The following is a 108607-nucleotide window of genomic DNA, read 5'->3' as shown; positions in this document are numbered from 1 at the left end:
CGGAACGGGTCGTCGACCTGGTTCCGGGCGGAGGCGGCGACGATCAGGACCACCGTGGTGAGCACGGCGGCCGCGAGCACGACGGTGACGGTGAAGGACGTGACCCGGCGACGTGACGGCAGCACGGTGAACGAGCGGCGCAGCACCAGCAGCACCACCGCGGTCGCCAGCGGCACGACGATCGACGCGGCGATGGAGACGTCGACGACGAACTGGTCCTCGATCCCGTGCAGGGCGGCGACCCGGCCCGGGACGAGCAGGTACGTGACGGCGGCGGCGACGGCCGTGACGGTGTCCACGACGACCACGAGCCAGACCGCGAAGCGACTCCCGCGGAAGAGCCCGAGGCCGCCGACGACCAGGACGAGCAGCGGCGCGACCGCGAGCACCACCGTCCACGGATCGGTCGCCCGGAACGCCAGCAGGCCGCGGAGGCACTCCCCCGCCGCGGCGTCCGCCCGGCAACCCCGCACGGGCGTCACCGGTCCGGCGCCGACGACGGCGGCGATCGGGGCGAGCAGTCCGACCCGGGCCCGCGACACGAGGGCGATCAGCGGCCCGACCGCGGACACGAGCACGACGGTGCCGAGGAGCACGCGCGTCTCCCGGTGCGAGCTGCGGGTCCACCCGGTCCGCTTCGGCGTGCGACGGAGCAGTTCGCCGAGGATCCAGCCCGCGCCCGCGGCGAGCGCCGCGTACAGGTCGGAGGCGTGACCGGCGTACAGGAGCAGCGCCGCGACGACGGCGACGGCGTTCACCCGGATCCGACGCCGCCAGAGCGTGCCGGCGAAGGCGCTCGCGGTGACGATGGTGCCGACGATCGCGGTCCATGGGTCGAAGCTCGTGGCGCGTCCGAGCAGCAGTGCTGCCACGTCGCGACCGTCGCTGTCGACGAAGGCGGTCAGGGCCCCGATTCCGGTCCCCACGAGTGTCGTCACGACGAACGCGAGGGCGGTGCGCGCGGACCCCATCAGCCGTTCGGAGGCACCGACGAGCACGACGACGCCGGCGAGCGTGAGCAGGAGCGCGAGCACCCCGGTGGACGCCGTGAACACCCGCAGGGGTCCGAACGCGGCCACGGACGCGTGGTGGTGGACCCGCAGGGCGATCGCGACGACGGAGGCCGCGAGGACCAGCACGAGCACCACGGCGGTGACCGGGTACCGGCCGAGCAGTCGTCGTGCGCGGCCGGGCCAGGAGCGCAGGTCGGCCCTCACAGCGCAGCGCTCGACGGCAGGCCCAGGTGGGCGATGACGGGCGGGAGTCCGTGCGCGAGGACGTACCGGACCGTGTTCCAGTCGTGCGCGGAGCCCGGCGAGACGATGAGCTGCGTCGCGATGCCCTCCCGCTCCGACACCGCCTGGAGCATCGCGGTGCTGCGACGGTAGGGCGCGTCGTCCTGACCGACCCCGAACACGGTGAGGTGGTCGACGTACCGACCGTGCGCCTCCATGAGCGCGGCGGGGGCGGCTGCGGCGTACTTGGCCGCCGAGCCGTCGAACGCGACCTGGATGCTGTGCTGCACGCTCCCGGTGAGGGGGGCGGCCTCGCTCGAGATCGCGAGGGTCGTGCCGAACACGTCGGGGAACTCCGACGAGAACTGCATGGCGCAGGTGGCTCCCTCCGAGAACCCGACGATGCCCCACCCGGACGGCGCGGAGGTCACCGGGAGGTGCTTCCGGATCCAGTCCACGGTGTCGGTCATCACGTAGGTCTCACTCCGACCGAGGCGCCGGGAATCGACGCACATCGGGTTGCGGTTCGGCGCGCCGAGCTGGTCCGGCGCGACCACGATCGGGGCGAGCCCGTCGTGGGCAGCAGCGTAGTGGTCGAGGTACGTCGCCATGTCGCCGGTCTGGAACAGGTCGGACGGCTCCCCCGGCTGGCCGGAGAGGGCGACGAGCACCGGGAGGAGCGGCGGGTGTGCCGTCCTGGCCGCCGGCGGGAGCCACACGACGGCCTTGCGGGCACGGAAGTGCGACACCGTCGCCGGGATCCGGACGCTGATGGTCTCGCCCTTCGCGGGCATGCCGGCGGGCGCGTGCCAGCCGTCGGGGGTGACCACGGGTTCCGTGGACGACCCGTGTGCGACGACCGGCAGGTCCTTCGTCGGGTAGGGGTTCGTGACGAGCGCCTGCTGGACGTCCTTGTAGAAGCCGAAGTCGACGTTGACGCCGAGCCCGGCGGCGAGCACGACGGAGGCCGCGGCTGCGAGCGCGACCACGCGGCGCCCCCAGCCGCCCTGCACCGCGACGACCACGAACAGCGCGACGGCACCGACGGCGAATGCGACCCACATGCGCGTGATCGGGGTGAAGGCCACCCCGAAGGCGTCCTGCACGTCACCGAACCACCACACGAGGCCGAGGCCGACGAGCCCGCCGACCACGATCGCGCCGAGCCGGAAGAGGAACCGTGTCAGCGACCACGGTCGGACGACCAGCGCCCAGACCACGAGGAGACCGGCGACGACGTCGACCGGGACGAGGACATCGCTGTCCGTGATCTTCAGGCGCAGGAGTTCGTGGAGCACATCTGCATGGTGGTCCCTCCCGGCTGCCGTGCAGCCGTCATCGCGCTTCCACTGCTCACAGGGTGGGCATCACGCACTCCCAGGAAGCAGTCGGGAAGCGCCCAGGGCACGCGGTCGCCGGACCACCCGTGCGGTGGTCCGGCGGCCGCCGTGCGTCAGTGCCGACGACGGAGCGTCAGGACACCGGCACCCGCGAGGAGCAGCAGGAGCGCTGCGGTCGCGGGGACGGCGGGCGAGTCTGCGCCCGTGTAGGCGAGACCGGTCGCGGTGCTCCCCGAGGCGGCGGCCGCCTCGGTCGCCGCTGCGGACACGACCGCGTCCGCGGCGGTGGCCGGACGGGAGGCACGGTCCACGTCGCCGACGGCCGTCGCGTTCGCCGGGACGGTCACCACGACGGGCTCGGTGCCGGCGCCGTCACCGGCACCGGTTCCGGTGGGGTCGTCGCCGGTCGGCGTGGTCCCGGGGTCCGTCCCGGTGCCCGGGTCGGTCCCGGTGCCGGGGTCGGTCCCGGTGCCCGGGTCGGTCCCGGTACCCGGGTCGGTCCCCGTGGTCGGGCCGCTGCCCGTCTCGCTGGTGCCGTCACCGAGGACGCCGATGCCGTTCCCGCCGATCGTGATCGGGAGGCCGATCACCGGGACGACCTGGGTGCCCGACAGGAGTCCGCCGTCTCCCGAGGTCGTGCCGCCGGAGGTCGCACCACCGGACGTCGCACCACCCGTCGCCGCACCACCCGTCGCCGAGGTCGACGTGCCGTCACCGAGCAGGCCGATGCCGTTGCCACCGACCGTCACCGGGACCGACACCACGGGCGACACCTGGGTTCCCGAGGCCGTGCCGTCCGCGCCCGAGGTCGTGCCGCCGGAGGTCGCACCACCGGACGTCGCACCACCCGTCGCCGCACCACCCGTCGCCGAGCTCGAGGTCCCGTCACCGAGCAGCCCGATGCCGTTGCCACCGACCGTCACCGGGATCGACACCACGGGCGACACCTGCGTCCCGGAGAGGATCCCGTCCGAACCGCTGGTCGTGCCGGTGGTGGCACCCGCCGCCGACGAACCACCCGTTGCGGGCGAGGTCGACGTGCCGTCTCCGAGCAGGCCGATGCCGTTGCCACCGACCGTCACCGGGACCGACACCACGGGCGACACCTGCGTGCCCGAGGCCGTGCCGTCCACACCTGAGGTCGTGCCGCCCGAGGTCGCACCACCAGACGTCGCACCACCCGCCGCGGACGAGCTCGAGGTCCCGTCACCGAGCAGCCCGATGCCGTTGCCGGACACCGTCACCGGGACCGACACCACGGGTGCGACCTGCGTGCCCGAGGCCACGCCGTCCTGACCCGACGTCGAGGCCGACACGTCGTCCGACGACGGGGTCGAGGGCGCCGGGGAGGCCGGAGCCGGAGCAGCCGTGGTCGGTGCCGTGCTCGTGGCGTCCCCCACGACCGCGACGGCGTTGCCCGTCGCCGACACCGGAGCGGTCACGGAGCCGCCCACCTGGGTGCCCGAGCCGACGCCGTCCGTGCCGGAGGTCGACGGTGCGGACGCGGCCGGCGACGACGCGGGTGCCGCGGAGGTCGGAGCCGGAGCACTCGCCGCGGCGTCCCCGCCGACGGCGACGGCGTTGCCGGACACGTGCACGGGCGCGGTGACCTCGGGCACGACCTGGGTGCCGGAGGCGACACCGTCCGAACCGGACGTGGTCGGGGCCGGAGCTGCAGGGGTCGCTGCCGGAGCGTCGGTCGTGCCGTTCGACGCAGCAGCACCGGTCACGCCGGACACGGCGTCACCGAGCACGCCGAGCGCGTTGCCGGTCACGGAGACCGGAGCGTCGACGGCGGGGGCCACCTGGGTCCCCGAGACGGCGCCGTCCGCTCCCGAGGTGGTCGCGGCGTTCGCCGCCGCGGCACCACCGAGCGTCAGGCCGCCGACGAAGAGGGCGAACCAGAGCCCCCTCGAGACGTACTTGTTCATGGTCGTTCACTTCCTGATCGAGATCGTCGACCGACCGCGGACGCGGTCGGGCCTGAGCGTGCCTGCCGGTGGACAGGCGCTGGCGATCTCAGTCAGGGGCGACGTCGCGCTCGCCGACCGGGGACGCCGGGAGTGCGTCGTCGACGAGCGTGCCGCGAGACCCCGCGGCGAGGGTGAACTGCGTGCTGGCCGCGTCGGTCGTCGCGGTCGCGGCCGGACCGGCCGAGCCGGCGAGGCTGTTGCCGGCGAGTCCCGCTGCTCCGACCGGGTCCGCGGGCGACCGGCCGTCGCCCGGGAAGGGACCGTGCCCGGCGGGCACCAGGAGTGCGGGGCCGCCGAGCACCGCCGACGCGGCGGTCGTCGACCGGGCAGGAGCCGGGTCCGACGCATCCGGGGTCGCGGCGACCCGAACCGCCGCGACCGCGGACGCGGTCTCGTCCGCGTCGGCGGGAGCCTGCGCGGAGGTCTGGACGTCCCGTTCTGCGATCCCGCTGTCCGTGCCGCGGGACGGGGCGACGGGGTGGCCCTGGCCGTCCGTCGGGGCCGGGACGCTCCCGGGGACGGGTGCCGTGCCTCCCGGCAGGACCGGCGCGGAGCCGTCGACCACGCCGGGGACCGATCCGACCACCGGGGCGACGCCGCCGAGGCTGTCGTCGACCACCGTGCAGACGGGTCCGAGAACCGAGCCGAGCAGATCGTCGCCGACGACGGGGCCGACCACCGGGACGCTGCCGACGATGTGGTCGAGCGAGCCGGCCAGCGTGGAGACGGGGCGGGAAGCGGCGAGGTCCTCGACGGAGGCCGTGACGGGCCGCAGGGCCGAGGCGACCACGCCGCGCACGCTCCGCAGGTCGCCGCGGAGGGAGGGCTGCTGGGTCGGGGTGGCGCCGACAGGAACCGTGGTGGTCGCAGGCGTCGCCTCGTGGGGCGTGGCTGCCGCGACCGGAGTCGGTGTGACCGTCGCGCCACCGGACGCCGCGGGTGCAGGTGCAGGCGTAACAGCTGCCGGAGCGGGTGCTGCCGGGGCGGGTGCGGGCACAGCGTGGGGCGGTGCCGCCGTGGTGGGCGCAGGAGCCGGCGCGGCGGGAGCAGCCGGGGCCGGACGCGCGGGCTCGACGGCCTGTCGAGCGGGTTCGACGGCCTGTCGAGCGGGTTCGACGGCACGGCGCTCGGGGGCGACGGCCTCGTGGACCACGTCGCCCACACCGTCGACCGTCTCGCCGAGTCCGTGCACGACGCCGCCGACGAGGCCTCCGGAGGTCGGTGCTGCACCGGTGGACGCCGACGCGGGCCGAGCGCCCAGGACGAGGGTGAGCAGCACGAGCGCAGCGCCGATCCCGAGCCCCAGCAGGGCGTACCGGAGGAGCGCGTGCCAGGGTGCACGCAACGCCTGGTCCATGCGCTCACCTCCTGATCTCGGCTGCGCACGTAGAATGGTTGGTCGGTACGGTACGCCCGTCCGCCCCGATCCGCACCAGCTTTCTCGACAGGAACGCAGGTTTTGTGACAGCAGCGCAGAGTGAGCCGCAGATGCTCCCGATCCACCGGGCTCCGACCCGCAATCTCGACCCGGTCACGCTGCACGAGATCCTCCGGCTCCGGCAGGACGTCTTCGTCGTGGAGCAGGGAGCGGCGTACGCGGACATCGACGGTCGTGACCTCGAGCCGGGCACCGTGCAGTTCTGGGCCGGCCACGGCTCCGTCGACGCCGTGGTCCGGCTGCTCCGCGAACCGGACGGCAGCGAACGGATCGGCCGGGTCGCGACCGCCGCTCGCGCACGCGGGCAGGGACTCGCCGGGCGCCTCATCGAGGCCGCCCTCGCCGAGACGCAGGCGCCGCGCGTCGTGCTCGGCGCGCAGGCCCACCTGGCGGAGTGGTACGGCCGGTTCGGGTTCGAACGGGACGGCGACGACTACCTCGAGGACCGCATCCCGCACGTGCCGATGGTGCTGAACCGCTGATCTGGTGGCGCTGAGCCGCTGACGCTGAGCCGACGCCGTCGCCGCCGCCGAGCGAGTTGCTAGGCCCGCCAGCGCCGCAGCTCGTCGAAGGACCGTGCCTGGTGCGCCCGGTCGGCCACCAGCCGCTCGAACACGATGTTCGTCTGCGTGGTCGCGACCGAGGGGTCGCCGCTCAACTCGTCGGCGACGAAGTCCCGGAGCTGCTCGGTGGAGGTGCAGGCGATGTGCACGAGGAAGTCCTTGTCGCCGGCCAGGAAGGACACGTCCTGCACGACGGGCACCCGGAGCAACCGCTTCGCGAACTCGCGGAGCTCGTGGCGCGCGGCAGCGTGTACGCGGACGGACACCATCGCCTCGATCGAGAACCCGAGCCGCGCGACGTCGACGTCCGCTCGGTAGCCGCGGATGACCCCGGCGTCCTCGAGCGCACGGACGCGGGTGAGGCAGGTCGACGGGGCGATCCCGACCGTCGCCGCGAGGCGGTTGTTCGGCATCCGGGCGTCCTGCGCGAGGGTCCACAGGATCCGTTCGTCGACCTCGTCGAACCGCGGGGTGGGGTCGGGACGGCGCGCTGCACGGTCGGACATGCCCCGACCGTACCGTGCGGCGCGACGGGCGGAGCCGACCGTCGAGCGACGGCGCGTACGGTGGCGGACACCGCTCGCGGCGCCCCGCCCGCGTCCGCCGTCCGACAGGAGCCCCGTGAACGCCACCGACCACGACGACGACCGGGTCTCCGGCGGGAGGTCCGTGCGCGACGGCCTCGCGGCGGGGCTCCTGCAGAAGGCCGTCGAGCCGCTGCTCCGCGCCGTTCGCGAGGAGGTCGCCGCCGCGAAGCGCGAGATCGGGGACCGTGCGCGTGGCGCGCGGACGGGTCTGGTGCTCACCGGTGCGGCGGTGGCGTTCGCCCTGGCCACCCTGCTGCTGCTCGCCGGGTTGATCGTCGCGCTCCTCGCTCTCGCGCTGCCGGTCTGGGCGGCGACGGGGATCACCTTCGTGGTGTTCGCGCTCGTCACGGGTGTGCTCGCGGCGGTCGGCATCCGGGGGATCCGACGAGGTGTCCCGCCGGTGCCGAAGGACACGCTGCGCGCGGCGAAGGACCGCGTGGCGCGCTCCTCGGAGGAGCCTGGACAGGGCTGATCGTCCGCGCGGGCGGGCGCACGGTCGGTCACTACATCGCGAGCGTCATCCCGACGACCGCGACCGTCATCGCGAACACCTCACCGCTCCGGACGCTCCGCCGGTCCTCCCGCGCCCACTCGTGGCGGAGCAGCCACCCGCTGAACGCGCAGTACCCGATCACCCCGGCGCCGAGCACCGCGGTCAGGGCGATGCCGTGCCCGGCGTGCTCGTCGACGACCCCGCTCGCGTGTCCCATCAGGAGCATCCCGGCCATCACCACGGAGGACAGTGCCCGGTGCACGTCCATCGGCTCGGCGCGACGTCCGTCCGGTCGCCGTCGGCGCATCACCGGCATCGGTGCGAGGAGCAGCAGCACCGTCGCGGCGAGCAGCGTCCAGACCGAACCGGCGTGCAGCACCGGGAGCAGCATCGCGACGAGCATCACGGCTGCAGGCACGACGACGGCGACGCGCGGCCGGTAGCGGTCGCCGACGATGCAGCACACCGAGGCGAACTGCGGCACGACCAGCATCGCGTCGGCGACGGTCTCGTGGACGGCGGTCACGGGCGGTGGCGCTGGGTCAGCCCTCGGAGCGGGCGGCCTTGGCGGCGCGCTCCTGCTTGACGCGGGCGTTCTCGGCGTGCACCGCGGCCTGGGTCGCGCGCTCGCGCACCAGCCACTCGGGCTTCTCCTGCAGGAGCGCCTTGATCTCGGCGGTCGTCAGCGGCTCGTCGATGCCCGCGCGGCTGAGCCCCGAGATCGACACGCCGAGCTTCTGCGCCACGACCGGTCGGGGGTGCGGTCCGTCACGACGGAGGTCTTCGAGCCAGGTCGGCGGCTCCGTCCGGAGTTCGTCGAACGCGGTCCTGCTGATCGGCGCACCACGGAAGGACTCCGGGGCGGCCGACAGCAGGATGCCGAGCTTCTTCGCGGCCGTCTCGGGCTTCATGGTCTGTTCCTGCGCCATGCACACCAGGGTACGGCCCCTATGCTCGGTTGCATGACCGAGGCCCTCACCATCGCCTTCGTGCCCGGGGTGTCCCCGGCGAAGTGGGCCCGTGTCTGGCGCGAGCGGTTCCCCGAGATCGAACTCCGGCTGCGCCCGATCGGTGCGGACGAGGTGGACGACGCCCTCGCCGGCGAGGCCGACATGGTCTTCGCGCGGGAACCCGTCTCAGATCTGCACAACGCGATCCCGCTCTGGACCGAGACCGCGGTGGTCGCGATGCCGAAGGACTCGCCGCTGGCCGACGCGACCGAGGTCGACCTCGCCACGACGGACGTCCACGTCGTCGACGCCGGCCCGGTGCCCGCGGACCTCGCGGGAACGCTCGACCTGGTCGAGGCGAACGTCGGCGTCGCGGTCCTGCCGCAGTCACTGTTCCGCGCGGCCAGCCGCAAGGAACTCGTCGCCCGGGCGCTCGTGGGCTCGCCGGGCACGCGGATCCTCCTCGCCTGGCGGTCCGAGGACGCCTCCGAGACCACCGAGGAGTTCATCGGCGTGGTGCGCGGGCGGACCGCCAACAGCTCCCGGGGCGGCCAGGACCAGACGGGAGGCCCGGATCGCGCCGACGACGACGGCTCGCGCTCGTCGCGCGGCGGCTCCGACGGCAGTTCCGGCCGCGGCTCCGGCGGCGGTTCCGGCGGCGGCAAGGCGACCGCGGCGAACAGCCGCACCACCGCCAAGCGCGGTGCAACGAAGGGCACCAGCGGGAAGTCCGGCGGGGGCAAGGCCGGACGCGGCAAGGTACAGCGCGGGATGAAGGGCAAGCCGAAGCGCGGCTCGAAGGGCAACCGGTAGCGGTCGTCCCTACTTCAGCGGATGACCGCTGCCGCCGCCCGCGCGACCCGCTCCCCGCGTGCCGCCTCGGCCGCAGCACGCGCCTCGGTGACGAGTCGGGCGTCGGCCCGCACCGCCGAGCCGGCGTCGAACGGCGGCTGCGGGTCGTACTCGATCTGCAGTTGGATGCGCTCGGCGGCGGGCTGACCGGCGAGCTCGCCCGCCAACCACAGCGCCATGTCGATGCCGGCGCTGACCCCGGCCGCGGTCACGACGGCACCGTCGACGACGATCCGCTGCTCGACGGGGTCGGCACCGAACGCGGCGAGCATCGGCTTCGACGCCCAGTGGGTCGTCGCGCGCTTGCCGGCGAGGAGCCCTGCCGCACCGAGCACGAACGCGCCGGTGCACACCGACGTCACCCATGTGGCGTGCTCGGCCGCGCCGCGGACGAACCCGACGACGTCGGGGTCGAGCATCGCGTCGAACGCTCCGTCGCCACCCGGGACGACGAGCACGTCGGCAGCCTGTGCCGTCGCGAACGTCGCGGTCGGGACGAGTGCCAGACCACAGTCGCTCGCCACCGGGTCGAGGTCCGCCGCGACGTACTCCACGGACGCGCCGGGCACCCGCGCCAGCACCTGCGCCGGTCCGGTGAGGTCGAGCTGCGTGAGGTCGGGGAAGAGCAGGAACGCGATCCGGACCTGCGACGGGTCGTGCTCCGGGAGTGACTCCCCCGGCAGCTCGGGCGCCGGGACGGCGGTGTCGAGCGGCACCGCGACGTGCTCGGCGCCGATCGGGTGCACCGGGACCGCCGGGACGTGGTTCGGTGCGGTCCCCGGTTCCGTGGTCATGGCACGAACCTAGCCCCGACGACGAGTCGCGGGCCGCTCAGCTCCAGACACCCGACGTCCCGCGACGGTGACTGCCGACGAGGTGCGTGTCGACGATGCCCAGTGCCTCCATCAGCGCGTACATCGTGGTCGGGCCGACGAACGCGAACCCACGCTTCCGGAGCGCCTTCGACAGCGCCACCGACTCGTCGGACTTGGTGGGGACGTCGGCGAACGTCAGCGGCTCGGGCGTCCGCTCCGGCCGGAACGACCAGACGAGGTCCGCCAGTCCCCCGTCGTCCCGCAGGGCGATCGTCGCGTTCGCGTTGGTGATGGTCGCGAGGATCTTCGCTCGGTTCCGGACGATCCCCGCGTCGGCCATGAGCCGCGCGACGTCGTCCTCACCGAACGCCGCGACCGTGTCCGGGTCGAAGTCGGCGAAGGCCGCGCGGAACGCCGGGCGCTTCGCGAGGATCGTCCGCCACGACAGCCCGGATTGGAACGCCTCGAGTGAGAGCCGCTCGAACACGCCCCGCTCGTCGCGCACGGGCATGCCCCACTCGGTGTCGTAGTAGTCGCGCAGCAGCTCATCGGTCGATGCCCACACCGGGCGGGCGAGGCCGTCCTCGCCCACGACGAGGGACGGCCGGGTCTCGGGCGGTTCGGTGCTCACACCCCCATCCTGCCGAGCGCCGCCGACACCGCGATGCCCGCACGCCGCTACTCGACGGGCGGGCCGTCCTGCATCGCGGCCGGGTCCATCCACACGAGCTCCCACCGGTGCCCGTCGGGGTCGGTGAAGCTGCGCTGGTACATGAAGCCGAGGTCCATCTCTGGCTGGTCCTCGTGACCGCCCGCCATCACCGCGGCGTCCACCACACGGTGCACGTCGTCCTTCGAGTCGGCGCTGAGGGAGTTGATCACCTCGATCGTGTCCGGGCCCGCGATCGTCTTGTCGGTGAACTCGGCGAACTTCGCGTGCGTGAGGAGCATGACGTACACGGTGTCGCTCACCACGACGCACGCGGCGGTCTCGTCCGTGAAGTCGGGGTTGATCGTGTACCCGAGGGCTTCGTAGAAGGACGTCGCGCGGTCGAGGTCGACGACCGGCAGGTTGATGAACACCATCGTGGGCATGGGGGCTCCTTCGCTCGAGGTGCAACCTCTCGCACATGTCGCCCCAGCACAAGCACATCAACTCGAGGCGACACTGGTACACAATATGCTGGCAGGATGCGGACTGCGTACGTCGACGAATCCGAGCCGGGCGGAGGCCTCGACCACACCGTGTACGTGCTCGCAGCCGTCGTGATCACCTCGGAAGAGAGCGAATCGGCCCGGGCGGCCATCCGCGACGCCACGCCACGACGCATGCGGAAGCTCCACTGGTACGAGGCCCTCCGCGCGCAGCGCATCTCGTGGCTCGACCTCCTCCGGCGAGCGGTCGAGGTCGTCGTCGTCCGGTACGACGGTGCGGCCGCCAGGGTCGAGCGCCGTCGGCGCCATTGCCTCGAACGACTCGTGTGGGAACTCGAACGGCACGCGGTCGACCGCCTCGTGCTCGAATCGCGCGGGAGGGCCGGCGATGACGGCGATCGTTCCATGCTCGACGCGCTGCGGCGGCGCGGTGTCGGGAGAAGGATCCGGCATGAGCACATCCGAGGGGAGGACGAGCCGCTGACAGCCCTCGCCGATCTGGCGTGCGGCGCACACATGGCGGGCTACGACCGAGCGGTCGACGCCACGGTCATCCTGGTGAACTGAGACCGGTCCGGACAGCGCAAAACCCCGGGCCCGCGCTGGCTGCAGGCGTATCCGGGGCTCACTTCCGACCGAGCAGCACGCGGTCGACATATCAATACTAGGCCGCGATCACTGAACGTGTCAACGTGAGCAATCGGTTCCGCGAGCGGCGAGGCGGAGGCGAGCCGCGCCTCCAGGCCGACGCAGACCATCAACGACCGACGGCCGCCCGCAGGAGCGGGCGGCCGTCGGACGGGACGAGGTGAGGTCAGGCGAGGTCGCGACCCTCGCCCGCGGCCTTCTGGTGCTCCTCCGCCTCAGCCTGGCCGACGATGTCGGCTGCCGGCACGGGGTTGAGGCGGTCCCAGAGGAAGAACAGCAGCCCGCCGACGAGCAGCGAGAGCCCGACCCACAGGTTGATGTGGATGCCGCCGGTCTTCTCCGGGTCGGTGTTCCAGTTGACGATGCCGACGATCGTCGTGATCACGCCGTAGAGCACGAACAAGCCACCGAGGATGCGGCGCAGGTCGAGTCGGCGGGTGGAACGGACGAGGGCCTGCTGCTCCTCGGTCATCGTGGTGGTGTCGTCACGCATGAGCGATCTCCTTCGCGCGGATCAGAGGAACGGGAGGTAGAGGACGACGCAGAGGACCAGCGCCACGGTTCCGAGCAGCGCCGGCGAGCGGTACCACGCGGTGTCGGTCGCGACGGCCCCGGCGGTCATGTCGATCTTGCCGACGCCGTAGACCAGTCCCCCGAGCTCGGAGACGTCCTTCGGCTTGGTGACGAGCGACACGACGACCGCGACGACGAGGACGGTGACGAACGAGATGATCGCGCCGTACAGCGTCTCGGCGGTGCCGGTGGCGAAGAGCTTCGGGTTCACGAGGTACGCGATCCAGGTGATCGTCGGCGTCACGATGCCGAGGATGTACCCCCACAGCGCACCCTGCGTGGTCATCCGCTTCCACAGGAGCCCGAGGATGAAGACGCCGAACAGCGGTGCGTTGAAGAACGAGAACAGCGTCTGCATGTAGGTCATGATGTTGCCGGCCTGCGCAGCGAGGAACGCGGTGCCGATCCCGACGAGGACACCGGCGACGGTGACCCAGCGTCCGGTCTGCAGGTAGTGCAGGTCGGGCATGTTCGGCTTGATGTAGCGCTGCCAGATGTCGTACGTGAACACCGTGTTGAACGACGACACGTTCGCCGCCATACCAGCCATGAACGAAGCCAGGAGGCCCGTGACCGCGATGCCGAGCACGCCGGTCGGCAGGTACATCTGGATGAGCTTCGGGATGGCGTCGTTGTAGGTCAGCGCGCCCGAGGCGAACTGGTTCCCGACGACGGCCGCGGCGATGAGGCCGGGGATGACGACGATGAACGGGATGAAGAGCTTCGGGATCGCGGCGATGAGCGGGGTGCGGCGCGCCGCCGACATGTTCTTCGCGGAGAAGGCGCGCTGGACCTCGGTGAAGTTCGTCGTCCAGTACCCGAACGACAGCACGAAGCCGAGGCCGAGCACGATCGCGAGCCAGTTCGCACCGATCGGGTTGGTGACGTCGCCGATGCCGGTGCCCGCCCATGCCTGGAGGTGCTGCACGCCCTGCGTCTTCTTGATCGCCTCCGTCAGGCCGCCCCAGCCGCCGACCCGGTGGAGGCCGACGATCGTCAGCGGCACGAGACCGGCGATGATCACGAAGAACTGCATGACCTCGTTGTAGATCGCGCTGGAGAGGCCGCCGAGCGTGATGTACGCGAGGACGAACGCGGCCGAGACGATGATCGCGAGCCACTCCGGCCAGCCGAGCATCGCCTCGATGACGATCGCCATGGCGTAGAGGTTGATACCGGCGATGAGCACGTTCGACACGGCGAACGCGATCGAGTTCACCAGGTGCGGGGCCTTGCCGAAGCGGCGGAGCATGAACTCCGGGACGCTCCGGACCTTCGAGCCGTAGTAGAACGGCATCATCACGAGGCCGAGGAACACCATCGCCGGCACCGCACCGATGAGGTAGTAGTGCAGGGTCGCCATGCCGATCTGGGCACCGTTCGCGGCCATGCCGAGGATCTCGGTCGCGCCGAGGTTCGCCGAGACGAACGCCAGGCCCGTGATCCACGCCGGCATCGACCGGCCGGACAGGAAGAAGTCCATGCTCGTCCGGACCTGCCGGCGGGCGGTGAACCCGATGCCGATGACCACCGCGAAGTACACGATGATCATCAGGTAGTCGACCCAGCCCAGATCGAGCCGGATCCCGTTGTTCGCTGCAGCGAGAACCATTCACACTCCACGTCGACGTGTTCGATGGGCCCGCGTCTGCGCTGGCCCATCGGGGGACACTACCCGGACTGGTACCGCTCTGTAACCTTTGCGCGAACGGCTGCGGTGGCCTATTGTGACCGTTCACATAGCCGCTGCATGTGACGGCTCCGTCGATGCCCGAGCACCGCTCGCCGCTAGGCTTCCGGCATGACCGAGTCCTCGCGCATCCTGGTGTTGAACGGCCCGAACCTCGACATCCTCGGGCGACGCGACCCGGCGCAGTACGGCACGGTGACGCTCACCGAGATCGAGGCCATCGTCCACACCGAGGCGGCCGTGCACGGACTCGAGGCCGACTTCCGCCAGACGAACCGCGAGGGTGAGCTGGTCGAGTGGCTGCACGAGGCGCTCGACGACTTCGCGGGCGTGGTCGTCAACCCCGCTGCGTACGCACACACCTCGGTGGCGCTGCACGATGCGGTCGAGGCGCTCGCGGTCCCCGTCGTCGAGGTGCACCTGTCGAACACGTGGAAGCGTGAGCCGTTCCGGCACGTCGACCACGTCGCGACGGCGGCGACGGCGGTCATCGCGGGTGCGGGGGCGGACGGGTACCGGTTGGCGGTGGCCCACCTCGCAGCGTTGGTGACGGACGCCGAGGACTGACGGCGTGCACCTCGTCTGCTGACGGGCGGCGGGCTGCCGACGGGCGGACCAGCGCGCTGGTCGGCCAGCTTCTGGACGGGAGGCGCGGTGCACTGCCGCCACGGATCCCTGTCCACCGCGTGGTCGCGCCGCGAGGAGCCCCCCCCCCCCCCGATCCCGGCGTGTGGTGGGGTCACCCTGGCGGGCACGACGCTCAGGCGGTGGTGATGATCACCGCGGAGACGCGGAGCGCCCGTGCCGTCGACAGCACGGGCGCTCCGCGGATTCGTGGGTGATGCTACCGGCGGTTCCGGCGATGCCGGATGGTCGTACCGACGTAGCATCCGCCAGTTCCGGCCGCGACGGCAACCGCGAACGACCCGGCGATCTGATGAGGTGTCCCGTTGGTCGCCGCCGCGACGGCAGCTCCAGCGATCAGGAGGCCGACGGCGACGACGATGGCGAACGCCGGGCTGCGGAGGATGCTGGTCATGCTCTGCTCCTCAGGCGCAGCGGGGCTTCTTGTTCGACACGGGGTAGACGCGCAACGACTTGGTGCCGCACTGCACGCCGCCACTGGTCGAGACGGCCACAGTAGCGATGGTGATGGCGACCGTTGCAACGGCGCACACGGCTGGGCCGAGAACACATATCCCAGCAGTCATCCCGGCAGCGGCCCCGCTGATGATCAAGTTCTGATCGAAGGAATTGAACCCGACGTAGACGCCACCGTAGCTGTCCGAGCCAGCCGCAAGACGCTGTGTCGGGCTGGCCTTGCTGAGTTGCAGGGTGAACCCGTTGCCAGCGTCGATGCTGACCGTGCTCGTGCCGTCCGGCTGCACTTCCTCGCCGGTGACCGCGCCTGCCTCCCGTGCGTCGGTGATTGCTTGATCGACGAGTTCAGGCGTGATGTACGGGCGACTTCCGGAGACATCCACCATGACCGGAGCGGTCTGCAACGACTCGGCGGCTTCGGCGCCCGGAGCCGTGATCAAGCTCCCTGCCGCGAGTGTGCTGCTGAGTGCGATCGCGGCTGATGCCGTACGGAACTTTGACATTGCTGTACCCCTTGCAGAAGCTGCCAGAGCGGCGTTGCTCCGGACGAGCAACACACAAGACGTGGCAATTTGGTACGTCAAATCTTGCACATCACGCGGGAATGCACGCTTAGATCGTCGAGGCGACGTTGGAAGGAACGACCCCCTCCGAGCGGAACGCCTCGGCGCCGGCGGGGGGGTCAGAACTCGGCGGGGCGTCGGACCTCGGCGGCGTCGGCGGTGACGAAGCCGCCGCGGATGATCGGGAGCGCCCGCCGCACGGCCTGGTCGATGCGGAGCTCGAGATCGACGCTCGCGATGTCGTACCCGCCCTCGCGCTTGGCGAAGTCGCGCTCGTTGCCGAACACGCCGAGGGGCAGCGTCGTCGACTGGAAGAACCCGAACAACGGACGCATCTGGTGCTCGACGAGGAGCGCGTGCCGGTCACTGCCGCCCGTCGCCGTGAGCAGCACGGGGGTGTCGACGAGGTCGTACTGGCCGACCCAGTCGAAGAACAGCTTGAACGCCCCGGAGTAGGCGGCGCGGAAGGCCGGGCTGCCGACGACGAGCACGTCCGCCGACTCGACGGCCTCGAGCGCGCGAGCGGTCGCGGGGGCCATCGCCTCGCGGGAGGTGGCGGCACCGAGGTCGGCGAGCAGCGGACCGATCTCGACCGTCTCGGTCCTGGCGTCCCCGAGCTCCTGCCCCATCCGCTCGACGGTCGCCGCGACGAGGGTCGAGGTCCGCGAGGGGTCGGAGGGGCTGCCGCTGACGCCGACGACTCGTACTTCGCTCATGTCCTGATGCTCACACGGGCGGGGCACCGGTGGTCCGCGTGTGACGGCGTGTGTCGGGCGGGCTGCCAGAGCGGGGCGGGTACCGTTCGGCCGATGCAGACCTTCCTGCCGTTCGCCGACTTCCAGGCCTCCGCCGAGGTGCTCGACGACCGCCGGCTCGGCAAGCAGCGCGTCGAGACGCTCCAGGTGATGCGCGCCCTGACCCTGCCCGGGTACGGCTGGCAGGCGCACCCGGTGACGGCGATGTGGCGCGGGTTCCGGCCGGCGCTCATGGCGTACCAGGACGCGACGTGCGCGGTGTGGGTCGAGCGCGGCCACCCGGACACCTGTCGGGACAAGACCCTGGCGGACCTCGCGCTCGTGCAGGAGGACCTCGAAGCGTACGCACGCGGCGAGTACCCGCTGCCGGCGTGGAACGACGACGAGGCGCTGCACCGCTCGCACCGGTCAAAGCTCGTGCAGAAGGCGCCGGAGTTCTACCGTCCGCTCTTCCCGGACGTGCCGGACGACCTCGAGTACGTCTGGCCCGGCACCGCCGCGCAGCGCTGAACGACTCCGGACCGCTGGACGACACCGCGCAGCGCTGACCTGCGCTGAGGACTGGATGGTTCGGACCCGACCCAGATCCCGTCGCGACGCCCGTGAAGAGACAGCGCGGTGGCGAGCGATCTGCCGGTTCGTGCCGCAGGCGCCCGCCGCCTACGTCCCGGTGAGGGACTTGAGGAGGTCGTAGCCGACCGCGGTCAGGAGGAGGAGACCGCCGAGGCCGACGACCGGAGACAGCACGCCGCTCAGCCGGGTGTGACTGCGGATGCCGATGGCGCCACAGGTGATGACGGCTGCGAACCCTCCGAAGCGGGTGAGCCCCATGCTGCTGTACCAGCCCGCGTCACCACGGCAACCCGCGTTGCGGACGCTGCAGGTGGCGTACGAGGTCAGACTCTCGTCGAGGATGAACCCGACGCACCCGATGGCGGACAGCAGCCCGATGGTGATCACGACCCAGACGAGGGCAAGGTTCCAGCTGGCGGCGCGCCTGCTGAGGGGCGCGCATCGGATGCGGTCCATCAACGGTCATCCTTCCGTCTGGTTCGTGTGTCGATGCAACCAGATCGACCAGCAGGCGTGAACCGACACCTCAGCTGCTGGCGGTGCCGTGCTGGCGCGTCGTCAGTACTCGAGCGCGGGCCACTACTGCAATCGTGAGAACCGCGGACGCGGAGGGATCGGCTCGTCATCATCCATGACGCGGAGCTCGGTGATCACGGTGACCTGACCCGCGTCGTAGAAGCGGTGTGCGATCCCGTCACCCTCGTCGATGACGAGGGTCGTTCGTTGCGCCGGGTCGAGCTCGTGCTCGAACGTGAACAGCAGCCAGTGTTCCTTGATCCGCTGGACGAGGATCGGCGAGTAGCTCGCCGGCGACCCCCACACGTTGAGGAGCTCCGGCGTGAGGAGTCGGACAGGAGTGGCCGCTGTGCCGCTCCGCGCGAAACTCACCTCGGACGGGCCGTCGACAGAATGGTGGACACCCTCCGCGAAGCGGTCCCGATGCGGGTCCCCCTGCCGGTCGAACGTCCAACTCCGGTCGTGCTCGTCCACGACCACTTGGAACTGCCACGGGCGTTCGCGGCCATCCCGTCGAGCACTCACGCCTCGCGCGAGCCGGCGTCCTGGGAGTCTGAGGGCAGCGACCTGGCTTCGGAGCGTGGGGACGTCAGCTTCGGTGAGGACAGTGTCGAAACGCACAACATCAGTGTGGCCGCTCCGCTCCGCTCCGCTCAGCGCGGACCGGATCGGGTCTGCTCGCACGGACTGTGCGACACCGGCCCGCCGTGGGCGTCAGGGGGAGGTGGCGTCGTCAGGGGGTCGACGCCTCGCCCACGGCGGGTCGCGGTGTGCGGCGGGGCACGACGGCAGGGGGTTGTCGTGCCCCGCGCCGGACGCAGATCAGGGGCAGCGTCCGGCCGGGGTGCACCGCCGTCCCCCAGGGGACGGGTCCGGCGGTGCGGGTCGGGTGGGTGGTGCTCAGAGAGGGTGTTCGGTGTCCTCTCGGTACCGATCGGCCTCGCTCGGGGCGGGCAGGGTCCGTCGGGCGTCGCGGGGAGTGGCCTGCGGGCGGAGCCTCGGGAGCAGTGCGCTCCCGAGGGTCGCCAGCGTGCCGACGACGGCGATGACGCCGAGGGGTACGGCGCCGAGGTCGTGCTGGGCGGCCACGACGAGCGCGAGCACGGTGGCCGGGGCGGGGAGCAGCTGGACCGCCCGGAAGCGGTCCTCCCGAAGGGCCCTGGTGGTGATCGCGTTTGCCATGACCACACTCTGACGCAGATCGTCGGTCCGCAAAAGGGGGGACACGACCCCACTCATGGAGTAGAACGTCTAGTACACCCCGACCCGTGACTCACGCGAGCGCGCGGACCGCCTCGACCGCTTCCGCGACGGCACGCACGACGACCGGGACGTCAGCCTCGGCGAGGGTCTCGTCGAAGGTCAGCCGCACGGCCGACCGCGCGGTGTCCTCGTCGAGGCCGATCGCCGTGAGGACGTGCGACGCCTCCGTGCTGCCGGCCGCACAGGCGCTCCCCGACGAGGACACCACGTCCCGCCGCTCGAGTTCGAGCAGGACGGTCTCGCCGAGCACGCCGGGGAAGCAGAACGACGCGTGCCCCGGGAGCCGCGCCGACCGCGACCCCGTGACGATCGCCCCCGGGACCGCCGCGGTGACGCCGTCGAGCACGGCATCGCGGACGACGGACGCCCGCTCCTCCGCGGACGCCCGCTGCCCCGCGTGCAGGGCCAGCGCCGTCGCCACCGCGACCGCGCCGGCGACGTCCTCCGTGCCCGATCGTCGACCGCGCTCCTGCCCGCCGCCGTGCAGCAGCGGCTCGAGCGGGACGCCACTGCGCACCACCAGCACCCCCGTGCCCTTGGGTGCGCCGAGCTTGTGACCCGACAGTGACAGTGCGTCCACGCCAAGCACGTCGAGCCCGATCGGCAGCCACGGCGCCGACTGCACGGCGTCCGTGTGGAACCGTGCGCCCGAGCGGTGCGCGACCGCGGCGAGCGCCGGGACGTCCTGCACCGTGCCGATCTCGTTCGAGGCGTGCGCGATCGACACCAGGGTCGTGTCCGGCCGCATCGCCGCGGCGAGCGCGTCGGGCTGCACACGGCCGTCCGCGTCCACCGGGAGCACGGTCAGGTCGAAGCCGTGGAAGCGTTCGAGGTACCGGCAGCTCTCGAGCACCGCCTCGTGTTCCGTGGGTGCCGTGACGACGTGCCGACCCCGGGGCGCGGCGAGCGCGATCCCCTTGATCGCCGTGTTCGCCCCCTCGGTGCCGCCCGTGGTGAAGACCACCTCGGCCGGACGGCAGCCGAGCACCCGTGCGACCGCGGACCGGGCCTCGGCGAGACCACGCGCGGCCGCGTTACCGATCCCGTGCGTCGACGAGGGGTTGCCGAAGGTGCCGGTCAGGTACGGCCACATGGCCTCGAGCACCTCGCGGCGCACGGGCGTCGTGGCCGCACGGTCGAGGTAGAACACGTCAGGCCGTCACCGCGACGTCGAGGCCGAGGTCCAGCGCGCGTGCCGAGTGGGTGAGCGCTCCGACCGAGATGACGTCGACGCCGGTCGCGGCGATCGCGGCGACGGTGTCGAGCGACACGCCGCCGGAGGCCTCGACCAGCGCCCGCCCGGCCACGACCGCGATGCCCGCGACGAGCTCGTCGGGCGAGAAGTTGTCGAGCATGATCGTGTCGACGCCGGCGGCGACCACCGGTTCGATCTGGTCGATCCGGTCCACCTCGACCTCGAGGTGCACGGTGTGCCCGAGCCGTTCGCGGGCGGAACGGATCGCGTCGCCGATGCCCACACCGCTCGCGAGCAGCACGGCCAGGTGGTTGTCCTTCGCCATCACGGCGTCGGAGAGCGAGGTGCGGTGGTTCCGCCCGCCGCCGCACCGGACCGCGTACCGCTCGAGTGTACGGAGTCCCGGCGTGGTCTTCCGGGTGTCGGCGATCCGTGCGCGTGTCCCGGCGGTGGCCTCGACGTACCGGGCGGTCAGGGTGGCGATGCCGCTCAGTCGCTGGACGAGGTTGAGTGCCACCCGCTCGGCCCGGAGCACGGACCGCGCCGGACCGCTCACGGTGACGAGGGTGTCCCCCGCCGCGAACCGCTCACCGTCGGCAGCGTGCACCTCGGCGGTGATCGCGGGGTCGACGGCGTGCATGACGGCGACGAACACTCCGCCGCCGCTGAGCACCCCGGGTTCGCGGGCGGCGAGGGTCGCGGTGGCGACGGCGTCCGCGGGGAGCAGGGTCTCGCTCGTGACGTCGCCCCAGGGGGCGTCCTCCTCGAGCGCGGTCGCGATCACCCGGTCGAGTGCGTGCTGCGGGATCGTGCCGGGGTCGACGGTCGTCATGCGGGTACCTCCTGGGGGACGGTGGCGTGCTGGGCGACCCAGCCGGTCGAGACGGCGGCCCGCGGGTCGGTGTCGGGGTGGTCGGTCCGGGCGTGGGCGCCGCGCGACTCGGTCCGGGCCTCGGCGGCGAGGGCGGTCAGGCGGGCGAGGGCGAGCAGGGCACGGTCCTCGTGCTCGCGCACGCCGGTCGGGTCCGGGACGCCGAGTCGGTCGAGGTCCCGTCGGGCGCTCGCGAGCCCGGCCGCGTCGCGCAGCAGCCCGACGCGGTCCGTCATGACGGACTGGACCACGCTGCGGACGTCGACGACGTCGGTGCGGTGCTCCGTGCCTCCAGTCCGGTCCGGTCGGTAGGCACGACCTGCGTCCGCCACGTCGGTCACCGGTAGGTCGGCGTCGCCACGCAGGCGGAGCCTGCCGGGGCGCGGACCGTCGAGCGCGTCCGCTGCGCGGACGGCGAAGACGAGGCCCTCGAGGAGCGAGTTCGACGCGAGCCGGTTGGCACCGTGGACGCCGGTGCAGGCGACCTCCCCGACGGCGAGGAGTCCGGGCAGGCTGGTGCGCCCCTCGGCGTCGGTGGCGACCCCGCCCATCGAGTAGTGGGCGGCGGGCGCGACCGGGACCCCCTCGCGGGTCCAGTCGAACCCGGCGGCTCGGGTCGCCCGGGTGAGACCGGGGAACCGTCGGACCAGGTGGTCGGGGCCGAGGCCGGTGGCGTCGAGCAGCACCGGTTCGCCGCCCTGGTCGCGCACCGCGGCGGCGATGCCCCGAGCGACGACGTCCCGCGGGGCGAGCTCGGCGTCCGGGTGCACGGCCGTCATGAACCGACGGCCGCGCGCGTCGCGGAGCACGGCACCCTCGCCGCGGACGGCCTCGGACACGAGCCCGCCGCCGGGGACCGCGAGTCGGGTCGGGTGGAACTGGACGAACTCGAGGTCGGCGAGCACGGCACCGGCGCGCCACGCGGCGGCCTGCCCGTCCCCCGTCGCGACGAGCGGGTTGGTGGTCTCGCGGTAGAGGTGGCCGGCGCCGCCGGACGCGAGCACGACGGCGTCGGCGTCGATGCGACGCGGCTCGCCGAGCAGGTCGAGCACGTCGACGCCGACGACCGCGCCGTGGCGCACCACGAGGTCGACCAGGCAGGTGCGTTCGAGGATGGTGACGTGCCGACGGTGCAGGGCGTCGACGAGGGTCCGCTCGATCGCCGCTCCCGTCTGGTCGCCGTCGGCGTGCACGACGCGCCAGCGACCGTGCGCGGCCTCGCGACCGCGGGCGAGGTCGTCGCCGTGGCGGTCGAGGCTGCCGGGGTCCGTGGTCCGGTCGAACGCCACGCCGAGGGCGAGCAGGTCGCGGACGCGGGCCGGTCCGTCGGTGCAGAGCACCTCGACCGCTCTCGCGTCCGCGCTGCCGGCCGCGGCGACGTGGGTGTCCGCCTGGTGGAGCGCGGCGGAGTCGTCCGCCCCGAGCGCCACCGCGACCCCACCCTGGGCGTACGCGGTCGCGCCGTCCGTCAGCGCGCCCTTGGTCACGAGGGTGACGTCGTGACGGCTGCTCGCGCGGATCGCGGTGGTGAGCCCGGCGATGCCCGAGCCGACGATGACGACGTGCACGGTCAGTCCCGCGGTCGGGCGGCGAGCATGCGCTCGAGCGCGACCTTGGCGTCAGCTTGCACGTCCGCCGGCACGACGATCTCGTTGAGCACCTCGCCACGGACGAGCGCCTCGAGCACCCACGCCAGGTAGCCCGGGTGGATGCGGTACATGGTGGAGCAGGGGCACACGACGGGGTCGAGGCAGAAGATCGTGTGCTGCGGGTACTCGGCGGCGAGCCGGTTCACCATGTTGATCTCGGTGCCGATCGCGAACGTGGTCGGCTCGGTGGCCGCGGCCACCGTCTTGCGGATCAGGTCGGTGCTGCCGGCGGCGTCCGCCGCGTCGACGACGGCCATCGGGCACTCCGGGTGGACGATGACCTGCACACCGGGGTGGTCGCGACGGGCCTGCTCGATCTGGTCGACGGTGAAGCGGCGGTGGACGGAGCAGAAGCCGTGCCACAGCACGACCCGGGCGTCCTGCAGGGTGCGGACGTCGTTGCCGCCGAGGGCCTTGCGCGGGTTCCACATCGGCATGAGGTCGGTGCTGATCCCCATCGCCTTCGCGGTGTTCCGTCCGAGGTGCTGGTCGGGGAAGAACAGCACGCGCTGTCCCCGCTCGAACGCCCACTCGAGCACGGTCGCGGCGTTCGAGCTGGTGCAGACGATGCCGCCGTTGCGGCCACAGAACGCCTTGAGGTCGGCGGCGGAGTTCATGTAGGTGACGGGGATGACCGGCACGCGGCCGTCCGCGTCCGGTTCGGTGCCGTAGACCTCGGTGAGCTCTGCCCAGGCTTGCTCGACGCTGTCGATGTCGGCCATGTCCGCCATCGAGCATCCGGCGGCGAGGTTCGGCAGGATGACCCGCTGGTCGTCCCGGGCGAGGATGTCGGCGGTCTCGGCCATGAAGTGCACGCCGCAGAACACGATCGCCTCGGCGTCGGGCTTGGTCAGCGCGGCGTTCGCGAGCTGGAAGGAGTCACCGAGGAAGTCCGCGTGCCGGACGACCTCGTCGCGCTGGTAGAAGTGGCCGAGGACCACGACCCGGTCGCCCAGGGTCGCCTTCGCCCGCTCGATGCGCTCGTGGAGCTCCTCGTCGCTCGCGGTCTTGTACTCCTCGGGGATGCCGCCCTGGCGTGGTGCTCCGGTCGGGATGACGTCGGACATCGACGAGCCGGGGCCGTAGCCGGGCCGGCTGTCGAAGTCCCACGTGGGCATCGCGAGGTCCGGCGTGCACGTGCTGCCGTCGGCCCTGCCGTTGGAGATGAGCTCGATGGTGGTCGCGATGGACACGGTGGTTCCTATCGGTTCGGGGTGAGCGGGCCGTTGTCGGCGTACGCGAGGTCGGGGTTCGAGCGGTAGAGCCGCGCCGGACGGTGCCGGCCGCCGCTCGTGGTCTCGTCGGTGGGCAGGACCGCGTCGGTGCGCTCGACCTGCCGGCGGAAGTTCGCGGGGTCGAGTGCCCGCCCGAGCACGGCCTCGTAGACGCCGCGGAGCTCGGCGAGGGTGAAGCGGTCGCCGAGGAACGCCTGGGCGATCCGCGAGTAGGACATCTTGTTCCGGAGCCGCCAGAGGGCGTACTCGACGATGCGGTCGTGGTCGAAGGCGAGCGGTGGGTGCTCGTCGGCGAGGAACCAGCGGACGTTCCAGTCGTCGGGCACGACGTTCGCCTCGTCGGGGTGGACGAGTGCCCAGTACACGATCGACACGACCCGGCTCGGGGACCGGTCGACGTCGCCGAACGCGTAGAGCTGCTCGAGGTAGCGCGGCTGCACGTTGGTGGTCTCGCGGAGGCGGGCAGCGGCGGAGTCCTCGAGCCCCTCGTCGGCTCCGACCCAGCCTCCGGGCAGGGCCCACGACCCCTCGTACGGCTCCGCGACGCGACGCACGAGCGGCATCCAGAGCGCCGGGGCACCGGTGTCCGGGTGCGGGCGCAACGCGACGATCACGGTGGAGACCGCGACGCGGATGGGATCAGGAGTTTGTGTCATGGTGACTCGAAGTGTTCGGGTTGGGATGACTCTATCACCGGGTTTCACGAGTCGGTAACACCGCCGAAAACTCGTTCGCCGGGCGCGCCTCTACGGTGATGGACATGACGACGGTGACGAGGATGCACGCGGTGGTGTCGGGGACCGTGCAGGGGGTGGGCTTCCGTTACTGGACGGCACGCAAGGCCGACGGCCTCGAGCTGACCGGGTACGCGCGCAACCTGTTCGACGGGACGGTCGAGGTCGAGGCGGAGGGGCCGAGCGCAGCGGTCGACCGACTCATGGAACTGCTGCACGCCGGGCCGCCGTCAGCCACGGTGACGGACGTGACGCTGCGTCCGGTCGTGCCGCACGGGGACGTCGAGGGGTTCTCGATCCTCCATTGAACGCGGCGCACGGAGGCGATCACCAGGATCTCGTCCTCGGGGCCTGCCGGATGTCGGACGGGGACGGAATAATCGAATCCGTTCAGGCGGTTGCCCTGTCTGCGCTCCGGCGCCCTCGTCCCGTACGTCGCGATCCACCAGGAGCCCCGCATGACCCAGGCCGTCGACACCCCGCCCCGCACCGGGAGCGTGACGCAGCCCTCGCCCGGCGAGACCCGGCTCGTGATCGGGCTCCTGCTCGTCTCGGCCTTCGTGGTCATCCTCAACGAGACGATCATGGGTGTGGCGCTGCCCCGCCTGATGGACGACCTCGGCATCAGCGCGGCGACCGGTCAATGGCTCACGACCGGCTTCCTGCTCACCATGGCCGTCGTCATCCCGGTCACCGGGTTCCTGCTGCAGCGGTTCGACACCCGCCCGGTGTTCGTGTGGGCGATGAGCCTGTTCTCCGCCGGCACCCTCGTCGCGCTCCTCGCGCCGGGCTTCGCCGTGCTGCTCGTCGGACGCATCGTGCAGGCCAGCGGCACCGCGATCATGATGCCGCTCCTCATGACGACGGTGCTCACGCTCATCGAGCCGGCGCACCGCGGACGGGTCATGGGCAACATCTCGATCGTCATCTCGGTGGCACCGGCGATCGGACCGACGATCTCCGGCCTGATCCTCAACGCGTTCTCGTGGCGCTGGCTGTTCGGCTTCGTGCTGCCGATCGCCGTCGCGGCGCTCGTACTGGGTGCGGTCAAGGTCCGCAACGTGTCGACCCCGCGCTCGGCGCCGATCGACGTGCTCTCAGTGGTGCTGTCCGCCTTCGCCTTCGGCGGGCTGGTGTACGGGCTGTCGAGCATCGGCGAGGCCGGTTCGACCGGGCCGCTCGTGCCGGTCCTGTCCCTCGCCGTCGGGGTGGCCGCGCTCGCAGTGTTCGTGTTCCGGCAGACGCGGCTGCAGCGCACCGACTCGGCGCTGCTCGACCTCCGCACGTTCCGCACGCGCGGGTTCACCATCCCGATCGTCGCGATGGTGATCAGCTTCATGGCGATGTTCGGCACGCTCATCCTGCTGCCGATCTACCTCGAACGCGTCCTCGGGCTCGAGGTCCTGCAGGTCGGCCTGCTGCTGCTCCCCGGCGGCCTGATCATGGGCCTGCTCTCGCCGGTCGTGGGGCGCATCTACGACCGCCGCGGTCCGCGCGTGCTGCTCGTGCCGGGCGCGATCATCGTGAGCGCCGTCTTCTGGGGGCTGGCCACCGTCGGCACCGACACGAGCGTGTGGTTCGTCCTCGGCGCGCACGTCGTCCTGAGCGTCGGACTCGCCCTGACGTTCACGCCCCTCTTCACCGCGGCGCTCGGTGGGCTGCCGCCCCGGCTCTACTCGCACGGCAGTGCAGTCCTCGGCACCGCCCAGCAGCTCGCGGGCGCGGCCGGCACGGCGCTCTTCGTGACGCTCCTGACGATCGGCGCTGCCGGTGCGGCGAGCACGGGCGCGGACGACGTCGCGGCAGCCACCGCGGTGGGCGTCCGGACGGCGTTCCTCGTCGGCGCAGTGATCTCGCTGTTCGGCATCGTGACCGCCGCCCTCGTGCGTCGCCCATCGACCCCGGAGGGCGCACCCGCACCGGCGGTGCACTGACGCCGGCCGTCGCGCCGCCTGTCGCCGCGTCGCGCCCGTCGGGACGACGCCCGTCGAGTGCGAGCCCCACATCGCGCCCCTGGACGAACACCGCGCCCCGTTCGTCCGGGGCGCGATGTTCGTCCGGGGGCGCGGAACACGTGGGTGCGGGGGCGCGGAACACAGAAGACGGGGTCGCACCCGTCCCACCGGTGTCGGCCGCGCGTGGCATCGTGTGCACCATGCGGTCGACGACGAGCGAGTTGAACTGGTCCGGCACGGTCACCTACACGGCAGAACGCATCGTCCGGCCGGGCAGCATCGCCGAGGCAGCCGAGCTCGTCGCCCGCTCCCCGCGCGTGCACGGCCTCGGCACCCGGCACTCGTTCAACGACGTCGCCGACACCCCCGGCGTGCTGCTCGACCTCACCGGCATCCCGACGGACCTCGTCGTCGACGCGGAGGCACGCACCGCGACGATGGGCGCGGGCACTCGGTACGGTCTCGTCGCGCCGGACCTCGACCGCGCCGGCTTCGCCCTGCACAACACGGGGTCGCTCCCCCACATCTCGATCGGCGGCGCGGTCGCCACCGGCACGCACGGCTCGGGCACCGCCCTCGGCTCACTGAGCACCGCGGTCCGTGCCCTCGAGCTGATCGGTCCGGACGGCGAGCTCCGGTCCGTCCACCGCGACGACCCCGACTTCGCGGGCACGGTCCTCCACCTCGGACTGTTCGGCATCGTGACGCGCGTGACGCTCGACGTCGAGCCGACGTACGACATGCGTCAGGACACCTACGGCCCGTTCCCCTGGGACGTCTTCACCGCGAACGTCGCCGCGATCCACGCCGCGGGCTACTCGGTGTGCTCCTACACGGTGTTCGGCGACGAGGTCAGCGAGGTCCTCGTGAAGTCCCGGGTGCCCGACGGCGCGACCGACGTGGCCGTGCCCGACGACCTGGTCGGCGCATCCCGGCTGCCCGGCTCCCCGGGTGACGGCCACCACACCGCGCGCGACGGGTCGGTCGGACCGTGGTGGGACCGACTCCCCCACTTCCCGATCGAGTCCGTGCCGAGCGTCGGGTCGGAGGTGCAGAGCGAGCACTTCGTCCCGCTCCGGCACGCCGCCGCCGCGCTCGAGGCGGTCCGGACCCTGGCCGACCGCATCCAGCCGCACCTGCACGTCTGCGAGCTGCGGACGATGGCCGCCGATCCCTTCTGGCTGAGTCCGACCCAGGGCGAGGACGTCCTCTGCATCGCCTTCACGTGGAAGAAGCACCCGACGGAGGTCGCGGCGCTGCTGCCCGACCTCGAGGGCCTGCTCGCCCCCTTCGACGGGCGACCGCACTGGGGCAAGATGAGCTCCCTGGACGGTACGACGATCGCCGGGCTGTACCCGCGCCTCCCGGCCGTCCGCGACCTGGTCCGCGCAGCGGACCCGGATCGCGTGTTCGGCTCCGCCTTCGCCGAACGCGTCCTCGGCGTCTGACCACGGGCGACTGACCACAGGCGACCGACCACAGGCGACCGACCACGGGCGACCGACCACGCGGCGGGGTGCCCGCTGGACCCGCGCCCGCCCAGCCCGCGACCGGCCGGGAGGCCCGTCCCGCGTCCGCCACGCCGCTCACGCGAGCGGGGTGACCGTCTTCGTCTCCCCGTCCCAGGCGCGCAGACCACCGACCTCGAGCTCGTCGGGCAGCGGCGCACGCCGGAGCGCCGCGAGCGCTCGCGCCAGGTCGGCGTCGCGGACCCGGCGGGCGAACGACACGTGCGGCGACCACGCTCCGGGCAGGGACGTGTCGACGCCACCCGGCACCGCTCGGTGGACGGCCGCGTGGAAGGCGGCGAGCGCCGGGTCGACGACGACCGCCCGGACGAGGACCGACCGCTCCGGACCGGCCGGGAAGAGCAGGACGCCGCCGAGTCGGAGCCGGGCGGGCAGGGGCGCGTCGATGCGCGACGGCACCGGCAGGTCGGGTCCTGCGACGAGGGTGACGTGCGGCGCGTTCGACTCCGACACGTGGCGGCCGAGGCTCGGCAGCCCGTCGGACACGAGCTCGTCCCACGCCGCCCGCACCGCGGCGTCCGAGGCCGGGGTCAGGACGAGTTCGATGCTCCGCACCCGTCCGAGTGAACCGGACGGCGCTGTCACACGGCTGTAACACGGCGGAACGCAACTCGCGGCCCGCACGGGGCACGGGCCACACTCGGGGCACGCAGCGGCCGACCGGCCCGCCTGCACCAGGCGCCACCGGAGCCGCCGTCACCACCGCGAGCCCACGAGGAGCACCATGTCCGCACCTGCACTGCCCGAGAAGCCGAAGCGCCGGCGCCCGATCGGCTGGATCGTCGCAGCGGCCGTCATCGTCGTCGCGATCGTCGTCGCCGTCATCGTCGGTGCCGTCCGTGCGGGCGGGAACGACGGTTCGGGCGCTGTCGCCGACGGTGCCGCGAAGACCGTCAAGATCGGGGTGACCGACAAGGCCCTGCCGTACTGGAAGACGTACACGAAGCTCGCGAAGGACAAGCTGAACGTCACCGTGCAGCTCGTGAACTTCTCCGACTACTCGCTGCCGAACCCGGCCCTGCAGGACGGTCAGATCGACATCAACCAGTTCCAGCACATCCAGTACCTCGCTGACTACAACACCACCTCGAACGACGACATCCAGCCGATCGGCTCGACGGCCGTCTACCCGCTGCCCCTGTACGCGACGAAGTACGACAGCGCCTCGGCCCTGCCGGCGGACGCGAAGGTCGCGATCCCGAACGACGCGATCAACCAGGCGCGTGCCCTCCTCGTGCTGCAGGACGCGAAGCTCCTCACGCTGAAGAACGGTGGCAGCGCGTTCTCGACGACGGCCGACATCGAGACGCACAAGGTCGACGTGCAGACGCTCGACGCGTCCCAGACCGCGAACGCGCTGCAGCAGGGCTCCGTCGCTGCGGCCGTGGTGAACAACAACTTCGCGACCGCCGCCGGCCTGCCGGTGCAGGACATCATCTCGAAGGACGACCCCTCGAGCGCGAGCGCGGCCCCCTACGTCAACGTCTTCGCCGTCCGGAACGCCGACAAGGACGACTCGACCTACCTGGCGCTCGCGAAGTTGTTCCAGGACAGCTCCGTGCAGCAGGCCTTCAAGAGGGACTACCCGCAGGCCGTCGCGCGCAACGTGAGCGCCTCCGACCTGCAGGACGAGCTGGCCGAGGTCGAGCAGGACGCGAAGGCGGCCGGGAAGTAGTGCCCGCCCTCGTCGAACTCCGCGGCGTCTCGAAGCACTACCGCCGCGCCGACACCGGCGAGACCGTGGTGGCCGTCGAGGACGTCTCCCTGGACGTGCACCAGGGCGAGGTCCTCGGCGTCATCGGGTACTCCGGCGCCGGCAAGTCGACGCTCGTCCGGCTCGTCAACGCCCTGGAGCTGCCGAGTTCCGGGTCGGTGACGGTCGCCGGCCAGGAGCTGACGGCGATCCCCGAGCGGGACCGGCGGCAGGCGCGTCGGCGGATCGGGATGATCTTCCAGCAGTTCAACCTGTTCCGCTCCCGGACCATCGCCGGCAACGTCGCGTACCCGCTCAAGGTCGCCGGGGTCGGCAAGCAGGAACGCGACCGTCGGGTCGCGGAGCTCCTCGACTTCGTCGGACTGCTCGACCGCGCGTACGCCTACCCGGAGCAGCTCTCCGGCGGGCAGAAGCAGCGCGTCGGCATCGCCCGTGCGCTCGCGTCGAATCCGGAGCTCCTGCTCGCCGACGAGGCCACCAGCGCCCTCGACCCGGACACCACGTCGGAGGTCCTCGGACTGCTCCGCCGGGTGAACCGGGAGCTCGGCGTGACGATCATCGTCATCACGCACGAGATGGACGCCGTCCGGCAGATCGCCGACCGCGTCGCCGTCATGGAGCACGGTCGCGTGGTCGAGGTCGGCGACGTGTACGACGTGTTCGCGGCACCGCAGACCCCGGCCGCGCAGCGTTTCGTCCGGACCGCACTGCACGACCGCCCGACCGCGGAGCAGCTCACGCGACTGCGCGAGCACCACTCCGGCCGACTCGTGACCGTGCAGGTCACCGACGAGGTCGGCCTGCAGAACCGGGTCGACGCCGCCTGGCGGACGCACGGCGTCGCGGCCGAGCTCGTGTTCGGTGGCGTCGGAGAGATCCGAGAGCGCCGCATCGGCTCGCTCACCTACGAGCTGACGAGCGACGACCCCGACGCGGTCGACCGGGCGATCGCCGCCCTGCGCGACGCCGGCACGACCGTGGACGAGGAGGCCGCAGCGTGAACAACACCTTCCAGAGCGTGATCGACTCGTTCGACGTCTTCCTCGCCTCGGTGCGGGACACCCTGGTGATGACGGTCATCTCGCTGGTCGTGGCCGGTGTGATCGGGCTGGCGCTCGGGCTCACGCTGTACGCGACGCGGCCGGGGAACCTGCTCGGCAACCGGACGGTGCACACGGTCGTCAACGTCGCCGTGAACATCGTGCGACCGATCCCGTTCGTGATCCTCCTCGCCGCGATCGGTCCGCTCCAACGCGAGGTCGTCGGCACCACGATCGGCGTCCCCGCGGTCACGTTCGCCATCTCGTTCGCGGCGTCGTTCGCGGTCGCCCGGATCGTCGAGCAGAACCTGCTGGCGGTGGACCCCGGCGTGGTCGAGGCCGCTCGGGCGTCCGGCGCGCACCCGCTGTCGATCCTCCTCACCGTGCTCATCCCGGAGGGGCTCGGCCCGCTCATCCTCGGCTACACGTTCATCTACGTGGGGATCGTCGACATGACGGCGCAGGGCGCGATCGTGGGCGGTGGCGGTCTCGGCGAGTACGCGATCACCTACGGCTCGCAGCGGTACGACTGGTGGATCGTCTACGTGTCCGTGGCGGCGATCGTCGTGATCGTGCAGCTCGGGCAGTTCCTCGGCAATCGTCTGGCGCGGGCGACGCTGCGTCGCTGACGCGGCGCCAGGTCGCCGGGCGTGACCAGGCGGCGGACGGGAGGCGCGGTGCGGGCGGGCACCGCGCCTCCCGTCCGTCGTGCGGTCGCGTCGCACCCGCGCTGGTCGCAGGACCTGCCGCTCACCTCCCGGCGAGGCGACACGTTCCGCGACCAACGCAGCACGCCGACGGCACGTCGCGCGACCAGCGCGTCTGTGGGCCGGGGCGCGACGGACGTGCGCCGGGGGTCAGGCGGCGGGGGCGTCGACCGTCGGGTAGCCGGCGGTGTCGCCCGGGTGCTCGTAGTGCGCCCGGACCAGGATCGGCCGGTGGTCGGAGACTCCGGCAGGGAGTGTCTCGACGCCCGCGATGTGCAGGCCGACGCTCGTGGCGAAGTCGAAGTGCCCGGTGAACTTGCGGTACCGCAGGTAGGTCGGCTGGTCGGAGAGGGACAGGGCGAAGCCGTGCGCCTCGATCTTGCGGCGCAGGTTCGTCTGGAACCAGGGGTAGTTGAAGTCGCCGACCATGATCGCGGGGGCCTCGCTCGAGAGGTCGCGGACGAACTGGTGCGCCGCCTCGATCTGCTTCCGGCGCAGGGAGTTCGTCGCGGTCAGCGGTGAGGCGTGGAACGACGCGACGATGACCTCGGCGTCGGCCTCGGTGTCGCGGAGGTGCATGGCGATGAGCCGCTCGTGCGCGGGCGCGAGGACCCGGTCGTGCAGCGACTTCTGCAGCGAGTGGATCGTGAAGTCCCGCAGGTCGAACCGGTCGTCGCGCTTGTAGATCGCGAGGCCGAGCCGGTTCGCCTTGGTCGACGCCGCCAGGGTCAGTCCGCCGACGGTCGGCGCGAGGTCGTTCGAGTCGCACTCCTGCACGCAGAGGACGTCGGCCTGTGACGACTCCGCCAGCGATGCGAGCTCGCCGTTCGCGGTGTGCTCGCGGAGGTTGTAGCTGACGACGCGGAGTGCGGTCGGCTGCACGTCGGCGTCGGGATCCATCGTCCCCTGCTGCTGCGGAGCGGCCATGCTGCCTTCCTGTTCCGGGTGTCCTGCTGGTGCGGGTGTCCTGCTGTTCCGGGGCCGTGCCGTGTCGGCCGGTGGTTCGTCCCGGTCAACCCGGGACGGTCCGGGCACCCTGCCGCGGTCACGGTACTCGGCGACCGCGGACGGTAGCTGAGACTGTAGCGCGGGACGGGTTTCGTGCGCGTGACCTGGTCGCGAACGGACAGCGGCGGTGTGGAGGCGGGCCGTCAGGAACGGACGCGGACCCGCCCGGACAGGCCGGACGGGCCGGACGGGCCGGACGGGCCGGCATGTGGGGGCCGGCCGTCAGGTCCGGACACGGACCCGCCGGACGGGCCGCACCGTGTCGCCAGCGGTCCGGCTCATGAGGACCCCCTCGACGCATGCGACGGCGAGCAGGACCGCGATCACCCAGAACGCGACGACGTACGGCCCCGACCCGTCGAGCCCCGCAGCGGCACGGATCACGACCGCCGCGACCGCGACACCGAAGCCGGCGGCCGTCTGCTGCAGCGTCGACGACAGGGTGTTCGCCGGGGTCATGTCGGCCTGCTCGACGTCGGCGAACGCGATCGTGTTGTACGCCGTGAAGCCGACCGAACGGGCCGCACCGCTCACGACGAGGAGCACGGCGAGCAGCCAGAACGGGGTGTCCGGGGTCGTGAAGGCCATCGCCACCACGCTCAGCGCCGCCACCGCGGAGGACACGATGATCACCGGACGGTAGCCGAACCACCGCAGGAACGGGGTGGTCATCGGTTTGATGCCGAGGTTCCCGACGAACACCCAGAGCACGGCCGACCCGGCGAGGACGGCGCTCCACCCCCACGCGTCCTGGAACAGCAGCGGCAGCACGAACGGCACCGCCGAGACGGCCAGGCGGAAGAGGCTCCCTCCCGCGTGCGACACCCGGAAGGTCTCCAGGCGGAAGGAGCCGAGCCCCATGATCGGGTGCGGGGCCCGGCGGAAGTGCCGGATCGCCAGCCAGCAGCAGAGCGCCCCGACCACGCCGGACAGCACGACGGCGAGCACCGGGATGGTGTCGAGCGCGAGCAGCGAGGCCATCACGACGAGCGCGCCGAGCCCGAGACACGCGAGCAGGGAGCCCAGCCAGTCGAACGGCACCCGTTCCGGAGCACGTTCCTGGGGGACGAGCACGAGGGCCGCGACGAAGGCGACGACCCCGAGCGGGATGTTCACGAGGAAGATCCAGTGCCACGTGAGGGTGTCGACGAGCACGCCGCCGACGAACGGCGCGATGATCGGTGCGGCGAGTGCCGGCCAGGTCAGGATCGCGATCGCGGTGACGAGCTGGTCGCGCCCGGCGCTCCGGAGCACGATGAGCCGACCCACCGGCACCATCAGCGCGCCGCCGAGTCCCTGCAGGATGCGCCAGAGCGTCAGGTCGACGAGTCCGGTCGACGCGGCACAGAGCGCCGACGCCACCGTGAACAGGGCGATCGCGGAGGCGAAGACCGTGCGGGAGCCGACGCGGTCGGTGATCCAGCCGCTGACCGGGATGAAGACGGCGAGCGTCACGAGGTAGGCCGTGATCGCCACGCCGACCGCGGCCGAGTCGACCCCGAGGTCGCGCCCCATCGCCGGCGCGGCGGTCGCGAGGATGGTGCCGTCCAGCAGCTCCATGAAGAAGGTGCCCGCCACCAGGACGGCCACCGCCGTGCTGCCGGGGCGGCGGACCCGGGGGGTCGATGTCGTCGTCGTCATGTCGTCCCGAATGCTAACCCTGCTCGGCTTCCGCAGGGTCCGGCGCCGCGTCCTCCGGCGCGGTGGACATCGGCGTTGTGCAATGCACAATGTGTCGACGGACGGTGTTGTCCCGACGGGGCGCACTGCACGACGGTGACGGGACGACCGTGACCGGACGACGAGGAGGTCCGATGCCCGCACACGTGCTCGACGACGTGCTCCTGCCCGTGATGACGCTGCGGGAGTCCGCGCTCGCGGCCAACGCGGCCGTGATGCAGGCGTACGTCGATCGCCACGGGCTCCTGTTCGCACCGCACATGAAGACCCACATGGCGCCGGCCCTCGCGCGTCGGCAACTCGACCTCGGCGCCTGGGGCATGACCGTCGCGTCCGTGCAGCAGGCGGTCGTCGCGTGGGACCACGGGATCCGTCGGCTGTTCATCGCGAACGAGGTCCTCGACCCCGCCGGGCTCGCCTGGATCGCCGGGCGGCCTGGGGCCGCGCCGGACGCCGACGTGCTGTTCCAGGTGGACTCCGACGCCGGCGTGGCCGCGGCCGCCGAGCACGGCGCGCTCGACGTCCTGGTCGAGATCGGCTTCCCAGGCGGTCGCACGGGTGTCCGCTCCCCCGCCGACGGCATCGCCCTCGCCCACCACGCCGCCGCGGCGGGACTCCGGGTCCGCGGTGTCACCGGCTACGAGGGCGGACTCCCCGGCCCCGACGAGGCGCGGTCCTACGTCCGCGGCGTGCTCGACGCCGCCAGCGCGGTCCGCGAGGTCGTGGCCGCACCGCGCACCCTGCTGAGCATGGGCGGCAGCGCCTGGTTCGACGCGGTCGTCGACGCGGTCGAGGACCGGCCCGACGACGTCGACGTGCTGCTGCGCAGCGGCGCGTCCCTGACGCACGACGACGGCTTCTACGCCGAGCGCACCCCGTTCGGCCGTCGGCCGGAGGAGGGCCACCTGCGGCCGGCCATCCGGGTGTGGGGTCGCGTCACGTCCTGCCCGGAACCCGGTCTCGCCCTGGTCGCGGTCGGCAAACGCGACATCAGCTTCGACGAAGGCCTCCCGGTGGTGCGCGAGGTCCGGCCGGGAGGCACGGCGAGCGCCCGCCCCGTCCCCCCGGTCCCCGGGACGGTCACCGTCACCCGTCTCGACGACCAGCACTGCTACCTGCGGCTCGCCGACGGGGCGCCCGCACTGACGCCGGGGGACGTGGTGGTGTTCGGCATCTCGCACCCGTGCACCGTGTTCGACAAGTGGCGACGGGTCCTCGTCCTCGACGACGACGACCGGGTGCTCGACACGATCGAGACGGTGTTCCGGTGACCGCGCCCGACCTCCCGGCCCGCAACGCGGCGCTCTCGCTGCGGCGCGGCCTGCGGCTGCTCGACTGCGTCGCCGAGCGCACCCGGGCGGGCGACGCCTCAGTCAGCCTCGGCACGCTGGCCGCCGAGCTCGGCACCGCGAAGTCGACCGTCCTGCGGTTGACCGCGCCGATGGTCGAGAGCGACCTGCTGCGCCGCACCGCCGACGCAGGCTTCACCCTCGGCCTCGGAGCACTGCTCCTCGGGCAGAGCTACCTCGAGGGCATCGACCTCCGGGCCGCCGCCGCGCCCTTCCTCCGGCGTACCGCCGAGCAGACCGGGCTGACCTGTCACCTCGTCGTGCCGGACGGCACCGACATCGTCTACGTCGACAAGGTGGAGACCCGCGGGACCGTGCGGATGGGATCCCGGATCGGCAACCGCCTGCCGATGCGGAACACCGCGTCCGGCAAGGCCATCGTCGCATTCGGCGAGCCGGACCTGCTCGCCCGGGTGCTCGCCGAGCCCGTCCGCGCGATGACCGAGCACACCATCACCGACGACGTCCGGTGGCGCCGCGAGGTCGACCGCACGCTCCAGCGCGGGTACGGCATCGACGACCGCGAGAACGAACCCGACATCCGCTGCGTCGCCGCACCCGTGTTCGACCACGCGAACCAGCTGGTCGGCGCGATGAGCATCTCGGGGCTCGCCTCCCGGTTCCCGGCCGCGGCGGTCCGCGAACTCGGGTCCGGTGTGGTCCGGACGGCGCACGAGATCTCGGTCGCGCTCGGCTCGTCGTCGGCGCGGATCGCCCTGTCGAGGGCCGTCCGGTGACCGGCCCCGTCGTCACGTTCGGCGAGACGATGCTGCTCCTCGGGGGCCGCGGTCCGCTGACCGACCTGGACGCCGTCACGGTCGACACCGGCGGGGCGGAGAGCAACGTCGCGATCGGCCTCGCACGGGCGGGGGTGCCCGCGACGTGGATCGGACGGGTGGGCACCGACCCGGCGGGCGACCGGGTGCTCGCCGACGTGCGCGGTGCCGGGGTGGAGGTCGTCGGGGTCCGCGACCCCGACCGGTCGACCGGGCTCATGCTCAAGGAACGCCTGCCCGACGGTCGCACCCGCGTCTCGTACCACCGTCGCGGCTCCGCGGGCTCGGCGCTGAGCCCGGCGGACCTGCCGGCCGGCGTCGTCGAGCGTGCGGCGCTCCTGCACTGCACCGGCATCACCCCCGTGCTCTCGACCTCCGCACGGGCCAGCGTCGACGCTGCCCTCGACCGTGCCCACGCCGCCGACGTCCCGGTGTCGTTCGACGTGAACCACCGGCCGAAGCTCGTCGACGTCGACACCGCGCGCTCGGTCTACCGGGCGATCGCGGTCCGGTCGACCGTCGTCTTCGCCGGCGACGACGAGGCCCGGCTCGTCCTCGGCCGCGACGAGCGTCCGGACGACGAAGCGGCGCTCGCGCACGACCTCGCCGCACTCGCCCAGGGGACCGCGGTCGTCAAGCTGGGTTCGCGCGGCGCGGTGGCATCGGTCGACGGCGTGCTCCACCGCAGGCCGGCGACCCCGGTGCGGGTGGTGGACCCGGTGGGTGCCGGGGACGCGTTCGTGGCGGCGTGGCTCGCGGGCATGCTGGCCGGAGCCGCCCCGGAGGACGGCCTCGCGCGCGCCGCGGACGCCGGTGCCCGGGCGTGCACGTGGGCCGGCGACTGGGAGCGAGCTGTCCGAGCGGGCGGGGGCGGCGAGCACGAGGGCGTGGACGCCCACCATCTCGACGACCACGACCACGTGGTGCACGACCGCGTGGACCGCTGACGAGCGACGGCTGCAGACCGACCAGACCGGAGGGACCACCCATGGCCGAGACCGAACGACACCGACACCAGGCGGGCCCCGCGATCGCGATCCTCCGCGGCGGGACCGGCGAACACGTCGAGGACGTCGTCGCCGTGCTGGTCGAGTCGGGGATCCGCGCGATCGAGATCACCACGAACACGCCGCGGTGGCGGGAGGGCATCGCCTGGGCGGTCGAACGGTACGGTCGGTCGGCGACGCTCGGGGTCGGCACCGTCATCGAGCCGCGGCAGCTCGACGAGGCGGCGGCGGCCGGGGCGTCGTTCGCGGTCAGCCCGCACACGGACCCGGCGATCGGCGAGCGCGCCCACGAGCGCGGCCTCGGCTGGTACCCGGGCGCGGCGACCCCGACCGAGATCGTGCGGGCGTGGCGACACGGGGCACGCGCCGTCAAGGTGTTCCCCGCGGCCCAGCTCGGCGGCCCGGCGTTCCTCCGGCAGGTGCTCGCGCCGCTGGACTTCGTCGACGTGGTGCCGTCCGGCGGCATCGGCGTCGAGGACGCGGGCGACTACCTCGCGGCGGGGGCGGTCGCGGTCGGCATCGGGTCGCCGCTCGTGGGTGGGGCGTTGACCGACGGCGACCTCGACGGCCTCCGGTCGCGGGCGGAGCGGCTCGTCGCCGCGCTCGGACGATGAGCGCGACACTCCTGCTCGCCGGCGGTTCGATCGTCGACGGCAGCGGCGGGTTCCGACGAGCGGACGTCCTCGTCGCCGACGGCAGGGTCGCCGAGGTCCGTACAGAAGGGTTGGAGCCCGGGGCGGCGTCCGACGACCGGACACCCTCCGTCGACCAGGTGATCGACTGCTCGGGACGGATCGTCATGCCGGGCTTCGTCGACGCGCACTCCCACGCGGGCTCGCTGCTGTTCGAGGAGCGGGTGCAGCTGGCGCTCCTCCGCCAGGGCGTCACGACGGTCGTCACCGGCCAGGACGGCGTCGGACCGGCCCCGGGCGACGGCGCGTACGCGGCCCGGTACTTCGGGGCGATCGACGGTCCGCACCCGACCTACCGCGGTGGCGGCATCGCCGGGCTGCTCGCGACCTACGACGGCACCACCCGGGTGAACGTGGCGACCCTCGTGCCGGCCGGCACCGTGCGGCACGAGGTGATGGGCGACGATCCGGGACCGGCCGGTGCCGACCAGCTCGACGCGATGCGGATGCTGGTGCTGCAGGGCATGACGGACGGGGCGGTCGGCCTGGCGTCCGGTCTCGACTACGTCCCGGGACTGTTCGCGGACGCCGAGGAGCTCGCTGCGCTGGCGGCGGTCGCAGCCACGGTCGGCGGCCCCTACGTCACCCACATGCGCGGGGGCTACGAGGCGAACACACCCGCGGGCATCGACGAGGTCGTCCGCATCGCCCGCGCCGCCGGAGCCCGGGCGCACGTGTCGCACCTGCACGCCCCCGTGCCGCTCGCCCTCGCGGAACTCGCCCGCGCGGAACAGCAGGGCGTCGAAGTCGGCTTCGACGCCTACCCGTACTCGCGGGGCTGCACGATCCTGTCGATGCTGCTGCTGCCCGCCGGACTCGCCCGACCCGGCACCGACGACCTCGCCCGCGCACTCGAGGACGAGGACGGTCGACGGCGGGTCCGCGGTGCCGTGCTCGACCGGGTCCTCGGGCGGCCGGACCTCGGGACCGCGTGGGCCGACCAGGTCACGCTGTCGCACGTGCCCGCGCCCGAGTTCCACGCGCTGCAGGGACTGACCCTCGCCGAGGCGGCCGACCGGACCGGAACCGACCCCGTCGACCTCGCTCTCGACGTGCTCGTCGACTCCGACCTGCAAGTGACGGTCATCATGCGGGTGCCCCGGCCCCGCTCGGCCGAGGAACTCGCCGCCCTGTTCCGTTCCCCCGGGCACACCGGCGGTTCCGACGGGATCTTCGTCGGCTCGCACCCGCATCCCCGCGCGTACGGCACGTTCGCGCGGTACCTCAGCGACTACGCGCGCGCCGGACTGCTGTCGTGGCGAGAGGCGCAGGACCACCTGTCCACGTCCCCCGCGGCACGCTTCGGGCTCGGTCGTCGCGGTGTGGTCGCTCCAGGATGGGTCGCCGACCTCGTCGTCGTCGACCCCGAGCGGGTGCGTGCGCGCTCGACGTACGACGAGCCCGAACTGCTGGCCGAGGGCGTCGACGACGTGCTCGTCGCCGGGATCCCCGTAGTCCGCCGTGGCGCACTGACGCACGCGACGCCCGGCGCCGGACTGCGCCGGACGGAGCCGGTCGAAGACGGGGTGCCCAGCGGCGGGGCGTCGGACTGAGGAACCGCTCAGGCGGTGGGGAGCACCGCGACGACGTCGATCTCGACGAGGATGCCGGCGAGGTGCGACTGCACGGTGGTGCGGACCGGGTACGGCTCGGAGAAGTGCTTCGCGTACTCCTCGTTGAACGCGGCGAAGTCACGGTCGGAGTGCTCGAGGTGCACCGTCGACTTCACGACGTCGTCGAGCGTGGCGCCGTGCTCGGCGAGGACCGCCGCGACGTTCGCGAGCACCTGCGCGGTCTGCCCGGCGACGTCGTCGGCCATCGCACCCGTCGCCGGGTCCTGCGGGCCGAAGCCGGCCGTCCAGAGGAACCCGCCGGCGACGATGCCCTGGCTGTAGGGGCCGGCGGGCTTCGGCGCGTGGTCGGTGACGATGGCGGTCTTCGGCATGCTCTGCTCCTGTCGACGGTTCGGTCGTCACCAACCTAGGCGGGCGACGTGCGCCGGAACCGGCCACGCGACCGCCGGTTTCCGCTGTGCACAACGCGACCCGCGCCTCCAGGCAGGGTGTTGTCGGGAACGGGCGACTACCCTCGACCCGTGCCGCCCGAATCGACGCTCTCCGGATCGCTCGCGACCGGCCGACGGCGGTTCACCGACCTCGCGACCAGCCTGCCGGCATGGGCCGCCGTGCTCCTCGTCTGGACCGGCGGACGCATCGTGTCGACCTTCTGGCTGGCGCTGGCGTACCCGCTCATCGGACGGGCGCTGCCTGCGAACGCGATCTGGGGCAACGACCACGGCTTCCTGACCTTCCTGACGGCGTGGGACGGGCAGTACTACCAGCAGATCTCGCTGCACGGGTACCCGAGCACCCTGCCGACCGACGCGGCGGGGCACGTGACGCAGAACGCCTGGGCGTTCCTGCCGGCCTTCCCGTTCGCGATCCGCATGCTCACGGCGTCCACCGGGATCACCTTCGAGGTCGGCGCGCCGTTGATCGCCCTCGTCGCCGGACTCGTCGCCACATTCCTGCTGCACCGGCTCGTCGCCGACCACGCGGGACCGGCCGCGGGGATGTGGGCGGTGTTCTTCTTCACGTGCGGCCCGCTGTCGTTCCTGCTGCAGGTCGGCTACGCGGAGAGCACGTTCCTGGCGCTCACGTTCGGCGCGTTGCTCGCCCTCGAGCGACGACGGTACGGCCTGCTGACCCTGCTCGGGGTCGTCGCGGCGTTCACCCGTCCGGGTGCGCTGGCGATCCCGCTCTTGCTCGGGGTGGTCGTGCTGGTGCGGTGGGTCCGTGCCCGGCGCGGCCCGGGACGCACCCTCGACGTCTTCCCGGTGCGGGAGCAGGTCGCAGCCGTCGCCTCGGGCGTCGTCATGGCGGCCGCGGGTGTCGCCTGGCCGGTCATCGCATCGCACGTGACGGGGACGCCGAACGCCTACCTGCAGACGGAGATGTCGTGGTGGGTCAACTTCATCGGACGCGTCGACTTCGCACCCCTGACGCCGTGGTTCCTCATCGCCTCCCGATGGCTCGGGGTGGGCGGCGTGCTCATCGTGGTGTTCCTGCTCGTGTCGTACCCCGTCTGGTTGCTTCGGCGGTCGACGAGGCGGCTGGGGACGACGACCGTGCTGTACTCGGCGGCCTACGCGCTCTACATCTTCGCGGTGTCGCTCCCGATGGCGTCGACGCCCCGGTTGCTCATGCCGCTCGCGCCGCTGTTCGGGTCGCCGGAGCTCGTGGCGAAGCCGTGGATGCGGTGGACGTTCGTCACCTGCGCGGTGCTCGGGCAGCCGGGGCTCGTCGCCGTGCTGTGGTTGCTCGGCCCGCCGTGAGCTGAGCGCGCTCGGTCGCCGCTGGCCGCGGCCGTCCGTTGCCGGTGGCCGCGGCCGTCGGTTGCCGCTGGCCGCGGCCCGTTGCCGCTGGCCGCGCCCGGTTGCCGCTGTGGAACGACGAAGCCGCTGTCGTTCGACAGCGGCTTCGTCGATCCGGGTCGGCGTCTGCCCGCTACAGCTCGACCGTCCCGTGGTGGCCGGTGTCCGGCTGGTCCTGCTTGCCGAGCGCGGCCTTGAGGGTCTGCACGAGGCTCCCCACGGGACCGGTGTCCTGCGTCCAGTACTCGACCGACTCCCCGTGCACGGTGAGGAGCCGGATCGAGGGGTCGTCGCGTCCCTCCGGGAACCAGGCCTCGGCGAACGGTGACCACAGCTCGTCGATCACACTGTCGTCCTGCGTCACGGTGGCGGTGCCGGCGATGGACAGGTAGCCGCCCTGCGACTCGATCGCGACGTTGACCTGCGGGTTGCGGGCGATGTCGTCGACCTTCTCGCTGCCGTCCTGCACCAGGAACCGGAGCGTCCCGTTGAACGCCTTGTCCTGCACCGCGAGCGGCCGGGCGTGCAACTGCCCGTCGGCGCTCAGCGTGGTGAGGAGCGCCGTGCGTGCTCCGTGGACGATGTCCGAGATGGCTGCTCGCTGGTCGGCCTGGGTGTCGGTCATGGTTGGTCCTCCTCGTCGTGCGCCCCGTTGTGCCCGACGTGCGGCCGGGTCTGGCCCGGGGCGCGTTCCGTTCGGCCCAGCATGCTCCCCGTCGCTGGAAGCGTCCGCCGCGGCTCCCTCGCGCGGTGGCCGTTCCGCTCGTGGGTGACCGTTCCGCTCGTAGGGTGCAGGAAGAAACGACCTCCTACGAGCGGAACGGCTTCCTATTGCGCGTGCGATGGGCAAGAACGCTCAGGCAGCCACACAGCAGCAGCCGGGAGGCACCACGCACCCCCGCCCCGCCGCTCCAGCCACCCGAATGGTCGGCCGTTCCGCTCGTGGGTGACCGTTCCGCTCGTAGGGTGCAGGAAGAACCGACCTCCTACGAGCGGAACGGCTTCCTACTGCGCGTGCGATGGGCAAGAACGCTCACGCAGCTACACAGCAGCAGCCGGGAGGCACCACGCACCCCCGCCCCGCCGCTCCGGCCACCCGGATGGTCGGCCGTTCCGCTCGTGGGTCACCGTTCCGCTCGTGGGTGACCGTTCCGCTCGTAGGGTGCAGGAAGAACTGACCTCCCACGAGCGGAACGGCTTTCCACTGCGGGTGCGATGGGCAGGAACGCTCACGCAGGCGCGCAGCAGCAGCCGGCAGGTCAGGGAGCGGGCTCGCGGATCGTGGTCTCAACGTCGACCACCTGCGGCACGCGCGGCATCGACGCGAAGCCGAACGCCACCGGCGGGTCGAGCGGGGCGATCGACCCGAGCGGCTCCCCCGCCCAGGTCCCGCGGACGCCCGTGACGTCGTGCGCACCGGTCACGCCGTAGTACTCCCGCCGTCCGTTGCCCGCCGAGCCGGCAGTCGCCGAGCCGGGCGAGACGAGTCGCGCCACGGGGTCGATCAGGGTGAGCCACCGCCAGTCACGGGCGATCGGCTTGGGGACGATCCGGAGCACACGGCCGAGCGGGGAGATGCCGCCCACGTCGATCGATGCCTGGAGTGGTCCGGCGTCGACCTCGAGGCCGCGGGCTGTCCGTCGGGTCCGCACGTCGACCACGGACACCGTGTCGAACCGGTACGTGCCGGACACGTACGCCGCGACGAGCTCGTCGGGCGCGAGCAGCACGGAGGAGCCGTCGGCCTGCTCCAGGAACACGTCCGTGAAAGGGCCGAACGGCGACCGGTCCCAGTGCCCCACGACGATGCGGACGCCGGACGTGGTGCCGACGCCGAAGATCTTCCCGCGGAAGTGGCGTTCGGAGGACTCGGGGTTCCGGGACATGCGCCGGACGCTACCCGGGCACGCCGAGAGCGGCGTGACGGCGGCGGGTCGCGCCTCCAGGCCGTCTGCGCGGCGCGCCGCGCCCCCGGACCGCCCCGCGACGGGCCGCACCATCCGGCCGAACCAGGGCTCACACCCCGGCCCGGCCCCGGCCCCGACCCCGGCCCCGGCCCCGGCCCCGATCAGGGCACCGGAACCGGCTCCGCCATGAGCTCACGCACCCGCGGCGCCACCTTCGTGCCGTACAGCTCGATCGACCGCATCATGTCCTCGTGCGGGAGCCGCCCGGTGGCGTAGCGCATGTCGAACCGGGAGACGCCGAGGATGCGCATGTTGCGGGCGATCTTCCGCGCGACCGTCTCCGGCGACCCGACGTACAGCGACCCGCCGGCGGAGAGCGACGCGCGGTAGCCGGCGACGTCGAGCGGAGGCCATCCGCGCTCGCGCCCGAGCTGGTCGGTCACGGCCTTGTGGTACGGCCAGTAGCGCTCCGCTGCCTCTTCGTCGGTTTCGGCGATGAAGCCGGGCGAGTGCATCGCGATGGGCTGCTGCGGGAGCTCGAGCTGGGTCAGCGCCTGACGGTACAGCCGCGAGAACGGTGCGAACTGCGCCGGCTGCCCACCGATGATCGCGAGGAACAGCGGCATGCCGTAGGAGGCTGCACGGATGACCGACTGGGGTGAGCCGCCGACCCCGATCCACGTCGGGATGGGGCCGTGCTCGAGCTTCGGGAAGACGTCCTGGCCGACGAGCGGTGCGCGCTTGGTGCCGGACCAGGTGACCCTGTCGCCGCCGCGGAGGGCGGACCAGAGCTGGAGCTTCTCCTCGAAGAGCACCTCGTAGTCGGACAGCTCGTAGCCGAACAGCGGGAACGACTCGGTGAACGAGCCGCGGCCGAGGATGACCTCGGCGCGACCGTCCGAGATCGCGTCGACGGTGGCGAACCGCTCGTACACGCGGACGGGGTCGTCGGAGGAGAGCACGGTGACGGCCGAGCCGAGGCGGATCCGTGACGTGGACGCGGCGATCGCGGCGAGGACGACCTCGGGTGCGCTGACGATGAAGTCGGCGCGGTGGTGCTCGCCGACGCCGATGAAGTCGATGCCGATCTGGTCGGCGAGGACGGCCTGCTCGACGACGTCGCGGATGCTCTGCGCGTCGGACTTGACGGTGCCGTCGGGGAGTTCGGTGACGTCGCCGAAGGTGTCGAGGCCGAGTTCCAGCGGTCCGACCCGGTCCGGGGCGGGGGGCGGGACGTCGGAGGGCCGGTCGGTGCCGAACGCGTTGCTCATGTGCTCGCCTTTCGATGCGTTTGCATGAACTTTACCACGAGGCGCGTCACGCCACCAGCGCGCCCGCACCCGGCGCGTGTAGGTTTCGGCCATGCCGCAGATCCCCGACCAGACCGGCCGCCGCATCGTCGTCACGGGCGCCAACAGCGGCACCGGCAAGGAGACCGCCACCCGCCTCGCCGCGGCCGGCGCCTCCGTGGTGCTCGCCGTCCGCACCGTCGCGAAGGGTGACACCGCCGCCGCCGAGATCCGTTCCGCCCACCCCGGCGCCGACGTGGAGGTGCGGGAGCTCGACCTCGCCGACCTGGCCAGCGTGCACCGGTTCGCGGACGGCGTCGTCGCCGACGACCGGCCCCTCGACGTGCTCGTGAACAACGCCGGCGTGATGGCCCCGCCGAAGCGCTTCGAGACGGCCGACGGGTTCGAGCTGCAGTTCGGGACCAACTTCCTCGGCCCGTTCGCCCTGACGAACCTGCTCCTGCCGACCCTGCTGCGGGCGCCGTCGCCGCGGGTCGCGACCATGTCGAGCCTCGCCGCGGTGTTCGGCAGCATCCGGTTCGAGGACCTGCAGTGGGAGCGCGGCTACAACGGCTGGCGCGCCTACGCGCAGTCGAAGCTCGCGGACCTGCTGCTCGCGCTGCACCTGCACCGCCTGACGGTCGAGCACGACTGGTCGCTCGTCAGCACCGCGGCGCACCCGGGCTACACCCGGACGAACCTGCAGTCGGCCGGTCGGTCCCTCGGTCGGTCGAAGCCGGTGCGATCGAGCGACCGCGCGCTGCCGTTCACGCAGGACGTCGAGCAGGGCGCGCAACCGCTGCTGTACGCCGCCGTCGGCCCGAACGCGGTCGGCGGCGCCTACTACGGGCCGAACGGCCCGCTGGGGCTGGTCGGTCCGACGACGACCGCGCCCGTCCCGCGATCGGCGCGGAGCGCCGCCCTCGCACGTTCCCTGTGGGCGGTCGCCGAGGACCTCACCGACACCCGTCCGCCCGCCTGATCCGCCCGGTGGGCACAACCGGGTCCGGTCGGGAGGCACGGCCCGGCTCCGTCGCGCCGCCTCACACCCGCAGGTGGTCGCGTCCCAGAGCCGCCACCACCGCCGCCTCGACGGCGCGCTGACCGCGTGCCGTCGGGTGCACGTCGTCGGACTGCATCCAGTCCGGGTGCCCGTGGAGGGGCTGCCCGAGGTCGAGCCACGACCCGCCCGACGCGAGCACCGCCGTCCGGAGCGCCGCCGAGATCACCGCGAGCTGCGCGGGAGGCGCTTGCTCGGACCACAGCGCGCTGAGCCCGGCGATGCGCGCGTTCGGCAGGAGCCGACGCACCTCGGCGACGAGCTGCTCGTCGGCGCCCGCGAGCGCGTCGTCGTCCTGCCCGAGGTCGTTCGAGCTGGCCTGCAGGAGCACGACGTCCGGGTGCAGCGTCGCGGCCTCGTCGGCGAGCCCCTCCTCCGTCGTGGAGCACTGGTCGCTGCCCTCGGCGAGCACGCCGGCGCCGTCGCACCCGAGGTCCGCCACCCGGATGCCGTCCCGCGCGGCGAGGAGCTCCGGCCACGCCTGGCGCTCGCGCAGGCCGTGCCCGATCGTGATCGAGTCGCCGACCACGGCGACGACGGGGCGGACGACGGCGCGTGGTCCGAGCGGCACCGCGGCGGTGAGGTCCGGCGCGCACCCGGCGAGCGCGCCGACCACGACCACCGCGACGACGCTCGACAGGAGTGCCCGGCGGGAGGGTCGCACGGCGGGTGTCCCGGTCAGAACCGCACGTCGTCGCGGGCGAACGCGGCGGTGACGGCTGCTGCGATCGCCTGCTGCCCGCGGGCGGTCGGGTGGACGTCGTCGGACTGCATCCAGGTCGGGTGCCCGCGGAGCGGCTCACCGATGTCGACGTAGGTACCGCCCTCGCGCCGGAGCGCCGAGCGCATGGCCTTCGAGATGACGGCGAGCTGGGCCGGCGGTGCGTCCTGGTTCCAGATCGCACTCAGCCCGATGACCCGTGCGTGCGGCAGGCGGCGGTGCACGTCGTCGACGACCGTGTTCGTCGCGCTCCGGATCTCGGCGTCGTCGAGGCCGAGGTCGTTCGAACTGGCCTGGAGGAACACGACCGACGGGCGCAGGTCCACGGCGCGCTTGACGAGCGTCGCGTACGCGCTGCCGCAGTCGTCGGCGTCCCCGACTGCGGCCACTCCCGCGCCGTCGCAGGACAGGTTCGTGAGTGCCCAGTGCTGCTGGTCGGCGACGAGGGCGGGCCAGGCCTGCGCCGTCGTGAGCCCGTGTCCGCCGGTGATCGAGTCGCCGATCGCCACGACCGCGACCCCGCTCGCGTCGTCCCACGGCTCGGAGCTCGCGGTCGGGGTCGCCGCGCTGCCCGCGGCGACGACCGGCTGCTCGCTGCAGGCGCCGAGGGCGAGCACGGCGACGGCCGCCGTGAGGACGGCGAGCGCGGTGCGGGTGGTGGAGGTCACGATCGGCGAAGCTACGCCGTCGGCCATGGTCTGACCGGGTGGACCGCTGCAGGTGTGCACAGCCGGCAGGGAGCGACCCAGCCGTGACGCTCAGGCGCGGTGCAGCTCCACGGAGCCGTCGAGCCGCCCCGGTTCGGTGAGCCGCGCGTGCTGCAGGACGATCCGCTCCGGGCCGACCGCGGCCGCGACGATCGACAGTGTGGTCATGTGTCCCTCACGCTCGTGGACGTCACGGAGGATCGCGTCGGGGTGGTCGGTCGGCAGGTCGGCGGACCTGGCGAGCACCCCGAACCAGCCGCTCCAGCCGTCGCCCGCGTCGACACCGTGGTCGGCCGACCGGAGTTCGTCGAACGGGCCGAGCACGGGCGGCGCCTCGGGTGCGTCCACGGCACGGAAGGCGTCGAGCCACCGTCCGATGCGGGGCGCCGCGGGGTCGTCCGGCTCGCCGTGCGTGACCATGTGCACCCCGGGTCCGAGCGGGGTGGTCCGCACCTCGGTGCCGTCCCACGCGACGACCTCGGCGCCGTCGGCGGTCGCCCGGACGAGGTTGAACGCACGGGTCGTGGGGAGCGTGCCGTCACGGCCGGGGGTGTTGCCGGCCAGGGCATCGAGCGGCACGACGCCGCGGGTGGTCCAGGTGCCGTCGGCACTCGGCACGGCTTCGCCCCGGTTCAGGACTACGGCGAGCCCGTCCGTGTCGGACGCCGCGAGCCAGGCGCCACCGGCCGAGCGGTCCCGCACGCCGCGGACCGACGCGTCGCGCTCCGGCCACCACGCCGCCGGCGGGTCCCACGGCCGTTCCGGCGACTCGTCGCGGAGGGCGAGCATCGTGACGGGCCACGGGGAACCGGGCGCGACGCGGACGACGACGGTGCACATGCACCCGATCCTCGCACGACGGCGATCGGCACCGCCGCGGTCGGCACCGCCGGGTAGCGTGGCGACCGTGGACCGAGCAGCAGAGCACCCCTGCACCGTCGTCGTCGGCATCACCGGAGGCATCGCCGCGTACAAGGCGGTCGGCGTCGTGCGCGACCTCGTGAAGCGCGGGTTCGACGTGCACGTCGTCCCGACCGAGGGCGCGCTCCGGTTCGTCGGCCTCCCGACGCTCGAGGCGCTCAGCCGCAACCCGGTGACGACCAGCGTGTGGGACGACGTCGCCGAGGTCCGGCACGTGGCGCTCGGCCGGCGCGCGGACCTCGTCGTCATCGCGCCGGCGACCGCGGACGCCATCGCAGGGATGGCCGCGGGACTCGCCGGCGACCTCCTCGGCACGACGCTCCTGGCGACCGAGGCCCCCGTGGTCATCGCGCCCGCCATGCACCCGCAGATGTGGGAGCACCCCGCAACGCGCGCCAACGTCGAGACGCTGCGCGCCCGCGGTGTGCACCTCGTCGGCCCGGTCGTCGGCGCGCTGACGGGCGACGACTCCGGCATCGGGCGGATGTCGGAGCCGGAGGACATCGTGGCCGCGGCGCTCGCCGTCCTGGACCAGGAGTCGGCCGATCAGGCGCACGCGGGCCGACCGCAGGAAGCGAGCCGAACCGACCGCGCCAGCCACCCGCACCACGCGGGCCGGCCGCTCGACCCGGCCCCGGTCCTCCCGTCCGGCGACCTGCGGGACGTCCGCGTCCTGGTGACCGCGGGCGGCACCCGCGAGCCGTTCGACCCGGTGCGCTTCGTCGGCAACCGTTCGAGCGGCCGGCAGGGCGTCGCGATCGCCGCGGACGCCGCGGCGCGCGGCGCGGTCGTGACCCTCGTCGCCGCCAACGTCGACGCCGGGCTGACGGCGGACCTCGACGCCGAGGTCGTCCCCGTCGGCTCCGCCCTCGAGCTCGCCGAGGCGGTCCGCGCGGCCGCGCCCGAGGCCGACGTGGTCGTGATGACGGCCGCGGTCGCCGACTACCGGCCGGCCGAGGTGCTGTCGGAGAAGCTCAAGAAGGACGCACAGGGCGACACCCTGATGCTCGAGCTCGTGCGGAACCCGGACGTGCTCGCGGAACTCGTGGCGAACCGGCGGACCGGGCAGATCGTCGTGGGCTTCGCCGCCGAGACCGAACCGGACCGCGACGCCCGGATCACGCTCGGGCGGGCGAAGATCGCCAGGAAGCCGGCGGACCTGCTCGTCGTGAACCACGTCGGCTGGTCGGCGGGGTTCGAGCGTGAGGAGAACGCCATCGAGGTCCTCACCCCGGGCGGCGAGGTCGTCCGGGAGACGTCGGGGACCAAGGCCGAGGTGGCCGCCGCGGTGCTCGACCTCGTCGCGACCGCCCTGGCCTGACCGCCCTGGCCTGACGCCACCGCCCTGGCCTGACGCCACTGCCCTGGCCTGACGCCTCCGCCCCGGCCCGACACGACGGCCGCCTGGCCTGACGCGACCGCCCGGTCCGGACAACACGGCAGCCGGACGGGCACGATGGGGCCATGGGACGACGTGAACGCCGCAGGCGTGCCGACCGCACCGCCGCTCTCCTCGCCCTCGTGCTCGGGGGAGCCGGGGTCACCCACTTCCTCCGCCCGCGCGGGTACGACCGGATCGTCCCGGACGCGCTGCCGCCTCGGTTGACGACGCTCGCGTCCGGGCTCGCCGAGCTCGGCATCGCCGCGGGCCTGGCGCTGCCCGCGACCCGGCGTCGGGCCGGGTGGGCCGCCGCCGCCCTGTTCGTCGCCGTGTTCCCCGCCAACGTCAAGATGGCGCGCGACCTGCTCGACAGCCCGCGGTCGACGCGGACCGCGCGGATCGTGTCGGTCCTCCGACTCCCCCTGCAGGCACCACTCGTCGCGTGGGCGGCCAGGGTGGGGCGGCACGCACGGTGACCGGTGCGCCAGCGGACCGGGCAGCCGGGCCGCTCCGGCACCGCCCGGTGACGGTGCACGCGTGGGAGGACGTGGTGTTCCTGCACTGGCGGCGCGACCCCGAGGCGCTCGCCGGGCTGGTCCCGCGCGGCACCCGGCCCGACGTCGTCGACGGCAGTGCCTGGGTGGGGCTGTCGGCGTACGTCTTCCGCGACACGCGCGTGCCCCCGTTCCCGCCGTCCGGCCGGCTCGGCTCGATGACGGAGGTCACGATCGAGGTGCTGACCGTCGACGACCGCGACCGCCACGGCGTCGCGTACCGGACGATCGACACCGCGAACGTCCCGGCGATCGTCGCGGCACATGCGCTCCTCGGCGTCCCGTACACGTTCGCGCACGCCCGGTCGCGCCGACGCGGCGACAGCATCGCGCACCGCTCGGTCCGGCGACCGAACCGCGCGGTGCACCCGTTCCGCGCGGCCCGCGCGGTCCGGCTGGGGTCGTGGACCGGGACGGGAGGCACGGCGCGGCCCCGTCACGCCGCCAGCGTCCGCGTCGTGGCCGGGGAGTCCGCGACGTCCGCGCTGGCCCCGGAACTCACCACCCGTGCGGGCATCCACGCCAGGCACCTGGCGCAGACCGTCTTCTGGCAGCGCCAGCACCCGCCCCTCGCCGTCCGGTCGGCGCGCGTGGAACGCCTCGAGGGCGACCTGCCCGACGCGGTCGGTGTGCCCGGGCTGTTCGACCGCGCGCCCGACTCCGCGCTCGTCGTCGACGCCACCACCGTCCGGTACGCATGGGGCGAGGTCGTCCGGTGACCGACGACCTCGAACGCTTCGTCACGGCGCAGGAGGGCGTCCACGAGAACGCCCTCGCCGAGCTCCGGTCGGGGCGGAAGCGGTCGCACTGGATGTGGTTCGTCTTCCCGCAGCTCACCGGCCTCGGCCGCAGCCCGACCGCGCAGTACTACGCCCTGGCCGGTCTGCAGGAGGCGCGTGCGTACCTCGCGCACCCGGTGCTCGGCCCGCGCCTCCTCGATGCGGTCGCCACCGTGACGGCGGCTCCGGCTGCGTCGGCGGACCAGCTGCTCGGCGGGGTCGACGCGGTGAAGCTGCGTTCCTCGCTGACGCTGTTCGCGCGCGCCGCCGAGGACCCGACACCGTTCACGGGTGCGCTCGAGCGCTGGTACGGCGGCGTGCTCGACCCGGAGACGCTCCGCCGGCTCGACGCGCTGTCCGGCTGACCGGCCGCCGAGCAGTTCTCGCAACCCGTATATCAGGTACGGTGATCCGTACGGCCGCACCCGGAGTGTCGGCCCGCAGACCCACCCGAACCCGGAGGAACGTCATGCCGGTCCCCACGAGCGCCCCGACCGAGCACCAGCTGCTCCGCGACACCGTCCGCCAGAAGATCCACGACGCGATCATGGACGGCACGCTCCTGCCCGGCGAGCGCCTCAACGACGACGAGCTGATCGCCTGGCTCGGCGTCTCCCGCACGCCCATCCGCGAGGCCCTGAGCCAGCTCGCCCGCGCCGGCCTCATCGAGATGGCGCCGAACCGGTACACGCGCGTCACGACGCCGAACCCCGACGAGGTGGTGGAGGCCCTGCAGACGCTCGGGGTCCTGTTCGGCGGGGTCGTCCGGCTCGCGGTCCCCCGCCTGAACGCCACGACCCGGAAGCGCATCCTCGCCGCCCTGGACAAGACCATCGCGGAGTTCGAGGCACACGACATCAAGGCCGTCAACCACGACGCGCTCGACGTCTTCGGCTTGTACGTCGACGTCTGCGGGAACGAGAACCTGCAGCGGGTCTGCCGCGACACGGCGGACGGGCTCGGGTTCCGGTTGCGCCTGCCGAACCTCGACGAGCTGCTCGACTGGGACCGGATGACGGAGGACTTCCGACGCCTGCGCGCCGCGACGGAGGCCGGTGACAACGTCGCCGCTGAGCTCGCGACCGAGGCGATCCACATGCTCCCCGGCGAGAAACGCTGAGCCGTGCCTGTCCGTCCGTACAGGAACGGCGGTGCACCGGTGACGCAGACCTGGCCGGTAGCATTCCGTCGACCGCCCGCACGCCGATCCGAGGGACGCCCATGAGCACCAGCGAGCCCGACCGCACCGACGTCGCAGCACGGCTCGCCGACGCCGTCGGCCGCATCAACCGTCGGGCCCGTTCCGACTCCGCCGCACTCGGGTACGGCATCGTCTCCGCCCTCGCCACCATCGAGCGCGAAGGCCCCCTCCGGCCCGGCGACCTCTCCCGGCTCGAGGTGGTCACGAAGCCCACCATGACGCGGATCCTGACCGAGCTGGAGCAGCGCGGGTTCATCGAGCGCGAGGCAGATCCGCGCGACGGTCGAGCGTTCATGGTGCACGCCACACCGGAGGGAATCGCGGCCGTCGCCGCTGCCCGGTCGCAGCGCACGGGCATCGTCGCGGAGCTCATCGCCGAGCTGCCCGCCGAGGACGTCACCGCGATCGCCGGCGCCCTCGCCGCCCTCGAACGCGTCGCGCAGGGCGAGCGGCCGCAGCGTGCCGAGGCGGCTCAGGGAACTCCCACCTCCGACGTCTGACCCGCCCGTTACCGAACCGTTACCAACGGGGTGGACGGACGGTTCTGCCAGTGTTCCTGGACGCTCCGTCCAGTGAGCCGGGTCATGGTGTCGGCTCCGCCTCCGCGGCCCACCCCACGGGTCGCACCGGGCGGGCGGACGGGCTCCACACCACCGTCCGGGCCACCCCGGCTCTCCTGATCCCCGAAGATCCCGCACTGCGTCCGTCGCACCCGTCGTCACCCCGACGTGCCCCGGCGCCTCCGTGCGCGACGAGCCGGCCGACCACCGGAACCGATGACACGTCGCACCACCCCCTCCCCCACGTCCACCAGCAGCAGCGTCACCACCGCCGTCCCGGCGACCGCCACCACCCGGCGCGAGGCACTCGACTCCCGCTCCCGGCGGGTGCGCCGAGCGCTCCGCCGCCGCACCACCCTCATCGCCTCCGGCGCCGCGGTCCTCGCCATCGCGGGTGGCGGTGTCGCAGTGGGCACCCAGCCCGCTCTCGGTGAAGCCCTCGGCGTCCCGAGCGCCTCCCCGACGAGCTCCCCCGCGCTGTCCGGGACGGCCCTGGACCGCGCGCAGGCGCAGGCCACCATCTCGACCGCCGACAACGTCCTCGCCCACGCGAACGACAAGGTCGACACCCGCGCACTCGAACAGCGGATCGAGGCACTCGGCGACTTCCGGAAGCTGTCCGGCGGCGCGCTCACGACGCGGATCGCATCGACGGTCTCCGCGAGCACGGAGGTCGCCGAGGCGAGCGCCGCGCAGGACAAGTCGGACGCCGACGCGGCAGCGGCAGCGGCGGCGAAGGCAGCAGCCGAGAAGGCCGCCGCCGCGAAGGCAGCGGCCGCCGCCGCCGAGGCTGCGCGGAAGCTCGCCGCCGGCAACACCGTCGCCGGCGCGAAGGCCACCGCCTCCTCCCTCGCGGCGTCGCAGTACGGCTGGGGCTCGGGCCAGTTCCAGTGCCTCGACAGCCTGTGGACCAAGGAGTCCGGCTGGAACTACCAGGCCGTCAACAGCAACGGCGGCGCGACCGGCATCCCGCAGGCGCTTCCGGGCTCGAAGATGGCGACGATGGGCTCCGACTGGCAGACCAACGCCACCACGCAGATCAAGTGGGGCCTGCAGTACATCGCAGACGCCTACGGCACGCCCTGCGCGGCGTGGGGGCACTCGCAGGCGTCGAACTTCTACTGATCCCGTCCGTCTCGTGGTCGCGTCGGACGTGCGGTAGGCATGCCTCGTGACCACCTCCGCACTGCGCCGCATGGCGCCCCGAGACCCCGCCGAGGCGCACCGCGCCGCGAGCCCGCTCGAGCTCCTGTTCGACCTGGTCTTCGTCGTCGCGGTGGGGTTCGCCGCGTCGGACCTGCACGCGATCGAGGCGGAGGGGCACGTCTCCTCCGCGATCGTCGCCTACGCGTTCGTGTTCTTCGCGATCTGGTGGGCGTGGATCAACTTCACCTGGTTCGCGACGTCGTTCGACACCGACGACTGGCTGTACCGCGTCACCACCTTCGTGCAGATGGCCGGCGTCCTCGTCCTCGCCGCCGGCGTGCACGGGCTCATGGTGGACGGCGACTCCTCCGTCGTGGTCGCCGGGTACGTCGTGATGCGGCTCGCACTCGTCGCGCAGTGGCTCCGGGCTGCGGCGTCGTCGACCACGTACCGCCGCACCGCGCTCCGCTACGCCGTCGGGATCGTCGTCGTGCAGGCGCTCTGGGTGCTCGCGCTGCTCCTCCCCGGCACGGCGCGCGGCTGGGCGGTCCCCGTGCTGATCCTGCTCGAGGTCCTCGTGCCGCCGTTCGCCGAGCACGGATCGGCGACGACCCCGTGGCACACCCGCCACATCGCGGAGCGGTACTCGCTCTTCACCCTCATCGTCCTCGGCGAGGGGCTCGTCGCGTCGGCGAACGCGGTCATCGACGCCGTCGCTGATGCCGAGCACCTCGGACCCCTGCTCGTGCTGGCGGCTTCCGGTCTGGTCATCGTCGTCGGGCTCTGGTGGATCTACTTCTCCCGCGAGCAGCACGCGCACATCCGGTCGCTCCCGACGGCGCTCGTGTTCGGGTACGGCCACTACGTCGTGTTCGCCGCGGCCGGTGCGCTGCCCGCCGGCATCGAGGTGGCGGTGAGCGCCGACGCTGGTGGAGCGGACCTCTCCCGGGTGACGGTCGCGGCGACGACGGCCGTGCCGGTGGCGTTGTTCGTGCTCGCGATCTGGGCGCTCGCGCTCCGACCGTCACTGTCCACCGGGTGGAACACCGCCGTCGTCACGCTCGCACTGGCGATCGCCGCGTCCGTGTGGGTCCCGGAGGTGTCACTCGTCGCGACGGCCGTCCTCGTCGCGGCGGTCGTCGTCGTGCTCGAGGTGGCCGACCGGCGCTGAGGAACGGGTCACCCGATGCGGGCGACCCGGACGTCCACCCGGCTGAGCTCGACGCCCCGCGCGGTCGCCGCCTCGTAGGCGGCGAGGTGCGCCGCGTGCGCGGTCTCGGGCGCCGGGCGCGACCCGTCGGTGCCGATCACGACCCGCAGGACGTCACCCTCGAGCGCGACCCGAGTGGGTGCCGAACCGCTCGCCAGGCTGCGGACGGCAGCGACCGCGCTGCCGACGGTCGGGCGGGCCCGGTAGAGCTCGGCGACCCCGGGCACGGCGAGGACGGCCTGCTCGACGGCGGCCAGGGTGTCGTCGGTGGTGCTCATGCCTCGTGCTCCCCGTCGGTCGTGGCTGCATCGGTGTCGGTGTCGGTGTCGGTGTCAGTCTCGGCGCTCAGCGGCAGGAGGTCGCGGACGACGACGTCGACCGACTCGACCACCAGGTCCGTCTGCGCCGCGAGGACCGCCGCGACCGTCTCACGGACCGCGTCCGCCACGGTGCGGACGGTCGATCCGGCGCGGACCGCGATCTCGACGACCACCCGGATCGGCGCGCCGAGCTCGGTCACGTCGCCGTCCAGCGTGCACCGCGCGATCAACGCGTCGTCGACGCCGTCCCCCGCGCTCCGGACGAGCGACCGGATGGCGCCCTCGGTCATCACCGGACGCTCCGTCGGCACCGTCGGGCGCAGGGGGACGTCCCGTCCGGCGCGGGCCTCCAGCGAGATGTTCGCGAGGACCCCGCTGACCCAGGACTCGTCGGCCGGGGCCTCCTGCGCAGCGGCGGCCTCGAGCGAGCCGAGGGACGTCTGGCGGAGCCGGACGATCGCCGCGAGCGCGTTCTGGCACGCCGGGGAGTCGTCGATGCTCGGGTCGGCGGGCTGCATGCCCGCGTCGAGGTAGTCGGCCAGCTCGTCGATCGAGTGGCCGTCGAGGTCGTCGGGTTCGAGGGACTCGAGCCGGACGTGCTCGTGGTCGGTCATCGCCATCCCTCCATGAGACGGATCATGTTCTTGCGGGCGCGGGACAACAGCCCGCGGACGGTCGACGCCGGGAGGTCGAGTTCCTCGGCGATCTGGTCGTAGGAGTACTCGAGCACCTCCTTCATCACCCAGCAGCGCCGTTGCGCCTCCGGGAGCTCGGCGAGCGCCGTCTCGACGGCCTCCTCGCGCGAGCGGGCCTCGGCCACCCGTTCCGGCGCATCGTCGGACGGTGCCTCGACCTCGAGTTCGGTCACGTCGTCGTGGAACCGTCGGGCACGGATCCGGTCGATGCACTTCCGGCTCAGGATGCGCATCATCCAGGACTTGACCCGTGCCGGGTCCTCGAGTCGGTCGAGGCGTTCCCACGCGGTGATGAAGGTCTCCTGGACGACGTCGTCGAGTTCGTCGGTGGATCCGAGGGTCCGTCGCGCGTAGGCCCGCAGGAGCGGGGTGTACCGACGGATCAGGACCGCGAACGCCCGGACGTCACCATCGGCGGAACGGCCGGCGAGGACGGCGTCGTCGAGGTCGGTGAGGGGCTGTTGGGGCACGGATTCCTTCTACCAGGTCGGGTGGGGTGTTGCTGGGGACGCGTCCTGCGACGGGTCACGTCCCCGTGGTGCCCGCCGCGTGCACCGACGTCACCCGGAACGGGCCGACCGGACGCGCACCCAACGCCCGGATCCGTGCCTCTGCGAGCAGGTGCGTGCGGCCGCCGTGGTGGTGCGGGCGGACCGGTCGGCCGGAGCGCGGGGACTGGGTGTCGGTGGTCATCGTTCCTCCTCGGGCCGGCGCGTCGTCGGGCTCGGCGGCGGCCCACACCGGTGTGACGGGTCAGCGGGGCACTTCGTCACGCCCGATCTCCGGGGTCCCCGCCGACCGCTCCGGTGCGGCATGCTGGTGCCGTGCCCCAGGTGACCGCCGTCTGCCGCGTCGAGCGGCTCCTGCCCGACTCCGGCACGATCGGGGTCACCGCGATCGACAAGCGCCCGGTGGACGGCCCCGTGCGGGTCCGCCCCCTCGGGCTCCGTGCGGACGTGCAGGCCGACCGGAAGCACCACGGCGGCGAGGACCAGGCGGTGTACGCCTACGCGGACGAGGACGCGGCGTACTTCGCCGGTGCGCTCGACCGCGAGGTCCCTCCCGGCCTCTTCGGCGAGAACCTCAGGACGAGCGGCGTCGACGTGACCGGCGCGGTGACCGGTGAGCGCTGGCACGTCGGCGAGTCGCTCGTGCTCGAGGTCACCATCCCGCGGATCCCCTGCGGCACCTTCCAGCGGCGGATGGGGATCGCCGGGTGGGTCCGACGCTTCGCCGAGGAGGGCCGTCCGGGCGCCTACCTCCGGGTCGTGCGGTCCGGCCCGGTCTCGGCGGGCGACACCGTCGAGGTGCGTGACCGTCCGGACCACGGCGTCACGATCGGCGAGCTGTTCGCCGGGCTCTCCGCCGAGCGCGCACGGACGGTGCTCGATGCGGGGCGACCGGTCCCGCCGAAGCTGCAGGTGCTGCTGACGAAGGCGCTCGCCCGGGGCTGACCGGGACCGGTACTGCGCCGGGTCAGTCCGGCAGGGTCCGGCGGACGGGGTCGATCGGCCGCTTCGCCCGCGGCAGTCCGGCGACCACGAGGTCGTACGCGTTGGCGACGAGGTCCTCGACGAGTGTCTCGTCGATGCCGTCGCCCGGAGCGAGCGTGATCCAGTGCTGCTTGTTCATGTGCCAGCCCGGCGTGATCTCGTCGTGGTCGCGGACCAGGGCCGCCCCGTGCGGCGGCGCGCACTTGCAGTTGACGATGGGGACACCGCGCAGCTCTGCGGTCATCGCGAACATCTTGCCGACGACCTTGTAGACGAGGGCGCCCTCGCCGAAGGGCGCGGTCTCCTCGACCGCGGGGAGACCCATCGCCGTCCGTGCGACCACCTCGTGCAGCGTCTCGCCGTCCATGTGACCCAGCATGCCCCCGACCGCCGACGTCGCGCCCCCGACCTCGTGCCGCGGACTGGGGTGTCCCACACCGGCATCCTCGAAGTATCCTCAGTCCGTGCGCATCACCCGAACCCTCAGCCTGGCCACCGCCGGCATCGTCCTCGCCACGACCGCCGTCGTCGGTGGCGCCTCGGCCGCGCAGGCCGCTCCCACCGTCTACAAGAACTGCGACGCGGTCCACCGCGTGTACTCGGGCGGCATCGCGAAGAAGTCCGTGACGAAGAACCGGGTCACGTCCAAGGGGAAGGTGACCTACCGGGCGCTCAAGGGCACCGTGAAGAAGGACGACGCGCTCTACGCGGCGAACAAGAAGATGGACGCCGACGGCGACGGGATCGCCTGCGAGCTGAGCTGAGCTGACCGCGCGGTCGACGCGATGCCCCGCCGGCCCGACGCCGACCCGCCGGCCCGACGCCGACCCGCCGGCCCGACGCCGACCCGCCGGCCCGACGCCGAAGCGCCGGACGCACGCCGTGCCTCCCGGCCGGATCCGCGACCGGAGGTCGCCCGTCAGAGAGGCGGCACGCCCTCGTGCCCGGAACGCGGCCGTGCCGTCCCGGCCACACCGGTCACGACCGAGCCGGGCGGGACGTCCTTCGTGACGACCGTGTTCGCGCCGACGACCGAGTCCGCGCCGACCGTGATCGCGCCGATGAGCGACGACCCGGCACCGAGCACCACGCGGTCATCGACCCTCGGGTGCCGACGGACGCCCGGTCCGTGTTCGCCGCCGCGGCCGCCCAGGGTCACGCCGTGGAACACCACCACGTCGTCTCCGATGACCGCCGTCTCCCCGATCACCACACCCATGCCGTGGTCGATGAAGAAGCGACGACCGATGCGGGCGCCCGGGTGGATCTCGATGCCCGTGACGGACCGGGCCGCCTGCGCGATCACCCGCGCGGCGAACCGCGACCCGGGCAGGCCGCGCGCGAGCCAGAGCCGGTGCGTGAGGCGGTAGGTCCAGATCGCGTGCAGGCCGGAGTAGACGACCGCGTTCTCCAGGTCCCCCCGCGCCGCGGGGTCGCCGCGGCGCGCTGCTGCGAGGTCCTCGCGCACGGTCCGCAGCACGCCGGTCCCCAGCACGCCGGTCCGCGGCACACCGGTCCGCAGCGGGCCGCGTCCCTGCGAGCCGCGTCGTCGGCCTGCGGTCACGCAGTGAGCCCCTCGAACAGCACCGTCGACAGGTAGCGCTCGCCCGTGTCGCAGACGATGGCGACGACGCGCTTGCCGGCGTTCTCGGGGCGCGCGGCCACCTCGATCGCGGCGTGGATGATCGCGCCCGACGAGATGCCGGACAGGATCCCCTCCTGCGTCCCGAGGTCGCGGGCGACACGGAGCGCGTCGTCGAGCTCGACGTCGAACACCTCGTCGATGACGCTGCGGTCGAGGACCTCCGGCACGAAGTTCGCACCGATGCCCTGGATCTTGTGCGGGCCGGCCTTGCCCTCGGTGAGGAGCGGCGAGTCCTTGGGCTCGACGGCGACGACCTGCACGCCGGGCACGCGCTCCTTGAGCACCTGGCCGACGCCCGTGATGGTGCCGCCGGTACCGACGCCCGCGATGAACACGTCGACGTGACCCTCGGTGTCCCGGAGGATCTCCTCCGCCGTGGTCCGTCGGTGGATGGCCGCGTTCGCCGGGGTCTCGAACTGGTGCGCCAGTATCGCGCCGGGGGTCTCCGCGACGATCTGCTCGGCCTTCGCCACCGCACCCTTCATGCCCTCGGAGCCCGGGGTGAGCACGACCTCGGCGCCGTACGCACGGATCAGTGCACGTCGCTCGACGCTCATGGTCTCCGGCATCGTGATGACGACCCGGTAGCCGCGGGCCGCGCCGACGAGGGCGAGCGCGATGCCGGTGTTGCCGGAGGAGCCCTCGACGATCGTGCCGCCGGCCTGCAGCTCGCCCGATTCCTCCGCGGCGTCGATGATCGCGACCCCGAGGCGGTCCTTGACGCTCGCACCCGGGTTGTAGAACTCGAGCTTGGCGAGGATCTCGGCGCTGCCCTCCCGCGGGAGACGGTTCAGCCGGACGAGCGGGGTGTTCCCGAACGCCTGCGAGATGTTGTCGTGGATGGTGCCGCTCATCTGTCCGTTCCTTCGGGTCGGGTCGCGCCGCCCGCACTGGAGGCGCGGTGTGCGCTGCAATGCTAGCGATCGGGACCGGTGTTCCCCTGTTCGTGACGGCGCGCTGCGCCGGTCGCCGCGCTGCGGGGACCGCACCGGGTCCCGCACCGCGCCGCGGCGCGTCCGGTCGGTGCCGGTCAGCGGGTGAACGCCCCGTCCGTCGCCTCGAGCACCCGCAGGACGTTGCCCCCGGCGAGCGCCCGCAGGTCCGCCGCACTCCAGCCCCGGCGTTCGAGCTCGGCGGCGAGCACGGGGTACCGCGAGACGTCGCGGAGGTCGGGCGGCAGGACCGGGGTGCCGTCGTAGTCCCCGCCGATCCCGACGTGCTCCACGCCGGCGACCTCGCGGGCGTGCTCGACGTGGTCGGCGACGTCGGCGACGGTGACGAGCGGGGCGGTGCCCGTCGAGCCCGCGGCCTCCCACTCCGCGTACGCTCGCGAGACGAACTTGGGGACGAAAGTCGTCATCACGACGCCGCCGTTGCCCGCCAACCGCCGGAGCACGTCGTCGGGCACGTTCCTGGGGTGGTCGTGCACGGCCGAGGCCGACGAGTGACTGAACAGCACGGGTGCGGTGGCGACGTCGAGCACGTCGCGCATGGTCGTGGGGGCCGTGTGGGAGAGGTCGACGAGCATGCCGATCCGCTCCATCTCGGCCACGACCTCCCGGCCCCGGTCGGTCAGTCCGCCGTGCGCCCGCTCCCCCGTGGCGGAGTCGGCCCACGGGGTGTCCTCGTTGTGGGTGAGGGTCATGTACCGGACGCCGAGCCGGGCGAAGGTGCGCAGGACGGCGAGGTCGTCCCCGATCGCGTGCCCGCCCTCGGCGCCGAGCAGCGACGCGATCCGCCCGGACGCGATCGCGGCTCGGACCTCGGCCGCCGTGCGCACGAACGCGAGGTCGTCCGGGTACCGCTCGATGATCCGGTGGGCGAGGTCGATCTGCTGCAGCGTCGCGCGCACCGGGTCGGGCTGGTCGCAGGGGACGAACACCGACCAGAACTGCCCGACGACCCCGCCGGCGCGCAGCTTCGGCAGGTCCGTGTGCAGCGAGTCCTGCTCGGAGTCGATCCCCTCCACCCCGGACCCGTGGGTCGTCCGTCGTTCCCAGGGGAGGTCGTTGTGGCCGTCGATCACGGGGAAGGGGTGCATCCGTCGACGGTACCGCCCGGTCGCTAGGCTCGCGGCATGGACGGTGCGACGTGGACCCGGTGACCCTCCGCACGGACCGGCTGGTGCTCTCCGTGCCCGTCGACGCCGACACCGAGGACGTCATCGCCTACGCCACCGACCCCGACGTGGTCGCGAACACCCCGGTGCCCGTGCCGTACGGGCACGCCGAGGCGCAGGACTTCACGGCCCGCTGCCGGACCGGCTGGCAGGAGGGCACCCGGCTGGCGTTCGCGATCCGCCGGCACGAGGACCCCCGGCTCCTCGGCACGGTCGAGCTGTTCGGCATCGCCGACGGCGGCGCCGAGGTCGGGTACGCCACCCACCCGGACGCCCGGGGGCGCGGCTTCGTCACCGAGGCCGTCGCCCGGGTGGTCGACTGGGCGTTCGCGGAGCCGCCGCACGGGCTCGGGCTGGTGCGGGTGCAGTGGCGGGCGCTCGCCACGAACCGGGCATCGGCCGCGGTCGCGCAGCGGGTCGGCATGACGTACGAGGGCCTCCGCCGGTCCGGGGTGGCCCACCGCGGGCGTCGACACGACGAGGTGCTCGCGGCGGTGCTCCGGGACGACGACCGGTCGGTCGCGCACGGCTGGCCGTCGGCGTGACCGTCCGGTTCCGGCTCGACACCCACCTCGACTGCCCACCGGACCGGGCCGCGGCGCTGTCGCTCGACGTCGGCGTCCACGAGCGCTCCCTCGCCGACACCGGGGAGCGGGCGGTGGGCGGCGTCACCTCCGGCACGATCACCCTCGGGCAGACGGTGACGTTCCGGGCGCGACACCTCGGCATCGTCTGGCGGCTCACCAGCCGGATCACGGTGCTGGACGCCCCGCACCGGTTCGTCGACGAGCAGGTGCGCGGACCGTTCGCCCGCTTCCGGCACGAACACCGCTTCGCCGCGGCCGGTGCCGGGACGCGGATGGTCGACGTGGTCGAGTTCGCCGCACCCCTCGGACCGCTCGGGCGGATCGCCGAGATGCTCGTCCTGGACCGGTACCTCCGGCACATCATCGCGCGTCGGAACACGGTGCTCGTCGCCGAGGCGGGTGGGTCGGAGCACGCGCCCGCCGGGTGACCGGCCGGCCGCGGATGTCGGCAGGTCAGCCGACGTGCGCCCCGAGGAGCGCTCCCGCTCCGTAGGTCGCGGCGAGCGCGAGGGCTCCCCCGACGACGACGCGCAGGGTGGCCCGACCGCGCGGGGCACCGCCGAGGGTCGCCCCGGTCGCCCCGGTCGCCGCGAGCGCCACGAGCACGGCGACGACGGTCACCGCGATCCGAGCCGACCCGGGCGCGAGGAGCATGGCGAGGAACGGCAGGAGCGCCCCCGTGGTGAACGTGGCCGCGGACACCCAGGCGGCGCGCCACGGGCTGACGACCTCGTCCTCGGCGTCCCGCAGCGCGGCGGCCGCCCGCGCCCGGCGGACCTCCGGACGGACGAGCTCCGCGGCGACCGACGCCGCGACGTCCGCCGCGACCCCGAGCCCGCGGTAGTGAGCGGCGATGGTCCCGGCGTCCTCGGCATCCGCCTCGAGCTGCGCCTGCTGCGCGGCCTGCCCGGTACGCTGAGCGTCCCGTGCTCCGCTCACCGAGACGTACTCGCCGAGCGCCATCGAGACGGCTCCGCCGACCAGGGCCGCGGTGCCCGCCGCCACGACGGCGTCGGTGGGGGCTCCCGCCCCGGCCACGCCGACGAGCACAGCGGCCACCGACACGATGCCGTCGTTCGCGCCGAGGAGTCCGGCGCGCAGCCAGTTGAGCTTGGCGGCGCTGGTGGCGTCGTGATCGGTGGTGACGGGGAGCACGAGGTCCGATGCGGTCGACATGCGAGCCAGGATGCCACCCGAACGGCCCGCGCGCCAGCAAGGTGAGGCTGCCCTGATCAGGGGTTTTCGGGTGAGGACAGCCTTACCTGACCCCGTCGGTGACGGTGCGGGAAACCGCACCTTCCCCGCACGGGGCCGCACGGACCCGGGTGATCTCGGACCTGGGTGCGGGACGGTGTGACGATCGGGGCATGGGCAGGGGATTCCGGATCGACCACATCGGCGTCACGGTGCCGGACGTGGACGCCGCCACGGCGTTCTTCGCGGCGGCGTTCGACGCCGTCGTGTTGTACGACGTCCGGTGCCGCACGGAGGCGCCGCGCAACACCCCCGAGGCACACCGCTACCTCGGCATCCCCACGACCATGGCGCAGGGTGCGATCCGCATGCTCGCGATGCCGGAGGGGCCCGGGCTCGAGCTGTTCGAGTACCTCGGTCCGGACCAGCGGACCGCCGCGGCCCCGTCGGACCTCGGCTGGCAGCACCTCGCCGTGTACGTCGACGACATGGACGCCTCGCTCGCCAAGGTCGAGGCCGCCGGCGGCGCGCGCAACTCGGACCCGCGCGACCTGGCCGGAGTCGAGGCCGGCGAGGGCAACCGGTTCGTCTACACGCGCACGCCGTGGGGGTCGACCCTCGAGCTCGTCAGCTACCCGACGCCGCAGCCGTACCTGCTGACCGCGCCGCGGGCCAAGTGGGCACCGTGGCCGGACCCGTCCGACGCGCTCGCGGACCCCGCGCCGGTCTTCCGGACGGGCATCCAGGACTGGTCGCCGGTCGCGGGCACCGACTCGCTGGTCGGGCTGTCCGCGGCGGTGCTGTCGCCCGTCGGGCTGTGGCGGCTCGTCGCGCGGTTCGCCGGGTCGCTCACGCCGTGGCGAGCCAGACGCGCGTCGGCCGGCCGCTGAGCGGGTGCGGGAACGGGTCGCCGACGGCGCGGAAGCCCGCTCCCCGGTACAGCCCCAGTGCCGGGGCGTTGTCGTCGAGGGCGTGCAGCACGCAGCGGCGGTGTCCCGCCCGAGCGGCCTCGTCGACGGCGGACCGGAGGAGCCGTCGCCCGATGCCCCGGCCCTGTGCCCGCGGGGCCACGGCCAGCAGCGAGAGGTAGGCGGCGTCCTCGGGGTCGGTCGGTCCCCCGGTGCCGGGGGCGGTCACCAGCACGAACCCGACGAGCCCCTCCTGGTCCTCGGCGACCACCAGGGCCACCCGGTCGACGGAGAACTTGTCGCCGGCACGCCGACGGACGGCCTCGGACTCGGCCTGACCGTCGCGGGCGGCGACCGCTGCCACCCACAGGTCGGTGCACGCGGCGGGTTCGTCCTCCGTCGCGGCGCGCACGACGAAGGACGACCCGATCACGTCGTCAGCCTACGACCTGGTCCTGACGGAGCCGGAAGGCCGCGCCTCGGTGCTCCTCCGGCAGCCGGTCCCCGCGGCCGTGCAGCTTGTGGCGGAGCGACCCCTCGACGTACCCCTCGGGGTAGGCGCCGCGGGCCCGGAGCTCGGGGATGACGAACTCGATGACGTCCTCCCACGTGCCCGGCGTCACCGCGTAGGCGAGGTTGAACCCGTCGACGTCGGTCTGCTCCTGGATCCGCTGCAGCGTGTCCGCGATGGTGGCACCGGAGCCGACCGCGACCGGCCCGAGGCCGCCGATCGCGGTGTGCCGGGCGAGGTCGCGGATCGTCCACTTCGACCCGTCGGTGCCCTCGGCCGCGGAGATGTTCGCCGCCACGGACTGGATCGCGTTCGACTCGACGTCGCCGAGCGGCTCGTCGAGGTCCCACTGCGACAGGTCGACGCCCATCCACCCGGAGTTGAGCACCAGCGCGCCCTCCTCGGACGCGTACGACAGGTAGTCCTCGTACTTCGCCTGGGCGGCCTCGTCGGTGGCGTCGGTGATCACGGTGAGCAGCGAGTAGACGCGAGCCGCGTACCGGTCGCGACCAGCCGCCTCCAGGGCGTCCCGGATCTTCGTGACCGTCGCTGCCAGCTGCGGCAGCGTCGGTGCGCCGACGAAGACGGCCTCGGCGTTCTCGGCCGCGAAGCGGACGCCGCGCGGCGACGCTCCCGCCTGGTAGATGACGGGGCTCCGCTGCACGGACGGCTCGGACAGGTGGATGCCCGGCACGTCGAAGTGCTCGCCGTGGTGCTCGATCGGGTGCACCTTCGCCGGGTCGGTGAACACGCCGGTCTCGCGGTCCTCGACGACGGCGTCGTCCTCCCACGACCCCTCCCACAGCTTGTAGAGGACCTCGAGGTACTCGTCGGCCACGTCGTAGCGGTCGTCGTGCGAGAGCTGGTCGGTCTGCCCCATGTTGCGCGCCGCGCTGGGCAGGTAGCCGGTGACGACGTTCCAGCCGATGCGGCCCTTCGTGAGGTGGTCGAGCGTCGACATGCGTCGGGCGAACGGGTACGGGTGCTCGTAGGCAGTGCCGGCCGTGATCCCGAACCCGAGGTGCTCGGTCACGGCGGCCATCGCCGACACGAGCAGGACCGGGTCGTTCACGGGGACCTGCGACCCGGTGCGGAGCGCCGACTCGTTCGAGCCGCCGTACACGTCGTAGGTGCCGAGGACGTCGGCGATGAAGATGCCGTCGAAGGCGCCCGACTCGAGCGTCTTGGCCAGCTCCGTCCAGTAGGACAGGTCGTTGTAGTGCCGCGAGCGGTCGCGGGGGTGGCGCCACAGCCCGGAGGACTGGTGCGCGACGCAGTTCATGTCGAACGCGTTGAAGCGGATCTGCCGAGGGGCGCCGTTGGTCGTCACGGTCGTGACGCTACGGGCGGTCGGCCGCGTCCGCCACGCGCGTTGCGTCGTGTGACACGCCGCGTCGGCCGGGAGGCGCGAGGCGGCCCCTCCAGCCGGGTGAAACCAGACAGACCGGCGGGGACCGGCAGACCGGTCGCCTCCGCGCCGGGGGTGGCGTGCAGCGGACGTCCGGACACGGCGGCCCTCGGCGCGGCAGGATGCAGGGGTGCCCCAGACCATTCAGCGGACCCGGTGGTCCGTCCGTACCGCGGAGCCCGAGCGCGCCGCCGAGCACCTGCTCGGGCTGCCCGACCTGCGACGGGTCGACGTCGACCCCGGTGAGGGCCCGTTCTCGTTCGACGCCCGACGACGCGGCACCGACCTGCTGTCGCTGTGGTCGTCGTCGTGCACGGGGGACGTCCGCGGCGAGGTGGTCGCCGAGACCGCGATGGTCCTGTTCTGGCTGAAGTCCGGCACCGGCTCGGTCGACGACGACCACGACGTGCCCACCGGGCGGCCGTCGCTGTTCCGGCACGACCCGCAGCAGGTCCGGTGGTGCGGGTACGAGCTCGACCTCATCCGCATCGACCGTTCCACCGTCGAGGCCGTCGCCGCCGAGCGGGGTGCCTGGCGCGCCGGGCCGATCGAGTTCCAGCCGCACCACATCCCGGAGGGACCGGAGCTCGCCGCCTGGTGGCTGATGGTGCGGACCGTCGCGGCCGAGGTCCTGCGCGGTCCCGGCGACGTGCCCGAGGAACGCGAACGGGAGCTGACCCGGTTCGCCGCCGCGGGCCTCCTCACCGCGATCCCGCACTGGCCGGTCGGCGAGGACGGTCCGCCACCCACCGCCGCGGCCGCCCGCTTCGCCCGCGCCGAGGGGTTCCTGCTCGAGCACGCGCGCGAGCCGATCTCGGTCGAGGACGTCGCCGACGCGGCGGGCCTCAGCGTGCGCGGACTGCAGGACGCGTTCCGTCGGCACCACGGGGTCACCCCCACCGTGTACCTCCGGCGCATCCGGCTGCTGCTCGCCCGCGAGGAGCTGGAGTCGGGCACCGCCGAGAGCGTCGGGGACGTGGCGCGCGCGGTCGGCTTCGGGCACCTCGGACGGTTCGCGAGCAGCTACCGCAGCGAGTTCGGCGAACTGCCCCGCGAGACCTGGTCGGCGTCGCGCCGGGGTCGCTGAGGGCGCGGCTGCGGTGGCGCTGGGCGTCCCGCGGCGGGCGTCGCGCGGCGGGCGTCACTCGACGGGCGTCGCGCGACGGGTCGTGTCAGGCGGTCGCTTCGCGGACCGCGGCCTCGGCGGCGACCCAGGCGAGCATGCCGCACTTGACCCGCATCACGAACTTCGAGACGCCGTGGAACGCCACGAGGTCCTCGAGGACGTCCTCGTCGGGCTCGCCCGCGCCGCGCGACCGCATCATCTCGCGGAACGACTCGGTCAGCCGGAGGAACTCGGGGACGGTGCGGCCGGGGGCCATGTCCGTGAGCACCGAGGCCGACGCCATCGAGATCGAACAGCCGTCGCCCTGCCACGCCACCGCGGCGATGCGGTCGGTACCGGGCTCGAGGCGCACGCGCACGGTGATCTCGTCGCCGCACGTCGGGTTGCGCTCGAAGTGCTCGGCGTCGGCGTGCTCGAGGGGACCGTCGCCGTGCCGGGCCCGTGCGTGGTCGAGGATGACCTGCTGGTAGAGCGAGTCGAGGGCGTTCACGCGGTCACCTCCGCCGCACCGAAGTAGGCCCGGACCTCGCCGACGGCCTGCACGAAGCGGTCGACGTCCGCGGCGGTCGTGTACACGTACGTGCTCGCCCGGGTCGTCGCGACGAGCCCGAGCCGACGGTGCAGCGGCTGCGCGCAGTGGTGGCCGGAGCGCACGGCGATGCCCTGTGCGTCCAGGTACTGCGCGACGTCGTGGGCGTGCACGCCGTCGACGTCGAACGACACCAGGCCCGAGCGGGGCACGCCGGCGGGCGGACCCACGACCCCGATGCCCGGGACGGCGGCGAGCCCGTCGAGCATGCGCTGCGCGAGGTGCTCCTCGTGCGCCAGGACCCGGTCGGTGCCGAGCCGCTGCAGGTAGCGGACGGCCTCGGCCAGCGCGACCGCCTGGGAGACCGGTTGCGTGCCTGCCTCGAACCGCTCGGGTGCGGGCATGTACTCGCTCGCCTCCATCGTCACGGTCGTGATCATGGAACCGCCCGTGCGGAACGGGGGCAGGGCGTCGAGCAGGTCGGCACGCCCCCAGAGCACGCCGATGCCGTTCGGGCCGAGCATCTTGTGCCCGGAGAACGCGGCGAAGTCGACATCGAGGTGCGCGACGTCGAGCGGCCGGTGCGGCGCGGACTGGCAAGCGTCGAGCACGACGAGTGCACCCACCGCGTGCGCGGCCGCGACGACCTCGGCGACGGGCGCGACCATGCCGGTGACGTTCGACACGTGCGCGAACGCGACGACCCGCGTCCGGTCCGTGATCACGGCGGCGGCGTCCGCGGCCGTCCACGTGCCGTCGTCGGCGACGGGCACCCAGCGCAGCGTCGCACCGGTGAGCGCGGCGAGCTCCTGCCACGGCACGAGGTTCGCGTGGTGCTCGGCCTCGGTCACGACGATCTCGTCGCCCGGGCCCAGGCGGAAGCGCTCCGCGGCCTGGCCGCCCCGGCCACGGCTCGCGTTCGCGATCCCGTACGCCACGAGGTTGAGGGCGTCGGTGGCGTTCGCCGTCCAGACGACCTCGCCCGGGGTGGCGGCACCGACGAACCGGGCGACGGTCGCACGGGCGTCCTCGTACGCGTCGGTGCTGCGTGCCGCCAGTGTGTGCGCGCCGCGGTGCACGGCGGCGTTGTCGCGCTCGAGGAACGCGCGCTCGGCGTCGAGGACCTGCACGGGACGCTGGGCGGTCGCACCGGAGTCGAGGTACGTGAGCGGTTGCCCGTCCACCTCCTGCTGCAGGATCGGGAAGTCCGCCCGGATGCGGGCCACCTCGTCCTCGGTGAACGGCGCGCTCGGTGCCACGGTGGTCACGGTCGGTCCTCCTGGTGTCGCCGGTCACGGGACGACCCGTCAATCGTGGTCGTTGTTCCCGCCGACGTCCAGTCGGACCCCGTGGCCGCTGCGCGGGGCCCCCGCGCTACTCGTTGCCGATGTGCTTGTCGGCGGTGTCGCGGGCGCTGTCGATCTTGTCGTCGAACTTGCCGCCCGTCGCCTTCTTCACGGCGTCGGCCACGCCGTCGAGGATCTTGTCGCTGACGTCCTCCGCCTTCTCGCTCTTCAGGGCGTCCTGGACCTTGCCGTCCTGCAGGAAGCCCTGCGCCTTCTTGGTGATGTCGTCGAACCCGGCCATGATCGGCTCCTCCACTCGGTCGGGGCCGGTCTGCCCCGTGTGCGGCCGATGGTAGGCGTCCGGAGCGTCGGGCGTCACGGCGTCCGGGCACTCCGCGGCCGGACATCACGCCGTCGGGGCGCTCCGGGGACCGGCGTCACGCCATCTGGGCGCTCCGGCGTCGGGCGAGCACGTACCCGACCGCGACGGAACCGCTGACGGCGAGCAGCGACGGGATGAGGATGTCGGTGCCCTGCTGGGTGAACTCGACCACGAGGACGAGCGCCGTGAACGGTGCCCGCATGGTGGTCGCGAGGAACGCCGCCGCCCCGACGAACGCGAAGGACGCCAGCGAGGGCCCGTCCGCCGGCCAGAGGAGCATCCACGCTCCGCCGAGCGCTCCCCCGACCGCCGAGCCGATCGCGATCGACGGGGTGAGGGTCCCGCCCACCGCGCCGGCCCCGATGGTGAGGGAGGTGGTCGCGGTCTTCGCCAGGCCCAGGACGAGCAGGAGGAGGATCGGTGCGAGCCCGAGCACCGAGGCGTCGTCGAGCGAGGTGTTCATCGCGACGATCCCGAGCGCCCGTCCGTTGCCGAGGACCTCGGGGAACGGCACGGCGACCAACCCGACGAGCGCGAACGCCACCGGGAGCACGACGAGGAGCACCCAGCCCTTCGGTGCCGTCCGCTGCAACCGGTTCGTCGCCTTGACGAACCCCACGCCGGCGATCCCGAGCACCGGGCCGACCACCACCGACCAGACGAGCAGCGACGGCGACATCGGCATCGCGGGCACGTGGTAGAGCACCTCGTCGGGGATCACCGCGCGGGCGACGAACGCGGCGATGGCGCTCGTCGCGAAGGCGGGCAGCGCGGTCGCGAAGGTCAGTTCGCCGAGCAGCACCTCGACGGCGAAGAGCGCGCCGCCGAGCGGGACGTCGTAGACCGCGGCGAGGCCCGCCGCCGCGCCGCACGCCACGAGGATCCGGGTCTCGCGTGCGGTCAGCCCGGCCCGGGCGGTGATCCGCTGGGCGAGCCAGGCGCCGACCTCGCGCGGCGCGACCTCCTTGCCGATCGAGGCGCCGAGCCCGACCGCCAGGATCTGCACGCCGGCGTTCGCGACGGTCGAGAAGGTCGGCATGCGCTTCCCCGACACGGCCGCCGTGACCGCCACCGTCGGCCGCGCCCACCGCCGGAGCGCCCACCAGGCGACGCCGGTGAGCACCCCGGCCGCGGCGAGCGCGAGGAAGCGGTTCCACGCCGAGGGGGCGTCCGCCGCTTCCCGGTGCCCGCCGTACGGGTACCCGAACGCGACGAACTGGATGAGCTGCAGCGCGAGCCACACCGCGATCCCGGCGATGCCGCCGGCGACGCCGACGAGGGCGGTGACGATGCCGAGGCGGAACGCCCAGACGGGGGTGGCGTGACCGGAACGCGGCATGCGCACCAGCGTACCGACGGCCGGGGCCCCGCCCGGGTCGTCCGCTCCGGCGCCGGTCAGACCGCCGTCACGCGGAACGGCACCACGCACTCGGCCGGCGTCTGGGGCGGCTGGAGCCCGACGGTCTCGAGCACCCGGCCGGTGAACTCGCGCGGCCCCGACCACCAGTCCGGCCCCCGCAGCAGGTGCCCGTCCCCGATGACGACGGGGTCGACGCGGTAGCGCGTGTCGGGATCGAGGTCGCGGAAGCGCATCCGTCCCGTGTTCGAGACGTCGGAGCGGCCGGTGCTCGCGAAGAAGAACACCGCCGAACGCCGGTCGGGAGCGACGGTGCCGTACACCAGGCGGGTCTCGTCGACCTCGTCGAGCCGGACCAGGTCGCCGCCGTGCAGGAGCGGCCGGAGCTCCTTGTACAGCGCGGTCCACGCGGCGAGGTCGCGGAGCTCGTCCTCGGTCGCGCGGGCGAGGTCCCACTCGATCCCGAGGTGCCCGACGAGCGCCGTGCCGGCCCGGAACGCGAGGTCGTGGTGGCGGCCCGTCGTGTGGTTGGTCCCGCTCGCGATGTGCGCGCCGAGCAGCTCCGGCGGCAGGAGCTGCTGCGTCCACCGGTGCATCCGCTGGCGTTCGAGCGGGTCGATGCAGTCGGACACCCACACCCGGTCCGTGTGCTCGATCACCCCGAGGTCGACGCGGGCGCCGCCGGACGAGCACGACTCGATCTCCAGCGCCGGGAACCGCTCCTTGAGCGTCGCCATGAGCCGGTACGTGGCACGGGTCTGCTCGTGGACGGCGGCCCCGCCGCCGGGGAACCCTGCCTCGAGCAGGTCGCGGTTGTGGTCCCACTTGACGTAGTCCACGCCGTACTCGCCGATGACGGCGGTCATGCGTTCGAGCACGTACGCGAACGCCTCGGGGATCGCGAGGTCGAGCACCTGCTGGTCGCGGGAGCGCAGGGGCAGCCGTCCGTCGGCCTGCATGATCCACTCCGGGTGCGCGCGGGCGAGGTCGCTGTCCTCGTTCACCATCTCCGGTTCGAACCAGAGGCCGAACTGCATGCCGAGCGAGCGCACCCGGTCGACGAGCGGACCGAGCCCGTCGGGCCAGACCCCCTCGTCGACGTACCAGTCGCCGAGGCCGGCGTGGTCGTCGCGGCGGTTCCGGAACCAGCCGTCGTCGAGGACGTACCGCTCGACGCCGAGCGCCGCGGCGCGCTCGGCGAGGTCGGTGAGCCGCGCGAGGTCGTGGTCGAAGTACACGGCCTCCCAGACGTTGATCGTCATCGGGCGCGGCGAGGACGGGTGCTGCGGGCGGCTCCGGAGGAAGCGGTGGAACCGGCGGGCCTGGTCGTCCAGCCCGTGGCCGTACGCGAAGTACACCCACGGCGTCCGGTACGACGCCCCGGTGTCGAGCCGGACCTCGCCGGGCAGCAGCAGCTCGCCGCCCCCGACGACCTGGCGACCGGTGGCGAGTCGCTCGGCCAGGTGCCGGTGGTTCCCGCTCCAGGCGGTGTGGACGCCCCACACCTCGCCACTCGCGAAGCCGAAGCCGGGCTCGCCGACGCTCAGGACCGTGGCGGCGTCCGGGCCGGTGCGCCCACGGCGGTTGTCGCGCTCGTGGGTGCCGACCTGCAGGACGCTCCGCTGCGGCGTCCGCTCGCCGCCCCAGCGCCCGGCGAAGTCGAGCACCTCGCGCGCCCGGTCCGGAACGGGCAGCGCCAGGTGGACGTCGTCGAGGGTGTAGACGCCCGGACCGGTGTTCGTCACCTCGGCGCGGGTGCGGACGAGCCCGGACGCGGTGAGCTCGACCTCGAGGACCACCGCGAGCCCGGCGGTGTCGTCGGCGCCGCGCGCGACCACCGAGCGCTCCGTCACGTCGAGGTCGGTGACGGTGAACGCCGGCGACCAGTCGCGTCCGTCGCGGTGGCCGGAGACACCGGGTCGTCCGCCCCACCCCCGGTGCGGCTCGGGCAGGACCGCGAGCCGGACGGGCACGTCCATCTCGTTCGGCGCGACGAGCGGCTGGTCGGCCGCCATCGCGACGAGGTCCGCGTCCGCCAGCGGGCCGAGGGCCGACCCCCAGTGCAGGACGGCTGGGAGCGCTCCCAGGGAACAGTCGAGGACGAGGGAGACACCCTCGGCGGTGAGGTGGACGACGTCGGTCATGCTCCGACCTTGGCGGGCGACCGCGGTCGCGCGCAAGCGCGACGCGCGCACGGGCCCAGACCGGTCGCGGACCGCGCTTGCGGACGACGGCGCGGCGACCGGACGACGGACGCCAGGCCCGTGGCGGGGACGAGCCGTGCCTCCCGTCCGGCGGACCCCGCGTGCGGTCCGCTCGTCCGCCCTGTGGACGCACGGGAGGCGGGTCAGGCGCCGCCGACCGCCCCGGCGGCAGGGTCGGCGGGGTCGACGTCGAAGCCCTCGGTGACCCAGTCGACCAGGTCGTTGGGCTCCGCGCCGAGGCGCTCCGGGTCGTCGGCCGGGTTGCGTGGCAGACCAGTCATCGTTCCCTCCGGTCTCGTCGGCGTCGGGCATGTTACTAGGCTGCCTAGCGAATCGCCTCCGCCGACGCGTCCAGCGGTCAGAGCACGGCGATCGCCACCAGGCCACCGACGCCGGCGAGGTAGAGCAGCACGACGACGAACGAGTCGATCCCCATCCCCGCGATGCGCCGCTGCGGACGGAAGACCAGGCCGACCGCGTACACGAGCGTCAGCAGCGCGGCGATCGCCGTCAGGTACACGTCGCTCGCGTTCGCCTGCGGGAGGACGGCACGCCCGGAGATGACGGTCGCGACGAGGAACAGCACGGGCAGGAAGGCGTTCCCGCCGAAGATGTCGCTGATCGCGAGGTTGTCGTCGCCCTGGCGGACCGCCTGGAGGCCCGTGGAGATCTCCGGCAGGCTCGTCGCGAGGGCGAGCACGGTCGCGCCGAACAGCACCCCGGAGAGCCCGATCTGGCTCGATGCGGCGTCCCCGGCGCGCTCGAGCACGACGCCGGCCACCAGGGTCGCCACCGCGGACGCCGTGAACACGACGGCCGCGCGGCCCGTGCTCGTCCGGTGGTGCTCGTCGTGCCCACGCGTGCGGTGTCCGCTCGGCCGCGGCGTCGACGTGTCCGGCGCGACGCCGTCCTCGTGCCAGGGCAGCCGCTTGCCGGCGCGCTGGACCAGGAAGAGTCCGACCACCCAGATCGCGGCGATGAGCACGACGTCGGGGGTCAGGCGCGCGACGACGAGCCGCGGTGGGAGCTGACTGCCGGCGATGACGACCGCGAGGACCGCCACGACGACGATCGCCTCGAGCACCAGTCCCAGCGACGCGGCACGGTACGTGATCGGGCGCACTCCTTTGCCACGCTTGCCGAACACGTCGAGGATCGCGATCACGACCGTCTGCAGGGCGATGCCGCCGAGGATGTTGCCCGCTGCGACCTCGATGCTCCCGGACGCCGCCGCGCTCACGGTGATCGCGATCTCGGGCAGGTTCGTCGCGACGGCGAGGACGATCAGACCGCCCAGCGCGCTCCCGAGGTGCAGCCGGTCGTCGAGGATGTCGGTGCTCTTCGACAGCTGGATGCCGGCGACCCAGATCACGGCCGCACCGGCGACGAAGATGACGACGAGCAGCCACAGCGGCAGGGATCCCATGGAACCGAGCGAACCCGCTCCCCCCACCGCGCCCACCCAGACGGGACGGAGAGCGCGGACGGGCTCGCGGTCACGACTTCCGGGTCAGAACCAGCGTTTCACCTTGAACACCACGAAGAGGACGACGGCGAACACCACCATCGCGAGGATCGCCAGCGGGTACCCGTACGGCCAGGACAACTCCGGCATGTGCGTGAAGTTCATGCCGTAGATCGCCGCGATGAGGGTCGGAGCGAAGAGGATCGCCGCCCATCCGGAGATCTTCTTCGTGTCGTCGTTCTGCTTCTGCGCGGCGAGCGTCGAGTCGACCGTCAGGGCGTTCTGCAGCAGCTGCCGGAAGGTGTCCAGCCGCTCGACCGTGCGGATGGCGTGGTCGAGGACGTCCCGGAACCGCCGCTGCATCTCGACCGGCAGGTGGTACTTCTCGGCGCCGCGGTGGAGGTTCTCGATCATGTAGACGAGCGGTCGGGCGGCGCGCTGGAAGTCGACGACCTCGCCGAACAGCTCGTAGATGCGCTTCGACACCCCGGTGGCGCCGGCGAACAGCTGCTGCTCGATCTGGTTGATGTCCTCCTCGAGCCCGTCGATGACCGGCACGTAGCCGTCCACGATCGAGTCCATGAGGGCCCAGAGCTGCGCCTGCGGACCGGCGGTCACGAGGCCGGGCTTCCCGCTCATCCGCTTGAGCGCCCGCGGCACCGCCTGCGGGCCGCGGGGGTCGGCCGGCACCACCGCCAGGAAGAAGTCCTCACCGACGAAGGCGTGCACCTCGCCGAACTCGACCTCCTCCTTGTCGTCGTGGTAGACGGCGGGCTTCAGCACGACGAACAGCGTGGACCCGTACCGCTCGAGCTTCGGGCGCTGGTGGCCCTCGGCGGCGTCCTCGACCGCGAGCTCGTGCAGACCGAGGGCCACCGCGACGTCGCCGAGCTCCTGCGCGTCGGGCCGGTGGAGCACGATGCACGCGCTCGCGCCCTGCTCGTCGAGCATCCGGAAGGTGTCCTGGAGCGACGGGCACGCGATCGGTGCGATCTTGTCGACGTACACGGTGTTCAACTCCACGCTCACGTCCCCCACCGTACGCACCCGGACGCAGGGAAGCGGCGTACCGTCCCGGTCATCAGCATGCTGACGAAAGGAGCGGACATGACTGGGACAGCGGGCAGCAGGGCCTGGAGGATCGTGGTCGCGGTGAGCGCGGTCGTCGCGGTGATCGGGTCGTTCATCGGGTCCGGCGCGGCGGGCGGGACCCCCATCCAGGACGCGGCGGGCGGTGCGCTCTCGGCGTCGTCCACGGCGATCGCGCCGGACGGTCCGGCGTTCGGCATCTGGTCCGTGATCTACCTCGGGCTGATCGTGTACGCCGTCCGGCAGCTCTTCCGGACGGCGGACGACGCACGGCACGCCCGGCTCGCGGTCCCCGCGACGCTCTCGCTGCTCCTCAACGCCGCGTGGATCCTGTCGGTGCAGTTCGGCTTCCTGTCGGCGAGCGAGCCGATCATCGTCGCGCTGCTCGTCGTCCTGGTCTGGACGTTCGCGATCCTGCGGCGCACCCGGCCGTCGGGCGTCGTGGAGGCGGTCGTGACCGACGGCACGTTCGGCCTCTACCTCGGGTGGGTGTGCGTCGCCACGGCGGCGAACACGGCAGCCGTCCTGACCGCCGCCGGGTTCCGGGGCTTCGGCCTCGGGCAGGACGTGTGGGGCGTGCTCGTGGCCGCGGTCGCCGGACTCGTCGGGGTGCTCGTGGCGGTGTGGGGCCGAGGACGGCTCACCCCGACCGCAGCGCTCGGCTGGGGCCTGGCGTGGGTGGCGGTCGGACGGCTCGACGGACCGCTCGTCTCGGTGCCGACGGCCGTGACCGCCGTGGTCGCCGTCGTGGTGGTCGTGCTCGTCACGCTCGTGGTGCGGACCCGCGCGGGCTGGTCGGCCCGCCGGCCGGCAGTGGCGACCGCCTGACCGGCGCGGGAGGCGGGGCGGACGTGCGCCGCGCCTCCCGGCCGGTCGGACGTGGCGCGCGACCCGACGGGGCGGCTGTGGCTGCGGCTGCAGCTGCCGCGCCGGTGGCCTCGGTTGCCGCGCCGGTGACCTTCGGTTCCGCGGAAGCGACAGTCTCGTCGCCGGCCGCACCGTCGGTCCCGCGGAAGCGACAGATTCCGGCCGACGGAATGCGGCACACTGTCGCTCTCGCGAGAGCGACAGTGTGCCGTCCCGGGGGCGTCAGCGCCCGGCGGGCGTCAGCGCGCTGCGGGCGTCAGGCCGTGCGCAGCGGCGACGGCCTCGTTCGTGACCTGTCCCGCGTGCACGTTCAGGCCGAGCGCCAGCGCGGGGTCGTCCGCGAGCGCCTGCTCCCACCCGCGGTTCGCGATCGCCACCGCGTACGGCAGGGTCGCGTTCGTGAGCGAGATCGTCGAGGTGCGCGGCACCGCCCCGGGCATGTTCGCCACGCAGTAGTACACCGCGTCGTGGACCTGGAAGGTCGGGTCATCGTGCGTCGTCGGGTGCGACCCCTCGAAGCAGCCGCCCTGGTCGATCGCGATGTCGACGAGCACCGATCCGGGCTGCATGTCGGCCACCATGGAGTCGGTGACGAGCTTCGGTGCCGAGGCGCCCGGGATGAGGACCGAACCGATCACCAGGTCCGCGGTCGTCAACGCCGAGGCGATCGCGTGCGACGATGACCGCAGCGTGGTGATCCGGCCGTCGAACCGGGCGTCGAGTGCGCGCAGCCGCGGGAGGCTGATGTCGAAGACGGTGACCTCGGCCCCGAGGCCGAGCGCCATAGTGGCGGCGTGCTCCCCCGCGACCCCGCCGCCGATGACCACCACGCGGCCCTTCGGCGTGCCGGGGACCCCGCCGAGCAGCAGCCCGCGGCCGCCGTTCGTCCGCATCAGGTGGTACGCGCCGACCTGGGCGGAGAGCCGACCCGCGATCTCCGACATCGGCGAGAGGAGCGGCAGCGAACGGTCCGCGAGCTGCACGGTCTCGTAGGCGATCGCGGTCGCGCCGGACTCCATCAGCGCCGTCGTCAGCGGACGGTCCGCGGCGAGGTGCAGGTAGGTGAACAGCACCTGCCCCGGGCGGATGGACCCGTACTCGGAGGCGACCGGCTCCTTGACCTTGAGGATCATCTCGGCGCGCGCCCAGACCTCGTCCGCGGTGGGGACGATCGTCGCCCCCGCGGCGACGTACTCCTCGTCCGGGAAGGCCGAGCCGACGCCGGCCCCGGCCTGCACGAGGACCTCGTGCCCGTGCAGCGACAGCTCGGCGACACCGGCCGGCGTGGCCGCGACGCGGTACTCGTTGTTCTTGACTTCGGTGGGGACGCCGATCAGCATCACGGACTCCTTCGTGGGCGGTGCTCGTTCGACACCACGATGCGCCCGAATTCGTTACGGCCGCGTTTCGGCCGAACTTCTGCGCACGATCTGATCCGGAAATGCCACAGGATTCGGTGTCAGAACACCTTGCCCGGGTTGAGGATGCCGGCCGGGTCGAACACGCGCCGGATCCCGCGCTGGAGTTCGAGCACGTCCTCGCCGACCTCGTCCCCGAGGTGGTGCCGCTTCAGCACGCCGACCCCGTGCTCCCCGGTGAGGGTCCCACCGAGCTCGACGGCAGCACGGAACAGGGCGTCGGCCGCGTCCCAGACCTTCTGCGGCACGACCTCGCCGTCGAACACGAAGTTCGGGTGCAGGTTGCCGTCGCCGGCGTGGGCGACCGTCGGGATCTCCACGTCGAACTCGCGTCCGATCGCCTCGACCCGGTCGAACATCTCGGCGAGCCGGCTGCGCGGCACGGCCACGTCCTCGATGAGCACCCGCCCGCGTGCCGTCATCGCGGCGTGGAACGACCGGCGGATGGTGAGCAGGCGGTCGCGCTCGGCGGCCGACCCGGCCAGGCGGACGGTGCCGCCGGCGGCCTGGAGGAGCGGCACGGCACCCGACGCCGCCTCCGTCGCGCCCACGCCGTCGTACTCCACGAGCAGGAACACCCCGCCCGCCGAACCCGGTCCACCGGCCGGGCCCTGCCCACCGGCCGGGGCGTCGCCACCGACCGCGCCGCCGGCCAGGCCGACGGTCTCGGTCACGACCGACGGGCCGAGGAGGTCCGCGATGGCCGCGAGCGAGGCCGCGTCGAGCAACTCGACCGTCGACGGACGCGGCGCGCCCCCGGCCCCCGCGGCGACGATCGCCGCGGACGCCGCCGCAGCCTGGTGGACCGTCGGGAAGACCGCACCGAGCGTGGCGGGCTCCCCCGCGGGGATCGGCACGAGCCGCACCGTCGCACCGACGATGACCCCGAGCGTGCCCTCCGACCCGACCATGAGCGCCGTGAGGTCGAGGCCCGTCACCCCCTTGACCGTGCGTCGTCCGGTGCGCACGAGCCGGCCGTCGGCGAGGACCACGTCGAGCCCGAGCACCGCCTCGCGGGTGACGCCGTACTTGACGCAGCGCAGTCCGCCCGCGTTGGTCGCGATGTTGCCGCCGACGCTCGCGATCGCCGCACTCGCCGGGTCCGGGGCGAAGCGGAGGCCGTGCTCGGCGACGGCGGCGTTCAGCGTTCCGTTGAGGACGCCCGGCTCGACGACAGCGAGCTCGTCCTCCACCGACACCTCGAGGATGCGATCCATCCGGGCGACACTCAGGACGACCGAGCCGTCGGTGCCGTTCGCGCCGCCGGCGAGCCCGGTGCCGGCGCCGCGGGGGACGACCGGGACACCGAGGCGTGAGCACGTCCGCAGTGTCGCCTGGACGTGTTCGACCGTCCGGGCCTCGACCAGGGCGATCGGGACGCCGTCGGCGATCCACCCGGACCGGTCGGTGCGGACGGCGTCGAGCTCTTCCGGGTCGGAGCGGACGATGTCGGTCGGCACGGTGTCGGTCAGCACGGTGTCGCCAGCCGGGGCATCGAGAGCGCGGCGCAGTTCGGCGACGACCAAGGATCGGAAGGATCGGTCGGTGCGGGAGTCCGTGGGGCCGGAGACGACGGTGTCCATGCCGTCGACGCTACCGCTGGCCGGTGACGGCTCTCGTCGACATCAGCGGTCCGGCCGTCACGCCCTGGATGCTGCACCGTGCCTGGCCGGGCAGCAGGCTCACGATCGTCGAGTCCGAAGGACACGGCGGTCCCGAGGAAGTGCGACTCGCCCGCGAAGCCATCGACGCCTTCGCAGCCGCCCGGTGACCGTTCGCCGGTCTGAGACGGGTTGAACGACGGCCGACGACGGCGAGTGCTCTGACGACGCGGATCAGCGCGCGCGGAGGGACTCGCTGGGCAGCTCGCCGAACCGCGAACGGTACGAGGCCGAGAAGCGTCCGAGGTGCCCGAACCCCCAGGTCCGCGCGATCTCGGCCACCGAGGTGTCGTCGCGGTCTCCGCGGACCAGGTCGGCCCGGGCGCCGTCGAGCCGGACGGACCGGAGGAGTTCGCCGGGCGTGACGCCGAGGTGCCGTCGAAGGGACTGCTGGAGCCCACGCGGGCTGAGCCCGGCCGCGACGGCGATCTCCGGGGTGCCGATGGGCTCGCGGGCGTGGCCGTGCACGTACTCGAGGGCACGGCGGAGCCGCTCGTGCTCCGGCCCGGTGCCCGTGACGCTCGACCGCCAGCGGCTGCGCTCCGGAAACGCGTCGATCGCGGCGCGGACGAACGCCTCCGCGATGTCGTACTGGGCGGCCGCGGAGAGCTCGTGGTCCATGTCGAGCCACGTCGACGAGTGCTCACGGACGACTGACCGCCAGACGCGCAGCCCCTCGGGTGAGGGCTTCCGCAGCGGCTCGAACTCGAACGCGTCGTCACCCGCGACCGCACGGACGAAGTCGCGGTCGAGGTGCACGAGGTTCAGGCCGATGTCCCGGTGGTGCAGCTCGTAGGGGGCGCCGAACGGCAGGACGACGGGGACGCCGACCTCGAGCTCGACGGACTGGCCGCCGAAGGTGATGGTGCTCGACCCCGATCGCAGCCAGGCGACGAGGAAGGCGTCGTCCACCATGCTCTCGCTCCGGAGGTCGACACCGAAGCGGGAAGACCGCAGCGACATGCGTTCGTCGCCCACCCCCGCGAAGTCCCAGGGGGTGGTCGGCCGGATACGTCGGACGCGCGGCGCTCGGAGGTCGTACCCGTCGCTGAAGAACGCGAGCGCCTCGTCGAGGTCGTGTCCGACGAGCCGGCGGAAGGACCGCGGACCGACGGGACACGACGCCCCGCGGACATCGATCGGGGACACCGCCGCGGAACCGTCGGACACCGCGTCGGGCACGGGGGTCTCGCAGTCGGGCACCATGGGCCAGAAGGTACCCGCGACCACCGACATCACCTCGCGTTCGGTGGACAAAGCCCCGGTCAGGGCTGCAGGATCGCCTGTCCCACGCTCTCGTCGATGATCAGGTCGGTGACGAGCCCCGCTGCGAGCGCCCCGCGGAGCGACGCCGCCTTGGACCGCCCGGCCACGACGCAGACCCGCCGCGGTGCACGCTTGATCGTGTCGAGGTCCGGGCCGCCCGCACGCGCGTTCACCCCGATGTCCCGCCACGAACCGTCCGCGCGGTAGAACACGGTGGAGACGTCACCGACGACCTTCGCCCGCACGAGCTCCTGCTGGTCGGCGGGGTCGAGGTAGCCACCGGAGTACACGTGCGACGGCACCGGGGCCTGCGGCGCGCCGACACCGAACACGACGAGGTCCATCCGCTCGTGCAGGTCGAGGACGCGGCGGATCGAGCGCTCCCGGAAGAGCATCTCCTTCGTCGCGGGGTCGTCGAAGAACGCCGGCACGGGGAACTGCTGCACGAACGCGCCGTACGCCTCCCCGAACCGTCGGAGGATCTCGGACGCGTAGACGATGCCGGTCGTCCGGGTGTTCGCGGCGCCGTTCACCTGGACGATCGTCGATCCGTGCGTCGTCTTCGGCACGAGGTACCGGCTGACCGCGCTCACGGTCGAGCCCCACGAGATCCCGATCACCATGTTCGAGTCGATGTACTGCGTGAGGATGCGTGCGGCGGACAGGGCGACCCGTTCCAGACGGTCGACGTCGCTCGTGTGGTCCGGGACGGGGACGACGTGGGCGTGCACGCCGAACCGCGACCGGATGGAACGACTGAGCGCCGCCGCCTGGTCGAGCGGCGAGCGGATCTGGATGTCGACGAGCCCGGTGTCCCTGGCGTACTTGAGCAGCCGCGAGACCGAGGAGCGGGACGTGCCGAGCTCGTCGGCGATCGCGTCCATGGTGAGGTCCTGCAGGTAGTACAGGTGCGCGGCGCGCAGCGCCTGCTGCGTGCGCATGGGCTGAGCCGCATCGCTCATGGTGCTCCGATCTGTCGCCCCGCCGCACGGGCTGCCGCACGGTCGTCACGCAACCATGCACGGACGTGCACGCCCGCTGCAACCCCTGCCGCGCCTCCCGGTCGGCCCGGCGGAGCCGACGACACGTGTGCTGCACGTTCGTGCACGCGAGTTGCCCGGCCTCCCACGCGGGAGCACGATCGACGGTGAACCAACCCCCGATCGACCAAGGAAGCGACACATGTCGAAGAAGACGCAGCCCCGGAACACGGTGACCGCGCTCACCGAGCGCCCGAACGCCCAGGTCCTCATCGTCGGCGGTGGCATCAACGGGATCGCCACGTTCCGCGACCTCGCCCTGCAGGGCGTCGACGTCGCCCTCGTCGAGCGTGGGGACTACGCCAGCGGTGCTTCCGCGGCCTCGAGCCACATGATCCACGGCGGCATCCGGTACCTCGAGAACGGCGAGTTCCGCCTCGTGCGCGAGAGCGTGCAGGAGCGCAACGGCCTCATCCGCATCGCCCCGCACTACGTCAAGCCGCTGCAGACGACGATGCCGATCTTCTCGACGTTCTCCGGCATCATGAACGCCCCGCTGCGCATGCTCACCCACAAGCAGCGCTCGACCAAGGAGCGCGGCGCGGCGCTCATCAAGATCGGCATGACGATCTACGACTCGTTCTCGCGCGACGGCGGCTCCGTACCGAAGCACCGCTTCCTCACGAAGAAGGCGGCGCTCGCGGACATGCCGGCGCTCAACAAGGACCTGAAGTACACCGGCACCTACTACGACGCCTCCGTGCACGAGCCGGAGCGCCTTGCGCTCGACGTGCTCAAGGACGGGCTCGCCGCCGGCACCGGCACCGGCTCGGCAGCGACGGCCCGCGCCGTCAACTACGTCGAGGCCGTCGGCACCCGCGACGGCGGCGTCCTGCTCCGCGACCGCGAGACCGGCTCGGAGTTCGTGGTGACCGCGGACGTCGTCATCAACGCGTCCGGCCCCTGGACCGACCTGACCAACCAGGCGTTCGGCGGCGAGACGAAGTTCATGGGCGGCACGAAGGGCTCCCACATCGTCGTGCACAACGACGAGCTCCTCGAGGCGACCAAGGGCCGCGAGCTGTTCTTCGAGAACAACGACGGCCGCATCGTGCTCATCTACCCGCTCAAGGGCCGGGTGCTCATCGGCACGACCGACATCGATGCGGACCCCTCGAAGCCGGTCACGACCACCGAGGAGGAGATCGACTACTTCTTCGGGCTCGTGAAGCACGTGTTCCCGCAGATCGAGGTCACGCGCGACCACATCGTCTACAGCTACTCCGGCATCCGCCCGCTCCCCCGTCACGAGGACACCGCCCCCGGCTTCGTGTCCCGTGACTACCGGATCGTCGACACCCCGATCGCCGGGCTGCCCGACTCCACGGTGCTCTCGCTCGTCGGCGGCAAGTGGACGACGTTCCGCGCCCTCGCCGCGCACCTCTCCACCGAGGCCACGACGAAGCTCGGCGTCGCCCGCAAGGTCGACACCGCCGGCATGGCGATCGGCGGCGGCAAGGACTTCCCGACCACCGACGCCCAGCGCGACCTGTGGATCACGTCCCACCGCGACGGCCTCGACGCGTCGCTCGTCGAGGGACTGCTCGAGCGCTACGGCACCCGCGCCGCCGAGGTCGTGGACGTCCTCACCGACGGACCGGTCGAGCCGCTCGAGTCCGACCCGAAGCTCACCCGGGCCGAGGTCGCGTACTTCGCCCGCCACGAGCAGGCCGTGCACCTGGTCGACGTGGTGCTCCGTCGCACGAACCTCGCGTTCGTGGGCGGTGTCACGATCGACCTGCTCGACGAGCTCGCCGACGTGCTGGCCGAGACCCTCGGCTGGAGCGCGGAGGAGCGCGCCGACGAGGTGCAGCGCACGCTCGACGTGCTCCGCGAGTCGCACGGCGTCATCGTGCCGCTGACGTCGGCGTCGCAGCTCGCGTAGTCCGCGCGTGTCGCGTCCCGACGCGACCGGATGACGGACGGGAGGCCCGGTACCAGCTGGTACCGGGCCTCCCGTCCGTCACGGGGTCGCGTCGCGCGACCCGCCCGTCGTCCCCGTCAGAACCGTTCGCCGGTCGGGTCCTGCGCGGTCCGGTCGATGAGGTCCTCGCCGCCGACGGGCTCCCCCTCCCAGTCGACGAGCCGCCAGCCGTCGTCGAACGAGCCCTCCAGCTCGACGATCCCGGTGTTCTCCAGGTGGCGCTTCGTCCCGAACTCGTCCGGGGTGTTCTGCGCGACCGCGCTCGCCCAGGTGCGGATGGCCGCGCCGTGGCTGACCGCGGCGGCGACCGACACGCCCGTCGCCTCGATCTGGCGGACCGCGTCGTCGTAGCGTGCGAAGAACTCGGTGCCGCTCTCGGCTCCGGGCATGCGGGTCGTCCGGTCGCCGCCGGACCATCCGTGCACGGTCGAGATGTACGTCTGGACGGACACCTTGTCGCTCTTGCCCTGGGTGTCGCCGGCCTCGATCTCGCGGAGGCCGGGCAGGACGACGGGCTCGAGTCCGAGTGCGGCTGCCAGGGGTGCCGCGGTGAGCTGGGTGCGGACCATCGACGAGACGAAGAGCCGCTCGATGCCGCGGTCGGCGAGGGCGGCCGGGAGGGCGTCGGCCTGCTGCTGCCCGAGCTCGGTGAGTCCGGGGCCTGGCACCTCGGCGTCGAGGATGCCGTGCACGTTGGCGGGGGTCTGGCCGTGGCGGATGAGCAGGAGTCGCATGCCTGCCACCCTACGGAAGCGGTGACGTCATCCCTGCCGGGTGTTCCAGCGCGGGTTCTTCTTGTTGATGACGTAGACGCGACCGCGGCGGCGGACGACCTGCGAGCCGGGGATCTTCTTCAGTGCCTTGAGCGAGTTGCGGACCTTCATCGCGAGCCTCCTTGTTGGTAACGATTCTCATGTAGATTAGCTCACATGCTCGTCGCCTCGATCACGCTCGTGTCCGCCCTCCACGGTCCGGACGCCACCGGCACCGCCGCACGGATCGACACCGGACACCGGATGCACCTCGCCGGCGACGCCGTGTCGGTCGCCCGTGCGGTGGCGGAGCGCGCCGACCGTCTCGACCAGGTGTGCGGGCCGGACGCCGACCACGGACTCGTCGTCAGCCTCGCCCCCGGCACCGACGTCCGGGCGGTGGGGATGATGCTCGCGAACGCGGCACGCGCCGAACACGGCGACGACCGGATCCTGCGACACGTCGTGTCCGTGCTGCGCGCCGACGACGTCGCTCGGCTGCTGTGGGGCGACGTCGACGACGCGTTCGTCGCCGCCGACCGGATCGCGTCGCTCGTGGAGTACGCCACGGTCGTCGTGCTCGACCGCATCGAGCCCCTGTCCGGACGTCGACGGCGGGCACTGGTGTCGCTGCTCCACCGACTGGCGCCGAACGCCGTCGTCCTGGCCGGGCCAGCCGTGCGCGGGCCGCGGGACCTGCCGGCGTCGAACGGCGGTGCCGCCCGTTTCCTGGCGTCGGGTGCCGGGTGGATGCGCGCCCTCTCGGGAGCCGCCGACCACGGCCGGGACGAGCACGACGACCTCGTCACGCTCCGGTACCGGGAGCCGCTCCCGTTCCACCCGGGGCGCCTCGCCACGACGATCGAGCAGGACCTCGCACCGGGGGTGAACGGACGGGTGTTGCGCTCGAAGGGGTTCTTCCGGCTCGCCTCACGACCGGACCACGTCGGCTCGTGGTCGAGCTTGGGTGCGATGCTCGCGCTCGACCCCACGGCGAACCCCTCGTGGGACGCGGACGCGCCGGTCGGGCAGGCGATCTGGTTCGTCGGCGAACGGCTCGACGTGCGCGGGATCGAGCGAGCGCTCGACCGTGCGCTGCTGACGCCGTCCGAGCTCCTGGCCGGGCCGGACCTGTGGCGGACGTGGGCGGACCCGTTCCCGGTCTGGCCGGCGCTCGACCCGTCGCACGGACACCACGGCGACTGACCGGTCACGTGGCGCGGTCGCGGCGGACGGCCCGCCGGGCGGGTGCGGCCGAGGCGGGCGGGTGCAGCCGGCCTGGACAGGCGTGTTCGCCGCTGCCGGACGACACGGCGGTCGTCGTGCGACAGCGGCACTGTCGCTTTCTCCGGCGTTCACCAACCTCTGCGCGCAACGAACGACTCCGCGGTCGTCGTACGACAGCAGCGACGTCGTCCAGCAGCGGCGGCGGCACCCGGCCGGGCACGAGCAGCTCCCGACCGAGCGCGACCGGCACGCCGCCGACCACACACGCACGTGCGCCCCGGCCGGACCCCCTAGGCCCGGCCGGGGCGCACGTGCACGACGGCCTCAGCGTGCGGGCGCTGCGGGCTCCTCGCGCACGGCGTCCGCCGCACCGAACGGCAGGTCGCCGAGGTCCAGGTGCGGGTTCGTGTCCTGCGTCAGCACGAGCTCGCGGGCCTCGTCCTCGGTCTCGACCGCGGGCATCGAGCCCGGCAGCGGCCGCTGCGAGGACTCCTTCATGCAGAACACCCCGACGGCGCCGAGCGCGCTCATCGCCATGAGGAAGTACGCGGGCGCGAGCTCGTCCCCGGTCCAGGTCAGCAGGGCCTGGACGATGAGCGGCGTGGTCCCGCCGAACACGGCGATCGCGATGTTGTACGCGAAGCCCATCGCGCCGTAGCGCGTCGAGGTCGGGAACAGGGCGGGCAGCGAGGCGGCCTGGTTCGAGACCCACAGCGCCGTCATGAGCGCCAGCAGCGCGAGCCCGAGCAGCGTCGACCACTGCGCACCGTGCGCGATGAGCAGGAACGCCGGGACGACGAGCACCACGGTGGTGCCGGCACCGAGCCACATCACCGTGCGGCGTCCGAGGCGGTCGGAGAGACGCCCGGTGAGCGGGAGCATGACCGCCAGGAGAACGAGGACCGGGATGGTGAGGAGCGTGCCGTTCAGCGCCGAGTAGCCGAGCGAGTCGGTCAGGTACGTCGGCATGTACGACGTGAGCGCGTAGCCGACGGTGTTCGACGCGGCGACGAGCATGATCGCGATGAGGATCGGACGCCAGTGGTCGCGCACCATGGCCCACACGCTGGTCGGGCGGGCACCGGTGGCGTCGGCGCGGGCCTCGGCAGCGGCCTCCTGCGCGGCCTGCGTGGCCTGGAACACGGGCGACTCCTCGATGCGGAGCCGGAAGTAGATGGCGACGGCGCCGATCACGCCGGCAGCGAGGAACGGGAAGCGCCAGCCGTAGGCGGTCATGGCCTCGTCGCCGAGGGTGAGCTGCAGCACGGTCACGACGGTGGCGCCGAGGGCGAAGCCCATGTAGCTGCCGAAGTCGAGGATGCTCGCGAAGAAGCCGCGGCGACGGTCCGGCGCGTACTCGGTGATGAAGGTCGTCGCCCCGGCGTACTCACCGCCGGTGGAGAAGCCCTGCAGGAGCTTGAGCACGACGAGCACGACGGGGGCGAACACGCCGATCGTCGCGTACGCGGGCAGCGCTCCGATCAGGAACGTCGACGCCGCCATCATGATGAGCGTGGTCGCGAGCACCTTCTGCCGACCCACGCGGTCACCGAGCCGACCGAAGACGATGCCGCCGAGCGGTCGGGCGATGTAGGTCGCCGCGAACACCCCGAGGCTGAACAGGATCTGCACCGCGGGCTCCGCGGTGGGCAGGAAGACCTTCCCCATGGTCACGGCGAGGTAGCCGTAGACGCCGACGTCGTACCACTCCATGGTGTTGCCGACGACCATGCCGCCGACTGCTCGGCGCATCATGCTCTTGTCGACGATGGTCACGTCGCTCTGGCGGAGCCGTCGACGGTGCTGGGTATGGCTGGGGTCGTTGCCCATCGGGTGTGTCTCCTCGGATCAGGTGGACTTCGGTGGTCGGACGAACAGCGGGCTACGGTACCGACCCACCGGAATGTCACTGTGTGGGGATTCACAGACAACGGCGTGTCCGCCGTCGGCCACCGCACGCCCGATCCCCGTGCCCATGGGGATGCGCCGAACCTGAATCACGACCCGGTAACGTTCGGCCATGGCGATCGAACCCGAGACGAAGAACTGGACGTGGGTCATCGAGTCCCGGTGCCCGGAGTGCGGGTTCGACGGCAGCTCGGTGGCGTTCCGGGACGTCCCCGGCATCATCGAAGCGAACGCCGCCGCGTGGCCGGAGGTGCTCGCCCGTCCCGACGTCCGCGACCGACCGGACGACCACACCTGGTCGCCGTTGGAGTACGGCGCGCACGTCCGCGACGTGCACCGGAAGATGACCGAGCGGCTCGCCCTGGTGCTCGCCGAGGACACGCCGACCTTCGCGAACTGGGACCAGGACGCCACGGCGGTGGCGGACGACTACGCCGCGCAGGACCCGGCGACCGTCGCGCGTGAGCTCGTCGCCGCGGCGGACCGCGCCGCGCAGGCCTTCGCGTCGGTCGCGGACGCGGACCTCGACCGCCGCGCCGTGCGCTCGGACGGCAGCGCGTTCACGGTCGCGACGCTCGCGACCTACTACGCGCACGACCCGGTGCACCACCTGTGGGACGTGCGGCGCGCGCGGTAGCCGGGTCGCGCCTCCCGGGAGGCACGGGGTGCGTCACCGACGCCGGTCGCGTCTTCCGGTGGGTCACCACGGTGCGCGTGCCGCCGCGCGAGCGCGCCGTCAGGCGAGCGCGTCGAGGAGGGCGCGCGCCGTCGCCGCGTCCGTCACGAGCTCGTTGACGAGGCGGCCACGGACCGCACCGATGATGCTCGCGACCTTCGCTTCGCCGACCGCGACGCCGACGGCGTGCGGGACGGCCGCCAGCACCTCGCGGGAGGTCCTGACCATGCGGTCGCTGCCCGGGAACTCGATCGCGGACCCGTCCGCGGCGAAGAAGTTCAGGCACACGTCGCCCGCCGCGAGGTCGAACGCGGCGTCCTGGACGGGGATTCCCCTCGCGATCGCGTCACGGGTGGCCGGCGGTGCGCCGATCCCGAGCACCGCGCCCTTGGCACTCCCCCAGAGTCCGACGACGTGTTGGAACGCCGGGTCCTCGTCGAGGGTCGCGCGCATCGCGGCTGACGGGATCGCCTGGGCGAACAGGAACGCGGGGATCGCCCCGGAGTGCTCGGCGGCGGTCCGGGTGATCTCGTTCGTCTGGAACCACGGCATCGGGTCGGCCTGACCACCGACCGTGGGGACGAGCTGGACACCGGACAGCCGCGGCATCCCCGCCTGGGCGACGTCGTACACGGTCCGCCCCGACGACATCAGCACGGCGTCCCCCGGCGCCAGCCCCATGCCCTCGAACGCGGTGGCGATCGGTCCGGCGAGGTCGACCCCGAGCGTCGCGGGGTGGGTGACCGCGGCGAGGTGCACGGACTGCAACCCGAGCACGACCTGCAGGCGCTCGGCGAGGGCGACGGTCTCGTCCTGGAACGGGTCGACGACCTCGATGCGGACGAGCCCCGCCCGACGGGCCTCGGCGACGAGTCGGCTGACGGTCGGGCGGGAGACCCCGAGCCGGGCCGCGATCTCGACCTGCGTGGCGTCCTCGAGGTAGTACATCCGCGCCGCCTGGAACACGGTGTCGAGCGGGAACCGCGAGCGCCCGGCCTCCGTCGGGGAGGCAGGGGGGTCGGAGGACATGTGGCATCGCCTTTCGGAGCGTCGCCGACACCGGTCGACGAGCGATCGGTTCGCGCGGACATCGCGATCGTATCCCCGTCCGGGTCGGTGCCACAGGCGGAACGCGGCGTGCCGCGCGAATTGAGGAAATTCTGTTCTGAGCAAACGTTCCACGGGTGTAGGGTCGGATCCGATCGCAGACCACCAGGACACAGGAGTCGAGGATGTCGACGACGACACAGCGTGCGACCGGCACGCGGGCACCACGTCGAACCGAGGGTCGGTTGGACCGGATGGGGATCCCGAGGCCGCTCGCGCTCGGCTTCGTCGCGGTCCTCGTCTTCATGACGGGCAACGGCGTCGAGTCGAACTTCATCACGCCGCACATGGTGGCCGTGCTCGGCAGCCCCGAGACGACGGTCGCGACCATCGTGACGTTCTACAGCCTCGCGGCGCTCATCGGGTCCTACGTGTCCGGCGCCCTGTCCGACCTCGTCGGTCCGCGCCGGGTGATGGTGCTCGGGTTCGCCGTCTGGGTGGTCTTCGAGGTGCTTTTCCTCGTCGCGCTCGCGATCGGCAGCGTCCCCTTCGCCGCGGTGTCGTACGCGCTCCGCGGGTTCGGCTACCCGCTGTTCGCGTTCGCGTTCCTCGTCTGGGTGAACATCACGACGCCCGTCGAGCGGAACGGCTCCGCGGTCGGCTGGTTCTACGTCGCGTTCACCGGCGGCCTCCCCACGCTCGGGTCGCTCTTCGCCATCGGCGCGATCCCGCTGTTCGGCGGCGGGACCGGTGGGGAGACCGGCGCGATGATCGCCTCGATCGGGCTCGTCCTGATCGGCTTCCTCGTCATGCTCTTCGGCGTCCGGCTCCCGAACGGCTTCAGCCGGATCGCACCGGAGGGCGAGAGCACCTGGCGCGTCCTCACGAGCGGTGTCCGCCTCACCGTCACCCGGCCGAAGGTCCTCATGGGCTTCCTCGTCCGACTGATCAACACCGCGCCCGAGTTCGGGATGTTCGTCGTCCTGCCCGCCGTGATCGCCCAGGACCGCGGCTGGGGCCAGGGTCGCTGGCTCCTCATGACCGTCTGCGTCTACGCCACCAACATCCTGGTGAACGCCCTGTTCGGGTGGGTCGGCGACCGCATCGGCTGGCAGCGCACCGTCAAGTGGTTCGGCATCGTCGGGTCCGCGACGGGCCTCGTCGCGTGGTGGTACGTGCCGCAGCTCGTGCCCGCCGGGTCGGACTGGGGCTACGTGCTCTCCGTCGTCGCCGGCTGCGTGTTCGGCTGCCTCCTCGCCGGGTTCGTGCCGATGGGCGCGATCATGCCCGCGCTCGCCCCGGACCACAAGGGAGCCGCGATGGCGATGTACACGACGGCGGCAGGCGGCGCTGCTTTCCTCGGCACCGGTGTCGTCGCGGCGGTGTTCGCGCTCGGCGGCGGCGGCCAGGCGGTCACCTGGACCTTCGTCGGCCTCTACGCCTGCGCGTTCGTGATGATCCACTTCCTGCGCGTCCCGCAGGGCGACCGGACGCACTGACCCCGGGTGGTGGCGGCCGTCCCGCCGCCGCCCGGTCCCCCATCCACCACCACCGACAGGACCCCACCACGATGACGACCATCCACGACGACCCCGAGGACTTCGCCGAGGACCAGCTGGCCGGCTGGACCGCGCTCTACGCCGACCGCGTGCGCGCGGTCCACGGCGGGGTCGTGACGCTCCCCACCGCCGACGCCGACCCGCAGGTCGCGGTCGTCGTCGGCGGCGGGTCCGGCCACTACCCGGCGTTCTGCGGCGTCGTCGGCCCGGGCTTCGCCACCGGCGCGGTCGTCGGCAACGTCTTCACCTCGCCGTCGACCGCCCAGGTGTACTCGGTCGCGAAGGCCGCCGACCAGGGCCGCGGCGTCGTGCTCACGTTCGGGAACTACGCCGGTGACGTGATGAACTTCGGGATCGCGGCTGAGCGCCTCAACGCCGAGGGCATCCCGACGCGCATCGTGGTCGTGACCGACGACGTCGCCAGCGCCGACGAGCCGCCGCAGCGCCGCGGCATTGCCGGTGACTTCTCGGTCTTCAAGGCGATGGGGGCCGCCGCGGCCGCCGGGGCGTCGTTGGACGAGGTCGAGCGCGTCGGCAACGCCGCCAACGCCGCCACCCGGACCATCGGCGTCGCGTTCTCGGGCTGCACGATGCCGGGCGGCGGCGAACCGCTCTTCACCGTCCCGGCGGGCCACCTCGGGCTCGGGCTCGGCATCCACGGTGAGCCGGGCATCGAGGACGTCCCCCTGCTGCCGGCGCGCGAGCTCGCGACGCTGCTCGTCGAGCGGCTGCTGACCGAGCGTCCCGGGTCCACGAACCGCGTCGCCCCGATCCTGAACGGGCTCGGCGACACCAAGTACGAGGAGCTCTTCCTGCTCTGGGGCCGGGTGCTCCCGCTGCTGACCGAGGCCGGCCTCGAGGTGGTCGAACCCGAGGTCGGCGAGCTCGTCACGAGCCTCGACATGGGCGGCTGCTCGCTGACCCTGCAGTGGCTCGACGACGAACTCGAGCGGTACTGGCGCGCCGACGCCTACACGCCGGCGTACCGCAAGGTGGCGGCCCCGGTCGCCGCGCTCGTCCCGGCCGACGCGGTGGAGGACGCCGCGGCGGAGGCGACCGCGGTGCCGGACGCGACCACCGCCTCCCGGCAGGCCGCCGCGACGGCGCGCGCCGTGTTCGACGCGGTCGACGCGCTGCTCCGCGAGCACGAGGAGGAGCTCGGCCGCATCGACGCCGTCGCCGGCGACGGCGACCACGGCCGCGGCATGGTCAAGGGATCGGGAGCGGCCCGCCGGGCCGTCGACCGGCTCGACCGGGAGGCAGGGGTCGCCTTCGTCCTCGGACGCGCCGGTGACGCGTGGGCCGAGTTCGCGGGCGGCACCTCCGGCGTCCTCTGGGGCGCAGCGCTCGAGGCGTTCGGTCGGTCGCTGCGCGACGACCGTGACGAGTACCGCCCCGCCGACGTCGTCGACGCCGCGCAGGCCTTCGCCGACGCGATCGTGCACCTCGGCCGCGCCGCGCGCGGCGACAAGACGCTCCTCGACGCCCTCCTCCCCTTCGTCGACGCCCTCCGCGAGGGCGTCGACGCCGGCCAGGACACCGCGACCGCGTGGCGCGCAGCCGCAGCGATCGCCGTCACCGAGGCAGCCGCCACCGCCGACCTGCGTCCCCGCGTCGGACGGGCGCGGCCGCTCGCGGAGAAGAGCATCGGCACGCCCGACGCCGGCGCGACGTCGATGGGCTTGATCCTCACCCGTGTCGGCGAGGTCCTCGCCGACCGTGCAGACCGACAGGAAGGAACACACGCATGACCCACAGGATCGTGATCGGCTCGGACGATGCCGGGTACGACTACAAGGAGATCATCAAGCGCGACCTGCTCGCCGACGACCGGGTGGCGTCCGTCGAGGACGTCGGCGTCGACGCGGACGGGCACACCGCGTACCCGCACGTGGCCGTGGACGCAGCGCGGATGGTCGCGGACGGCCGTGCGGACCGGGCGGTCCTGGTGTGCGGCACCGGGCTCGGGGTCGCGATCAGCGCGAACAAGGTGCCGGGGATCCGTGCGGTGACGGCGCACGACTCGTTCAGCGTCGAGCGCTCGGTGCTCTCCAACGACGCGCAGGTGCTGTGCCTCGGTCAGCGCGTGATCGGCGTCGAGCTCGCCCGACGCCTCGTCCGGGAGTGGCTCGGCTACGAGTTCGACCCGACGTCGGCGAGCGCGGAGAAGGTCGCCGCCATCTGCGGGTACGACGGCTCGTCGCCCTCGGGCATCGACGCGGGGGCGTCCGCCGCCGGCTGAGGACCGACCACGGGAGGACCGACCGATCAGGACCGGCCGCAGCGACAGGGGATCGCTGCGGCCGGTCCTTCGTGGTGTCGACGGTCGACTCGCGCGGTCCGTCAGCAGCCGCCGCGCCGCTGCGTCACCTGCTCGGCCGGCGCACAACGTGCGACGGCCCCGGCCCGCACCACTGGGTGCGGGACCGGGGCCGTCGTCCGCGGTCAGGGGCGCGTCACTCGGAGAGGGTGAACGGCGAGGTCACCTTGTCCGCGTTCTCCTTGGTGATGAGCACGCAGTCGAACGCCTGCTTCTCCTGCGCCGCGCCGGTCTTGCCCGTGCGGAGGTACTCGTCGGCCTCCTGCACGGCCTTCTTGGCGAACGTCGCCACCGGCTGGAGCACGGTGTACTGCAGCTCGCCCGCCTTCACGGCGTCGACCGCGTCCGGCGAACCGTCGAAGCCGCCGACCTTGACCTGGTCGAGCTTCCCGGCCTCCTTGAGGGCCGCGATCGCACCCAGCGCCATCTCGTCGTTGCCGGAGATGATGCCCTTGATGTCGGGGTTGGCCTGGAGGATCGACTGGGTCTTGTCGTGGCCCTGCGTCCGGTCCCAGTTCGCGACCTGCTTGGCGACCTCCTTGAGGTCCGGGTACTGGGAGAGGACGGTCTTGTACCCGTTGGACCGGGTCTGGGCGTTGTTGTCCGACGGCGCGCCGAACAGCTCCGCGTAGTTGCCGGAGTCCCCGATCGACTTCACCCACTGCTGCGCGCCGATGGCTGCGCCCTGGGCGTTGTTCGAGACGAGCTGGGCCTTCGCGAGTCCGGCCTGGTTGATCTCCGCGTTCACGAGGAACACCGGGATGCCCGCGGCGTCCGCCTTCTTCACGGCGCCGATCGACCCGCTCGCGTTGGCCGGGTCGAGGATGATCGCGACCGACTTGTTCGTGATGGCGGTGTCGATGAGGTTGCTCTCGGTGTTCGTGTCACCCTTCGACGCCGAGACGTTCGACTTGTAGCCGAGCGACTTCGCCTCGGCCGACGCGACGTCGCCCTCCGTCTTCCAGTACGGGTTCGACGGGTCGTTGACGATGATCGAGATGAGGCCGCCCTTCTTGGACGAGCCGTTGCCGCCGGACGCGGCACCGCCGGCGGAGCAGCCGGTCAGGACCAGGCTGAGTCCGACTCCCGCTGCGAGCACCGTTGCGAGCTTGCGGTTCATGGTGGGGTTTCCTTTCGCTGTGGACCGTGTGACGGGAGGGTCAGACGGCTGTCTTCTCGCCGACGGCCGCCGGGGGCTGGGTGTCGGTGGGAGAGGTCTGTCGGGGGTCCGCAGCGCCGCCGGCACGTGCCGGACGACGCTTGTACTGGACCGCGTTGAGGAGGACGGCGAACACGATGACGGCGCCGGTGAAGACGGTCTGCCAGTAGGCCGAGACGCCGATGATGACGAGACCGTCGGACAGGAAGCCGATGACGAACGCGCCGAGCAGCGTGCCGCGGACGTTGCCGACGCCGCCGGACAGTGCCGCGCCGCCGATGACGACCGCCGCGATCGCGGTCAGTTCGTAGGAGCTGCCGGCCGTGGGGCTGGCGCTCGTGAGCTCGGACGACAGGATGAGTCCGGCGATCGCGGCGCACAGGCCCGAGAGGACGTAGACGCGGATCTTGACCCGCTTCACCGGCACACCCGACAGCTCCGCGGCACGCTCGTTGCCACCGGAGGCGTACAGCCAGCGGCCGAAGACGGTCCGGTTGAGGAGCAGCGATCCGACGACGGCGGCGACGATCATCACGATCACACCGATCGGGAGCCCGAGCAGCCGGTTGAAGCCGAGCCAGTCGAACCCGGTGTTGCCGAGCGCGGCGTTCCCCTCGAGGTTGTTGTAGGTCAGGCCGTTCGTCATCAGGAGGCCGATGCCGCGCACCACGTACAGCATGCCGAGGGTGGCCACGAACGGCGCGACCTTGAACCGCGCGACGAGCACCCCGTTGACGAGGCCGATGAGCGCACCGGACGCACAGGCGAGCACGACCACGACCCAGACCTTCGGGTAGAGCGTGACCCCGCCGATTGCGACCCCTTTCATGAGGAACCCGGCGATCACCCCCGAGAAGCCGAGCGTGGAGCCGACGGACAGGTCGATGCCGCCGTTGAGGATGACCAGGAGCATGCCGAGCGCGAGGATGGCGTACACGGCGACGTGCGACGACATCGTCAGGAGGTTGCTCACCGTGAAGTAGTTCGGCGACAGGATCGAGAAGACGACGATGATGACGACGAGGGCGAAGTAGGCGCGCCCCTGCAGCAGGAGGCGTCCGACGCTGAACCCGTCGGCGAAGAGGGCGGGGCGCCGCTGACCGGCGGTCGTGGTGGTCATTGCTGTTCCGTTCCTGGCGGTCACGCGACCACGGCTTCGCCCGAGGCGGCCATGATCGCTTCCTTGGTCACGTCCGAACCGAACTCGGCGGCGATCCGCCCGCGGCTCATGACGACGATGCGGTGGGCGATGCTCAGGCACTCGCCGACCTCTGAGGTGGTGTAGACGACGGCGAGACCCTGCCGGGCACGCTCGGCGAGCAGCCGGAAGACCTCTGCCTTGGCCCCGATGTCGATGCCCCGGCTCGGTTCGTCGAGCAGGATGACGTCGGGGTCGGTCGCGAGCATCTTGCCGATGACGACCTTCTGCTGGTTCCCGCCGCTGAGTGAGCCGATCATGGCGCCGCCACCGGCCGTCTTCACGTGGACGGTCCGGATCGAGTCGGTGACGAGGTCGACCTCGCGGCGACCGGACAGGAACAGGCCCTTGACGAAGGCGCCGATGGACGCCAGGGACATGTTCGAGCCGACGGTCATGGTCTGGACGAGGCCGTCGCGCTGCCGGTCCTCCGGCACGAGTCCGAGCCCGGCGTCGATGCGCTCGGCGATGGACAGCCCGGCGAGGTCGCGGTCGCCCTTGCGGATCGCGCCGCCGTCGACGGGTGTCCGTCCGGCGACTGCCTCGAGCAGCTCGGTCCGGCCGGCGCCCATGAGGCCGTAGATGCAGACGATCTCGCCCTTCCGGACCGACAGCGACACGTGGTCGACGACGTTGCGACCCGGGACGTCCGGGTCGGCGACCACGACGTCCTCGATGGCGAGCGCTGGTGCGCCGAACTCGTACCCGGTGGGCGGCGAACCGAGGTCGAACCCCTCGCCGACCATCGCGCGGACGACCCACTCGAGGTCGATGTCCGCACGCCGGGCCGTCGCGGTGACCGATCCGTCGCGGAGCACGACGGCGTGGTCGGTGATCTCGAGGGCCTCCTCGAGGTGGTGCGAGATGTAGACGATCGACACGCCACGGGCCTTGAGGTCGCGGACGACCGTGAAGAGCACCTCGACCTCGGACGCCGAGAGCGCGCTCGTCGGCTCGTCCATGATGAGGATCCGCGCGTCGACCGAGAGCGCCCGGGCGATCTCGACGAGCTGCTGCTGGCCGAGGCGCAGGTCGGACACCAGCGCCAGCGGGTCGATGTCCTCGCCCAGTTCGGCGAGGACGGCCGCGGCCTGCCGGGCCTCCTCGGCGTAGTCGACGCCGGTCGGTCCGCGCAGCTCACGCCCCATGAAGATGTTGTCGCGCACCGTGAGGTTGGGGGCGAGGCTCAGCTCCTGGTGGATGATCGAGATGCCGTGCTCGCGGGCGTCCACCGTGTCGGCGAAGGACACCGGCTCGCCGTGCAGTGTGAGGGTCCCGGAGGTGGGCTGCTCGACGCCGGACAGGATCTTCATGAGCGTCGACTTGCCCGCCCCGTTCTCCCCGAACAGCGTTGTGACCTGCCCGCGGTGCACCGCGAACGCCACCCCCTTGAGCGCTCGGGTCGCACCGTACGTCTTCACGACGTCGGTCGCCTCGAGGACGACCGTCCCGATCGCGTCGTGGGCGCTCATCCGTCCACCTCCAGTGCGGACGGCGTGACGAGCCAGCCCTTCGGGTTGATCAGCTGGAACGCACCGGTGACGGTGACCTTCTTGCCCTCGAGCGAAGTGGTGTCCACCTTCGCGAGCACCTGCTTCTTCAGCTGGTCGTTGAGCGCCGCGCCCGCGTTCTGGTAGTCGATCTGGTTCGTGAACTGACCGAACTCGATCGTCCCCGGGGCGTCGCGCAGGTCGGTGCCGTTGATCGCCGGGCCGGTCTGGATGCGGATCAGCAGCCCGCTCGGGAGACCGGAGACCGTGACCGGGTAGATGCCGTCCTGCGGAGCGCCGACCGTGCCGGTGAAGGTGGTCGCGAACTCCGGCCCGGTGCCGGCGTCGACGCCGTACTTCTTCGTCGCCGCGGTGGAGTCGGCGATGATCGCCGGTGCGAGCTCGGTCGCGGGGACGGCGCGCTTCGCGATCGCCGCCTGGACCTTCGGGAAGTTGGTCTTCCCCCAGGCGGACGCGGAGAACGCGGCGGGGCCGGCGCCGACCGTCGAGCCTTTGCCGACCACCTTGACCGAGAGCGCCATGGCGATGACGACGACGAGGACGACCGCGACGAGGACGATGCGCTTGACGGCCCGGCGGTTCCGCACCGGCTGGACCGCGCCGGTGGCGGTCATCGGACGGCCCCGTCTCGGACGGCTCGGGCCGCGCGGCAGCCCGGGAGGCTGGTGGCGGCCCGGGTCGCGTCGGGATGCCCGGTCCTGTGGTCGGCTCGCGTCATCGCGTGCTCCTCGTGAATCGCTCCGTTGCGTCGGTCCGTCGGGATGCGGACCGGCACCACACAGCGTGGTGCAAAGCAGAAATTATGTGCGTGACGAAATTTCTGCAAGTGGACGCGCCGGATTCGCCAGGTTCGAACACCCTGACCCGCTCACAGAAATCTTGTTCTTGACTTTTGTTCTGCGTCGCGTAGTGTCGCCCTCGCCGCGATGACGCGGCGAGACTCACGACCCCTGGAGATCCTCATGTCCACGACGACCGAGACCCCAAAGAGCAGCGGCTCCGAGACCATCCCGGCGACCATGCGCGCCGTCGTGGTCCACGGCCCCGGCGACTACCGGCTCGAGGAGCGCCCCGTCCCGACGCCCGGACCCGGCGAGCTGCTCCTCCGCACCGACGCGGTCGGGATCTGCGCATCGGACCTGAAGTGCTACCACGGCGCCGCGAAGTTCTGGGGCGACGAGAACCGGCCGGCGTGGGCCGAGACCGACCGGATCCCCGGGCACGAGTTCGTCGGCACGATCATCGCGGGCGACGACGACGCGCTCGCCAAGCGCAAGGTGTCGCTCGGCGACCGCATCGCCTGTGAGCAGATCGTGCCGTGCTGGGAGTGCCGCTACTGCCTCGAGGGCATCTACTGGATGTGCAACGTCCACGACATGTTCGGCTTCAAGGGCTACGACGGCGCGATGGCCGAGTACGTCCTCGTGCCGTCCAAGGCACTCACCCATCCCGTGTCGAGCGACCTCCCCGGGCAGGTCGCCGCGTTCGCCGAGCCGCTGTCCTGCGCCTTCCACGCCGTCGAGCGCGGTGACATCAAGTTCGGCGACACGGTCGTGATCGCCGGCGCGGGCCCGATCGGCCTCTCCGCGATCGCCGGCACCCGGCAGAAGAACCCCCTCCGGATCATCGCCCTCGACGTCGTGCCGGAGAAGCTCGAGCTCGCCCGCAAGGTCGGCGCGGACATCGTGATCAACATCGCCGAGGAGGACGCCGTCGCCCGCGTCAAGGAACTCACCGACGGGTACGGCGCCGACGTCTACATCGAGGCGACCGGCCACCCGTCGGCCGTGCCGCAGGGCCTCAACATCCTGCGCAAGCTCGGCACGTTCGTCGAGTACTCGGTCTTCAAGGACAACGTCTCCGTGGACTGGTCGATCATCTCGGACGACAAGGAGCTCGACGTCCGCGGCGCGCACCTCGGACCGCACACCTGGCCGGCCGCGATCAAGCTCCTCGAGTCGGAGACCCTGCCGATGTCGGAGATCTGCACCCACCAGTTCGCGCTGGAGGACTTCCAGGAGGCGCTCGACCTGGTCGGCGACTCGGCAGGCGCGAGCGTCAAGGTCTCGATCATCCCGTCCCGGCGCTCCTGAGCGTCGCCGGTGGGCGGCTCCGTCAGCGGGGCGGAGCCGCCCGCCGGGCCAGTCGGTGCACGACCGCGGCCGTGGCGTCGTAGAGGTCGCGGAAGTCGCGGTACCCGGCCTCGTGGAAGCGGTGCGCCTCGGGATCGGGACGGATGACCCGGTCGGGCGGGTTCCACGTCGCGATGTCGACGTCGGCGACGAGCCCCGCCGCGAGGAACGCCGACCCGAAGCACGCCCCCACCGTCACGCTGGGCACGGTCTGCGGCAACCCGGTGACGTCGGACACGATGCTCGGCCAGAGCGAACCGCGGAGGCCACCACCCGCCCCCACGAGCTCGCGGACCTCGACGCCGGCCGCCGCGAGCGTCTCGAGGTTGTGGCGGACCGCGTAGGCCGTCGCCTCGAGGGCTGCCCGGAAGAGGTCGCCCCGGGTGTGTCGGACCGTCAGCCCGGCCACCACCCCACGCGCGTGCGGGTCCGCGATCGGTGTCCGCTCCCCCGCGAAGTAGGGCAGCATGAGCAGCCCGTTCGCGCCGGGGCCCGAGGCCTCGGCCTCCTCGAGCATCGTCGACCAGTCGCCGTGGAACAGCCGTCGCAGCCACTCGGTGATCGCCCCGGAGGTCGCGGTGCCACCCGCGACGCAGGCCTCCCCCGGTCGCGTCCCGACGGTCGTCCACATCCCCGGCACCGCGACCGCGCCGGTCGTCGGCGCGATCATGAACATCGTCGTCCCGTACTGCAGGAACATGCGTCCCGGGACGGCTTCGCCGACGCTCACTCCCTCGGCACAGGCGTCGATGGCCCCGGCGGTCACCGGGATGCCGGCCGGGAGGCCCGTGGCCGCGGCCGCCGCTTCGGTCACCGTCCCAGCCCGGTCGCCCGACCACACCAGCCGCGGCATGGTCAGGCCCGGTGCGAGCGCGTCGCACCACTCGGGGATCCAGCGGTGCTCGTGCACGTCGTAGAGCGGGGTCGTCTGGCTCGCCGAGTGGTGGTCGAGGACGTACTCGCCGGTCAGCAGGCCGACGACCCGGGACGACGGCATGGTGAACCGCTCCGCCCGCCCCCAGGTGTCGGGCTCGTTCCGCGCGAGCCAGGCGAGCTTCACGCCCGCGGCCTGGGTGGTCAGCGCGCTGCCGCAGCGGTCCCGGACGGCGTCGGGGCCACCGAGCTCGGCCGTCACCTCGTCGAGCATGTCCGCCGTGCGGGTGTCCACGCCGTAGAGCACGGCGGGCCGCAACGGTCGGTCGTCGGCGTCGGTCAGCAGGACGCAGGGACCGATGCCGCTGACCCCGACCGCCGCGACAACGGCGTCCGGGACGGCGTGCAGCAGTTCGCGGGTGAGCTCCGCGAACTCGGCCCACCACGAGTCACCGTCCATCTCGACGAGCCCCTGCTCCGGCCGGTCGACCTCGTGCGCGCGGCTCGACTCGGCGAGGATCGTCCCGTCGAGCCGAGCGAGCAGCGCCTTGGTGCTCGACGTGCCGATGTCCACTCCGAGCACCGCCCGCATGCCGTCTCCTTCGCCGTCCGGCGCGGACCGCGTCCGCGTCCGCGCGAGAAGTCTAGGGAGGTCGGCGATGCCCAGCGTTCTGTCGGTTGTCGGACGTACGGTGCTGCCGTCCCGCACGCACCACCCAGCTCGCTCCGCCCAGGGGGTCCCGATGAAGAAGTCAGCCTGGTTGCCCGCCGTCATCGCGCCGGTCGTCGTCGCCGGAGCGGTCGCCGCCCCGGTCATCGCGAACGCCGCGAGCACCCCGATCGCGGGCGCGCACCCGACCGCCGCGCAGGTGATCGCCAGCATCGCGCGGTCGTCGGACGCGCAGTACTCGGGCAAGCTCGAGCAGACGAGCGACCTCGGTCTCCCCGAGCTCCCCGCCGGGTCCGGCGGGTCGTCGTTGCAGGGCGTCGCGTCCGACGCGCTCAGCCTGCTCACCGCCCCGCACACCGCCCGGGTGTACGTCGACGGCGCCGACCGGCAGCGGGTACAGGTCACCGAGCAGCTCGCCGAGCAGGACCTCGTCCGCAACGGGTCCGACGTCTGGACCTGGGACTCGAAGGCGCGCGAGGCCACGCACGTCGTCCTCCCCGACCACGCGGCTGCGGGGACCGGCACGGAGGACGGCACCGTGACGCCGTCCGAGCTCGCGCAACGCGCCGTCGACGCGATCACGCCGACCACGACCGTGTCGAAGCCGACCACCACCCGTGTCGCCGGACACGACGCCTGGGCGGTCACCCTGACGCCGAAGGGGTCGGGCACCCTCGTCGGGTCCGTCGAGCTCGCCGTCGACCAGCAGACCGGCCTGCCGCTGCAGGTGATCGTCCGCGCCGACGGCCAGTCGTCGCCGGCCTTCCGCGTCGGGTTCACGAGCCTCGACTACGGCGCACCGGCAGCGCGACTGTTCGACTTCACCCCGCCGTCCGGAGCGAAGGTCACCACCAAGGACCTCTCCGACCGCTCGAGGGGTGCGCACGCCCACGGCGACCACCGTCGGCCGGGTGACGGCACCACGGCGGACCGCCCCGTCGTGACCGGTTCCGGGTGGAGCACGGTGGTCGAGCTGCCCGCCGGCACCGTCGACCGCTCGGCCCTCGGCACCGACGGGAGCGGACTCCTCGACCAGCTCACCCGTGCCGTCGACGGCGGCCGCGCCGTGCAGACGTCGCTCGTGTCGGTGTACCTGACCGACGACGGACGTGTCTTCGCCGGTGCCGTCCCGGTGTCGACGCTCGTCGCCGCCGCCGAGTGAGCGACGGCACGACCCCCGGCGTGACGGCCGCTCCCGACGCGCCGACGACCTCCGGTCCCGGACTGGCGATCAGCACGACGGGCCTGGCGAAGGTGTTCCGCCGGCAGCGCGCGGTCGACGGCATCGACCTCGCCGTGCCGCGCGGGTCGGTGTTCGGGTTCCTCGGGCCGAACGGCTCCGGCAAGACCACCACGATCCGGATGCTGCTCGGCCTGTCCCGCGCGACCGACGGCACGATCGAGCTGCTCGGCCGGGCGGTGCCCGACGCCCTCCACGACGTCCTGCCGCAGGTGGGCGCCCTGGTCGAGGGACCGGCGTTCTACCCGTACCTGAGCGGCCGCGCGAACCTCTCGCGCTTCGACGCCGCCGACCCCACGTCCGACCCCCGGTCCCGGAGGGAGCGCGTCGCCGCCGCACTCGACCGGGTGGGGCTGACGCACGCCGCCGACAAGAAGGCGCACGCCTACTCCCTGGGCATGAAGCAGCGGCTCGGGCTCGCGAACGCGCTGCTGACACCCCGCGAGCTGCTCGTGCTCGACGAACCGACGAACGGCCTCGACCCACAGGGCACCCGTGAGGTCCGGAACCTCATCCGGTCGCTCGCCGACGACGGGACGACGGTGTTCGTGTCGAGCCACCTCCTCGCCGAGATCGAGCAGGTGTGCACACACGCCGGGGTCATGCGGACCGGCCGGCTCGTCGCGCAGGGCACGCTGGACGACCTCCGTGCGCTCGGCAGCCGGACCGTGACCGTTCGTACGCCCGACCGCGGCCAGGCGGGGAGCGTGCTCACGCGGATGGGACTCGCACCCCGACACGAAGGCGGGGCCGACGTCCTCGTCGCCGACCTCCCGTCCGACGTGCTGCCCGAGACCGTCACCGCCGAGCTCGTCCGCGCCGACGTGCGCGTGCGTGGTCTGACGGTCGGCGGCGGCACCCTCGAGGACCTCTTCGTGGCACTGACCGGGGAGGGCTTCGATGTCGCCGGCTGACCGCACCGCCCAGGTCACCACCACGCCGGTCGGCCCGGCCGCCGCGGTACCGCCCACACGCCGCCGGACCACCGCGCTGCTCGGCTCCGAACTCGCGCTGCTGTTCCGCCGCCGTCGCACCTGGGCGATGCTCGGCGCGCTCGCGCTCGTGCCGGTCCTCATCGCGATCGCCGTCCGGATCACCACCGGACCCGACCGCGGCGGTCCCGCCTTCCTCGGCGACATCACGAACAACGGCCTCTTCGTCGCCTTCACCGCACTGACGGTGTCGATCCCGCTCTTCCTGCCCCTGACCGTCGGGGTCGTCGCCGGGGACACCGTGGCGGGCGAGGCGAGCCACGGCACCCTCCGGTACCTGCTCGTCGCGCCGGCGGGAAGGGTCCGGTTCATCGTGGTGAAGTACGTCGGCACGGTGGCGTTCTGCCTGGCGGCGACGCTCCTGGTGGTGCTCGTCGGCGCCGCGATCGGTGCCGTGCTGTTCCCGATCGGGCCGGTGACACTGCTGTCCGGCACCCAGGTCGACGGCTGGTCGTACGCCGGACGTGCCCTGCTGCTCGCCGGCTACGTCACGCTGTCGATGCTCGGGCTCGCGGCGATCGGTCTGTTCGCCTCGACGCTGACCACCGTGCCGGTCGGGGCGATGGCGGCGACGGTGGTGCTCGCCGGGGTGTCGCAGGTGCTCGACCAGCTCCCCCAGCTCGACTGGCTGCACCCGTACCTGTTCTCGCACCAGTGGCTCGGGTTCGGCGACCTGCTGCGCGATCCGATCGCGTTCGACTCGTTCGGGTCGAACGCCGTGCTGCAGCTCGGCTACGTGGTGGTGTTCGGTGCGCTCGCCTACTCCCGCTTCGCCACGAAGGACGTGCTCAGCTAGCAGCCGACGACGACGAGCGTGCTCGACGAGCAGCCCACGACGGAGGACGTGCTCGGCGCGGCGCCGGGCACGTCCTTCGTGCAAGGCGGGCTCAGCCGGCGTCGGCGGTCTGCGGCCGGCGGACCGGATCGCGCAGGTCGCGGTTCTTCTCGGACCGGTACCAGTCCATGCGCGCGCCGGTCTCGACCGTCTGCATGCCGATGACCACCTTGCCGCGCGACTGCATCTGCGCCAGGTCCTCGTACGCGTCGACGATGTACTCGAACGGGTAGAACCCGGAGATGAGCACCTGGACGCGACGGTCCTGCACGGCCTTGGTGAGCATGGTGAGCAGGTCGCGTGCCTCCTCGTCGTCCGCCGGGGCACGCAGGAACCGGATCTCGACGTCGCGCCGCTGCTCGGACGAGACGAAGCGCTCGGCGGGCACCCCGAGGCGCTCGGCGAGCGACTCGGCGTCCGACTCGCCGTGGTTGTCGATGAACGCCGTGATCGGGCGCCCGTCGGCGATCTCGCGGATGCGGTCCTCTTCTCCGCTGCCGTACACGACCGGGAGCGTGCCGATCTGCCGGAGGTAGTCGTGGTTGCGCGCACTCCCGAGGGCGATCACGGTCGCGCCGGCGTCGTGGGCGAGCTGGCACTGGATGTGCCCGACCCCGCCGGCCGCGGCGCTGATCACCACGGTGTCCTGCGGACCGAGGCGGAGGCCGCGCACGATCGTCGCGGCCGTGCAGCCGGCCAGGTACAGTCCGCCGGCGACCTCCCACCCGACGTGCTCCGGCTTCTTGATCACGGCGCCGCGCGGCACGGTGATCCAGTTGGCGTGCGATCCGCCGTGCGGCGCGTGCCCGAGGACCTCGTCGCCGACACGCACGTCCTTGACGTCCGCGCCCCGGGCGCGCACGATCCCGGCGAAGTCGACGCCCTGGTGGGCCGGGAAGTCCAGCTCGATGAACTCGCGCAGCTTGCCCTCGCGGAGGAAGCGCTCGATGTGGTTCAGCCCCGCGGCGACCACCTCGACGACGATCTCACCGGGGCCGGCGTCGGGCCGCTCCTGCGGGACCAACTGGACCACGTCGAAACCGCCGTAGCGGTCGTACTGCACTGCGTTGCCGTGTCGCATGGCGCGCTCCTTCGAAGTCGTTCTGCACCAGATCTACACGCGCTCCCGGCGTGGTGTCCGCACGTCCGGGGGACTTCCCACCGCCGGACGGGAGGCGCGTGGCGGCGCCGCCACGCGCCTCCCGTCCGGCTCGGGGAACGTGGGGCGCGAGGCGCGCCGGTCAGCCGGCCGCGTCGATGATCCGCGCGACCGTGTCGGCGTCGTGGTGGAACGCGAGCGGGTCGGAGTCGGGGCGCGGCACGCGCACCGGCGTCGACCAGACCGAGCCGTCCTCGGCGAGGTCCACGACGAGGTACCCGGCGTCGATGTGCGCGGACTCCTCGCGGTACGCTCCGACGACGTCCGTGTCGTTGGCCACGGCCGGGGCGACGAGGACCGGGACGCCGGCGAGGCTCCCGACAGCGTGGTGGTGCTGGTGACCACCGAGGACGACCCGCACGTCGGAGTCCCGGAGCACGGCCGCCAGGGCCTCCGGGTTGCGGAGCCGCAGCGCGTCGTGCAGGGCCGTCGGCGCCGGCAGGGGCGGATGGTGGAGGACGACGACGGACCCGCCCGGAGCGTCCTCGCTGCCGAGAGCGGCGCGCAGCCGTTCGAGCGCGTGCTCGGACACCTCGCCGTACCCGGCGCCGGGGACGCTCGTGTCGACCGTCACGATCCGGCGCCCGGCGACGACGGACCGTCCCGACACCGGCACCGTCGGGGGCAGGTGCTCCATCGTGTGCGCGAGCGGCCGTCCGCCCTCGCCGAGGACGTGACCGTTCGCGAGGGCCCCGCGGAAGCCCTCCCGCAGGTCGTGGTTCCCGGGGACCGTGACGAACGCGGTGCCGTGCCGTTCCGCCCAGCCGCCCACGAGGTCGCGCACCGCCGCGTACGACTCCCGCGAGCCGTCCTCGGAGACGTCCCCCGACACGACCACGAGGCCGACGTCGGGGACCCCCTCGGCCGAGGCGAGCACGGCCTCGAGCGCGGCGGTGGTGTCGGTCGAGCCCTGGTGGAGCGCACCGTCACCGGTGAGGTGTGTGTCGGAGAGGTGCAGGATGCGGAGGGACCCGGGAGCGAGCGGCTGCATGGGTGTCACGGTAGTCGGGACCTTCGACGTCTTCTGTGCGGGTCACCATCCGAATGGGTGCCGAGAGCCCCGATGCCCTCGGCACCCACGGTCGGGGACCGCTCACGCGGTCCCCGACCCCGACCACCGCCACACCCCGTGCCGGCGGTCGGTCGTCGACGGTCACTGCTTGGCGAGGACCGCGTCGTCGAACCAGGCCTGGGCGGTGCCGCTGTTCTTGTAGACGTACACCAGCGCCGAGGTGGAGTTCGCCCCGGTGGTGAACGTCACCCATGCCTGCTCGTAGACCGTGCTCGTCACCGGGACCGAGGTCTCGGTGCCGCCGTAGTTCTTCACGCCGAGGTAGACGGGGTCACCCGCGGCGCCGGACTTCACGAACCCGCCGAAGGTGTAGGTCGTGTTCGGCTGGAGGCCGGACACCACCTGGAACACCCCGCGACCGGCACCGGTGAACGTCGCCGCGTCGTTGCCACTGAACGGGACGTCGGAACTGACCGACGCCGACCCCTCGACCGACCACGACGACAGGTCACCGCTCTCGAACCCGGGGTTCGCCAGGCCTTCCTGGTTCACCTCGAGCTCGGCGAGCTGCAGCCGGTACACGTTCGACGAGCCCTCGAGCACGGGCAGTCCGAGCTTCGTGGCGGTCACGCGGACGTACCGGTAGTTCTGCGACCCGACGGAGAACACCTGGGGTCCGGACACGGCGGTGCCGGCCTTGTACCCGGTCTTGCTCACCAGCGACGTCCAGGAGCTCCCGTCGTTCGACCCGGCGATGGTGAAGTCGACGGGGAACGACGCCCCGTCCGCCGCCTGGTCGTCCCGCGGCCAGAGCGTGACGGTGTCGAAGGGCTTCGCGGAACCGAGGTCGGTCTGCACCCACTCGGTGGCGGCCGCGGTCGCGTGGGCCGCCGACGTGAACCCCTGCGTGATGCCGTTCGCGTCGCTCTCGTCGAACGTGTGGCGTCGGCCGTCGACCAGGTTTGCCGGCGACCAGCCTCCGCCGGTGTAGCTCGAGGAGCTGGTGACGGTCGAGCCCCGGGCGACGTCGGCCGTGGTCGGCGGAGCGGTCTGGGCCTTGGTCCCCGTGGCGTCCGTCGTCGGCGTGAGCACGACGAGCGTCACCGAGTTCGCCGGCATCGACAGGGTGGTGTTCCACGACGATGCCGCACCGTTGACCGTCACGCTGGTCGGACTGAGGTACTCGTTGGCGGCGACTGCGAGGTTCTTGGTGCCCGCCGCCCAGGTCGAGTAGTAGTTGCCCGACGTGGCGTTGACGTCGTACCGGGTCACCTTGTAGTTCGACGACCCGTACGGCAGCGAGTTCGCGGTCAGCTGGACGGTCGACGTGTCGGTGCCGTCGTTCCACGCGAGGAACGCCGTCGACTTCGCGGTCGTGTCACCGGTCGCCACCGCTCCGACCGAGCGGTCCGTCGGGGCGCCGCTGACGGTCGACTGCAGCACGGTGCTCGGCATCTGGTTGATCATGTCGAACACGTTCGCGACGGCCTTGCGGTGCTCGTCGATCGTGTACAGCCCGAGGTCGCTCGAGAAGTCCGCCGTGGGGTTGTACCCCTCGAGCGGGCTGAAGAAGAACACGCCGGACAGGTTCGGCTGGCTGAGCGCCGAGGTCATCCGCCGTGCCGCGTACGAGGCGAGTCCGTTCGTGTCCACGCCCTCACCCGGCGCGGTGCCGAACGCCGCCGTCGAGTTCCACTCGGTGATGTACTCCTTCTTCGCCGGGATCTTGCGCGTCGAGAGCATGTTCGCGACGTTCGTCGCCGACGAGAAGTCGTACCCGCCGTAGTCGTGCCACGACACGAAGTCGAACGGCACGGTCGGGTTGGCGGCGATGTAGTTCAGGAAGTCGGACATGAACTGCCCGTTCACGTTGTACGGGGCGGGCCCGCCGATCTGCGCGGTCGAGTCGGCGGCCTTCACGGCCTGCGCGGAGGCCGCGTAGAGGTTGTCGAAGGACTGCTGCCCCGACTGCCAGAAGTTCCCGTCGGGCTCGTTCCAGACCTCCCAGTTCAACCCGGTGTAGCCGAGGGCCTTGTAGTGCGCGACGGTGCCCTGGACGAGGGTGCTCCAGTCGGTGAGGCTGGACGGTGCCGCGAACTTGTTCGAGTTGAGCACGCCCGGGGTGTAGCTCAGGCAGAAGAACGGCTTCATGCCCTCCTTGAACAGGGGCAGCACCACGGCGTCGAGCTTGGTGAAGTCGAGCTTCAGGTTGCCGGAGCTGTCCCGGCTGGCCACGTGGTAGAAGTCGTCGTCGAAGATGTGGTCGACCCGGACCTGTCGGAGGCCCGTGGACGCGTACTTGCCGGAGTTCACCGGGTTGAGGTGCAGGTTCTTCGTGACGTTGTACCCGCCCTGCGACCCGTTGAGGAGTTCGTCGCCGCTCAGGGTGCCGGCGTTCGTGCCGTAGGTGCTCGTCACGGAGACCGTGCTGGCGGCGGATGCCGGTGCGGCACCCCCGGCGAGGGCGAGTCCGGTCGCGACGGCTGCCACGGTGGCGACGGCGACGGCGGACCGGAAGCGGGAGCGGCGCGACGGCGTCTGGCGCCCGTCGCCCGTCCCGCTCGGTGGTGTGTGCGTGATCTGGGACAGCATCGTGTGGTGCCTCTCCGTTGAAGCGGGAACCGGCCGGACGGCACGGCTCGAGGACCGGCGCCCGTCCTCGGGGGATCGTCGACGGGCGCCGGGGTTCGTGGGGAACCGTTCGGGTCAGGTCCTGGGGGTGAGTCGTCGGAGTTGGGTGACGTGGGCGGGTTCGAGTTCGTCGAGGGAGGCCACGCCCAGCAGCCGCATGGTGCGTTCGATCTGGTCGG

The 108607-nt window shown here is 72.6% G+C and carries 113 protein-coding genes (1 of these 113 cut by a window edge); 45 read left to right on the top strand and 68 right to left on the bottom strand.

The genetic code is table 11. The annotated features are described in order from the left end of the window. The 4 genes from Csp2054_RS18640 to Csp2054_RS17955 all read right to left on the bottom strand — a co-directional run. Nucleotides 1–1217, bottom strand: partial view of a bifunctional lysylphosphatidylglycerol flippase/synthetase MprF gene (locus Csp2054_RS18640; protein WP_096897750.1) — the 5' portion only. Its footprint begins 1210 nt before the window's first position; the window shows 1217 of its 2427 coding nt (coding positions 1–1217); its start codon is at nucleotides 1215–1217; its stop codon lies off the left edge, out of view. Next, the gene (locus tag Csp2054_RS02575) at nucleotides 1214–2533 is read right to left on the bottom strand and encodes an alpha/beta hydrolase (RefSeq protein ID WP_096897749.1); all 1320 of its coding nucleotides are present in this window, start codon (nucleotides 2531–2533) and stop codon (nucleotides 1214–1216) included. The genes Csp2054_RS18640 and Csp2054_RS02575 overlap by 4 nt, the downstream gene beginning before the upstream one ends. 155 nt (nucleotides 2534–2688) lie before the next feature. Further along, on the bottom strand, nucleotides 2689–4506 hold the full coding sequence (locus Csp2054_RS02570; RefSeq protein ID WP_255252585.1) for a hypothetical protein: 1818 nt from the start codon (nucleotides 4504–4506) through the stop codon (nucleotides 2689–2691). An 88-nt stretch (nucleotides 4507–4594) separates the two neighbouring features. Continuing rightward, entirely contained in the window at nucleotides 4595–5905 is a 1311-nt protein-coding gene (locus Csp2054_RS17955; protein ID WP_176491521.1) for a hypothetical protein, read from the bottom strand. A 104-nt stretch (nucleotides 5906–6009) separates the two neighbouring features. Here Csp2054_RS17955 and Csp2054_RS02555 point away from each other — a divergent pair, with 104 nt between their 5' ends. Then, a complete protein-coding gene (locus Csp2054_RS02555; RefSeq protein WP_317951512.1) occupies nucleotides 6010–6468 on the top strand; it encodes a GNAT family N-acetyltransferase in 459 nt (152 codons plus the stop codon). Nucleotides 6469–6527: 59 nt separating this feature from the next. Here Csp2054_RS02555 and Csp2054_RS02550 read toward each other — a convergent pair whose 3' ends face one another. Further along, nucleotides 6528–7055: an Lrp/AsnC family transcriptional regulator gene (locus Csp2054_RS02550; RefSeq protein WP_096898004.1), complete on the bottom strand. Its 528-nt coding sequence runs from the start codon at nucleotides 7053–7055 to the stop codon at nucleotides 6528–6530. Nucleotides 7056–7170: 115 nt separating this feature from the next. Between Csp2054_RS02550 and Csp2054_RS02545 the strand changes: the two genes are divergently transcribed. Next, nucleotides 7171–7608 (top strand): phage holin family protein, encoded by a 438-nt coding sequence (locus Csp2054_RS02545; protein WP_096897745.1) that lies wholly within the window; start codon nucleotides 7171–7173, stop codon nucleotides 7606–7608. Between the two features lie 31 nt (nucleotides 7609–7639). On the opposite strand, the gene Csp2054_RS02540 is transcribed toward Csp2054_RS02545, so the two are convergent. Beyond that, on the bottom strand, nucleotides 7640–8155 hold the full coding sequence (locus tag Csp2054_RS02540) for a hypothetical protein (protein WP_096897744.1): 516 nt from the start codon (nucleotides 8153–8155) through the stop codon (nucleotides 7640–7642). Nucleotides 8156–8171: 16 nt separating this feature from the next. After that, nucleotides 8172–8558: a DUF5997 family protein gene (locus Csp2054_RS02535; RefSeq protein WP_096897743.1), complete on the bottom strand. Its 387-nt coding sequence runs from the start codon at nucleotides 8556–8558 to the stop codon at nucleotides 8172–8174. 33 nt (nucleotides 8559–8591) lie between these two features. Here Csp2054_RS02535 and Csp2054_RS02530 point away from each other — a divergent pair, with 33 nt between their 5' ends. After that, on the top strand, nucleotides 8592–9392 hold the full coding sequence (locus Csp2054_RS02530) for a LysR family transcriptional regulator substrate-binding protein (protein ID WP_176491519.1): 801 nt from the start codon (nucleotides 8592–8594) through the stop codon (nucleotides 9390–9392). A gap of 14 nt (nucleotides 9393–9406) precedes the next feature. On the opposite strand, the gene Csp2054_RS02525 is transcribed toward Csp2054_RS02530, so the two are convergent. Genes Csp2054_RS02525 through Csp2054_RS02515 form a run of 3 tightly spaced genes read right to left on the bottom strand, consistent with a single transcriptional unit; the run spans nucleotide 9407 to nucleotide 11341 of the window. Then, nucleotides 9407–10225 (bottom strand): DJ-1/PfpI family protein, encoded by an 819-nt coding sequence (locus Csp2054_RS02525; protein WP_096897741.1) that lies wholly within the window; start codon nucleotides 10223–10225, stop codon nucleotides 9407–9409. 37 nt (nucleotides 10226–10262) lie between these two features. After that, complete coding sequence (locus Csp2054_RS02520; RefSeq protein WP_096897740.1) at nucleotides 10263–10877, bottom strand: DNA-3-methyladenine glycosylase I; 615 nt, start codon at nucleotides 10875–10877, stop codon at nucleotides 10263–10265. Between the two features lie 47 nt (nucleotides 10878–10924). Further along, nucleotides 10925–11341 carry a VOC family protein gene (locus Csp2054_RS02515; RefSeq protein ID WP_096897739.1) on the bottom strand — a complete coding sequence of 139 codons (417 nt, stop codon included), beginning with the start codon at nucleotides 11339–11341 and terminating at the stop codon, nucleotides 10925–10927. Nucleotides 11342–11437: 96 nt separating this feature from the next. Here Csp2054_RS02515 and Csp2054_RS02510 point away from each other — a divergent pair, with 96 nt between their 5' ends. Beyond that, nucleotides 11438–11968, top strand: coding sequence for a DUF3800 domain-containing protein (locus Csp2054_RS02510; protein ID WP_096897738.1), 531 nt, complete (start codon nucleotides 11438–11440; stop codon nucleotides 11966–11968). Between the two features lie 247 nt (nucleotides 11969–12215). Here Csp2054_RS02510 and Csp2054_RS02505 read toward each other — a convergent pair whose 3' ends face one another. Together Csp2054_RS02505 and Csp2054_RS02500 are read right to left on the bottom strand one after the other, a co-directional pair. Further along, complete coding sequence (locus tag Csp2054_RS02505; RefSeq protein WP_096897737.1) at nucleotides 12216–12542, bottom strand: hypothetical protein; 327 nt, start codon at nucleotides 12540–12542, stop codon at nucleotides 12216–12218. A gap of 21 nt (nucleotides 12543–12563) precedes the next feature. Further along, complete coding sequence (locus Csp2054_RS02500; RefSeq protein ID WP_096897736.1) at nucleotides 12564–14234, bottom strand: sodium:solute symporter family protein; 1671 nt, start codon at nucleotides 14232–14234, stop codon at nucleotides 12564–12566. 189 nt (nucleotides 14235–14423) lie between these two features. Here Csp2054_RS02500 and aroQ point away from each other — a divergent pair, with 189 nt between their 5' ends. Continuing rightward, the gene (aroQ, locus tag Csp2054_RS02495) at nucleotides 14424–14879 is read left to right on the top strand and encodes a type II 3-dehydroquinate dehydratase (protein WP_096897735.1); all 456 of its coding nucleotides are present in this window, start codon (nucleotides 14424–14426) and stop codon (nucleotides 14877–14879) included. Between the two features lie 277 nt (nucleotides 14880–15156). Here aroQ and Csp2054_RS02490 read toward each other — a convergent pair whose 3' ends face one another. From Csp2054_RS02490 to Csp2054_RS02480, 3 genes are all read right to left on the bottom strand, one after another. Then, complete coding sequence (locus Csp2054_RS02490; protein ID WP_096897734.1) at nucleotides 15157–15351, bottom strand: hypothetical protein; 195 nt, start codon at nucleotides 15349–15351, stop codon at nucleotides 15157–15159. A gap of 10 nt (nucleotides 15352–15361) precedes the next feature. After that, nucleotides 15362–15916 carry a hypothetical protein gene (locus Csp2054_RS02485; RefSeq protein WP_096897733.1) on the bottom strand — a complete coding sequence of 185 codons (555 nt, stop codon included), beginning with the start codon at nucleotides 15914–15916 and terminating at the stop codon, nucleotides 15362–15364. 179 nt (nucleotides 15917–16095) lie between these two features. Continuing rightward, nucleotides 16096–16692, bottom strand: a complete 597-nt coding sequence (locus Csp2054_RS02480) for an NAD(P)H-dependent oxidoreductase (RefSeq protein ID WP_096897732.1) — start codon at nucleotides 16690–16692, stop codon at nucleotides 16096–16098. A gap of 93 nt (nucleotides 16693–16785) precedes the next feature. Between Csp2054_RS02480 and Csp2054_RS02475 the strand changes: the two genes are divergently transcribed. Further along, the gene (locus Csp2054_RS02475) at nucleotides 16786–17241 is read left to right on the top strand and encodes an MSMEG_6728 family protein (RefSeq protein ID WP_096897731.1); all 456 of its coding nucleotides are present in this window, start codon (nucleotides 16786–16788) and stop codon (nucleotides 17239–17241) included. 150 nt (nucleotides 17242–17391) lie between these two features. On the opposite strand, the gene Csp2054_RS02470 is transcribed toward Csp2054_RS02475, so the two are convergent. From Csp2054_RS02470 to Csp2054_RS02435, 8 genes are all read right to left on the bottom strand, one after another. After that, a complete protein-coding gene (locus Csp2054_RS02470; protein ID WP_096897730.1) occupies nucleotides 17392–17760 on the bottom strand; it encodes a hypothetical protein in 369 nt (122 codons plus the stop codon). 123 nt (nucleotides 17761–17883) lie between these two features. Then, nucleotides 17884–18294: a hypothetical protein gene (locus tag Csp2054_RS02465; protein ID WP_141399092.1), complete on the bottom strand. Its 411-nt coding sequence runs from the start codon at nucleotides 18292–18294 to the stop codon at nucleotides 17884–17886. A gap of 426 nt (nucleotides 18295–18720) precedes the next feature. Beyond that, nucleotides 18721–19002 (bottom strand): hypothetical protein, encoded by a 282-nt coding sequence (locus tag Csp2054_RS02460; protein WP_141399091.1) that lies wholly within the window; start codon nucleotides 19000–19002, stop codon nucleotides 18721–18723. A 91-nt stretch (nucleotides 19003–19093) separates the two neighbouring features. After that, a complete protein-coding gene (locus Csp2054_RS02455) occupies nucleotides 19094–20233 on the bottom strand; it encodes a cysteine desulfurase family protein (protein WP_096897727.1) in 1140 nt (379 codons plus the stop codon). A gap of 1 nt (nucleotide 20234) precedes the next feature. Continuing rightward, entirely contained in the window at nucleotides 20235–21110 is an 876-nt protein-coding gene (gene nadC, locus Csp2054_RS02450; RefSeq protein ID WP_096897726.1) for a carboxylating nicotinate-nucleotide diphosphorylase, read from the bottom strand. Then, entirely contained in the window at nucleotides 21107–22717 is a 1611-nt protein-coding gene (nadB, locus tag Csp2054_RS02445; protein ID WP_096897725.1) for an L-aspartate oxidase, read from the bottom strand. The genes nadC and nadB overlap by 4 nt, the downstream gene beginning before the upstream one ends. A gap of 2 nt (nucleotides 22718–22719) precedes the next feature. Continuing rightward, nucleotides 22720–23991 (bottom strand): quinolinate synthase NadA, encoded by a 1272-nt coding sequence (nadA, locus tag Csp2054_RS02440; RefSeq protein ID WP_096897724.1) that lies wholly within the window; start codon nucleotides 23989–23991, stop codon nucleotides 22720–22722. Nucleotides 23992–23999: 8 nt separating this feature from the next. Beyond that, nucleotides 24000–24689, bottom strand: a complete 690-nt coding sequence (locus Csp2054_RS02435; RefSeq protein WP_096897723.1) for an NUDIX hydrolase — start codon at nucleotides 24687–24689, stop codon at nucleotides 24000–24002. Nucleotides 24690–24793: 104 nt separating this feature from the next. Between Csp2054_RS02435 and Csp2054_RS02430 the strand changes: the two genes are divergently transcribed. The 3 genes from Csp2054_RS02430 (at nucleotide 24794) to Csp2054_RS02420 (ending at nucleotide 28170) form a co-directional block, all read left to right on the top strand. Further along, on the top strand, nucleotides 24794–25075 hold the full coding sequence (locus Csp2054_RS02430) for an acylphosphatase (protein ID WP_255252584.1): 282 nt from the start codon (nucleotides 24794–24796) through the stop codon (nucleotides 25073–25075). Between the two features lie 150 nt (nucleotides 25076–25225). Next, the gene (locus Csp2054_RS02425) at nucleotides 25226–26701 is read left to right on the top strand and encodes an MDR family MFS transporter (RefSeq protein ID WP_096897722.1); all 1476 of its coding nucleotides are present in this window, start codon (nucleotides 25226–25228) and stop codon (nucleotides 26699–26701) included. Between the two features lie 221 nt (nucleotides 26702–26922). Continuing rightward, entirely contained in the window at nucleotides 26923–28170 is a 1248-nt protein-coding gene (locus Csp2054_RS02420) for a D-arabinono-1,4-lactone oxidase (RefSeq protein WP_141399090.1), read from the top strand. A 138-nt stretch (nucleotides 28171–28308) separates the two neighbouring features. Here Csp2054_RS02420 and Csp2054_RS02415 read toward each other — a convergent pair whose 3' ends face one another. After that, nucleotides 28309–28806 (bottom strand): 2'-5' RNA ligase family protein, encoded by a 498-nt coding sequence (locus Csp2054_RS02415; protein WP_176491517.1) that lies wholly within the window; start codon nucleotides 28804–28806, stop codon nucleotides 28309–28311. Between the two features lie 169 nt (nucleotides 28807–28975). Between Csp2054_RS02415 and Csp2054_RS02410 the strand changes: the two genes are divergently transcribed. The 3 genes from Csp2054_RS02410 to Csp2054_RS02400 are packed head-to-tail and all read left to right on the top strand — an operon-like array spanning nucleotide 28976 to nucleotide 31634. After that, nucleotides 28976–29926 (top strand): MetQ/NlpA family ABC transporter substrate-binding protein, encoded by a 951-nt coding sequence (locus Csp2054_RS02410; RefSeq protein WP_096897719.1) that lies wholly within the window; start codon nucleotides 28976–28978, stop codon nucleotides 29924–29926. Then, nucleotides 29926–30966 (top strand): methionine ABC transporter ATP-binding protein, encoded by a 1041-nt coding sequence (locus Csp2054_RS02405; RefSeq protein ID WP_096897718.1) that lies wholly within the window; start codon nucleotides 29926–29928, stop codon nucleotides 30964–30966. The genes Csp2054_RS02410 and Csp2054_RS02405 overlap by 1 nt, the downstream gene beginning before the upstream one ends. Then, nucleotides 30963–31634 carry a methionine ABC transporter permease gene (locus Csp2054_RS02400; RefSeq protein WP_255252583.1) on the top strand — a complete coding sequence of 224 codons (672 nt, stop codon included), beginning with the start codon at nucleotides 30963–30965 and terminating at the stop codon, nucleotides 31632–31634. Before Csp2054_RS02405 ends, Csp2054_RS02400 begins: the two co-directional genes overlap by 4 nt. Nucleotides 31635–31862: 228 nt before the next feature. Here the strand turns inward: Csp2054_RS02400 and Csp2054_RS02395 are convergent, their stop codons facing one another. Then, nucleotides 31863–32639 (bottom strand): endonuclease/exonuclease/phosphatase family protein, encoded by a 777-nt coding sequence (locus Csp2054_RS02395; protein WP_096897717.1) that lies wholly within the window; start codon nucleotides 32637–32639, stop codon nucleotides 31863–31865. A gap of 303 nt (nucleotides 32640–32942) precedes the next feature. Next, complete coding sequence (locus Csp2054_RS02390) at nucleotides 32943–34361, bottom strand: MFS transporter (RefSeq protein ID WP_096897716.1); 1419 nt, start codon at nucleotides 34359–34361, stop codon at nucleotides 32943–32945. A gap of 173 nt (nucleotides 34362–34534) precedes the next feature. On the opposite strand from Csp2054_RS02390, the gene Csp2054_RS02385 reads away from it, so the two are divergent. The 5 genes from Csp2054_RS02385 to Csp2054_RS02365 are packed head-to-tail and all read left to right on the top strand — an operon-like array spanning nucleotide 34535 to nucleotide 39777. Then, complete coding sequence (locus Csp2054_RS02385) at nucleotides 34535–35671, top strand: alanine racemase (RefSeq protein ID WP_096897715.1); 1137 nt, start codon at nucleotides 34535–34537, stop codon at nucleotides 35669–35671. Next, nucleotides 35668–36486 (top strand): IclR family transcriptional regulator, encoded by an 819-nt coding sequence (locus Csp2054_RS02380; protein WP_096897714.1) that lies wholly within the window; start codon nucleotides 35668–35670, stop codon nucleotides 36484–36486. The genes Csp2054_RS02385 and Csp2054_RS02380 overlap by 4 nt, the downstream gene beginning before the upstream one ends. Next, nucleotides 36483–37472 (top strand): sugar kinase, encoded by a 990-nt coding sequence (locus Csp2054_RS02375; RefSeq protein ID WP_096897713.1) that lies wholly within the window; start codon nucleotides 36483–36485, stop codon nucleotides 37470–37472. Before Csp2054_RS02380 ends, Csp2054_RS02375 begins: the two co-directional genes overlap by 4 nt. A 41-nt stretch (nucleotides 37473–37513) precedes the next feature. Beyond that, a complete protein-coding gene (locus Csp2054_RS02370; RefSeq protein ID WP_096897712.1) occupies nucleotides 37514–38146 on the top strand; it encodes a bifunctional 4-hydroxy-2-oxoglutarate aldolase/2-dehydro-3-deoxy-phosphogluconate aldolase in 633 nt (210 codons plus the stop codon). Continuing rightward, the gene (locus tag Csp2054_RS02365) at nucleotides 38143–39777 is read left to right on the top strand and encodes an N-acyl-D-amino-acid deacylase family protein (RefSeq protein ID WP_096897711.1); all 1635 of its coding nucleotides are present in this window, start codon (nucleotides 38143–38145) and stop codon (nucleotides 39775–39777) included. Before Csp2054_RS02370 ends, Csp2054_RS02365 begins: the two co-directional genes overlap by 4 nt. 8 nt (nucleotides 39778–39785) lie before the next feature. Here Csp2054_RS02365 and Csp2054_RS02360 read toward each other — a convergent pair whose 3' ends face one another. After that, a complete protein-coding gene (locus tag Csp2054_RS02360) occupies nucleotides 39786–40169 on the bottom strand; it encodes a RidA family protein (protein WP_096897710.1) in 384 nt (127 codons plus the stop codon). 150 nt (nucleotides 40170–40319) lie between these two features. On the opposite strand from Csp2054_RS02360, the gene Csp2054_RS02355 reads away from it, so the two are divergent. Continuing rightward, nucleotides 40320–41558 (top strand): hypothetical protein, encoded by a 1239-nt coding sequence (locus tag Csp2054_RS02355; RefSeq protein WP_096897709.1) that lies wholly within the window; start codon nucleotides 40320–40322, stop codon nucleotides 41556–41558. Nucleotides 41559–41730: 172 nt separating this feature from the next. On the opposite strand, the gene Csp2054_RS02350 is transcribed toward Csp2054_RS02355, so the two are convergent. From Csp2054_RS02350 to Csp2054_RS02340, 3 genes are all read right to left on the bottom strand, one after another. Continuing rightward, the gene (locus tag Csp2054_RS02350; RefSeq protein WP_096897708.1) at nucleotides 41731–42222 is read right to left on the bottom strand and encodes a pyridoxamine 5'-phosphate oxidase family protein; all 492 of its coding nucleotides are present in this window, start codon (nucleotides 42220–42222) and stop codon (nucleotides 41731–41733) included. 634 nt (nucleotides 42223–42856) lie between these two features. Beyond that, a complete protein-coding gene (locus Csp2054_RS02345; protein WP_096897707.1) occupies nucleotides 42857–43483 on the bottom strand; it encodes a hypothetical protein in 627 nt (208 codons plus the stop codon). Between the two features lie 182 nt (nucleotides 43484–43665). After that, nucleotides 43666–44775, bottom strand: coding sequence for an LLM class flavin-dependent oxidoreductase (locus tag Csp2054_RS02340; RefSeq protein WP_255252582.1), 1110 nt, complete (start codon nucleotides 44773–44775; stop codon nucleotides 43666–43668). Between the two features lie 91 nt (nucleotides 44776–44866). Here Csp2054_RS02340 and Csp2054_RS02335 point away from each other — a divergent pair, with 91 nt between their 5' ends. Beyond that, nucleotides 44867–45775, top strand: coding sequence for an SDR family oxidoreductase (locus Csp2054_RS02335; protein WP_096897706.1), 909 nt, complete (start codon nucleotides 44867–44869; stop codon nucleotides 45773–45775). A gap of 61 nt (nucleotides 45776–45836) precedes the next feature. Here the strand turns inward: Csp2054_RS02335 and Csp2054_RS02330 are convergent, their stop codons facing one another. The 3 genes from Csp2054_RS02330 to Csp2054_RS02320 all read right to left on the bottom strand — a co-directional run bounded on the left by Csp2054_RS02330 (nucleotide 45837) and on the right by Csp2054_RS02320 (nucleotide 48121). After that, entirely contained in the window at nucleotides 45837–46517 is a 681-nt protein-coding gene (locus Csp2054_RS02330; protein ID WP_176491516.1) for an SGNH/GDSL hydrolase family protein, read from the bottom strand. A gap of 14 nt (nucleotides 46518–46531) precedes the next feature. Further along, complete coding sequence (locus Csp2054_RS02325; RefSeq protein ID WP_176491515.1) at nucleotides 46532–47242, bottom strand: SGNH/GDSL hydrolase family protein; 711 nt, start codon at nucleotides 47240–47242, stop codon at nucleotides 46532–46534. A gap of 90 nt (nucleotides 47243–47332) precedes the next feature. Then, nucleotides 47333–48121 carry an NRDE family protein gene (locus Csp2054_RS02320; RefSeq protein WP_176491514.1) on the bottom strand — a complete coding sequence of 263 codons (789 nt, stop codon included), beginning with the start codon at nucleotides 48119–48121 and terminating at the stop codon, nucleotides 47333–47335. Nucleotides 48122–48188: 67 nt separating this feature from the next. On the opposite strand from Csp2054_RS02320, the gene Csp2054_RS02315 reads away from it, so the two are divergent. The 8 genes from Csp2054_RS02315 (at nucleotide 48189) to Csp2054_RS02280 (ending at nucleotide 54994) form a co-directional block, all read left to right on the top strand. Next, on the top strand, nucleotides 48189–49523 hold the full coding sequence (locus tag Csp2054_RS02315) for a bifunctional phosphopantothenoylcysteine decarboxylase/phosphopantothenate synthase (protein ID WP_255252581.1): 1335 nt from the start codon (nucleotides 48189–48191) through the stop codon (nucleotides 49521–49523). Nucleotides 49524–49666: 143 nt separating this feature from the next. Continuing rightward, on the top strand, nucleotides 49667–50059 hold the full coding sequence (locus Csp2054_RS02310) for a hypothetical protein (RefSeq protein ID WP_096897701.1): 393 nt from the start codon (nucleotides 49667–49669) through the stop codon (nucleotides 50057–50059). Next, on the top strand, nucleotides 50056–50856 hold the full coding sequence (locus tag Csp2054_RS02305; RefSeq protein WP_176491513.1) for a DUF2071 domain-containing protein: 801 nt from the start codon (nucleotides 50056–50058) through the stop codon (nucleotides 50854–50856). Before Csp2054_RS02310 ends, Csp2054_RS02305 begins: the two co-directional genes overlap by 4 nt. Further along, complete coding sequence (locus Csp2054_RS02300) at nucleotides 50853–51281, top strand: DUF1810 domain-containing protein (RefSeq protein WP_255252580.1); 429 nt, start codon at nucleotides 50853–50855, stop codon at nucleotides 51279–51281. The genes Csp2054_RS02305 and Csp2054_RS02300 overlap by 4 nt, the downstream gene beginning before the upstream one ends. Nucleotides 51282–51385: 104 nt before the next feature. After that, a complete protein-coding gene (locus Csp2054_RS02295; protein WP_096897698.1) occupies nucleotides 51386–52036 on the top strand; it encodes a GntR family transcriptional regulator in 651 nt (216 codons plus the stop codon). Between the two features lie 101 nt (nucleotides 52037–52137). Beyond that, nucleotides 52138–52617, top strand: coding sequence for a MarR family winged helix-turn-helix transcriptional regulator (locus tag Csp2054_RS02290; protein ID WP_096897697.1), 480 nt, complete (start codon nucleotides 52138–52140; stop codon nucleotides 52615–52617). A gap of 276 nt (nucleotides 52618–52893) precedes the next feature. Next, entirely contained in the window at nucleotides 52894–53802 is a 909-nt protein-coding gene (locus tag Csp2054_RS02285) for a phospholipase (RefSeq protein ID WP_255252579.1), read from the top strand. Between the two features lie 70 nt (nucleotides 53803–53872). Next, complete coding sequence (locus Csp2054_RS02280) at nucleotides 53873–54994, top strand: low temperature requirement protein A (RefSeq protein ID WP_096897999.1); 1122 nt, start codon at nucleotides 53873–53875, stop codon at nucleotides 54992–54994. Between the two features lie 8 nt (nucleotides 54995–55002). Here the strand turns inward: Csp2054_RS02280 and Csp2054_RS02275 are convergent, their stop codons facing one another. From Csp2054_RS02275 to Csp2054_RS17950, 4 genes are read right to left on the bottom strand one after another with little or no spacing between them, the layout of a single operon-like run. Further along, a complete protein-coding gene (locus tag Csp2054_RS02275) occupies nucleotides 55003–55311 on the bottom strand; it encodes a hypothetical protein (protein WP_096897696.1) in 309 nt (102 codons plus the stop codon). After that, nucleotides 55308–55973: a hypothetical protein gene (locus Csp2054_RS02270; RefSeq protein ID WP_096897695.1), complete on the bottom strand. Its 666-nt coding sequence runs from the start codon at nucleotides 55971–55973 to the stop codon at nucleotides 55308–55310. The genes Csp2054_RS02275 and Csp2054_RS02270 overlap by 4 nt, the downstream gene beginning before the upstream one ends. Continuing rightward, nucleotides 55964–56518 (bottom strand): RNA polymerase sigma factor, encoded by a 555-nt coding sequence (locus Csp2054_RS02265; RefSeq protein ID WP_096897694.1) that lies wholly within the window; start codon nucleotides 56516–56518, stop codon nucleotides 55964–55966. The genes Csp2054_RS02270 and Csp2054_RS02265 overlap by 10 nt, the downstream gene beginning before the upstream one ends. A gap of 55 nt (nucleotides 56519–56573) precedes the next feature. Further along, a complete protein-coding gene (locus Csp2054_RS17950; protein ID WP_176491511.1) occupies nucleotides 56574–56741 on the bottom strand; it encodes a hypothetical protein in 168 nt (55 codons plus the stop codon). 131 nt (nucleotides 56742–56872) lie between these two features. On the opposite strand from Csp2054_RS17950, the gene Csp2054_RS02255 reads away from it, so the two are divergent. Next, a complete protein-coding gene (locus tag Csp2054_RS02255; RefSeq protein ID WP_096897692.1) occupies nucleotides 56873–57502 on the top strand; it encodes an MOSC domain-containing protein in 630 nt (209 codons plus the stop codon). Nucleotides 57503–57524: 22 nt separating this feature from the next. Here the strand turns inward: Csp2054_RS02255 and Csp2054_RS02250 are convergent, their stop codons facing one another. Then, entirely contained in the window at nucleotides 57525–57908 is a 384-nt protein-coding gene (locus tag Csp2054_RS02250) for an MmcQ/YjbR family DNA-binding protein (protein WP_096897691.1), read from the bottom strand. Between the two features lie 97 nt (nucleotides 57909–58005). Here Csp2054_RS02250 and Csp2054_RS02245 point away from each other — a divergent pair, with 97 nt between their 5' ends. Continuing rightward, nucleotides 58006–58305, top strand: a complete 300-nt coding sequence (locus Csp2054_RS02245) for an excalibur calcium-binding domain-containing protein (protein ID WP_217990858.1) — start codon at nucleotides 58006–58008, stop codon at nucleotides 58303–58305. A gap of 155 nt (nucleotides 58306–58460) precedes the next feature. Here the strand turns inward: Csp2054_RS02245 and epsC are convergent, their stop codons facing one another. The 3 genes from epsC to Csp2054_RS02230 form a co-directional block, all read right to left on the bottom strand. Further along, nucleotides 58461–59021, bottom strand: a complete 561-nt coding sequence (gene epsC, locus Csp2054_RS02240) for a serine O-acetyltransferase EpsC (RefSeq protein ID WP_096897998.1) — start codon at nucleotides 59019–59021, stop codon at nucleotides 58461–58463. An 80-nt stretch (nucleotides 59022–59101) separates the two neighbouring features. Further along, on the bottom strand, nucleotides 59102–60040 hold the full coding sequence (gene cysK / locus Csp2054_RS02235) for a cysteine synthase A (RefSeq protein ID WP_096897689.1): 939 nt from the start codon (nucleotides 60038–60040) through the stop codon (nucleotides 59102–59104). A 176-nt stretch (nucleotides 60041–60216) separates the two neighbouring features. Further along, nucleotides 60217–61227: a dipeptidase gene (locus tag Csp2054_RS02230; RefSeq protein ID WP_096897688.1), complete on the bottom strand. Its 1011-nt coding sequence runs from the start codon at nucleotides 61225–61227 to the stop codon at nucleotides 60217–60219. Nucleotides 61228–61286: 59 nt separating this feature from the next. Here Csp2054_RS02230 and Csp2054_RS02225 point away from each other — a divergent pair, with 59 nt between their 5' ends. After that, nucleotides 61287–61850, top strand: a complete 564-nt coding sequence (locus Csp2054_RS02225; RefSeq protein ID WP_176491510.1) for a GNAT family N-acetyltransferase — start codon at nucleotides 61287–61289, stop codon at nucleotides 61848–61850. Next, the gene (locus Csp2054_RS02220) at nucleotides 61847–62320 is read left to right on the top strand and encodes an SRPBCC family protein (protein ID WP_096897686.1); all 474 of its coding nucleotides are present in this window, start codon (nucleotides 61847–61849) and stop codon (nucleotides 62318–62320) included. The genes Csp2054_RS02225 and Csp2054_RS02220 overlap by 4 nt, the downstream gene beginning before the upstream one ends. A 25-nt stretch (nucleotides 62321–62345) precedes the next feature. Here the strand turns inward: Csp2054_RS02220 and Csp2054_RS02215 are convergent, their stop codons facing one another. Beyond that, nucleotides 62346–63068, bottom strand: a complete 723-nt coding sequence (locus tag Csp2054_RS02215) for a VIT1/CCC1 transporter family protein (RefSeq protein WP_096897685.1) — start codon at nucleotides 63066–63068, stop codon at nucleotides 62346–62348. 191 nt (nucleotides 63069–63259) lie between these two features. Between Csp2054_RS02215 and Csp2054_RS02210 the strand changes: the two genes are divergently transcribed. After that, nucleotides 63260–63976, top strand: a complete 717-nt coding sequence (locus tag Csp2054_RS02210) for a VOC family protein (RefSeq protein ID WP_255252577.1) — start codon at nucleotides 63260–63262, stop codon at nucleotides 63974–63976. On the opposite strand, the gene Csp2054_RS02205 is transcribed toward Csp2054_RS02210, so the two are convergent. Beyond that, entirely contained in the window at nucleotides 63936–64427 is a 492-nt protein-coding gene (locus Csp2054_RS02205; RefSeq protein WP_217990857.1) for a GNAT family N-acetyltransferase, read from the bottom strand. The two genes, Csp2054_RS02210 and Csp2054_RS02205, sit on opposite strands and share 41 nt — an antisense overlap. Before the next feature lie 4 nt (nucleotides 64428–64431). Continuing rightward, nucleotides 64432–65835 carry an LLM class flavin-dependent oxidoreductase gene (locus Csp2054_RS02200; RefSeq protein ID WP_217990856.1) on the bottom strand — a complete coding sequence of 468 codons (1404 nt, stop codon included), beginning with the start codon at nucleotides 65833–65835 and terminating at the stop codon, nucleotides 64432–64434. Nucleotides 65836–66043: 208 nt separating this feature from the next. Between Csp2054_RS02200 and Csp2054_RS02195 the strand changes: the two genes are divergently transcribed. Further along, nucleotides 66044–67000 carry a helix-turn-helix transcriptional regulator gene (locus tag Csp2054_RS02195; RefSeq protein WP_096897684.1) on the top strand — a complete coding sequence of 319 codons (957 nt, stop codon included), beginning with the start codon at nucleotides 66044–66046 and terminating at the stop codon, nucleotides 66998–67000. 85 nt (nucleotides 67001–67085) lie between these two features. On the opposite strand, the gene sufU is transcribed toward Csp2054_RS02195, so the two are convergent. The 8 genes from sufU to Csp2054_RS02160 form a co-directional block, all read right to left on the bottom strand. Continuing rightward, nucleotides 67086–67529 (bottom strand): Fe-S cluster assembly sulfur transfer protein SufU, encoded by a 444-nt coding sequence (gene sufU, locus Csp2054_RS02190; protein WP_096897683.1) that lies wholly within the window; start codon nucleotides 67527–67529, stop codon nucleotides 67086–67088. Further along, nucleotides 67526–68827, bottom strand: coding sequence for a SufS family cysteine desulfurase (locus Csp2054_RS02185; protein ID WP_096897995.1), 1302 nt, complete (start codon nucleotides 68825–68827; stop codon nucleotides 67526–67528). The genes sufU and Csp2054_RS02185 overlap by 4 nt, the downstream gene beginning before the upstream one ends. Nucleotides 68828–68942: 115 nt before the next feature. Then, a complete protein-coding gene (locus Csp2054_RS02180) occupies nucleotides 68943–69155 on the bottom strand; it encodes an antitoxin (protein ID WP_096897994.1) in 213 nt (70 codons plus the stop codon). 136 nt (nucleotides 69156–69291) lie between these two features. After that, nucleotides 69292–70575 carry a chloride channel protein gene (locus tag Csp2054_RS02175; protein ID WP_096897993.1) on the bottom strand — a complete coding sequence of 428 codons (1284 nt, stop codon included), beginning with the start codon at nucleotides 70573–70575 and terminating at the stop codon, nucleotides 69292–69294. A 56-nt stretch (nucleotides 70576–70631) separates the two neighbouring features. Continuing rightward, a complete protein-coding gene (locus Csp2054_RS02170) occupies nucleotides 70632–72737 on the bottom strand; it encodes an alpha-galactosidase (protein WP_096897682.1) in 2106 nt (701 codons plus the stop codon). A 203-nt stretch (nucleotides 72738–72940) separates the two neighbouring features. Beyond that, nucleotides 72941–73078, bottom strand: coding sequence for a hypothetical protein (locus Csp2054_RS17945; protein WP_176491509.1), 138 nt, complete (start codon nucleotides 73076–73078; stop codon nucleotides 72941–72943). A gap of 77 nt (nucleotides 73079–73155) precedes the next feature. Beyond that, nucleotides 73156–74223, bottom strand: a complete 1068-nt coding sequence (locus Csp2054_RS02165; protein WP_096897681.1) for a sodium:calcium antiporter — start codon at nucleotides 74221–74223, stop codon at nucleotides 73156–73158. 84 nt (nucleotides 74224–74307) lie between these two features. After that, a complete protein-coding gene (locus tag Csp2054_RS02160) occupies nucleotides 74308–75291 on the bottom strand; it encodes a magnesium and cobalt transport protein CorA (protein WP_096897680.1) in 984 nt (327 codons plus the stop codon). 78 nt (nucleotides 75292–75369) lie between these two features. On the opposite strand from Csp2054_RS02160, the gene Csp2054_RS02155 reads away from it, so the two are divergent. After that, nucleotides 75370–76179 (top strand): tryptophan-rich sensory protein, encoded by an 810-nt coding sequence (locus Csp2054_RS02155; RefSeq protein ID WP_096897679.1) that lies wholly within the window; start codon nucleotides 75370–75372, stop codon nucleotides 76177–76179. 278 nt (nucleotides 76180–76457) lie between these two features. On the opposite strand, the gene ald is transcribed toward Csp2054_RS02155, so the two are convergent. Then, a complete protein-coding gene (gene ald / locus Csp2054_RS02150) occupies nucleotides 76458–77558 on the bottom strand; it encodes an alanine dehydrogenase (protein ID WP_096897678.1) in 1101 nt (366 codons plus the stop codon). A 119-nt stretch (nucleotides 77559–77677) separates the two neighbouring features. Beyond that, complete coding sequence (locus tag Csp2054_RS02145) at nucleotides 77678–79219, bottom strand: FAD-binding oxidoreductase (RefSeq protein WP_096897677.1); 1542 nt, start codon at nucleotides 79217–79219, stop codon at nucleotides 77678–77680. A 23-nt stretch (nucleotides 79220–79242) separates the two neighbouring features. On the opposite strand from Csp2054_RS02145, the gene Csp2054_RS02140 reads away from it, so the two are divergent. Then, nucleotides 79243–79407 carry a hypothetical protein gene (locus tag Csp2054_RS02140; RefSeq protein WP_317951509.1) on the top strand — a complete coding sequence of 55 codons (165 nt, stop codon included), beginning with the start codon at nucleotides 79243–79245 and terminating at the stop codon, nucleotides 79405–79407. 64 nt (nucleotides 79408–79471) lie between these two features. Here the strand turns inward: Csp2054_RS02140 and Csp2054_RS02135 are convergent, their stop codons facing one another. Together Csp2054_RS02135 and Csp2054_RS02130 are read right to left on the bottom strand one after the other, a co-directional pair. Next, nucleotides 79472–80503 (bottom strand): helix-turn-helix transcriptional regulator, encoded by a 1032-nt coding sequence (locus Csp2054_RS02135; protein ID WP_176491508.1) that lies wholly within the window; start codon nucleotides 80501–80503, stop codon nucleotides 79472–79474. A 59-nt stretch (nucleotides 80504–80562) separates the two neighbouring features. Beyond that, nucleotides 80563–81525 carry a sugar-binding transcriptional regulator gene (locus Csp2054_RS02130; protein ID WP_255252576.1) on the bottom strand — a complete coding sequence of 321 codons (963 nt, stop codon included), beginning with the start codon at nucleotides 81523–81525 and terminating at the stop codon, nucleotides 80563–80565. A 220-nt stretch (nucleotides 81526–81745) separates the two neighbouring features. Between Csp2054_RS02130 and Csp2054_RS02125 the strand changes: the two genes are divergently transcribed. Beyond that, complete coding sequence (locus Csp2054_RS02125; RefSeq protein WP_096897674.1) at nucleotides 81746–83488, top strand: glycerol-3-phosphate dehydrogenase/oxidase; 1743 nt, start codon at nucleotides 81746–81748, stop codon at nucleotides 83486–83488. A 116-nt stretch (nucleotides 83489–83604) separates the two neighbouring features. Here the strand turns inward: Csp2054_RS02125 and Csp2054_RS02120 are convergent, their stop codons facing one another. Together Csp2054_RS02120 and ykgO are read right to left on the bottom strand one after the other, a co-directional pair. Beyond that, nucleotides 83605–84261 carry a histidine phosphatase family protein gene (locus Csp2054_RS02120; RefSeq protein ID WP_096897673.1) on the bottom strand — a complete coding sequence of 219 codons (657 nt, stop codon included), beginning with the start codon at nucleotides 84259–84261 and terminating at the stop codon, nucleotides 83605–83607. A 27-nt stretch (nucleotides 84262–84288) separates the two neighbouring features. Further along, nucleotides 84289–84411: a type B 50S ribosomal protein L36 gene (gene ykgO / locus Csp2054_RS02115; RefSeq protein WP_017888460.1), complete on the bottom strand. Its 123-nt coding sequence runs from the start codon at nucleotides 84409–84411 to the stop codon at nucleotides 84289–84291. Between the two features lie 45 nt (nucleotides 84412–84456). Here ykgO and Csp2054_RS02110 point away from each other — a divergent pair, with 45 nt between their 5' ends. Beyond that, nucleotides 84457–85485 (top strand): GTP-binding protein, encoded by a 1029-nt coding sequence (locus Csp2054_RS02110; RefSeq protein ID WP_096897672.1) that lies wholly within the window; start codon nucleotides 84457–84459, stop codon nucleotides 85483–85485. Between the two features lie 345 nt (nucleotides 85486–85830). Here the strand turns inward: Csp2054_RS02110 and Csp2054_RS02105 are convergent, their stop codons facing one another. Then, entirely contained in the window at nucleotides 85831–87336 is a 1506-nt protein-coding gene (locus Csp2054_RS02105; RefSeq protein WP_096897671.1) for an MFS transporter, read from the bottom strand. Nucleotides 87337–87526: 190 nt separating this feature from the next. Here Csp2054_RS02105 and Csp2054_RS02100 point away from each other — a divergent pair, with 190 nt between their 5' ends. Beyond that, nucleotides 87527–88051: a DinB family protein gene (locus Csp2054_RS02100; protein ID WP_096897670.1), complete on the top strand. Its 525-nt coding sequence runs from the start codon at nucleotides 87527–87529 to the stop codon at nucleotides 88049–88051. A 99-nt stretch (nucleotides 88052–88150) separates the two neighbouring features. Here the strand turns inward: Csp2054_RS02100 and Csp2054_RS02095 are convergent, their stop codons facing one another. Next, nucleotides 88151–89119, bottom strand: coding sequence for a sugar-binding transcriptional regulator (locus Csp2054_RS02095; protein WP_096897669.1), 969 nt, complete (start codon nucleotides 89117–89119; stop codon nucleotides 88151–88153). 272 nt (nucleotides 89120–89391) lie between these two features. Between Csp2054_RS02095 and Csp2054_RS02090 the strand changes: the two genes are divergently transcribed. The 3 genes from Csp2054_RS02090 to Csp2054_RS02080 all read left to right on the top strand — a co-directional run bounded on the left by Csp2054_RS02090 (nucleotide 89392) and on the right by Csp2054_RS02080 (nucleotide 92938). Then, on the top strand, nucleotides 89392–90636 hold the full coding sequence (locus tag Csp2054_RS02090; RefSeq protein ID WP_096897992.1) for an RbtT/DalT/CsbX family MFS transporter: 1245 nt from the start codon (nucleotides 89392–89394) through the stop codon (nucleotides 90634–90636). Between the two features lie 71 nt (nucleotides 90637–90707). Further along, complete coding sequence (locus tag Csp2054_RS02085; RefSeq protein ID WP_096897668.1) at nucleotides 90708–92447, top strand: dihydroxyacetone kinase family protein; 1740 nt, start codon at nucleotides 90708–90710, stop codon at nucleotides 92445–92447. Next, complete coding sequence (locus tag Csp2054_RS02080; RefSeq protein ID WP_096897667.1) at nucleotides 92444–92938, top strand: ribose-5-phosphate isomerase; 495 nt, start codon at nucleotides 92444–92446, stop codon at nucleotides 92936–92938. The genes Csp2054_RS02085 and Csp2054_RS02080 overlap by 4 nt, the downstream gene beginning before the upstream one ends. A gap of 214 nt (nucleotides 92939–93152) precedes the next feature. On the opposite strand, the gene Csp2054_RS02075 is transcribed toward Csp2054_RS02080, so the two are convergent. Genes Csp2054_RS02075 through Csp2054_RS02060 form a run of 4 tightly spaced genes read right to left on the bottom strand, consistent with a single transcriptional unit; the run spans nucleotide 93153 to nucleotide 97498 of the window. Next, nucleotides 93153–94136: a D-ribose ABC transporter substrate-binding protein gene (locus tag Csp2054_RS02075; protein WP_096897666.1), complete on the bottom strand. Its 984-nt coding sequence runs from the start codon at nucleotides 94134–94136 to the stop codon at nucleotides 93153–93155. 40 nt (nucleotides 94137–94176) lie between these two features. Beyond that, the gene (locus Csp2054_RS02070) at nucleotides 94177–95295 is read right to left on the bottom strand and encodes an ABC transporter permease (RefSeq protein WP_096897665.1); all 1119 of its coding nucleotides are present in this window, start codon (nucleotides 95293–95295) and stop codon (nucleotides 94177–94179) included. Between the two features lie 20 nt (nucleotides 95296–95315). Further along, the gene (locus Csp2054_RS02065) at nucleotides 95316–96845 is read right to left on the bottom strand and encodes a sugar ABC transporter ATP-binding protein (RefSeq protein WP_096897664.1); all 1530 of its coding nucleotides are present in this window, start codon (nucleotides 96843–96845) and stop codon (nucleotides 95316–95318) included. Then, entirely contained in the window at nucleotides 96842–97498 is a 657-nt protein-coding gene (locus Csp2054_RS02060; protein WP_096897663.1) for a DUF2291 domain-containing protein, read from the bottom strand. Before Csp2054_RS02060 ends, Csp2054_RS02065 begins: the two co-directional genes overlap by 4 nt. A gap of 348 nt (nucleotides 97499–97846) precedes the next feature. Here Csp2054_RS02060 and Csp2054_RS02055 point away from each other — a divergent pair, with 348 nt between their 5' ends. Beyond that, nucleotides 97847–98977: a zinc-binding dehydrogenase gene (locus tag Csp2054_RS02055; RefSeq protein WP_096897662.1), complete on the top strand. Its 1131-nt coding sequence runs from the start codon at nucleotides 97847–97849 to the stop codon at nucleotides 98975–98977. Nucleotides 98978–98999: 22 nt separating this feature from the next. On the opposite strand, the gene Csp2054_RS02050 is transcribed toward Csp2054_RS02055, so the two are convergent. After that, the gene (locus tag Csp2054_RS02050; RefSeq protein ID WP_096897661.1) at nucleotides 99000–100481 is read right to left on the bottom strand and encodes an FGGY-family carbohydrate kinase; all 1482 of its coding nucleotides are present in this window, start codon (nucleotides 100479–100481) and stop codon (nucleotides 99000–99002) included. Between the two features lie 151 nt (nucleotides 100482–100632). Between Csp2054_RS02050 and Csp2054_RS02045 the strand changes: the two genes are divergently transcribed. The 3 genes from Csp2054_RS02045 to Csp2054_RS02035 are packed head-to-tail and all read left to right on the top strand — an operon-like array spanning nucleotide 100633 to nucleotide 103587. Then, a complete protein-coding gene (locus tag Csp2054_RS02045) occupies nucleotides 100633–101721 on the top strand; it encodes a LolA family protein (protein WP_141399087.1) in 1089 nt (362 codons plus the stop codon). A gap of 20 nt (nucleotides 101722–101741) precedes the next feature. Beyond that, nucleotides 101742–102713: an ABC transporter ATP-binding protein gene (locus Csp2054_RS02040; RefSeq protein WP_096897991.1), complete on the top strand. Its 972-nt coding sequence runs from the start codon at nucleotides 101742–101744 to the stop codon at nucleotides 102711–102713. Further along, nucleotides 102700–103587, top strand: a complete 888-nt coding sequence (locus Csp2054_RS02035; protein WP_255252575.1) for an ABC transporter permease — start codon at nucleotides 102700–102702, stop codon at nucleotides 103585–103587. Before Csp2054_RS02040 ends, Csp2054_RS02035 begins: the two co-directional genes overlap by 14 nt. A gap of 91 nt (nucleotides 103588–103678) precedes the next feature. Here the strand turns inward: Csp2054_RS02035 and Csp2054_RS02030 are convergent, their stop codons facing one another. The 3 genes from Csp2054_RS02030 to Csp2054_RS02020 form a co-directional block, all read right to left on the bottom strand. Further along, nucleotides 103679–104707, bottom strand: a complete 1029-nt coding sequence (locus Csp2054_RS02030) for an NADP-dependent oxidoreductase (RefSeq protein WP_096897659.1) — start codon at nucleotides 104705–104707, stop codon at nucleotides 103679–103681. A 160-nt stretch (nucleotides 104708–104867) separates the two neighbouring features. Continuing rightward, nucleotides 104868–105776, bottom strand: a complete 909-nt coding sequence (locus tag Csp2054_RS02025; RefSeq protein WP_096897658.1) for a metallophosphoesterase — start codon at nucleotides 105774–105776, stop codon at nucleotides 104868–104870. 162 nt (nucleotides 105777–105938) lie between these two features. Next, nucleotides 105939–108389, bottom strand: coding sequence for a GH39 family glycosyl hydrolase (locus Csp2054_RS02020; RefSeq protein WP_096897657.1), 2451 nt, complete (start codon nucleotides 108387–108389; stop codon nucleotides 105939–105941). Nucleotides 108390–108607: the final 218 nt, after the last annotated feature.

The organism is Curtobacterium sp. 'Ferrero' (assembly GCF_002412165.1).
Classification (GTDB): Bacteria; Actinomycetota; Actinomycetes; order Actinomycetales; family Microbacteriaceae; genus Curtobacterium.
This window is presented reverse-complemented; position numbering and strand designations above follow the sequence as displayed.

What these genes read in the sequence shown, in the direction of transcription:
- Csp2054_RS02110 (WP_096897672.1), top strand. Translation starts at nt 84,457, where the DNA reads ATGCTCGTCGCCTCGATCACGCTCGTGTCCGCCCTCCACGGTCCGGAC.
- Csp2054_RS02155 (WP_096897679.1), top strand. Translation starts at nt 75,370, where the DNA reads ATGACTGGGACAGCGGGCAGCAGGGCCTGGAGGATCGTGGTCGCGGTG.
- Csp2054_RS02105 (WP_096897671.1), bottom strand. Translation starts at nt 87,336, where the DNA reads ATGGGCAACGACCCCAGCCATACCCAGCACCGTCGACGGCTCCGCCAG.
- Csp2054_RS02080 (WP_096897667.1), top strand. Translation starts at nt 92,444, where the DNA reads ATGACCCACAGGATCGTGATCGGCTCGGACGATGCCGGGTACGACTAC.
- Csp2054_RS02475 (WP_096897731.1), top strand. Translation starts at nt 16,786, where the DNA reads ATGCAGACCTTCCTGCCGTTCGCCGACTTCCAGGCCTCCGCCGAGGTG.
- Csp2054_RS02025 (WP_096897658.1), bottom strand. Translation starts at nt 105,776, where the DNA reads ATGCAGCCGCTCGCTCCCGGGTCCCTCCGCATCCTGCACCTCTCCGAC.
- Csp2054_RS02420 (WP_141399090.1), top strand. Translation starts at nt 26,923, where the DNA reads ATGCGGTCGACGACGAGCGAGTTGAACTGGTCCGGCACGGTCACCTAC.
- Csp2054_RS02210 (WP_255252577.1), top strand. Translation starts at nt 63,260, where the DNA reads ATGGGCAGGGGATTCCGGATCGACCACATCGGCGTCACGGTGCCGGAC.
- Csp2054_RS02320 (WP_176491514.1), bottom strand. Translation starts at nt 48,121, where the DNA reads ATGTGCACCGTCGTCGTCCGCGTCGCGCCCGGTTCCCCGTGGCCCGTC.
- Csp2054_RS02570 (WP_255252585.1), bottom strand. Translation starts at nt 4,506, where the DNA reads ATGAACAAGTACGTCTCGAGGGGGCTCTGGTTCGCCCTCTTCGTCGGC.
- Csp2054_RS02435 (WP_096897723.1), bottom strand. Translation starts at nt 24,689, where the DNA reads ATGACACAAACTCCTGATCCCATCCGCGTCGCGGTCTCCACCGTGATC.
- Csp2054_RS02055 (WP_096897662.1), top strand. Translation starts at nt 97,847, where the DNA reads ATGTCCACGACGACCGAGACCCCAAAGAGCAGCGGCTCCGAGACCATC.
- Csp2054_RS02100 (WP_096897670.1), top strand. Translation starts at nt 87,527, where the DNA reads ATGGCGATCGAACCCGAGACGAAGAACTGGACGTGGGTCATCGAGTCC.
- Csp2054_RS02135 (WP_176491508.1), bottom strand. Translation starts at nt 80,503, where the DNA reads ATGGTGCCCGACTGCGAGACCCCCGTGCCCGACGCGGTGTCCGACGGT.
- Csp2054_RS02310 (WP_096897701.1), top strand. Translation starts at nt 49,667, where the DNA reads ATGGGACGACGTGAACGCCGCAGGCGTGCCGACCGCACCGCCGCTCTC.
- Csp2054_RS02290 (WP_096897697.1), top strand. Translation starts at nt 52,138, where the DNA reads ATGAGCACCAGCGAGCCCGACCGCACCGACGTCGCAGCACGGCTCGCC.
- Csp2054_RS02515 (WP_096897739.1), bottom strand. Translation starts at nt 11,341, where the DNA reads ATGCCCACGATGGTGTTCATCAACCTGCCGGTCGTCGACCTCGACCGC.
- Csp2054_RS02175 (WP_096897993.1), bottom strand. Translation starts at nt 70,575, where the DNA reads ATGCCGCGTTCCGGTCACGCCACCCCCGTCTGGGCGTTCCGCCTCGGC.
- Csp2054_RS02385 (WP_096897715.1), top strand. Translation starts at nt 34,535, where the DNA reads ATGCCCGCACACGTGCTCGACGACGTGCTCCTGCCCGTGATGACGCTG.
- Csp2054_RS02230 (WP_096897688.1), bottom strand. Translation starts at nt 61,227, where the DNA reads ATGCACCCCTTCCCCGTGATCGACGGCCACAACGACCTCCCCTGGGAA.
- Csp2054_RS02275 (WP_096897696.1), bottom strand. Translation starts at nt 55,311, where the DNA reads ATGAGCACCACCGACGACACCCTGGCCGCCGTCGAGCAGGCCGTCCTC.
- Csp2054_RS02335 (WP_096897706.1), top strand. Translation starts at nt 44,867, where the DNA reads ATGCCGCAGATCCCCGACCAGACCGGCCGCCGCATCGTCGTCACGGGC.
- Csp2054_RS02130 (WP_255252576.1), bottom strand. Translation starts at nt 81,525, where the DNA reads ATGAGCGATGCGGCTCAGCCCATGCGCACGCAGCAGGCGCTGCGCGCC.
- ykgO (WP_017888460.1), bottom strand. Translation starts at nt 84,411, where the DNA reads ATGAAGGTCCGCAACTCGCTCAAGGCACTGAAGAAGATCCCCGGCTCG.
- Csp2054_RS02410 (WP_096897719.1), top strand. Translation starts at nt 28,976, where the DNA reads ATGTCCGCACCTGCACTGCCCGAGAAGCCGAAGCGCCGGCGCCCGATC.
- Csp2054_RS02090 (WP_096897992.1), top strand. Translation starts at nt 89,392, where the DNA reads ATGGGGATCCCGAGGCCGCTCGCGCTCGGCTTCGTCGCGGTCCTCGTC.
- cysK (WP_096897689.1), bottom strand. Translation starts at nt 60,040, where the DNA reads ATGAGCGGCACCATCCACGACAACATCTCGCAGGCGTTCGGGAACACC.
- Csp2054_RS02370 (WP_096897712.1), top strand. Translation starts at nt 37,514, where the DNA reads ATGGCCGAGACCGAACGACACCGACACCAGGCGGGCCCCGCGATCGCG.
- Csp2054_RS02095 (WP_096897669.1), bottom strand. Translation starts at nt 89,119, where the DNA reads ATGTCCTCCGACCCCCCTGCCTCCCCGACGGAGGCCGGGCGCTCGCGG.
- Csp2054_RS02480 (WP_096897732.1), bottom strand. Translation starts at nt 16,692, where the DNA reads ATGAGCGAAGTACGAGTCGTCGGCGTCAGCGGCAGCCCCTCCGACCCC.
- Csp2054_RS02525 (WP_096897741.1), bottom strand. Translation starts at nt 10,225, where the DNA reads ATGACCACGGAACCGGGGACCGCACCGAACCACGTCCCGGCGGTCCCG.
- Csp2054_RS02285 (WP_255252579.1), top strand. Translation starts at nt 52,894, where the DNA reads ATGACACGTCGCACCACCCCCTCCCCCACGTCCACCAGCAGCAGCGTC.
- Csp2054_RS02425 (WP_096897722.1), top strand. Translation starts at nt 25,226, where the DNA reads ATGACCCAGGCCGTCGACACCCCGCCCCGCACCGGGAGCGTGACGCAG.
- Csp2054_RS02295 (WP_096897698.1), top strand. Translation starts at nt 51,386, where the DNA reads ATGCCGGTCCCCACGAGCGCCCCGACCGAGCACCAGCTGCTCCGCGAC.
- Csp2054_RS02030 (WP_096897659.1), bottom strand. Translation starts at nt 104,707, where the DNA reads ATGCGACACGGCAACGCAGTGCAGTACGACCGCTACGGCGGTTTCGAC.
- ald (WP_096897678.1), bottom strand. Translation starts at nt 77,558, where the DNA reads ATGCTGATCGGCGTCCCCACCGAAGTCAAGAACAACGAGTACCGCGTC.
- Csp2054_RS02460 (WP_141399091.1), bottom strand. Translation starts at nt 19,002, where the DNA reads ATGGCAAACGCGATCACCACCAGGGCCCTTCGGGAGGACCGCTTCCGG.
- Csp2054_RS02145 (WP_096897677.1), bottom strand. Translation starts at nt 79,219, where the DNA reads ATGGACACCGTCGTCTCCGGCCCCACGGACTCCCGCACCGACCGATCC.
- Csp2054_RS02180 (WP_096897994.1), bottom strand. Translation starts at nt 69,155, where the DNA reads ATGGCCGGGTTCGACGACATCACCAAGAAGGCGCAGGGCTTCCTGCAG.
- Csp2054_RS02365 (WP_096897711.1), top strand. Translation starts at nt 38,143, where the DNA reads ATGAGCGCGACACTCCTGCTCGCCGGCGGTTCGATCGTCGACGGCAGC.
- aroQ (WP_096897735.1), top strand. Translation starts at nt 14,424, where the DNA reads ATGACCGAGTCCTCGCGCATCCTGGTGTTGAACGGCCCGAACCTCGAC.
- Csp2054_RS02340 (WP_255252582.1), bottom strand. Translation starts at nt 44,775, where the DNA reads ATGAGCAACGCGTTCGGCACCGACCGGCCCTCCGACGTCCCGCCCCCC.
- Csp2054_RS02500 (WP_096897736.1), bottom strand. Translation starts at nt 14,234, where the DNA reads ATGGTTCTCGCTGCAGCGAACAACGGGATCCGGCTCGATCTGGGCTGG.
- Csp2054_RS02345 (WP_096897707.1), bottom strand. Translation starts at nt 43,483, where the DNA reads ATGTCCCGGAACCCCGAGTCCTCCGAACGCCACTTCCGCGGGAAGATC.
- Csp2054_RS02490 (WP_096897734.1), bottom strand. Translation starts at nt 15,351, where the DNA reads ATGACCAGCATCCTCCGCAGCCCGGCGTTCGCCATCGTCGTCGCCGTC.
- Csp2054_RS02360 (WP_096897710.1), bottom strand. Translation starts at nt 40,169, where the DNA reads ATGCCGAAGACCGCCATCGTCACCGACCACGCGCCGAAGCCCGCCGGC.
- nadC (WP_096897726.1), bottom strand. Translation starts at nt 21,110, where the DNA reads ATGACGACCGTCGACCCCGGCACGATCCCGCAGCACGCACTCGACCGG.
- Csp2054_RS02430 (WP_255252584.1), top strand. Translation starts at nt 24,794, where the DNA reads ATGACGACGGTGACGAGGATGCACGCGGTGGTGTCGGGGACCGTGCAG.
- Csp2054_RS02530 (WP_176491519.1), top strand. Translation starts at nt 8,592, where the DNA reads ATGACCGAGGCCCTCACCATCGCCTTCGTGCCCGGGGTGTCCCCGGCG.
- Csp2054_RS02075 (WP_096897666.1), bottom strand. Translation starts at nt 94,136, where the DNA reads ATGAACCGCAAGCTCGCAACGGTGCTCGCAGCGGGAGTCGGACTCAGC.
- Csp2054_RS02035 (WP_255252575.1), top strand. Translation starts at nt 102,700, where the DNA reads ATGTCGCCGGCTGACCGCACCGCCCAGGTCACCACCACGCCGGTCGGC.
- Csp2054_RS02060 (WP_096897663.1), bottom strand. Translation starts at nt 97,498, where the DNA reads ATGACCGCCACCGGCGCGGTCCAGCCGGTGCGGAACCGCCGGGCCGTC.
- Csp2054_RS02170 (WP_096897682.1), bottom strand. Translation starts at nt 72,737, where the DNA reads ATGACCGACGTCGTCCACCTCACCGCCGAGGGTGTCTCCCTCGTCCTC.
- Csp2054_RS17945 (WP_176491509.1), bottom strand. Translation starts at nt 73,078, where the DNA reads ATGACTGGTCTGCCACGCAACCCGGCCGACGACCCGGAGCGCCTCGGC.
- Csp2054_RS02390 (WP_096897716.1), bottom strand. Translation starts at nt 34,361, where the DNA reads ATGACGACGACGACATCGACCCCCCGGGTCCGCCGCCCCGGCAGCACG.
- Csp2054_RS02510 (WP_096897738.1), top strand. Translation starts at nt 11,438, where the DNA reads ATGCGGACTGCGTACGTCGACGAATCCGAGCCGGGCGGAGGCCTCGAC.
- Csp2054_RS02505 (WP_096897737.1), bottom strand. Translation starts at nt 12,542, where the DNA reads ATGCGTGACGACACCACCACGATGACCGAGGAGCAGCAGGCCCTCGTC.
- Csp2054_RS02165 (WP_096897681.1), bottom strand. Translation starts at nt 74,223, where the DNA reads ATGGGATCCCTGCCGCTGTGGCTGCTCGTCGTCATCTTCGTCGCCGGT.
- Csp2054_RS02085 (WP_096897668.1), top strand. Translation starts at nt 90,708, where the DNA reads ATGACGACCATCCACGACGACCCCGAGGACTTCGCCGAGGACCAGCTG.
- Csp2054_RS02250 (WP_096897691.1), bottom strand. Translation starts at nt 57,908, where the DNA reads ATGGACGGCGAGACGCTGCACGAGGTGGTCGCACGGACGGCGATGGGT.
- Csp2054_RS02120 (WP_096897673.1), bottom strand. Translation starts at nt 84,261, where the DNA reads ATGCGACTCCTGCTCATCCGCCACGGCCAGACCCCCGCCAACGTGCAC.
- Csp2054_RS02270 (WP_096897695.1), bottom strand. Translation starts at nt 55,973, where the DNA reads ATGGCGATGACCGACCACGAGCACGTCCGGCTCGAGTCCCTCGAACCC.
- Csp2054_RS02280 (WP_096897999.1), top strand. Translation starts at nt 53,873, where the DNA reads ATGGCGCCCCGAGACCCCGCCGAGGCGCACCGCGCCGCGAGCCCGCTC.
- Csp2054_RS02065 (WP_096897664.1), bottom strand. Translation starts at nt 96,845, where the DNA reads ATGAGCGCCCACGACGCGATCGGGACGGTCGTCCTCGAGGCGACCGAC.
- Csp2054_RS17955 (WP_176491521.1), bottom strand. Translation starts at nt 5,905, where the DNA reads ATGGACCAGGCGTTGCGTGCACCCTGGCACGCGCTCCTCCGGTACGCC.
- Csp2054_RS02050 (WP_096897661.1), bottom strand. Translation starts at nt 100,481, where the DNA reads ATGCGGGCGGTGCTCGGAGTGGACATCGGCACGTCGAGCACCAAGGCG.
- Csp2054_RS02485 (WP_096897733.1), bottom strand. Translation starts at nt 15,916, where the DNA reads ATGTCAAAGTTCCGTACGGCATCAGCCGCGATCGCACTCAGCAGCACA.
- Csp2054_RS02470 (WP_096897730.1), bottom strand. Translation starts at nt 17,760, where the DNA reads ATGGACCGCATCCGATGCGCGCCCCTCAGCAGGCGCGCCGCCAGCTGG.
- Csp2054_RS17950 (WP_176491511.1), bottom strand. Translation starts at nt 56,741, where the DNA reads ATGACCACCGACACCCAGTCCCCGCGCTCCGGCCGACCGGTCCGCCCG.
- Csp2054_RS02020 (WP_096897657.1), bottom strand. Translation starts at nt 108,389, where the DNA reads ATGCTGTCCCAGATCACGCACACACCACCGAGCGGGACGGGCGACGGG.
- Csp2054_RS02045 (WP_141399087.1), top strand. Translation starts at nt 100,633, where the DNA reads ATGAAGAAGTCAGCCTGGTTGCCCGCCGTCATCGCGCCGGTCGTCGTC.
- Csp2054_RS02550 (WP_096898004.1), bottom strand. Translation starts at nt 7,055, where the DNA reads ATGTCCGACCGTGCAGCGCGCCGTCCCGACCCCACCCCGCGGTTCGAC.
- Csp2054_RS02395 (WP_096897717.1), bottom strand. Translation starts at nt 32,639, where the DNA reads ATGGCCGCTCCGCAGCAGCAGGGGACGATGGATCCCGACGCCGACGTG.
- Csp2054_RS02070 (WP_096897665.1), bottom strand. Translation starts at nt 95,295, where the DNA reads ATGACCACCACGACCGCCGGTCAGCGGCGCCCCGCCCTCTTCGCCGAC.
- Csp2054_RS02215 (WP_096897685.1), bottom strand. Translation starts at nt 63,068, where the DNA reads ATGTCGACCGCATCGGACCTCGTGCTCCCCGTCACCACCGATCACGAC.
- Csp2054_RS02535 (WP_096897743.1), bottom strand. Translation starts at nt 8,558, where the DNA reads ATGGCGCAGGAACAGACCATGAAGCCCGAGACGGCCGCGAAGAAGCTC.
- Csp2054_RS02125 (WP_096897674.1), top strand. Translation starts at nt 81,746, where the DNA reads ATGTCGAAGAAGACGCAGCCCCGGAACACGGTGACCGCGCTCACCGAG.
- Csp2054_RS02350 (WP_096897708.1), bottom strand. Translation starts at nt 42,222, where the DNA reads ATGACCGACACCCAGGCCGACCAGCGAGCAGCCATCTCGGACATCGTC.